General features: G+C 71.5%; 103 protein-coding genes and 2 pseudogenes (2 of these 105 only partly in view). 50 read left to right on the plus strand and 55 right to left on the minus strand.

The genetic code is table 11. From position 1 onward, the window contains the following. Together ABZ911_RS10945 and ABZ911_RS10950 are read right to left on the minus strand one after the other, a co-directional pair. Positions 1–464, minus strand: the 5' portion of a protein-coding gene (locus ABZ911_RS10945) for a PaaX family transcriptional regulator C-terminal domain-containing protein (RefSeq protein WP_358054313.1). It extends 352 nt beyond the left edge of the window; only the first 464 of its 816 coding nucleotides appear in the window; it begins with the start codon at positions 462–464; its stop codon lies off the left edge, out of view. A 56-nt stretch (positions 465–520) separates the two neighbouring features. Beyond that, complete coding sequence (locus ABZ911_RS10950) at positions 521–1996, minus strand: NAD(P)/FAD-dependent oxidoreductase (RefSeq protein ID WP_358054315.1); 1476 nt, start codon at positions 1994–1996, stop codon at positions 521–523. A gap of 209 nt (positions 1997–2205) precedes the next feature. Between ABZ911_RS10950 and ABZ911_RS10955 the strand changes: the two genes are divergently transcribed. After that, positions 2206–3531, plus strand: a complete 1326-nt coding sequence (locus ABZ911_RS10955; protein ID WP_358054317.1) for an erythromycin esterase family protein — start codon at positions 2206–2208, stop codon at positions 3529–3531. A 43-nt stretch (positions 3532–3574) separates the two neighbouring features. Here ABZ911_RS10955 and ABZ911_RS10960 read toward each other — a convergent pair whose 3' ends face one another. Next, complete coding sequence (locus ABZ911_RS10960) at positions 3575–4567, minus strand: NAD(P)/FAD-dependent oxidoreductase (RefSeq protein ID WP_358054319.1); 993 nt, start codon at positions 4565–4567, stop codon at positions 3575–3577. Between the two features lie 90 nt (positions 4568–4657). On the opposite strand from ABZ911_RS10960, the gene ABZ911_RS10965 reads away from it, so the two are divergent. Beyond that, a complete protein-coding gene (locus ABZ911_RS10965) occupies positions 4658–5257 on the plus strand; it encodes an XRE family transcriptional regulator (protein WP_358054321.1) in 600 nt (199 codons plus the stop codon). Between the two features lie 34 nt (positions 5258–5291). Here ABZ911_RS10965 and ABZ911_RS10970 read toward each other — a convergent pair whose 3' ends face one another. Both ABZ911_RS10970 and ppk2 read right to left on the minus strand, forming a co-directional pair. Then, the gene (locus tag ABZ911_RS10970; RefSeq protein ID WP_358054323.1) at positions 5292–7409 is read right to left on the minus strand and encodes a SpoIIE family protein phosphatase; all 2118 of its coding nucleotides are present in this window, start codon (positions 7407–7409) and stop codon (positions 5292–5294) included. A 128-nt stretch (positions 7410–7537) separates the two neighbouring features. Then, positions 7538–8332: a polyphosphate kinase 2 gene (gene ppk2, locus ABZ911_RS10975; protein WP_358054325.1), complete on the minus strand. Its 795-nt coding sequence runs from the start codon at positions 8330–8332 to the stop codon at positions 7538–7540. A 166-nt stretch (positions 8333–8498) separates the two neighbouring features. On the opposite strand from ppk2, the gene ABZ911_RS10980 reads away from it, so the two are divergent. From ABZ911_RS10980 to ABZ911_RS10995, 4 genes are read left to right on the plus strand one after another with little or no spacing between them, the layout of a single operon-like run. Next, positions 8499–8951, plus strand: a complete 453-nt coding sequence (locus ABZ911_RS10980) for a hypothetical protein (protein WP_358054327.1) — start codon at positions 8499–8501, stop codon at positions 8949–8951. After that, positions 8938–9477: a DUF3995 domain-containing protein gene (locus ABZ911_RS10985; RefSeq protein WP_358054329.1), complete on the plus strand. Its 540-nt coding sequence runs from the start codon at positions 8938–8940 to the stop codon at positions 9475–9477. The genes ABZ911_RS10980 and ABZ911_RS10985 overlap by 14 nt, the downstream gene beginning before the upstream one ends. Positions 9478–9523: 46 nt before the next feature. Next, the gene (locus ABZ911_RS10990; RefSeq protein ID WP_358054331.1) at positions 9524–11812 is read left to right on the plus strand and encodes a phosphoketolase family protein; all 2289 of its coding nucleotides are present in this window, start codon (positions 9524–9526) and stop codon (positions 11810–11812) included. Next, positions 11809–12960, plus strand: coding sequence for an acetate kinase (locus ABZ911_RS10995; protein ID WP_358054333.1), 1152 nt, complete (start codon positions 11809–11811; stop codon positions 12958–12960). The genes ABZ911_RS10990 and ABZ911_RS10995 overlap by 4 nt, the downstream gene beginning before the upstream one ends. A gap of 9 nt (positions 12961–12969) precedes the next feature. Here the strand turns inward: ABZ911_RS10995 and ABZ911_RS11000 are convergent, their stop codons facing one another. From ABZ911_RS11000 to ABZ911_RS11010, 3 genes are all read right to left on the minus strand, one after another. Beyond that, positions 12970–13590, minus strand: a complete 621-nt coding sequence (locus tag ABZ911_RS11000; protein WP_358054335.1) for a TetR/AcrR family transcriptional regulator — start codon at positions 13588–13590, stop codon at positions 12970–12972. A 109-nt stretch (positions 13591–13699) separates the two neighbouring features. Then, complete coding sequence (locus ABZ911_RS11005; RefSeq protein WP_358054336.1) at positions 13700–15022, minus strand: serine hydrolase domain-containing protein; 1323 nt, start codon at positions 15020–15022, stop codon at positions 13700–13702. Between the two features lie 76 nt (positions 15023–15098). Next, positions 15099–15731, minus strand: a complete 633-nt coding sequence (locus tag ABZ911_RS11010) for a TetR/AcrR family transcriptional regulator C-terminal domain-containing protein (RefSeq protein WP_358054337.1) — start codon at positions 15729–15731, stop codon at positions 15099–15101. Here ABZ911_RS11010 and ABZ911_RS11015 point away from each other — a divergent pair. The 4 genes from ABZ911_RS11015 to ABZ911_RS11030 all read left to right on the plus strand — a co-directional run bounded on the left by ABZ911_RS11015 (position 15717) and on the right by ABZ911_RS11030 (position 18123). Further along, positions 15717–16910, plus strand: a complete 1194-nt coding sequence (locus ABZ911_RS11015) for a cytochrome P450 (RefSeq protein WP_358054338.1) — start codon at positions 15717–15719, stop codon at positions 16908–16910. The genes ABZ911_RS11010 and ABZ911_RS11015 overlap by 15 nt on opposite strands. A 40-nt stretch (positions 16911–16950) precedes the next feature. Next, positions 16951–17151: a ferredoxin gene (locus tag ABZ911_RS11020; RefSeq protein ID WP_358054339.1), complete on the plus strand. Its 201-nt coding sequence runs from the start codon at positions 16951–16953 to the stop codon at positions 17149–17151. A gap of 230 nt (positions 17152–17381) precedes the next feature. Then, a complete protein-coding gene (locus ABZ911_RS11025) occupies positions 17382–17813 on the plus strand; it encodes a PPOX class F420-dependent oxidoreductase (protein WP_358054340.1) in 432 nt (143 codons plus the stop codon). Between the two features lie 76 nt (positions 17814–17889). Beyond that, positions 17890–18123, plus strand: coding sequence for a tautomerase family protein (locus ABZ911_RS11030; protein WP_358054341.1), 234 nt, complete (start codon positions 17890–17892; stop codon positions 18121–18123). Here ABZ911_RS11030 and ABZ911_RS11035 read toward each other — a convergent pair. The 4 genes from ABZ911_RS11035 to ABZ911_RS11050 form a co-directional block, all read right to left on the minus strand. After that, positions 18120–19469, minus strand: coding sequence for an FAD-dependent oxidoreductase (locus ABZ911_RS11035; protein ID WP_358054342.1), 1350 nt, complete (start codon positions 19467–19469; stop codon positions 18120–18122). The genes ABZ911_RS11030 and ABZ911_RS11035 overlap by 4 nt on opposite strands. Positions 19470–19619: 150 nt before the next feature. Then, a complete protein-coding gene (locus tag ABZ911_RS11040) occupies positions 19620–20273 on the minus strand; it encodes a dihydrofolate reductase family protein (RefSeq protein ID WP_358054343.1) in 654 nt (217 codons plus the stop codon). Between the two features lie 114 nt (positions 20274–20387). Then, complete coding sequence (locus ABZ911_RS11045) at positions 20388–21725, minus strand: phosphoribosyltransferase family protein (RefSeq protein WP_358054344.1); 1338 nt, start codon at positions 21723–21725, stop codon at positions 20388–20390. Positions 21726–21985: 260 nt separating this feature from the next. Further along, positions 21986–22771, minus strand: a complete 786-nt coding sequence (locus ABZ911_RS11050; RefSeq protein ID WP_358054345.1) for an SAM-dependent methyltransferase — start codon at positions 22769–22771, stop codon at positions 21986–21988. A gap of 46 nt (positions 22772–22817) precedes the next feature. Here ABZ911_RS11050 and ABZ911_RS11055 point away from each other — a divergent pair, with 46 nt between their 5' ends. After that, complete coding sequence (locus tag ABZ911_RS11055) at positions 22818–24110, plus strand: MFS transporter (protein WP_358054346.1); 1293 nt, start codon at positions 22818–22820, stop codon at positions 24108–24110. Between the two features lie 13 nt (positions 24111–24123). On the opposite strand, the gene ABZ911_RS11060 is transcribed toward ABZ911_RS11055, so the two are convergent. From ABZ911_RS11060 to ABZ911_RS11110, 11 genes are all read right to left on the minus strand, one after another. Then, positions 24124–25491 carry a CoA transferase gene (locus ABZ911_RS11060; protein WP_358054347.1) on the minus strand — a complete coding sequence of 456 codons (1368 nt, stop codon included), beginning with the start codon at positions 25489–25491 and terminating at the stop codon, positions 24124–24126. A gap of 84 nt (positions 25492–25575) precedes the next feature. Next, entirely contained in the window at positions 25576–26337 is a 762-nt protein-coding gene (locus tag ABZ911_RS11065) for an SDR family NAD(P)-dependent oxidoreductase (RefSeq protein WP_358054348.1), read from the minus strand. Beyond that, positions 26334–26786 (minus strand): heme-binding protein, encoded by a 453-nt coding sequence (locus tag ABZ911_RS11070; protein ID WP_358054349.1) that lies wholly within the window; start codon positions 26784–26786, stop codon positions 26334–26336. The genes ABZ911_RS11065 and ABZ911_RS11070 overlap by 4 nt, the downstream gene beginning before the upstream one ends. Then, the gene (locus tag ABZ911_RS11075) at positions 26779–27675 is read right to left on the minus strand and encodes a 2-dehydropantoate 2-reductase (protein WP_358054350.1); all 897 of its coding nucleotides are present in this window, start codon (positions 27673–27675) and stop codon (positions 26779–26781) included. The genes ABZ911_RS11070 and ABZ911_RS11075 overlap by 8 nt, the downstream gene beginning before the upstream one ends. Further along, on the minus strand, positions 27672–28802 hold the full coding sequence (locus tag ABZ911_RS11080) for a mandelate racemase/muconate lactonizing enzyme family protein (protein ID WP_358054351.1): 1131 nt from the start codon (positions 28800–28802) through the stop codon (positions 27672–27674). Before ABZ911_RS11080 ends, ABZ911_RS11075 begins: the two co-directional genes overlap by 4 nt. A gap of 20 nt (positions 28803–28822) precedes the next feature. Continuing rightward, positions 28823–29575, minus strand: coding sequence for an SDR family oxidoreductase (locus ABZ911_RS11085; RefSeq protein WP_358054352.1), 753 nt, complete (start codon positions 29573–29575; stop codon positions 28823–28825). 44 nt (positions 29576–29619) lie between these two features. Further along, positions 29620–30780, minus strand: a complete 1161-nt coding sequence (locus tag ABZ911_RS11090) for an ABC transporter ATP-binding protein (protein WP_358054353.1) — start codon at positions 30778–30780, stop codon at positions 29620–29622. A 5-nt stretch (positions 30781–30785) separates the two neighbouring features. Then, positions 30786–31601, minus strand: coding sequence for a carbohydrate ABC transporter permease (locus ABZ911_RS11095; RefSeq protein ID WP_358054354.1), 816 nt, complete (start codon positions 31599–31601; stop codon positions 30786–30788). Next, the gene (locus ABZ911_RS11100; protein WP_358054355.1) at positions 31598–32536 is read right to left on the minus strand and encodes a sugar ABC transporter permease; all 939 of its coding nucleotides are present in this window, start codon (positions 32534–32536) and stop codon (positions 31598–31600) included. Before ABZ911_RS11100 ends, ABZ911_RS11095 begins: the two co-directional genes overlap by 4 nt. After that, positions 32533–33201, minus strand: coding sequence for an extracellular solute-binding protein (locus ABZ911_RS11105; protein ID WP_358054356.1), 669 nt, complete (start codon positions 33199–33201; stop codon positions 32533–32535). Before ABZ911_RS11105 ends, ABZ911_RS11100 begins: the two co-directional genes overlap by 4 nt. After that, complete coding sequence (locus ABZ911_RS11110; RefSeq protein WP_358054357.1) at positions 33201–33845, minus strand: extracellular solute-binding protein; 645 nt, start codon at positions 33843–33845, stop codon at positions 33201–33203. The genes ABZ911_RS11105 and ABZ911_RS11110 overlap by 1 nt, the downstream gene beginning before the upstream one ends. Before the next feature lie 200 nt (positions 33846–34045). Between ABZ911_RS11110 and ABZ911_RS11115 the strand changes: the two genes are divergently transcribed. The 4 genes from ABZ911_RS11115 to ABZ911_RS11130 all read left to right on the plus strand — a co-directional run bounded on the left by ABZ911_RS11115 (position 34046) and on the right by ABZ911_RS11130 (position 40003). Further along, positions 34046–36304 (plus strand): BNR repeat-containing protein, encoded by a 2259-nt coding sequence (locus tag ABZ911_RS11115; RefSeq protein WP_358054358.1) that lies wholly within the window; start codon positions 34046–34048, stop codon positions 36302–36304. A 73-nt stretch (positions 36305–36377) separates the two neighbouring features. Next, positions 36378–37175 (plus strand): IclR family transcriptional regulator, encoded by a 798-nt coding sequence (locus ABZ911_RS11120; protein ID WP_358054359.1) that lies wholly within the window; start codon positions 36378–36380, stop codon positions 37173–37175. Positions 37176–37262: 87 nt separating this feature from the next. After that, positions 37263–37817, plus strand: a complete 555-nt coding sequence (locus ABZ911_RS11125) for a helix-turn-helix domain-containing protein (protein ID WP_358054360.1) — start codon at positions 37263–37265, stop codon at positions 37815–37817. 17 nt (positions 37818–37834) lie between these two features. Further along, positions 37835–40003: an MMPL family transporter gene (locus ABZ911_RS11130; RefSeq protein ID WP_358054361.1), complete on the plus strand. Its 2169-nt coding sequence runs from the start codon at positions 37835–37837 to the stop codon at positions 40001–40003. 38 nt (positions 40004–40041) lie between these two features. Here ABZ911_RS11130 and ABZ911_RS11135 read toward each other — a convergent pair whose 3' ends face one another. Then, positions 40042–40500: a helix-turn-helix domain-containing protein gene (locus ABZ911_RS11135; protein ID WP_358054362.1), complete on the minus strand. Its 459-nt coding sequence runs from the start codon at positions 40498–40500 to the stop codon at positions 40042–40044. Positions 40501–40604: 104 nt separating this feature from the next. Between ABZ911_RS11135 and ABZ911_RS11140 the strand changes: the two are divergent. The 4 genes and pseudogenes from ABZ911_RS11140 to ABZ911_RS11155 all read left to right on the plus strand — a co-directional run. After that, a pseudogene (locus ABZ911_RS11140) lies at positions 40605–40946 on the plus strand (DUF899 family protein); the annotation flags it as partial. 27 nt (positions 40947–40973) lie between these two features. After that, on the plus strand, positions 40974–41495 hold the full coding sequence (locus tag ABZ911_RS11145) for a pyridoxamine 5'-phosphate oxidase family protein (RefSeq protein ID WP_358054363.1): 522 nt from the start codon (positions 40974–40976) through the stop codon (positions 41493–41495). Positions 41496–41601: 106 nt separating this feature from the next. Continuing rightward, positions 41602–45159: a WD40 repeat domain-containing serine/threonine-protein kinase gene (locus ABZ911_RS11150; RefSeq protein WP_358054364.1), complete on the plus strand. Its 3558-nt coding sequence runs from the start codon at positions 41602–41604 to the stop codon at positions 45157–45159. Between the two features lie 393 nt (positions 45160–45552). Next, positions 45553–45804, plus strand: coding sequence for a hypothetical protein (locus ABZ911_RS11155; protein ID WP_358054365.1), 252 nt, complete (start codon positions 45553–45555; stop codon positions 45802–45804). 325 nt (positions 45805–46129) lie between these two features. On the opposite strand, the pseudogene ABZ911_RS11160 reads toward ABZ911_RS11155, so the two are convergent. Then, positions 46130–46255: pseudogene (locus tag ABZ911_RS11160) on the minus strand (IS5/IS1182 family transposase); the annotation flags it as partial. 334 nt (positions 46256–46589) lie between these two features. Between ABZ911_RS11160 and ABZ911_RS11165 the strand changes: the two are divergent. Together ABZ911_RS11165 and ABZ911_RS11170 are read left to right on the plus strand one after the other, a co-directional pair. Continuing rightward, positions 46590–47612, plus strand: coding sequence for a hypothetical protein (locus ABZ911_RS11165; RefSeq protein WP_358054366.1), 1023 nt, complete (start codon positions 46590–46592; stop codon positions 47610–47612). A 49-nt stretch (positions 47613–47661) separates the two neighbouring features. Further along, a complete protein-coding gene (locus tag ABZ911_RS11170) occupies positions 47662–48306 on the plus strand; it encodes a lysoplasmalogenase (protein ID WP_358054367.1) in 645 nt (214 codons plus the stop codon). A gap of 13 nt (positions 48307–48319) precedes the next feature. On the opposite strand, the gene ABZ911_RS11175 is transcribed toward ABZ911_RS11170, so the two are convergent. The 3 genes from ABZ911_RS11175 to ABZ911_RS11185 are packed head-to-tail and all read right to left on the minus strand — an operon-like array spanning position 48320 to position 51383. After that, positions 48320–49096: an ABC transporter permease gene (locus ABZ911_RS11175; RefSeq protein ID WP_358054368.1), complete on the minus strand. Its 777-nt coding sequence runs from the start codon at positions 49094–49096 to the stop codon at positions 48320–48322. Next, positions 49093–50631: an ABC transporter permease subunit gene (locus tag ABZ911_RS11180; RefSeq protein ID WP_358054369.1), complete on the minus strand. Its 1539-nt coding sequence runs from the start codon at positions 50629–50631 to the stop codon at positions 49093–49095. The genes ABZ911_RS11175 and ABZ911_RS11180 overlap by 4 nt, the downstream gene beginning before the upstream one ends. Then, complete coding sequence (locus tag ABZ911_RS11185; RefSeq protein WP_358054370.1) at positions 50628–51383, minus strand: ATP-binding cassette domain-containing protein; 756 nt, start codon at positions 51381–51383, stop codon at positions 50628–50630. The genes ABZ911_RS11180 and ABZ911_RS11185 overlap by 4 nt, the downstream gene beginning before the upstream one ends. Positions 51384–51493: 110 nt before the next feature. Between ABZ911_RS11185 and ABZ911_RS11190 the strand changes: the two genes are divergently transcribed. From ABZ911_RS11190 to ABZ911_RS11205, 4 genes are all read left to right on the plus strand, one after another. Further along, complete coding sequence (locus tag ABZ911_RS11190) at positions 51494–52663, plus strand: HAMP domain-containing sensor histidine kinase (RefSeq protein WP_358054371.1); 1170 nt, start codon at positions 51494–51496, stop codon at positions 52661–52663. After that, entirely contained in the window at positions 52660–53337 is a 678-nt protein-coding gene (locus ABZ911_RS11195; RefSeq protein WP_358054372.1) for a response regulator transcription factor, read from the plus strand. The genes ABZ911_RS11190 and ABZ911_RS11195 overlap by 4 nt, the downstream gene beginning before the upstream one ends. A gap of 54 nt (positions 53338–53391) precedes the next feature. Next, entirely contained in the window at positions 53392–53832 is a 441-nt protein-coding gene (locus tag ABZ911_RS11200; RefSeq protein ID WP_358054373.1) for an NUDIX domain-containing protein, read from the plus strand. Between the two features lie 183 nt (positions 53833–54015). Next, positions 54016–54252 (plus strand): helix-turn-helix domain-containing protein, encoded by a 237-nt coding sequence (locus ABZ911_RS11205; protein WP_358054374.1) that lies wholly within the window; start codon positions 54016–54018, stop codon positions 54250–54252. Between the two features lie 16 nt (positions 54253–54268). Here ABZ911_RS11205 and ABZ911_RS11210 read toward each other — a convergent pair whose 3' ends face one another. Then, entirely contained in the window at positions 54269–56566 is a 2298-nt protein-coding gene (locus tag ABZ911_RS11210; RefSeq protein ID WP_358054375.1) for a xanthine dehydrogenase family protein molybdopterin-binding subunit, read from the minus strand. Positions 56567–56693: 127 nt separating this feature from the next. On the opposite strand from ABZ911_RS11210, the gene fabG reads away from it, so the two are divergent. After that, on the plus strand, positions 56694–57452 hold the full coding sequence (gene fabG / locus ABZ911_RS11215) for a 3-oxoacyl-ACP reductase FabG (RefSeq protein WP_358054376.1): 759 nt from the start codon (positions 56694–56696) through the stop codon (positions 57450–57452). A gap of 34 nt (positions 57453–57486) precedes the next feature. On the opposite strand, the gene ABZ911_RS11220 is transcribed toward fabG, so the two are convergent. From ABZ911_RS11220 to ABZ911_RS11230, 3 genes are all read right to left on the minus strand, one after another. Further along, positions 57487–57756 carry a metal-sensitive transcriptional regulator gene (locus tag ABZ911_RS11220; protein WP_358054377.1) on the minus strand — a complete coding sequence of 90 codons (270 nt, stop codon included), beginning with the start codon at positions 57754–57756 and terminating at the stop codon, positions 57487–57489. 66 nt (positions 57757–57822) lie between these two features. Next, the gene (locus tag ABZ911_RS11225) at positions 57823–59556 is read right to left on the minus strand and encodes a cation acetate symporter (RefSeq protein ID WP_358054378.1); all 1734 of its coding nucleotides are present in this window, start codon (positions 59554–59556) and stop codon (positions 57823–57825) included. Further along, positions 59553–60050 (minus strand): DUF485 domain-containing protein, encoded by a 498-nt coding sequence (locus ABZ911_RS11230; RefSeq protein ID WP_358054379.1) that lies wholly within the window; start codon positions 60048–60050, stop codon positions 59553–59555. Before ABZ911_RS11230 ends, ABZ911_RS11225 begins: the two co-directional genes overlap by 4 nt. A gap of 214 nt (positions 60051–60264) precedes the next feature. On the opposite strand from ABZ911_RS11230, the gene ABZ911_RS11235 reads away from it, so the two are divergent. Next, complete coding sequence (locus ABZ911_RS11235) at positions 60265–61152, plus strand: hypothetical protein (RefSeq protein WP_358054380.1); 888 nt, start codon at positions 60265–60267, stop codon at positions 61150–61152. On the opposite strand, the gene ABZ911_RS11240 is transcribed toward ABZ911_RS11235, so the two are convergent. Next, positions 61141–62094, minus strand: coding sequence for a sulfotransferase (locus tag ABZ911_RS11240; protein ID WP_358054381.1), 954 nt, complete (start codon positions 62092–62094; stop codon positions 61141–61143). The two genes, ABZ911_RS11235 and ABZ911_RS11240, sit on opposite strands and share 12 nt — an antisense overlap. Before the next feature lie 85 nt (positions 62095–62179). On the opposite strand from ABZ911_RS11240, the gene ABZ911_RS11245 reads away from it, so the two are divergent. Further along, positions 62180–63145, plus strand: a complete 966-nt coding sequence (locus tag ABZ911_RS11245) for a magnesium transporter CorA family protein (protein WP_358054382.1) — start codon at positions 62180–62182, stop codon at positions 63143–63145. Positions 63146–63158: 13 nt separating this feature from the next. Here ABZ911_RS11245 and ABZ911_RS11250 read toward each other — a convergent pair whose 3' ends face one another. Then, positions 63159–63626, minus strand: coding sequence for an adenylyltransferase/cytidyltransferase family protein (locus ABZ911_RS11250; protein ID WP_358054383.1), 468 nt, complete (start codon positions 63624–63626; stop codon positions 63159–63161). 118 nt (positions 63627–63744) lie between these two features. On the opposite strand from ABZ911_RS11250, the gene ABZ911_RS11255 reads away from it, so the two are divergent. After that, positions 63745–64533, plus strand: coding sequence for a DUF1206 domain-containing protein (locus ABZ911_RS11255; RefSeq protein ID WP_358054384.1), 789 nt, complete (start codon positions 63745–63747; stop codon positions 64531–64533). Positions 64534–64630: 97 nt separating this feature from the next. Next, positions 64631–65056: an ATP-binding protein gene (locus tag ABZ911_RS11260; protein ID WP_358054385.1), complete on the plus strand. Its 426-nt coding sequence runs from the start codon at positions 64631–64633 to the stop codon at positions 65054–65056. A gap of 1 nt (position 65057) precedes the next feature. Here the strand turns inward: ABZ911_RS11260 and ABZ911_RS11265 are convergent, their stop codons facing one another. Continuing rightward, on the minus strand, positions 65058–66038 hold the full coding sequence (locus tag ABZ911_RS11265) for a LuxR C-terminal-related transcriptional regulator (protein WP_358054386.1): 981 nt from the start codon (positions 66036–66038) through the stop codon (positions 65058–65060). Positions 66039–66099: 61 nt separating this feature from the next. Here ABZ911_RS11265 and ABZ911_RS11270 point away from each other — a divergent pair, with 61 nt between their 5' ends. Beyond that, the gene (locus tag ABZ911_RS11270) at positions 66100–66684 is read left to right on the plus strand and encodes a hypothetical protein (RefSeq protein ID WP_358054387.1); all 585 of its coding nucleotides are present in this window, start codon (positions 66100–66102) and stop codon (positions 66682–66684) included. On the opposite strand, the gene ABZ911_RS11275 is transcribed toward ABZ911_RS11270, so the two are convergent. The 4 genes from ABZ911_RS11275 to ABZ911_RS11290 all read right to left on the minus strand — a co-directional run bounded on the left by ABZ911_RS11275 (position 66681) and on the right by ABZ911_RS11290 (position 72555). Beyond that, positions 66681–67865, minus strand: a complete 1185-nt coding sequence (locus ABZ911_RS11275; RefSeq protein ID WP_358054388.1) for an acyltransferase family protein — start codon at positions 67863–67865, stop codon at positions 66681–66683. The two genes, ABZ911_RS11270 and ABZ911_RS11275, sit on opposite strands and share 4 nt — an antisense overlap. Positions 67866–68296: 431 nt before the next feature. Further along, a complete protein-coding gene (locus ABZ911_RS11280) occupies positions 68297–69565 on the minus strand; it encodes a M20/M25/M40 family metallo-hydrolase (protein WP_358054389.1) in 1269 nt (422 codons plus the stop codon). After that, the gene (locus ABZ911_RS11285; RefSeq protein WP_358054390.1) at positions 69562–71394 is read right to left on the minus strand and encodes a prolyl oligopeptidase family serine peptidase; all 1833 of its coding nucleotides are present in this window, start codon (positions 71392–71394) and stop codon (positions 69562–69564) included. Before ABZ911_RS11285 ends, ABZ911_RS11280 begins: the two co-directional genes overlap by 4 nt. A gap of 33 nt (positions 71395–71427) precedes the next feature. Continuing rightward, positions 71428–72555 (minus strand): C39 family peptidase, encoded by a 1128-nt coding sequence (locus ABZ911_RS11290; protein WP_358054391.1) that lies wholly within the window; start codon positions 72553–72555, stop codon positions 71428–71430. A gap of 73 nt (positions 72556–72628) precedes the next feature. Between ABZ911_RS11290 and ABZ911_RS11295 the strand changes: the two genes are divergently transcribed. Together ABZ911_RS11295 and ABZ911_RS11300 are read left to right on the plus strand one after the other, a co-directional pair. Continuing rightward, positions 72629–73966 (plus strand): SWIM zinc finger family protein, encoded by a 1338-nt coding sequence (locus tag ABZ911_RS11295; protein WP_358054392.1) that lies wholly within the window; start codon positions 72629–72631, stop codon positions 73964–73966. Continuing rightward, a complete protein-coding gene (locus tag ABZ911_RS11300; RefSeq protein ID WP_358054393.1) occupies positions 73963–76713 on the plus strand; it encodes a DUF6493 family protein in 2751 nt (916 codons plus the stop codon). Before ABZ911_RS11295 ends, ABZ911_RS11300 begins: the two co-directional genes overlap by 4 nt. Positions 76714–76733: 20 nt before the next feature. Here ABZ911_RS11300 and ABZ911_RS11305 read toward each other — a convergent pair whose 3' ends face one another. Continuing rightward, positions 76734–77837 (minus strand): DUF5925 domain-containing protein, encoded by a 1104-nt coding sequence (locus ABZ911_RS11305; RefSeq protein ID WP_358054394.1) that lies wholly within the window; start codon positions 77835–77837, stop codon positions 76734–76736. A gap of 177 nt (positions 77838–78014) precedes the next feature. Here ABZ911_RS11305 and ABZ911_RS11310 point away from each other — a divergent pair, with 177 nt between their 5' ends. The 8 genes from ABZ911_RS11310 to ABZ911_RS11345 all read left to right on the plus strand — a co-directional run bounded on the left by ABZ911_RS11310 (position 78015) and on the right by ABZ911_RS11345 (position 90366). After that, entirely contained in the window at positions 78015–79874 is a 1860-nt protein-coding gene (locus tag ABZ911_RS11310) for a TrkA C-terminal domain-containing protein (protein WP_358054395.1), read from the plus strand. 9 nt (positions 79875–79883) lie between these two features. Continuing rightward, the gene (mtnA, locus tag ABZ911_RS11315) at positions 79884–80822 is read left to right on the plus strand and encodes an S-methyl-5-thioribose-1-phosphate isomerase (protein WP_358054396.1); all 939 of its coding nucleotides are present in this window, start codon (positions 79884–79886) and stop codon (positions 80820–80822) included. Between the two features lie 84 nt (positions 80823–80906). Then, entirely contained in the window at positions 80907–81674 is a 768-nt protein-coding gene (locus ABZ911_RS11320; protein ID WP_358054397.1) for an N-acetylmuramoyl-L-alanine amidase, read from the plus strand. 58 nt (positions 81675–81732) lie between these two features. Continuing rightward, positions 81733–83439 carry a methylmalonyl-CoA mutase family protein gene (locus tag ABZ911_RS11325; protein WP_358054398.1) on the plus strand — a complete coding sequence of 569 codons (1707 nt, stop codon included), beginning with the start codon at positions 81733–81735 and terminating at the stop codon, positions 83437–83439. Continuing rightward, positions 83436–85616 (plus strand): methylmalonyl-CoA mutase, encoded by a 2181-nt coding sequence (gene scpA / locus ABZ911_RS11330; RefSeq protein WP_358054399.1) that lies wholly within the window; start codon positions 83436–83438, stop codon positions 85614–85616. Before ABZ911_RS11325 ends, scpA begins: the two co-directional genes overlap by 4 nt. A gap of 118 nt (positions 85617–85734) precedes the next feature. After that, on the plus strand, positions 85735–86694 hold the full coding sequence (gene meaB / locus ABZ911_RS11335; RefSeq protein ID WP_358054400.1) for a methylmalonyl Co-A mutase-associated GTPase MeaB: 960 nt from the start codon (positions 85735–85737) through the stop codon (positions 86692–86694). A gap of 112 nt (positions 86695–86806) precedes the next feature. Then, a complete protein-coding gene (locus ABZ911_RS11340) occupies positions 86807–88840 on the plus strand; it encodes a CehA/McbA family metallohydrolase (protein ID WP_358054401.1) in 2034 nt (677 codons plus the stop codon). 101 nt (positions 88841–88941) lie between these two features. Next, entirely contained in the window at positions 88942–90366 is a 1425-nt protein-coding gene (locus ABZ911_RS11345; protein WP_358054402.1) for a phosphatase PAP2 family protein, read from the plus strand. Here the strand turns inward: ABZ911_RS11345 and ABZ911_RS11350 are convergent. After that, positions 90359–92122 carry a long-chain fatty acid--CoA ligase gene (locus ABZ911_RS11350; RefSeq protein ID WP_358054403.1) on the minus strand — a complete coding sequence of 588 codons (1764 nt, stop codon included), beginning with the start codon at positions 92120–92122 and terminating at the stop codon, positions 90359–90361. The two genes, ABZ911_RS11345 and ABZ911_RS11350, sit on opposite strands and share 8 nt — an antisense overlap. A gap of 307 nt (positions 92123–92429) precedes the next feature. Between ABZ911_RS11350 and ABZ911_RS11355 the strand changes: the two genes are divergently transcribed. Both ABZ911_RS11355 and ABZ911_RS11360 read left to right on the plus strand, forming a co-directional pair. After that, a complete protein-coding gene (locus ABZ911_RS11355; protein WP_358054404.1) occupies positions 92430–94007 on the plus strand; it encodes an ABC-F family ATP-binding cassette domain-containing protein in 1578 nt (525 codons plus the stop codon). A 32-nt stretch (positions 94008–94039) separates the two neighbouring features. Further along, positions 94040–95020, plus strand: a complete 981-nt coding sequence (locus tag ABZ911_RS11360; RefSeq protein WP_358054405.1) for a hypothetical protein — start codon at positions 94040–94042, stop codon at positions 95018–95020. 51 nt (positions 95021–95071) lie between these two features. Here the strand turns inward: ABZ911_RS11360 and ABZ911_RS11365 are convergent, their stop codons facing one another. Further along, entirely contained in the window at positions 95072–95341 is a 270-nt protein-coding gene (locus tag ABZ911_RS11365; protein ID WP_358054504.1) for a zf-TFIIB domain-containing protein, read from the minus strand. A gap of 59 nt (positions 95342–95400) precedes the next feature. After that, on the minus strand, positions 95401–96276 hold the full coding sequence (locus tag ABZ911_RS11370; RefSeq protein WP_358054406.1) for a phosphotransferase: 876 nt from the start codon (positions 96274–96276) through the stop codon (positions 95401–95403). A gap of 25 nt (positions 96277–96301) precedes the next feature. Here ABZ911_RS11370 and ABZ911_RS11375 point away from each other — a divergent pair, with 25 nt between their 5' ends. Beyond that, entirely contained in the window at positions 96302–97195 is an 894-nt protein-coding gene (locus ABZ911_RS11375; RefSeq protein ID WP_358054407.1) for a TIGR03619 family F420-dependent LLM class oxidoreductase, read from the plus strand. Positions 97196–97252: 57 nt separating this feature from the next. Here the strand turns inward: ABZ911_RS11375 and ABZ911_RS11380 are convergent, their stop codons facing one another. Both ABZ911_RS11380 and murQ read right to left on the minus strand, forming a co-directional pair. Further along, the gene (locus ABZ911_RS11380) at positions 97253–98317 is read right to left on the minus strand and encodes a serine hydrolase domain-containing protein (protein WP_358054408.1); all 1065 of its coding nucleotides are present in this window, start codon (positions 98315–98317) and stop codon (positions 97253–97255) included. A gap of 2 nt (positions 98318–98319) precedes the next feature. Then, the gene (murQ, locus tag ABZ911_RS11385; protein WP_358054409.1) at positions 98320–99231 is read right to left on the minus strand and encodes an N-acetylmuramic acid 6-phosphate etherase; all 912 of its coding nucleotides are present in this window, start codon (positions 99229–99231) and stop codon (positions 98320–98322) included. Between the two features lie 58 nt (positions 99232–99289). On the opposite strand from murQ, the gene ABZ911_RS11390 reads away from it, so the two are divergent. Then, the gene (locus ABZ911_RS11390; RefSeq protein WP_358054410.1) at positions 99290–100408 is read left to right on the plus strand and encodes a DUF1343 domain-containing protein; all 1119 of its coding nucleotides are present in this window, start codon (positions 99290–99292) and stop codon (positions 100406–100408) included. Between the two features lie 2 nt (positions 100409–100410). Here the strand turns inward: ABZ911_RS11390 and ABZ911_RS11395 are convergent, their stop codons facing one another. The 8 genes from ABZ911_RS11395 to ABZ911_RS11430 form a co-directional block, all read right to left on the minus strand. Further along, the gene (locus ABZ911_RS11395) at positions 100411–101280 is read right to left on the minus strand and encodes a GNAT family N-acetyltransferase (protein WP_358054411.1); all 870 of its coding nucleotides are present in this window, start codon (positions 101278–101280) and stop codon (positions 100411–100413) included. A 4-nt stretch (positions 101281–101284) separates the two neighbouring features. Then, the gene (locus tag ABZ911_RS11400; protein WP_358054412.1) at positions 101285–102295 is read right to left on the minus strand and encodes an ABC transporter ATP-binding protein; all 1011 of its coding nucleotides are present in this window, start codon (positions 102293–102295) and stop codon (positions 101285–101287) included. Continuing rightward, complete coding sequence (locus ABZ911_RS11405; protein WP_358054413.1) at positions 102292–103278, minus strand: ABC transporter ATP-binding protein; 987 nt, start codon at positions 103276–103278, stop codon at positions 102292–102294. The genes ABZ911_RS11400 and ABZ911_RS11405 overlap by 4 nt, the downstream gene beginning before the upstream one ends. A 2-nt stretch (positions 103279–103280) precedes the next feature. After that, positions 103281–104177 (minus strand): ABC transporter permease, encoded by an 897-nt coding sequence (locus ABZ911_RS11410; RefSeq protein ID WP_358054414.1) that lies wholly within the window; start codon positions 104175–104177, stop codon positions 103281–103283. Then, the gene (locus tag ABZ911_RS11415; protein WP_358054415.1) at positions 104174–105181 is read right to left on the minus strand and encodes an ABC transporter permease; all 1008 of its coding nucleotides are present in this window, start codon (positions 105179–105181) and stop codon (positions 104174–104176) included. The genes ABZ911_RS11410 and ABZ911_RS11415 overlap by 4 nt, the downstream gene beginning before the upstream one ends. Positions 105182–105187: 6 nt before the next feature. Then, positions 105188–107026, minus strand: coding sequence for an ABC transporter substrate-binding protein (locus ABZ911_RS11420; protein ID WP_358054416.1), 1839 nt, complete (start codon positions 107024–107026; stop codon positions 105188–105190). A 129-nt stretch (positions 107027–107155) separates the two neighbouring features. Continuing rightward, on the minus strand, positions 107156–107386 hold the full coding sequence (locus ABZ911_RS11425; RefSeq protein WP_358054417.1) for a hypothetical protein: 231 nt from the start codon (positions 107384–107386) through the stop codon (positions 107156–107158). A gap of 40 nt (positions 107387–107426) precedes the next feature. Beyond that, a complete protein-coding gene (locus tag ABZ911_RS11430; RefSeq protein WP_358054418.1) occupies positions 107427–108242 on the minus strand; it encodes an aminotransferase class IV in 816 nt (271 codons plus the stop codon). On the opposite strand from ABZ911_RS11430, the gene ABZ911_RS11435 reads away from it, so the two are divergent. Further along, entirely contained in the window at positions 108223–108756 is a 534-nt protein-coding gene (locus ABZ911_RS11435; protein WP_358054419.1) for a nitroreductase family protein, read from the plus strand. The genes ABZ911_RS11430 and ABZ911_RS11435 overlap by 20 nt on opposite strands. Here the strand turns inward: ABZ911_RS11435 and ABZ911_RS11440 are convergent. Next, positions 108714–109955: a M20 family metallopeptidase gene (locus ABZ911_RS11440; RefSeq protein WP_358054420.1), complete on the minus strand. Its 1242-nt coding sequence runs from the start codon at positions 109953–109955 to the stop codon at positions 108714–108716. The genes ABZ911_RS11435 and ABZ911_RS11440 overlap by 43 nt on opposite strands. Positions 109956–110016: 61 nt before the next feature. Between ABZ911_RS11440 and ABZ911_RS11445 the strand changes: the two genes are divergently transcribed. Both ABZ911_RS11445 and ABZ911_RS11450 read left to right on the plus strand, forming a co-directional pair. Beyond that, on the plus strand, positions 110017–110796 hold the full coding sequence (locus ABZ911_RS11445) for an HAD-IIA family hydrolase (protein WP_358054421.1): 780 nt from the start codon (positions 110017–110019) through the stop codon (positions 110794–110796). A gap of 40 nt (positions 110797–110836) precedes the next feature. Next, entirely contained in the window at positions 110837–111466 is a 630-nt protein-coding gene (locus tag ABZ911_RS11450) for a hypothetical protein (RefSeq protein ID WP_358054422.1), read from the plus strand. Between the two features lie 9 nt (positions 111467–111475). On the opposite strand, the gene ABZ911_RS11455 is transcribed toward ABZ911_RS11450, so the two are convergent. Continuing rightward, on the minus strand, positions 111476–111943 hold the full coding sequence (locus ABZ911_RS11455) for an NUDIX hydrolase (protein WP_358054423.1): 468 nt from the start codon (positions 111941–111943) through the stop codon (positions 111476–111478). Positions 111944–112038: 95 nt separating this feature from the next. On the opposite strand from ABZ911_RS11455, the gene ABZ911_RS11460 reads away from it, so the two are divergent. Both ABZ911_RS11460 and ABZ911_RS11465 read left to right on the plus strand, forming a co-directional pair. After that, the gene (locus ABZ911_RS11460; protein ID WP_358054424.1) at positions 112039–112962 is read left to right on the plus strand and encodes an acyl-ACP desaturase; all 924 of its coding nucleotides are present in this window, start codon (positions 112039–112041) and stop codon (positions 112960–112962) included. Positions 112963–113022: 60 nt separating this feature from the next. Then, positions 113023–113279 carry the 5' portion of an AarF/UbiB family protein gene (locus tag ABZ911_RS11465; RefSeq protein ID WP_358054425.1) on the plus strand. The gene runs 1690 nt beyond the window's last position, so 257 of the gene's 1947 nt are visible here — the first part of the coding sequence; its start codon is at positions 113023–113025; the stop codon falls past the right edge of the window.

The following is a 113279-nucleotide window of genomic DNA, read 5'->3' on the forward strand; positions in this document are numbered from 1 at the left end:
TCCAGGCGGTTCGCCTCGGCCAGAACGTCGTCGTGCCAATCGTTGGCGCAGACGTACAGCCCGCCCGGCGCGGGTGCGCCGCCCAGAAAGCGCAGGTGGCCGCGGAAGGTGTCGCGGGCGACCCGCCGGAACTCGGGGACGCTGAAGGCGACCAGATGCCACGTCCCATCCCAGGGCAGCAGGCCGGCGCCCTGCCCGTAGGCGAGCTGGAGATACCTCAACTCCGGCAGCAACATCGAGGCCACGCCGGGCGCGGCCACGAACACGGCCCGCCGTCCACGGCCGCCGTCCAGCCGGAGAGACCCGTCGGCCACCAGCCGTCGCAGGCACTGCCGTACCTGCTGGTCGGTCAAGTCGCACCGCCTGGCCATCTCGTACAGGGCGGTGCCGTCGAGCCGTCCGTCCTGGTCCACCATGGCCAGGACGAGCGTTCGGGTGGGAATGGAGAGGCCGGAGGCGCTCATCGGGGAAAGCCTGCCGGCCCCTTCGGCATCAGACTGATCGGTCACGAGGCGAGCTCCTAGCCGTCGAAGATCATCCCCTTGCGGAGGTCGGTGAACCCGAACGTCACTCTGTCGACCAGGTAGTTCTGTGAGACCACCCACGGATCGCGCTCGCCTTGCTGCGGAAACAGGTTGGCGGCGCGTTGCACGTAGGTGGAGGTCAGGCCGAGCAGTGGTTGCCGTTCCCCTCCGGGCGGGAACGCGGGCATCGCGGTCGCGTACCCGTGCTGCTTCATGAAGTCGAACAGCCGGACGACGTAGCGCGAGGACATGTCGGCCCGTAGCGTCCACGACGCGTTGGTGTAGCCGACGCAGAAGGCCAGGTTGGGCACGCCGCTGAGCATCAGCCCGCGGTAGGCGGTGGTCTCCGCCATGTTGACCGGCTGCCCGTCCACCGACAGGTCGATTCCGCCGAGCGGTATCAGCGACAACCCCGTCGCGGAGACGACCACATCGGCCTCCAGGAGTTCCCCGGAGTCCAGCACGATCCCGTTCTCCGCGAAGCGCGTGATCCGATCGGTGACCACCGACGCCGTCCCGGCGGCCACGGCCCGGAAGAAGTCGCCGTCGGGCACGACGCACAGCCGCTGGTCCCACGGCTGATAGCGGGGAGTGAAGTGCTTGTCCAGGTACGCAGGATCCGGCAGGAAGCGGAGCGCGGACTTGCGTAGATGCTGCTTGGTCTGTTCGGGAAAGCGCCTGCTCAGCCAGTAGGTCAGCTGGCTGCTCAGCACGTTCTTCTCGCGGATGAGCCGGTGCGCGACGCGGGCGGGGAGGTAGCGGCGCAGCAGGTCGGCCGTCCGGTCGACGTCGGGCAGCGCGGCCAGATAGGTCGGCGACCGCTGCAGCATCGTGACGTGCGCCGCGGTCTTGGCCAGCGCGGGGACGAGGGTGGCCGCGGTGGCTCCGCTGCCGATCACCACCACCCGCTTGCCCGTGGTGTCGAGGTCCTCGGGCCAGAACTGCGGGTGCACGAACCGGCCGCCGAACTGCTCCACTCCCGCGAACTCGGGCTGGTGGCCGTGATCGTAGTCGTAGTAGCCGGCGCAGATGTAGAGGAACGAACACGTCCACACCCGGGACTCCCCGCCCTGCCGGGTCTCCACCACCCATCGGGACTGCTTCCAGGACCACGAGGCGGAGACGACCTTGGTCCCGAGGTGGATGTGCCTGTCGATTCCGTACTCGCGGGCGGTGTCTTCGATGTAGTGGCGGATGCTGTCGCCGTCGGCCAGCGACTTCTTCTCCCGCCACGGCTGGAACGCGTAGCTGAGGGTGAACATGTCCGAGTCCGATCGGACACCTGGATAGCGGAACAGATCCCAGGTGCCCCCGAGGTTATCCCGGCCTTCCAGAACCGCGTAGGTCCAGTCACGCCGCTGCTGCAGGCGCCACGCGGCGCCGATGCCGGACAGACCCGCCCCGATGATCAGCACATCGACGTGCCGGGGCGAACCCTCGCCAGAATTGCTCTCTCTAGAAACGGTCGTCATGAAAACGACCGTATCACAATCGAAAGATATGCCGGAGATCGATGATCAGGGTGGGTAGGGCCCCGGTAGCGCCTGCACCACCATGACGCCCCCGCCTGCTACACCCGAAAGATGCTGGTCAGCGCCATTGGAGGCGCCCTCGCGCGGCCATACGCTCGTCGACGTATGGATCTCACCGTGAGGTCTGTACGCAAGTAAAGGGGAACAACATGCGCATCGGCCGACGGGGACTACTGGCGGCGGCGATCGCGATGGGGGCGGTCCTCGCCCCCATGGCGGCCCTGGCCGACACGGGCGGCGGAAAGCAGAACCCGATCCGCGCACTGGAGCAGGCGGCCCACCCGCTGCGCTCGACCGAGCCCGGGGGGAACACGGCCGACCTGAGAGCCTTGGGCGCGATGATCGGCGACGCCAAGGTGGTCGGTCTCGGCGAGGCCACCCACGGCTCGCACGAGTTCTTCACCATGAAGGAGCGGGTCTTCCGCTACCTCGTCCAGGAGAAGGGTTTCACCACCTTCGTCCTGGAGCTGAGCTGGTCCGCCGGGCTCCAGATCGACGACTACCTCCAGACCGGCAAGGGGGACGCACGCAAGATCGCGAAAGCGGCGCTGGCCAACTCGCCGTGGGACCGGGAGGAGTTCGTCAGCCTCATCGAGTGGATGCGGGACCACAACCGCCGCCACCCCGGCCGTACGGTCCACCTCATGGGCGACGACATCGGCGCCCCCACGCTGAGCGACGACTTCTTCAACCGGGTGACCGGCTACGTACAGCGGACCCACCCGGACGCGCTGCCGCGCGTCACGGACCTCTACACCGGTCTGCGCCCGATCGACGACGTGTTCGCCTACCTGAACAAGCCCCTCGCGGAACGGCAGCAGCTCGCCGCCAAGGCGCAGCAGGCCTTGGATCTGATCAGGAGCCAGCGGGGCCCGGACGAAGACGAGTTCGAGCTCGCGGTCCAGAACGCCCGGTCCATCGCCCAGTCGGCCACGTTCCTCGCCTTCGATCTCACCGACAAGGCCTGGCTGCCCGTCGCGCAGCGCTACCGCGACCAGGTGATGGCCGAGAACACCGCCTGGTGGCAGCGGCGCACCGGCGACAAGATGCTGCTGTCGGCGCAGAACGACCACGTCGGATACGCGGCCGGCGATCCCGCGCTGTACCCGAAGACGCAAGGGTCGTTCCTGCGCGACGCGTTCGGGGAGAAGTACCTCCCCATCGGCTTCACCTTCAACCAGGGGTCCTTCCTGTCGAAGGAGGCCGCTCTCGGCGGCGACTGGAAGAAGTTCACCGTGGGCCCGGCCGAGCCCGGCATGAACGAGCACACCCTCGACAGGGTCCGCCACCGGGACTACTACCTCGACCTCCGCAACGCCCCAGCCGCGGCGCGCGCCTGGCTGAGCATCGCCCGCCCCACGCGCAACATCGGCACGCAGTACCCCTACCCGCCCAGCGACCTCGCGCTCGCCCGCTCCTTCGACGCCCTCATCCACCTCCACGACGTACGGGAGGCCGACCAGCCCAAGCCGTGACGGCCCGGCCCCGCCTCGACTGGCCGGCTCTCCTCGAAGCCCCTCAGCCGATGCGCGAGAGTGAGATGGGGATGCTGTACCGGGAAGAGGCGGGGCCCGGGTCGGGCTCGCGGTAGTCCTCGAGGTCTCGTGCGATCTCCTCCTGCACCAGGTCGTGGTTGACGGCGATCGCGACCGCCGCCCCCCTGCCCGCCGCCACGATCACCTGCGCCCGCGGATCGACGACGTTCCCGGCAGCCCACACCCCGGCCACACTGGTACGGCCCGCGGCATCAGTGCTCACCCAGCCGTCCTCGCCCTTCTCGCAACCCAGATCGGTCAGCAGGGTGTCGTACGGCACCGTGCGCGGGAAAATGAAGACGGCGTTGCGAGGCACCACATGGCCCTCGACCAGCTCGACCCCGCGCAGCCGGTCGTCCTCCACCACCAGATGCTTGATCGTGCCGTCGATGACGCGCACCCCGCGGGCGCGCAACTGTTCGCGCTGGTCGTCGGTCAGGTCCAGGGTGTGCGGGAGGAAGACGATGTCGCGCGACCACTGCCGCAGCAGCAGCGCCTGGTGCACCGCGCCCGGGTGGGTGCCCAGCACACCGATCGGCTCGTCGCGGACTTCGTGGCCGTGGCAGTGCGGGCAGTGCAGCACGTCCTTGCCCCACTGCTCGCGCAGTCCGGGGATCTCGGGCAGGTCGTCACGCAGCCCGGTGGCCACCAGCACCCGGCGGGCCTTGATCGCCGGGCCGCCGGCCAGGTGCACCAGGAAGCCGCGCTCGATGTGGTCCACCTGCCCCTTGATCAGCTTCACGCCGTAGCGGGCCACCTCGGCCCGGCCCACCTCCAGCAGAGCCGCCGGGGCCATCCCGTCGCGGGACAGGAAGCCCTGCATGCGCGCGGCCGGAGCGTTGCGCGGGCTGCCGGAGTCCACCACCGCCACCCGGCGGCGGGCCCGGGCCAGCACCAGGGCGGCGCTCAGCCCGGCAGCGCCCGCGCCGACCACCACCACGTCGTACAACGAATCGTTCGCAGCCATGTCCTTCATGGCGATCACCTCCACTCCCAGGGTGCGCCAGGCAGCCGGAAGCGGCAATTCTTGTTGCCATTTCCGGGATGAGCGAGTGCAATGGGAAGCGTGGAACACATACCGGCCGTCACCCAAGCGCTCGCCGAAGTCGGCTCCCGCCTCAAACGCCTGCGCACCGAGCGCGGCGTCAGCCTGGCCGCCCTCGCCGAGGTCACCGGCATCTCCAAGAGCACGCTGTCCCGCCTGGAGTCCGGCCAGCGCCGCCCCAGCCTGGAAGTCCTGCTCCCGCTCGCCCAGGCCCACCAGGTGCCACTCGACGACCTGGTCGGCGCACCCGAGGTCGGCGATCCCCGCATCCGCCTCACGCCCAAGCGCGTGAACGGCAACATCGTGCTGCCCCTGACCCGGCAGCCCGGCCCGCTGCAGACCTTCAAAATGATCATCTCGGCCACCCGGAACACACCCGAGCTCTGCACCCACGAAGGCTACGAATGGCTCTACGTCCTGTCCGGACGCCTGCGCCTGATCCTGGCCGACCGCGACCTGGTCCTCAGCCCGGGTGAGGCCGCCGAGTTCGACACCTGGCTGCCGCACTGGTTCGGCAGCACCGGCGACGGCCCCGTAGAGATCCTCAGCCTCTTCGGCCGCCAGGGCACACACATGCACGTCCGCGCCAAACCTCGCCGGCGCGCCCTGCCCACCGACTGATCCCAAGGCCGCCAGGCGACGATCCGGCCATCGTCTATCGCGGGTTGATGAGGAGCAGGGCGATGTCGTCGCTGCGGGGTGCGGACTGCTTGGCGTAGTGGACGAGGGTGTCGGCGAGGGCGTCCATGGTCTGTCCCCGGGCTCGGGTGAGTTGGTCGGCGAGGTCGTTGGTCGCGTAGTCGAGGTCGATGCCAGGGGCTTCGACGAGGCCGTCGGTGTACAGGGCGAGCACGGCGCCGGGAGGCAAGGGGATGTCGGTCGTCGGGTAGTCGGCGGTGGGGTCGATGCCGAGCAGGAGTCCGGGCGTCAGGTCGAGGACTTCGGTGTGTCCGTCGGGGTGGCGCAGGAGTGGCGGAGGGTGGCCTGCGGTGGACAGCAGGGCGCGGTGGTGTGCCAGGTCGAGGCGGATGTAGAGGCAACTGGTGAACAGACCGGGTTCGAGGTCGGTGAGCAGGCGGTTGGTCCGGGCGAGCACCTCACCGGGGGACGCGCCGGAGGCGGCCAGGACGGCGGTTCGGACCTGCCCCATGAGGGCGGCGGCCTGCACGTTGTGGCCTTCGACGTCGCCGATGGTCACCGCCGCGCCGTCGTCCAGGCGGATGAGGTCGTAGAAATCGCCGCCGACGTCGATGCCGAGGGTGGCGGGCAGGTAGCGGGCGGCCACGTCCAGGCCGGGGATGTGGGGCAGGGCGCGGGGCAGCAGGCTGGCCTGCAGGGCGTGGGCGAGCTGGTATTTGGCGTCGTAGAGGCGGGCGCGGTCCAGCGCCTGGGCGATCAGCCCGGCGATCGAGGTGAGGACGGCGCGTTCGTCGGGGTCGAAGGGGTGGGGCTGGTCGTAGGCGAGTACCAGCGAGCCGACGGCACGGCCTGAGGCGATCAGCGGCAGGAAGGCCCAGGCGGCCATGCCGTCCTGCAGGACGGCGGGCGGGTAGGCGCGACTCAGCTCCGCGAAGCTGGCGAAGAAGCTGGGAACGCCGGTGGCCAGGACATGCGCGGCGGGAGTGTCCGAGGCCGGGTCGGCGGCGTCGAAGCGGCTCACGAGGTCGGCGGTGTAGCCGTGGTGGCCGATGATCCGCAGCCGGCCCTCCTGCTCGGTCATCAGGGTGAGGGCCTGGACGCCGAAGGCGGGCACGATCTGGTTGTTGACCCGGTCGACCACGTCCTGTACCCCGACGGCTTCGGTGAGCATGGCGGCCAGATGCATGAGGTGGTAGAGAGCGGTGGCGCCGCCCGTCGCGGTCATGGGGGGCGGCTGCCGTTCCGGAGCGTCCGTGGCGTGGGCCGGAACGGCGGGGGCGATGAGGACGCTGATGCCGGAGGAGTCCGGGTAGAGATGAAAGGACAGCCACCGGTCCGGTGGGCGCAGGGCGGTGAAGGAGGTGGGCTGACGGCTGATCGCCGCGGCCCGGTAGCGGTCTTCGTAGGCGGGGTCGTTCAGCCAGGGCAGTGCCTGCCAGGGAAGCGCGCCCAGCAGGCCGGGAGCGCGGACGCCGACGAGTTCGGCGGCGGTGGAGTTGATGAAGGTGATCCGGCCTTCCAGGTCCAGCGCGCAGCACCCCTCGGGGAGCCGTTCGGTGAAGTCGGCCGCGGCCGTTCCCTCGGCCGATCCCCGGGCGGGTGCTGGGGGTGGGGGCAGTACTCGCGGCCGGGGGCCGGGTAGCGTCGGATGGCCGTCGTCGGCCGCTTGCCGCAGGAGCAGGCCCAGGCGGTGGCAGGCGGCGTAGACCGCGTCGCGTTCGTGCGGGGCCAGTCGCGGCGGGTGCGAGCCGGGCCACAGCACCACCAGGCCACCCCAGTCGGTGGTGCCGGTGGTGATCGGCGCGCAGGCGACCGCGAAGGGGTAGGGCAGCACGAGGGCGGACCGAGGGTAGCGGCGCGCCATCTCCTCCTGGCCGCTGATCCACACCAGGCGCCGCTCGCGTACGGCGTCGGCCACCGGGACCGGGGTCGTCAACGGCACCCGCGTCCATGACGCGACGATCCGCGGGCTGATCCCGGTCAGCAACGCCATATGCAGTTCCCGCCCACCCGGCGCCAGCAGGAAGACCAGGCACGCGTACGCGTCGCTCTCTCTCATTGCCTGGGCCACGACGGGCTCCAGCGGCTCCAGGCCTGAGCCTGCGGCAGCGGTGACGTCGGCGGGGTCCCGCACGCTCTCACCTTCTCCCCGTGGACGCCGTCGACGAGCCGCGCACGCTACGCCGAAAACCACCCATATATGGACAATACGCCTGCGGCGCGGCGGTGGCCCGTCACCTCCAGGCGCACGCGTACGGAGTCTCAGGCGAGGTCGGCGGCGGCGTCCGGCACATGGGTGTCGGGCCTGCGCGGCGGGCGGCGGTAGCCGGTGGCGGGCGGGCGCCGCGGGATCTCCAGCTTCGGCAGCCGAACGTCGCGATAGGGAAGCGTCGACAGCAGATGGGAGATCATGTTGATCCTCGCCCGCCGCTTGTCCTCGCTCTCGACGTCGTGCCAAGGCGCCTCGGGGATGTCGGTGTGCACGAGCATCTCGTCCTTGGCCCTGGAGTACTCCTCCCAGCGCGTGACCGACTCCAGGTCCATCGGCGACAGCTTCCAGCGCCGCATGGGGTCGGCCAGCCGGGCCTCGAAGCGCCGTGCCTGCTCCTCGTCGCTCACCGAGAACCAGTATTTGCGCAGCAGGATGCCGTCCTCCACCAGCAACCGCTCGAAGATCGGGCACTGGTGCAGGAACCTGGCGTACTCCTCCGGGGTGCAGAAGCCCATCACCCGCTCCACTCCGGCGCGGTTGTACCAGCTCCGGTCGAACAGCACGATCTCCCCGGCGGCGGGCAGGTGCTGGATGTAGCGCTGGAAGTACCATTGCGAGCGCTCTCGCTCGGTCGGCGCGGGCAGCGCCACGATCCGGGCCGCGCGCGGGTTGAGGTACTCGGCCACCCGCTTGACCGTGCTTCCCTTACCGGCCGCGTCCCTGCCCTCGAAGAGCACCACCACCCGCTGCCCTTCGGCACGCACCCACTCCTGCACCTTCACCAGCTCACCCTGCAGGCGGAAGAGCTCCTTCTCATACGGTTTGCGCGCCAGCTTCTCGCTCATCGCCAGGCCTCCAGCACATTGCCGTTCTCTCCTGCGCGACCTCGTCCAACCCCTCGCGGACGACGATCCCCACGTCCACGCCATCGTACGAGTTCCCCCTTGGAGGGGAGGCGCCTCCCTCGCTGTGGGGAGTGATGCCCGGTGTGCGGCTCCTACTGTCGGAGTCATGGTTGATTCTGATCGCCGGCGAAGCTGGCCGGCCTACGCGGTGGCGGTGCTGTTCCTCGGTTACGCCGCGGGGAAGGCCGCCTTCGCCCTGCAGTCCCGGCTCGGGTTCCCGGGCGGCCCGCCCGTGTCGGCCGCCGAAGCGGGAGGCTATTTCATGGACGCGGCCACCGCACAGTGGTTCGCGACCGCGTCCGGCGTGCTGGGCGCGTGCGTCGCCGTCGCCACGGTCACGGCGTTGGGGCGCAGGGTGCCGAGAACGCTGATGCTGCTCGTGCTGGCCGGGATGCTGCTGGCCGTCGGCGGCGGCGCGGGGATCATGATCCTGGACGGGTTCGTCGGCATGGGTGTGGGCTGGCAGTGGTACCACGGAGTCCTCGGCCTCCTCGTGATCGGGCTGTTCCTGGAGATGATCCGGTCCTACGCGGCGGCGACGAGACATGTCGCGGCCTGACCGGGCGCGGCTGGGCGCGTACGGGGCAGCGGTGTGCGCCGCGGCGTACGGATCGATGAAGCTCGCCCAGGCGCTGGGGGCCAACGCGCTGGCCGACAAGGACCCGCTGCCGCCGCATCTGCGCGAGCTACTGCTCGCCCGTGATCCCTTGTTCGTGGCGAGCCACTGGGGGCTGGCCGGTGCCGCGGTGGTCGGTGTCGTCGTCGCGCTGGCCACCGTGCGTCCCTGGGGGGCGAGAGTCCCGCGCGGGCCGCTGCTCGCGATCGTCTGGACGCTGGGGATCTTCATGATCGCCCGGTCGATCGGGGTGCTGGGGTTCGGCTTCGTCGGCGACGCGCTGCTGCTGACCGGGGTACGCCCGGCGCCGGTCGAGCACGCCGCGCTGGCTCGCACCTTGGCGCAGTGGGATCTGCTGCTGTGGTCGCCGTTCTTCCTGCTCTGGGGGCTGTGCTGGGCGACGGCCGGATGGCGGCTGGGCCGGCGCGGCTCGCCCGCAGCCGTCAGACGGAACTTCGGCGACTCCTAGTCGAGGCTCCGGGTTACATCCGGCTTCATCAGGAAAGGTCGGAAGCATGAAGGCCATCGACGCGTACTGGCGCGCTGCGAACTACCTGTCCGTGGGGCAGATCTACCTTCAGCGCAATCCGCTGCTGACCGAGCCGCTCGCACCCGAGCACATCAAACCGCGCCTGCTCGGCCACTGGGGCACCACCCCGGGACTCAACTTCTGCTTCGCGCACCTCAACCGGATCATCACCGAACGCGACCAGGACATGATCTACGTCGTGGGACCGGGACACGGCGGGCCCGCCGCGGTCGCCCACGCCTGGCTGGAGGGCACCTACTCCGAGCGCTATCCGCAGATCACCCAGGACGCGGACGGCATGCGGCGGCTGTTCCGGCAGTTCTCCTTCCCCGGCGGCGTCCCGAGCCACGTGGCGCCGGAGACGCCGGGCTCCATCCACGAGGGAGGCGAGCTGGGTTACGCGCTGACCCACGCCTTCGGAGCGGCCTTCGACAACCCGGGCCTCGTCGTGGCGTGCGTCGTCGGCGACGGCGAGGCCGAGACCGGCCCGCTGGCGGCGAGCTGGCACTCCAACAAGTTCCTCGACCCGTCCGCCGACGGCGTGGTCCTGCCCATCCTCCACCTGAACGGCTACAAGATCGCCAACCCGACCGTGCTGGCCAGAATCCCCCCGGAGGAACTGGTCAAACTCATGGAGGGGTACGGCTACCGCCCCCACCTCGTCGGCCCCGACCATGCCGAGATGGCCAGAACCCTGGACGAGGTCTTCGACCAGATCAGCGCCTTCAAGAACGGGCGGTCCAGCCGCCTCCCCATGATCATCCTGCGTACGCCGAAGGGCTGGACGGGCCCCCGCGAGGTCGACGGCGTACCGGTCGAGGGTACGTGGCGCGCCCACCAGGTGCCGCTGTCAGGCGTGCGCGACAACCCTGAGCACCTGGCGATGCTGGAGGAGTGGATGCGCTCCTACCGCCCCGCCGAACTGTTCGACGCCGACGGGCGCCCTGCCCCCGAGATCCTGGGAACCGTGCCGCAGGGCCCACGCCGGATGAGCGCCAACCCGCACGCCAACGGCGGCGAACTGCTGCGGCCGCTGTCCCTGCCGGACTTCCGCGACTACGCGATCCAGGTGAAGGCGCCCGCGGCGGCCTCCAGCGAACCCACCCGCGTCCTCGGCGCCTTCCTGCGCGACGTGATCGCCGCCAACCAGCGGACCTTCCGGCTGATAGGCCCGGACGAGACCGCCTCCAACCGCCTGTCGGCCGTCTTCGAGGTGACCGACCGCGCCTGGAACGCCTCGCGACTGCCGACCGACGAACACCTGGCGCCCGGCGGCCGGGTGATGGAGGTACTGAGCGAGCACCTGTGCCAGGGCTGGCTGGAGGGCTACCTGCTCACCGGGCGGCATGGCCTGTTCAACTGCTATGAGGCGTTCGTCCACATCATCGATGCCATGTTCAACCAGCACGCCAAATGGCTGGAATCGGCGAAGGAGATCCCCTGGCGGCTCCCGGTCGCCTCGCTGAACTACCTGCTCTCCTCACACGTCTGGCGGCAGGACCACAACGGCTTCAGCCACCAGGACCCGGGCTTCCTCGACGTGGTGATGAACAAGAAGGCCCACCTGGTACGGGTCTACCTGCCGCCGGACGCCAACACGCTGCTCTCGGTCAGCGACCACTGCCTGCGCTCGCGCGACTACGTGAACGTGATCGTGGCCGGCAAGCAGCCCGTCCTCGACCTGTTCACCATGGACGAGGCGATCGCGCACTGCACCCGCGGCCTCGGCATCCTGCCCTGGGCCTCCAACGACGCGGGACAGGAGCCCGACGTCGTGCTCGCCTGCGCGGGCGACGTGCCGACCCTGGAGACCCTCGCCGCCGCGGCCCTGCTGCGCGAGCACCTGCCTGAGCTCAAGGTACGGGTCGTCAACGTCGTCGACCTCATGCGGCTGCAGCCGCCCACCGAGCATCCGCACGGCATGTCCGACGCCGAGTACGACACGCTCTTCACCACCGGCAAACCCGTCATCTTCAACTTCCACGGCTACCCGTGGCTCATCCACCGGCTCACCTACCGCCGCCACGGCCACGACAACCTGCACGTACGCGGCTACAAGGAGGAGGGCACCACGACCACGCCCTTCGACATGGCCATGCTCAACGACATCGACCGCTACCACCTGGTGATGGACGTCATCGACCGCGTCCCCGGACTCGGCAGCACCTCCTCCCACCTGCGCCAGCGGATGGTCGACGCGCGGCTGGCCGCCCGCGCGCACACCCGGGAGCACGGCGAGGACGCCCGCGAGGTCAGCGACTGGACCTGGTCGTGAGCGTCCTGGTGATCAATACCGGGTCCTCCACCGTCAAGTACGAACTGGTCGAGGTGGAGTCGGGGGAGAGGCCGGCCAGGGGGGTGGTCGAGCGCATCGGTGAGGACGAGGGCCTGCTCACCCACGACGACGGTGGCGGCTCGCCGTACACGAGGAAGGGGCGTTTCGCCGACCACGAGGCCGCGCTGGCCGCGGTCATCAAGGTTCTCGGTGACATCGGTCCGCAAGCCGTCGGCCACCGCGTGGTGCACGGCGGGACGCGGTTCCGTGATCCTGTTCTGATCGACGACGAGGTGATCGCCGCCATCGAGGAACTCGTCCCGCTGGCGCCCTTGCACAACCCGGTCAATCTCACCGGCATCAGGGTGACCCGGGCCGCCTTCCCGGGTGTGCCTCAGGTGGCGGTCTTCGACACCGCCTATCACCAGACGCTGCCGCCGTCGGCGTACACCTACGCCGTCCCCGGGGCGTGGGGCGTGCGGCGCTTCGGATTCCACGGCACATCCTGCGCCTACGTCGCCCGGCGCGCGGCCGTGATGCTGGGACGCGACCTGAGGCGTACCAACCTGGTGGTCCTGCATCTGGGCAACGGCGCGAGCGCGACAGCTGTGGCCGCGGGCGAGAGCGTCGAGACCTCCATGGGCCTGACCCCCATGGAGGGCCTGGTGATGGGCACCCGCTCCGGTGACGTGGACCCCGCTCTGCCCGGATACCTCGCCCGCGTCCACGGCCTGGACGCCGCGGAGGCCGAGGACGCGCTCACCTACCAGAGCGGCCTGCTCGCCCTGGCCGGCTCCGCCGACATGCGCACGGTACGGCGCCACGCCGCCGACGGCGACCCCGCCGCGCTGCTCGCCCGCCAGGTGTACTGCCACCGCATCCGCAAGTACGTCGGCGCCTACTACGCGGTGCTCGGCCGGGTGGACGCGATCGTCTTCACCGGAGGGGTCGGCGAGCACGACGCCGAGATCCGGGCGGCGGCGCTGGCCGGGCTCGACCGCCTGGGCATCACCGTGGACCCGGCACGCAACGACTCCCGTTCAGCGGGCGAACGAGCCCTCTCACCACCCGGCGCCGAGGTCGCCGTGCTCGTCATCCCGACCGACGAGGAGTGGGAGATAGCCCGCCAGGCCATGACGTTCTCCTGACCGGCGCACTCAGGGAGGGGAGCCGGGGAGTCCCAGGGTTCGGTGGACCATGTGGTGCATGTGAGCGCGGAACCGGCTGAGAGCGCGCGGATCCTCAGGGCCGCGCCGCCGCCCCGCCGCGTCGAACACCCCGCTGAGGACGAACCCGTGCACGCACCAGATCAACGAGTTGATCATGAAGTGCACGTCCCCCTCCCTTCTCACCGGGATGACGCCCTCGATGACGAACTCTGCCAGCGGCTGCACATACTGCGCCTCGAGGTCGCTGACGTCACTGGCGTCGGACAGCCACCGGTGCATCCACAGGGCGGGGACCTCGGGATTCTCGGCGGCGAAGTCGATGTAGCGGTCGATCAGCCGGTGCAACACGGAGATCTTCTCGTCGGACGGCGCGGCCTTGAGTTCCTTGATCTCCGGCTCCACGACCGCCGCGTGGCTCAGGTGGACCCGTTCCATGACCGCGACGTAGACGTCCCGCTTGGAACCGAAGTGCGAGTTCACGGCCTTCGCGGGCAGCCCGGCGGCCTCCGCGATGTGCCCGATCTCGGTGGCGTCGTAGCCGAGCGCGGCGAACAGCTTGGTCGCCGCCCGGAGAATCCGCTCCCGCTCGCCCCCTGCTTCCGGCGTCATACAGACGACACTACGGCCCGCTCTTTGCCGGGCACATCACGTGATCGACAAACACCGGTCAAATCGCCCCTCTCGCGAAGGCCCGCGGACGGCACCGCGCAGTGGCGAGTCAGCGGACGCGCCTGGCCGCCCTGCCGGCCAGGTGCAGGAAGGCGATCTCTCCCGCGTCGTCTCGCAGGAAGCGGCCGACGGCATGCTGCGGGTCGGCGGCGATCACCACGTCGTCACAGCCCTCGACCAGCGCGAGCGGCATGTCGGGCATGCCCTCCACCCCCGCGGCCACCAGCTCGGGGCGCAGCACGAATCGCGCCGTCAGGCCCTCGTCGACCTCGAAGCTCCACTGCCCCGCGTCGTAGCTGCCCGCGTACTCCGGCTCGGGGTCGCGCAGCGCCAGCCGTACGGGCTGCGGCTTGGCGTCGAGCAGGTGCTCCAGGCACCATGCGGTCACCAGCTTGCCCAGCACCTTGCCGGGCGCGGAGTTGGTGAGCGTGGTGACGGCGAAGCCGCGCTCGGGCGCCAGCACGAACGAGGACAACTGCAGGTTGCCGATGTTGCCGCCGTGCGTGACCAGCCGCACCCCCGCCTGCTCCTCCAGCAGCCACGGCAGCCCGATGCCGGTCCACGGCACCCCGACCCGGACGTGCTCCGCCTGCATCAGCTCCCTGGTGGCGGCCCCGACCGGCGCCTCGCCGCCCGCGCCCAGATGGAAGGCGGCGTAGCGGAGCTGGTCGCGCACCGACGACGCCAGCCCGCCCTCGGGCATGGCGTCGCGGAACAGCCCCCACGTGTGCGCGACCTGCGGGCCTTCCTCCCGTACGACGTGCCCGACGGCATGCGGACGGGTCGCGGCCTCCCAGGGGAAGAAGAAGCTGGAGCTCATGCCCAGGGGTTCGAGCACGATGCGCCTGACCGCGTTCTCGTACGGCTCGCCGCACACGACCTCGATGACCCGGCCGAGCAGCCGGAACCCGGCGTTGTTGTAGGAGGCGAGCTCGCCGGGCGGGAAGAGCTGGGGCAGCCGGTCGTAGGCGTCGATCGAGTCGGCCAGCGCCGAGGCGTCCCAGCTCTCGCCGTCGTCGATGTCGCCGAGGAATCCGCCGGTGTGGGTGAGCAGGTGCCGGATGGTCAGCTCGGCCGCGGCCCGCTCGTCGGAGAGCCGGAAGTTCGGCAGATACTGCCGCACGCGCCCGTCCAGGTCGAGCCGGCCGCGCTCGACGAGGTGCATGACCACTGTCGCCGTGACCGTCTTGGTGGTCGACCCGATATGGAACAGCGTGTCGCCCGTCACCGGGACCGGCGCGTCGACGCTGGTGACACCGGTGGTGAGGACGTGGTCCACGCCGTCGAGATGCACGCCGACGGCGGCACCGGGGACCTGGAGGGACTTCGCCTCGCTGTCGAGCAGGCTCTGCAGGTGGTTGAGGTCAGCCATTCGTTCATCCTGCTGGCATCGAGGCCGGTGGGCTTCGTCCGCCCGCACCATTTCCGCCGCGCTGTTCGTCCGGGAGTCAGGGCGTCGGCGGTGGCGCCTCGCGCGCCGAGACGGTGTCGTGGCCGCCCGGGGGCGTGCCGGTGTCGACGCGGTAGAGCGCGCTGAAGAGCGGCCAGGTCAGGGTGGCCATCTCGGCCGGAGGGCGCGGGCAGCCGCGCTGGAGCCAGTCGGCGGCCACGCCGATGAGCGCCCCGGCGGTGAAAGCGGCGGTGACATCGTGCGGGGTGTCCAGTGGTTGTTCCGGGAGTTCGCCGCCGGAGGCGATCTGGCGGACGCGGTCGTGGACGGCCGCGGCGATGCGGCGGCGGATGTGGTCGACGAGGCGGGCGCTGCCCTGCGGACCCAGCAGGGCGCGGTAGAGCCCGGCGTGCTGGGCGAGGCTGGCGAAGAACGCCTCCAGCGACTGGGTCGCCTCCGGCGCCGGATCCGCCGAATCGGGGCCGGGGGCGGGCAGAGACCCGATCAAGCCGTCGATCATCGCGGTGCAGGCGGTCTCGGCCAGCTCGTGGACGTCCTGGTAGTGGTCGTAGAAGGTCGAGCGGCTCACTCCGGCGCGTTCGGCGACGTCGGCGATGCTGATCCGGGACAGGTCCCGCTCCTCGACGAGCTGGATCAGCGCGCTCGCCAGGGCCGCGTGGGTACGGCGCACGCGCCCGGCGACGCGGCGCTGGAGCCGCCCGCGGAGTGGGCGGAACTGCGCGGGCAGTGCCCGGTGGCCCAGGTGAGACTGCCCAGCGGCGACCAGGCGACGCTGCTGACCCGCTACGAGGACGTCAAGCAGGTGCTCGCCGACCCGCGCTTCACCCGCCGGCTCAACGCGCCTGACGCGGCCCGGCTGTCGGCGGAGGGCGGCGGGGTGTTCAGCAGCGAGCTGGCGACGATCATCCCCGACGGGGGCAAGGAGCACCAGCATTGGCGGCGCCTGGTCGGCAAGTGGTTCACCGCCCGGCGGATGGCAGCCCTGCGGCCCGCGGTGACCCAGATCGCCGAGCGGCCCATCGACGACATGGTCAAGCGCGGCGCGCCCGGCGACCTCAAGGCGAGCCTGGGCTTCCCGCTGCCGGTGTACGTCATTTGCGACATGCTCGGCGTGCCGGCCGCGGACCGGGACCGGTTCTCCTACTGGTCCGACACCCTGCTCAACCTCACCCGCTACAGCCAGGCCGAGATCGAGGCCGCCCAGGGCGAGTTCTTCCAGTACATGTCCGACCACCTCGCCGCCAAGCGGGCCGAGCCGGGCGAGGACCTGCTGAGCGAGCTGATCGCGGTCGGCGGCCCCGAGGACGGCGGGCTGTCGGACCTCCAGATCCTGGTCACCGGGATGGGATTGCTGGTCGCCGGGCACGAGACCACCGCCAACATGATCGGCAAGATGGTCTCCATGCTGCTGGCCGACCGGAGCCGATGGGAGCGGTTGCTGGCCGACCCGTCGCTGATCCGTACGGCGGTGGAGGAGACGCTGCGGCTCGACGCCAACTCCGGCTTCGGCCTGCCGCGCTACCTGCGTGAGGAGACCGAGGTCAGCGGTACGGTCCTGCCCCGGGGCGCCACCGTGGTGTGCAGCATGGCCGCGGCCAACCGCGACGAGAGCGCCTTCGAGTCCGCCGCAGAGATGGACCTGAGCCGCAGCCCGAACCCGCACCTGTCCTTCGGCTCCGGCGTCCACTCCTGCCTGGGCCAGGCGCTGGCCCGCACCGAACTCCAGGTCGTCCTGGAGGTACTGCTGCGCAAGCTCCCGTCCCTGGAGCTGGCCGTATCGGTGGAGGAGCTGGAGCGGGTGGAAGGGCTGGCCGTCGGCGGCCTGCGCACGGTCCCGATCCGCTGGTGACCCGGCACCGCCACACCAGGCCGACAGAGAGGAACCCGGTATGAAGGTCACCGTGGACGAGGACAAGTGCTGCGGCGCCGGCCAGTGCGTGCTGATCGCGCCGGAGGTGTTCGACCAGCGCGAGGACGACGGCATCGTCGTCCTGCTCGAACCCGAGCCTGGCGTTGACCACGCCGCCCGGGTCCGCGAGGCCGCCACCGTCTGCCCCACCGCCGCCATCGAGGTGAGCGAACATGGGTGAGCACACTCGTACCTTTTAACCCGGGCGCGCCCTTTTGGTGCTTTATAGGGATATCCCGTAAGTATCGGCGGCGACGAATGCGACCTGCTTTTCGGTAGGACTCTCAGGTGCCGATCTCTAGCGATCGATCAATGCAAAATGTCCGAGTTCGGATGCTTGGTTAGGGATGTGCGGGAGTGGCGTCGCTCCTAGGATGATCACACTTCGGGGGACGACGAAGGAGAGATCACATGGCACCCGCACGTATGAACGATGCCGAATGGCGGCAGTTTCTGCTCAGCGAAGTCAGAACGGCGAAAGTCGCGGTCATCGACGCATCCGGATCCCCGCACGTCACCCCGGTCTGTTTCACCCTCGATGGCGGAGACGTGGTCTTCATCACGCACGAAGGGCGCCTCAAGCAGCGGGCCATGCGGCGCGACCCGCGGATCGCGTTATGCGTCGACGACGAGCGGCCCCCGTTCCGGTTCGTGATGCTCCGCGGCAAGGCCAGCCTCGACGACGATCCGGCGTCCGTCGCCCGCGTCACCCGTATGGTGTGCGAGCGCTACTTCGAGCCGGAAAGCGTGGACACCATGACAGCCCGGTTCGGCCGCCCGGACGCGTTCGTGGTACGGCTCGCCCTGGAACAGGTGGTCGCCACGCGCGATCTGGCCGGCTGAGGTACTCCTGGCAGGAGACCGGCACGACCCCGTGACGGTGCGCAGAACCACTGCTGTCACGAAAGGAGTTCCCACGATGCCGAATGTCACCATCGAGATCCTCGAGGGCCGAAGCCCGGAGAAGATCCGGGCACTGGGCGAGGAGGTGACCCAGGCGATCGTCAGATCGCTCGGGGTACCGGCCGCCATCGTCCGCGTCGCCGTCACCGAGCTGCCGCCGGCGAACCTGTTCATGGGCGGGCAGGACTTCACCGAACCCGCCCGCCACACGGGGGCGCCGCAGAACGGCTCGGTGACCGAGGGCGTCTAGGCGTCCTTCGGGAAGGGGTGTGCCGCACGGATGATGTCGTCGGGGTCGCGATCCTGCTTGATCTTCCTGAGCCGGTCCAGGGTCGCGACACCGAACGCCCGCGTGATCTCCTCGCCTGGGGCGAGATAGGTGTACGGCTTGCGTCCGGTGGCGGTGGCCAGGCCTTCGAACAGCTCCTGCTGGCGGCAGGCGATCGCGGCACCGGCGGTCTGGTCGGCGGCGAGGCCGAGGGTGTAGAGCAGGAAGGGTTCGGTGAGCCGTCCGCAGGCCCCGGGGTTCGCGACCGGCTGGGCCAGGGCGCCGCCGAGGTGGCGTAGCTGCACCATGGCCAGTGGCGCGATCGGCGAGGAGGCGAGCAGGGCGGCCGCGGTGGCGTCGTCCAGCTCGGTCAGCAGCTCGCCGCGGTAGAGGGAGGGGCGGGGATCGGTGGGCTCGGCGCAGATCGCTCCGAGTTCGGCGACCGGGCGCGGCGCGCGGGTGTCGGAGATGAGGTCGCCAAGGTGTTCGGCCTCCCTTAACAGCTCACGCCCGCTGTCGGCCGACCCGAGGTAGGCGACGTCGAGCGTGACGACGGAGTGGCCGCCGGCCGCCGGGGGCAGGCGCAGCAGGGTGAACCAGAGCGAGAGGTCGTCCGGAGCGTCGGCGGTGATCTGCCGGAAGGCGTCCATGACCTCCGGCGCGCGGTCGACGGCCCACGTCATTCGCCCGCCGTACAGCAGGGGTGCGGGCGCCAGGGTGAGTTCCAGGGCGGTGACGACGGCGTGGCCGCCGCCTCCGCCGCGGAGCGCCCACCACAGGTCCGGGTCGCTGGAGGCGTCGACGCGGGCGGGAGTGCCGTCGGCGGTGATGACGTCGGCGGAGCGCAGGGTGTGCGCGGCGTAGCCATGGCGGCGGCCGAACCAGCTCAGCCCGCCGCCGAGGGTGTAGCCGGCCACGCTGACGACCGGCGAGCTGCCCGCCAGGGCCGTCAGGTGGTGCGGGCTGACGTGGTTCAGGACCGCCTGCCAGCCGGCGCCGGCGCCGACGCGGGCGAGCCGTTCGCCCACGTCCAGCGTCACCTGGTTCAGGTGGCCGGTGCGCAGCAGGATCGTGCCGCGGGTGTCGCCGGCCGCGCCGTGTCCGGTGGGCTGGACGGACACGGGTACGCCGGCCCCGTGGGCGTAGGCGAGGAGCGCGGCGACGTCCGGGGCGTCGGCGGCCTCCACCACCGCGAGCGGGACCTGGCCGACGGTACGGTTCCAGGGCGCGGCCGCCGCCGCGAAGGTGCCTTCGCCGGGCGTGTGAACCTTCCCGGTGAGGACCCGGCGCAGGTCCCGCCCCAGGGCGTGAGTCGTGGTGGTGGACATGGTGGAGGCTCCAGGAGTTCGTCGAGCGGTCCCAGCCCGGACCGCTCGTGCTGAGCATTCCAGCGATGACCAGAATGATCAAGGCAGCGGAAAGCGGCTCGGCACGGCACGATCACGGAGGAGAGCCTGCCGATGTCGCTCCAGCCGTGCCTAGGCGATGGCCTCCTTGCCGTCGCGCACCACGAACTCGCCGCTGCCGGGGGAGCCGAACTCGGCCTGGCGCAGAGTGAGCGAGACCACGCCCGCGCCCCCGCTCAGCACCTCCGCCTCGGTGATCCGGTAGGTCGCCGGTGCGGCGCCGTCGGCGAACAGGCGCTTGCCGTCCCCGACGACGACGGGGAACTGGATCAGCCGGTAGGTGTCGACGAGCCCGGCGTCGTGCAGGGTGCGCGCCAACTGCCAGCTACCGTGCACCTGCAGCTCGCCGCCCGGCTGCTCCTTGAGCCGCCGCACCTGCTCGACGACGTCGCCGCGCAGCACCGTGGTGTTCCCCCAGGCCGCGTCCTCGTCGGACAGGGTGTTGCTGACGACGTACTTCTGCCAGGTGTTGAGGGCGGTGGCCACGAGGTTGTCGGGATCGGTCACCTGCGACCAGTAGGTGCGCATCATCTCGAAGGTGTTGCGCCCCAGCAGGAAGGCGTCGGCTTTCCTGAACCACCCGTCGACGGGGTCGAGCTGGCCTTCGCCGGCGTGGGGCACGAGCCAGCCCCCGCGCTCGAAGCCGTTGCTGGGATCCTCCTGGACTCCGCCCGGACCCTGCATGACGCCGTCGAGGCTGACGAAGGTGTTGACGCTGAGCTCCATGGCTTTCTCCTTAGGTGAGGTCGTGTGCCGTTTGTGAGGAAACACCGTAGGTGAACGTCGCCGAGTGGTCAGCCGGGCGGAGTCGGCGCAGACCGGTTCGGTGAACCGCCGCCGCTACGACGCGCCGCTCGGGGCGCTGTGGCCGGAGTAGCTGGTGAACCAGTCGCAGGCCAGTTCGGCGACGACCTCCAGCGCGCCCGGCTCCTCGAAGAGGTGACCGGCTCCGGGCACGATCTCCAGTCGGCTGTCGCAGCGCAGGTCGCGCATCGCCTGCCGGTTGAGGTCGAGCACGGCCCTGTCGTCGCCGCCGACGATGAGGAGTGTGGCGGCTTCGACCGCGGGCAGTCGCGGCCCGGCCAGATCTGGCCGGCCGCCCCGGGAGACCACCGCGGCGATCTGGTCGCCCTGTTCGCCCGCTGCCCAGAGCGCGGCCGCGGCGCCGGTGCTGGCGCCGAAGTAGCTGATCGGCAAGCGCGCGGTGGCCGGCTGGGCCCGAAGCCAGGCGGTGGCCTGGACGAGCCGCCCGGCCAGCAGCTCGATGTCGAACACGTTGGCGCGCTCGATCTCCTCCGCCGGGGTGAGCAGGTCGAACAGCAACGTGGCGAGCCCCGCCTCGTGCAGGACGGCCGCCACGTACTTGTTGCGTGGGCTGTGGCGGCTGCTGCCGCTGCCGTGAGCGAACACCGTCAGGCCGGCGGGCCGATCCGGGACGGTGAGCAGGCCGGGCAGTTGGGCGGAACCCGTCCGCACCCAGACCTCGCTGGTCTCGGCGGGCGGATCGGCGTCGAGCGGGACGCCCGGGTGGTCGTCGAGGGAGGCGGTCGCCTGATCGAGTAGGGCGAGCACTTCGGCGTCGGTGGTCTGGGTGAAGTCGTGGTACCAGGCGCCGATGCCGTACAGGGAGGGCGGGGTGTGCAGGCAGATCACCTCGTCGGCCGCCTCACGCAGGTCGGCGATCACATCCGGTGGTCCGACCGGAACCGCGAGAATCACCCGGTCGGCACCGCGTGCGCGGACGACCTGGCAGGCGGCGCGGACGGTTCCCCCGGTCGCCACGCCGTCGTCCACCACGAGTACGGTGCGGCCGGCCAGCTCCACCGGTTGTCGCGTGCCACGGAAGCGGCGGGTGCGTTGCCGGAGCTCGGCCCGCTCGGCCTTCTCCACCGCCTCGATCTCCCGGGGGGTGAGCTGTCCCATCCGGGAGATGCGGGGGTTGAGGATGCGCACCCCTCCTTCGCCGATGGCGCCGAAGCCGTATTCGGGCTGGTACGGCATGCCGAGCTTGCGGACCACGATCACATCCAGCGGCGCGCCGAGCTCCTGTGCCACTTCGAAGGCCACCGGCACGCCGCCGCGCGGCAGGGCGACGACCACCACGTCCTCGTCGTGAACCTGTCGGCGCACCTGCCGGGCCAATCGCCGTCCGGCGTCGCGCCTGTCCGTGAATATCACTGCTGCCCACCTCCCGGTGGAACTCCCGCACAGGACGTCAGCAGTGGGGTCGTACCTTCGACGGAGCATGGTCGTGGACATGCTGCCACCGGCATCCCCCGCGCGATGGTGTTCCGCTGCCGGTCCTTGTCGATATGTGATCCGCGCCGTGGTTGCCCTCACCGGCGATCGCGGCAAGAGCTATGACAACCTGCGCGTCTAGGCCGAGTATGGCACCTTGACGCTCGGGGTCCACCCGCGGAGCGCCGATTCACCGCGCGTCATCGCCGCTTGGCCCCCACCGCGCACAGGTGGTAGTCCCCCTTGACCCGCGACTTGTCGGTGCCCGGATCCGGGCGCCACTCGCGGGTGTTGACGATGCCGGGCTCCAGCAGCTCGAAGCCTTCCAGGAAACCCTCGAACACGGCGCGACGGCGGGGGGTGAAAGGGGAGGTGGCGCGCTGGTAGACGGCGCTGACCTGGTCGGCCTTCGTCGGCATGGTGTCCGGGGCGACATGGGTCAGCACCAGGTGGCTGCCGGCGGGCAGCAGCTCGCGGTAGCGGCGGACGAGGTCGGCCGGGTCCTCCTCGTCGGAGACGAAGTGTATCAGGGACACCACCAGCAGGGCGACGGGCCGCTCGAGGTCGAGCACCTCCGCCGCCCGCACCATGACCTTCTCCGGCTCACGCAGGTCACCCTCCTGGACCGTGACGCCGGGGGAGTGGCCGAGCAGGGCGCGGGAGTGGGTGAGCACGACGGGGTCGTTGTCGACGTAGACGACCTTCGCGCCGTCGATCACCTCGTGGACGTGGCCCGCGGTCGGCAGGCCGGAGCCGATGTCGAGGAACTGGTCGACGCCCAACTCCCTGAGGTGGCGCACCGCGCGCTGCAGGAAGGCCCGGCTGTTGCGGGCGTCGCCCGCGACCTCGGGGACGATGCCCAGAACCCTCTCGGCGGCCTGCCGGTCCACCTCGAAGTTGTCCTTGCCGCCCAGGTAGTAGTCGTACATCCGCGCCACGTTGGGGACGGCGGCGCTGATACCCGGGGGCACTCGCTCACTGGTCATGGGGCAAACCTAGACGATCTATACCAAAGGTTGCGATGATCACTTCATGTTAGGTCTCGACGCGGCGCCCGGCATCAGCAAGACCAACCTGTGGGCCTGCATGGGGCTCGGATTCGCGGGCACCGCGGTCATCACCTTCCTGCCTGCCGGTCAGCCGTACATCCTCAGCGAGGTCCTCGGGCTGTCCTCCGACGACCTCGGCCGGACCACCGGCTACCTGCAGATCGCCGCGGAGATCGCGCTGATCCTCAGCCTGACCTGGTACGGCGCGCTGGCCGACCGGATCGGCAGGCGCCCCATCGCCGTCGCGGGCCTGCTGCTGTGCGCGCTGGGCGCGGCGCTCTACCCGTTCGCGGGCAACACGGGCGTTCTCATCGCGTTGCGGGTCGTCTTCGCCCTCGGCATCGCCGCTCTGCACATCACCATGTCCGCGATCACCGCCGACTATGTGCGCGACCCGGCGCGGGGCAGGGCCTACGGCTGGCTCGGGCTGTTCAGCGGCATCGGCGCGGTGATCGCCGTCCTGGTGCTGGTCAGGCTGCCCAGCATGCTGGAGACGAGCGGGATGGCGCCCACCGCGGCCGCCAGGACCGGCTTCCTGATCGTGGCCGCGCTGGTGCTGCTCGGCGCGCTCGCGCTGCGCCACACCCTGTCACCGAGCTGGGGTGTGCCTGAGACGCCGCGTGTACCGCTGCCGCAGCTGATCGCTGAGGGAGTCAGGCTGGCCCGCGACCCGGGGGTGGCGCTGTCCTACGCCGCCTCCTTCGTGGCGAGGGCCGACCTGGCCCTGGTGGCCGGCTTCCTGTCGCTGTGGATCATCGACTACGCCAGGGCCGTACGCGGCATGTCCGCCACCGAAGCCCTGGCCAAGAGCGGCGCCATCGTGGGCATCGCCTACACCGTGATCGTGGTGGGCGCGCCGCTGTTCGGCTGGCTCGGCGACCGGATGAAGCGCCAGAACGTCGTCATCCTCGCCCAGGCCGTCGCGGCCGCCGCCTACCTGTCGACCCTGCTGGTCAGCGACCCGCTCGGGCCCGGCATGATGCTGGTGGCCGCCTTCATCGGCCTCGGCGAGATCGGCGTCATCACCACGGCGGGGCCGCTGCTCGCCCAGCAGGTCCCGGCCCGCTACCGCGGCTCCTCGTTCGGCGTGCAGCTCCTCTGCGGCGCCATCGGCATCTTCATCGTCTCCGGGGTCGGCGGCTGGCTCTACGACCTGTGGCGGCCCGCCGCCCCCTTCGCCCTGTCCGGCGCGTGCGGACTGCTGGTGGTGCTCTTCGGCCTCGCGGTACGGCGCCGCGTCACCCCACATCCTGAGGCGGCACCGGTCCCCTCGTAGCACTCGCCCAGCATCACCGCGCGGTCCAGGCCGGCAGGTCTTTGCCCCACTGGGTGGGCGGGTGGCTCCAGTCGCGGGGTGCCCCGTCGTAGTTCACCGGGGAGAGGGCGTGGTCGAGCAGCCCGTAGGGTGACGCGGTCTTGGTCAGCCAGGGGTGTGGGGTGTAGGTGCCGCCCTCGATGGGGGCGGGACGGAGGTCGTGCAGCAGCCAGGACGCGGTGCCCGCGAGGGACAGCCGCAGGTGTCGCCCGCCGCCCGTCGCCTGGCGGTCGGTCAGTGCGCGCAGGATCGCGGCCGCGAGGAGGTACCCGGTTCCGTGGTCCAGCGCCTGAGCGGGGAGCACTCCCGGGCGGCCGTCGGCGGAAGCCTCGATAGTGGCGATGCCGCTGGCGGCTTGGACGAGGCTGTCGAAACCGCGCCGCGAAGCCCAAGGTCCCGACCAGCCCCAGGCGCAGAGCTGGGCGACGATCAGGCCGGGGTGCCTCGCCAGCAGCGAGTCGGGGGCCAGGCCGTACCGGTCGAGCGCGCCGGGCCGGTAGCCGGTGAGCACGACGTCGGCCGAGCCGAGGAGGTCTTCGAAGACGCTCCGGTCCGCGGGGGCGGAGAGTTCCAGCAGGGTGGAGCGCTTGCCCATGCCGGTGTCGGCGTGGGCGTCCCCGTCCTCCAGCAGCCAAGGCGGGTCCACGCGCAGCACGTCGGCTCCCAACAGGGCGAGTGTGCGGGTCGCGACTGGTCCGGCGATGACCCTGGTCAGGTCCAGGACTCGTACTCCACCGGCCGGCAGGGAAGCCGCGGGCAGCGTCCGCGGGGCGCTCTCCCCGACCAGATCCGTCTCCACCAGCGGGAGGGCCGCCTCAACCGGGGCCGGGGCCACGGCCACGGCCAGGCCGCCCGCCGCGTAGACGGTCTCCTGGACCGACCGCGCCGGGCGCGCCGCCAGCTCGCCTGCCAGCAGCCCGGCCAGCGCTTGGTCGTCGCCCGTGTCGGGGATGCCCAGGGCGCCCAGCAATCGGGCACGGTGGTGCGGGTAGTTGGCGTGGGTGCGTACCCAGCCGTCAGCCGCGCGCCAGAAGCCCGACAACGGCGCGAAGGACGCCGGGGCCCGGCCGTCGACGCGCAGGTGCCGTTCACTGACGAACGCCGTGGCCACCGCTCCCTCCCGCACCCGCACCACGGGTACCGGCCCCGGGCGCCGCAGCGCCAGCAGTTCCGCAGCAGCCAGCGAGCACACCCCCACCGTCGCCCGCGCCAGCTCCCGCACCGGCAGCCGTGCGGGCAGCACGCCGCTCGCGCCCTCGTACGACACTCTCTCGATCAGGTCGGCCCGCCCGCCGAGGGCGGCCCAGGCCTGAGCGGTCGCCACGTCGTTGGTGTCACTCATCCGACCAGAGTGCACCATCCCCTCCAAGGGGGCGGTACGGTCAGCGCCCCCGCCGTGAGTCATCGGCGGAACGGCGCCGCCCTGTCAGTAGACGGCCCGTCCGCCGCTGAGGTCGTACACGAACCCGGTCGTGAAGCCGGCGGCCGGGGAGACCGCCCAGGCGATCGCCTCGGCGATCTCGTCGAGGGTGCCGCAACGGCGCATCGGGATCCGGGAGGTCATGTAGTCGACCTGGCCGGCGGACATGGCGTCGACCATCTGTGTCCTGATCACCGCGGGCGCGATCGTGTTGATCGTCACGCCGGTCTCGGCGTACTCCTTGGCCATCGCCTTGACCATGCCGATGAGGCCGGCCTTGGACGCCGAGTAGGACACCATGCCGGCGTTGCCCTCCTTGCCGGCGATCGACGCCACGTGCAGGATCCTGCCGTAGCCATGCCGCGTCATGTGCGGCAGCACGGCTTGGGAGAGCACGAACGCGCCCCGGAGGTTCACCTCGACGACGCGGTCGAAATCCTTGACGTCGATCTCGTGGCTGGGCGCGCCGGTGACACCGGTCACGCCCGCGCAGTTGACCAGGGCATGCAGGGGGCGGCCGTCGCCGAGCAGGGTCGCGATCTCATCCCGCAGGCGCGGGTCGTCGGTGATGTCGAACTCCAGCGGCTGCCCGCCGGGCAGGCTCGCGGCGACCGCCGCCGCGCGCGGGGCGTCGCGGTCGGCGCAGATCACCCGGGCTCCGCGGGCGGCCAGCAACTCCGCCGTCGCCCGGCCGATGCCGGCCGCCGCGCCGACGACCAGGATCCGCTGGCCCGAAACATCGACGCCCGCGTACGGGTTCGAGGTCATGACGCGCTCCGCTCAAGGAATTCGATGGCCGCGAGACCGGCCTTCGCCAGTTCGAGGTCCTGCTCCTGACGGGCTCCGCTCACGCCGAGGCCGCCGATCAACGCGCCCGTGCGGTCCTTGATCGGCAGACCGCCGCCGAAGAGGACGAGGCCGGGCATGCTGGTCGTCGCCTGACGGCGGAGATCGTCGTCGTCGCGCAGCAGGTCGGCCCACCGGTGGGTGGCACGGCCTGTGGACGATGCCGTCCTGGCCTTGCCGAGCGAGAGCTCGACGCTGATCAGCGACGCGCCGTCCATCCGGTGGAAGGCGCGCAGGACCGCGGCCTCGTCCACCACGGCCGTCGTCACGTTCAGCCCCGCCTCCGCGGCGGCCTTCCGTACGGCTGCCACGGCGCCGTCCACCTGAGCGCAGGTCAGGCGTCCTCGGTAACCCGCCTGTGGGTCAGTCACCGATCTCATTCCTCTCTGTCAGGGCACGGACCACGAGTTCGTTCAAGGGGGTCGGGACGCCGGCGACGGCACCGGTGTCGACGACCGTCTGGTTCAGGGCCGCCAGTTCGAGCGGGCGGCCGGCGAGCGCGTCCTCGAGCATCGAGGTGCGGTGGTCCGGCGACCGCGACCGCACGCCGAGCAGGATCCGCTCGGTGAGGTCCGCCGGCAGGGCGACGCCGCGCGCCCGGCCGACCGCGACCGCCTCGTCCACGAGGCCGCGGACCAGGCCGGAAACGGCCGGAAGCGCGGTGATGCCGAGCGGTGCGCGGAACAACGCCGTCACCGCGCCGGTGCCGACGTTCAGGCAGAACTTCTCCCACCGCAGCCGGTGGAACCGCGCGGTGGGCACGACCCGGAGCGCGTCACCGGACAGGACCGCCGCGACATGGCGGCCACCGTCGTCGTCGGGGACGTAGACGAGGTCACCCGCACGGTGCACCACCCACCCGGGAGCGCGCAGACCGGCGCTGACGTGAAGCACGGACGGCACCGCCCGGGCCCGGCCGCGCCCCGGCTCCCCAGGCAGCACGGCGACAACGGGTTGGTGATCGATACCGTTCTGCGCCACGAGAACCGTCGTCGCCGGTGTGACCGCGGCATGAAGCCAGTCCTTGACTCCCTGAACCTGGTGCGCCTTGGTGGCCACCACCACGACCTCGGCCGGGGCGACGTCGGCCACCCGCGTCACGACCCGCACGTCCAGCGCGCGCACCACGCCGTCGCGTTCGAGCCGTATCCCGTCGATCTCCGAGCGGGCGCACACCACGACCTCGTGGCCGGCGTCGGCGGCCCGTCCGGCCAGGTAGCCGCCGATCGCCCCGGCGCCGATCACCACCACGCGCGTCACGGCACCACGCCCGCCGGCGCGTCCGTCGCCCGCACCGAGCCCGCCACGGTGTGGCTGTCGAGGAACTCGTCATCCAGGCGGAAGCCGATTCCCGGTTCGGCCGGAACACGGAGGCCGGCCCCCGGCACCAGCTCCGGCAGGACGACGCCGACGTCGTACTGCCCGTACGGCACGAGCAGTTCGACGTGGCCGAGTTCCGGCCGTGCCGCCACGAGCTGGATGTTGGCCGCGTTCATGGTGGCGCTCGCCCCGTGGTGCATGATGAGCCGTTGCCCGAGCCTGGCGGCGTCGTCGGCGACCGCCAGCGCGCCCGTCAGGCCCGCCTTCCAGTAGCAGTCGATCAACAGCAGTTCGGCCAGCCGCTGCTCCATGGCCCAGCGGGCCGCGTCGGGCCCGCCCGGCGCGGTTTCGAACGCGGCGACGGGGATGCCGCACCGCCCGGCCAGCCACCGGTGGGAGTCGACGTCGAAGGGCTCGAACGGCTCTTCGAACCACGCGAACCGGAGTTCGGTCAGGAGCGCGGCCAGCCGTTCGGCGGCGGGCCGGTCGAGGCGCCGCGTGGCGTCGAACATCAGCGGCGTGCCGGCCGGGAGTTCCGCACGGAGCTTCCGGCACACCTCGATGTCGTGGTCGTGGCGGCCCGTGGAGTGCACCTTCAGCGCGGAGAATCCCGCTGCGAGCGTCGCCTCGGCCGACCGTAGGGCGTCGGCCACGCCGTCGAAGTGCGGGAGGCTCGCGTACACCGGCACCGTGCCGGCCGGCTTGTCGCAGAGCAGCGCCGCCACCGGCCGCCCCGCCGCCCTGCCGAGGAGATCCCACAGGGCGGTGTCCAGCGCGCTCACCGCGAAGACCGGCACATACTGCGCCAGATGGAGGTGCATCATGGCCGACCACAGCGTCTTCACGTCGCCGGGGTCGTCGAGCCGCCGCCCGATGATCAAGGGTGCGAGCACGTGCCGTACCCCGTCGGCGATCGACGTGTGGGACAGGCCGTGGTGCGACCTCGCGATGGACGTGCCCACGACGCCGTCGTCCGACTCGACCGTGACCAGGCAGGCCTCCTCCCGCGCGCCCCACCGCACGCGATGCAGCGGGCCCGCCGGATAGGCCAGCCCCCGCGTCGTCACCCTCCTGATGGTCGTCATCGTCAGCGCCGGCAGCCGTCGGCCGACATCACGGCCCCGGTGACATAGCGCGGGGCGTCGGTCAGCAGGTAGGCGACGAACCCGGCCACCTCGTCGGGCTCGCCGTAGCGCCCCACGGCGGACGCGTCCGCGAGGCGCCGGCGGAAGGCTTCGGGGTCGTCCATGCCGGACTCCGAGACGCGCATCAGCTTGCCTTCGAGCGGCCCCGGGCAGAGGGTGTTCACCCGGACACCCCGCGAGCCGTACTCCAGGGCGCACGCACGCGACAACTGGATCACCCCGGCCTTGGACGCCGCGTACGCCCCCCGGCGCTCGTTCGCCTTCAATCCCGCCTCCGACGCCGTGTTGACCACCCACCCGTCCTCGTTGGCCGCGACCACGGGCAGCGCGTGCTTGAGCACCAGGAACATCCCGATCAGGTTGACCTCGATGGTCTGCCGGAAGCTCTCCAGCGGATGGTCGGCGATGGGGAAGGTCCCACCCGAGATCCCGGCGTTGTTGAACAGCGCGGTGATGCGGCCGAACCGCTCGAGCCCGCGCGCGACGAGCCCGGCGACGGACTCCTCGTCGGTGACGTCCGTCTGTACGGCCAGCGCCGCCCCTCCGGCGGCACCGAGTTCGTGTTCGAGCTTCTCCAGGGCCCCGGCGTCGAGGTCGGCCAGGATGAGGGAGTCGCCGTTCGCACTGAGGCGTCGTGCGACCGCCGAGCCGAGGTCTCCCGCGGCACCGGTGATGAGCGTGACACGTTCCGACATTCCATACCTCCGTGGGGTGAGGGGTCGATGGCGTCGTAGGTGGGTCAGGGGGTGACGCGATGAAGGGTGTCGTGACGGCCGGGCAGCGGCGCGGGCGGCGAGACCGTCAGCGACGATCCGGTGTCGGCGTCGAAGACCCGGGTGTGCGCGCTGTCGGTGACCCGCAGCGTGACCTCCTCACCCGGCCCGACGCCCACCACGGGCGGAACGCTCGCCGTCACGGTCTGGCCGTCGACGACGACCTTCAGCAGCGACCGTGAACCGAGCAACTCGACCGAACGGACCGTACCGGTGATTCCGTCGTCACCGGCCGCGCCGAGGGCGAGGTTCTCCGGCCGCACACCGAGGACCGCGCGGCCGACGACGGAGGGCAGCGGCTCGCCGACGCGGACGCGGACGCCGTCGGCCACGAACAGGCGCTCACGTTCGAGCCGGCCGGGCAGCAGGTTCATGCCCGGCTCGCCGAGGAACCCGGCCACGAACGTGTTGGCCGGATTGTTGTAGCAGTCCAGGGGCGTGCCCGCCTGCTGCACGACTCCGCCGTTCATGACCACGACCAGGTCCGACAGGACCATCGCCTCCGCCTGGTCGTGCGTGACGTAGACCATGGTCGCCGCGAGCCGCTCGTGCAGGTCCTTCAGCTCTGATCGCATCTCGAGGCGGAGTTGGACATCGAGGTTGGACAGCGGCTCGTCGAGCAGGAACGCCGCGGGCTGCCGGACCGTCGCGCGCCCGAGGGCGACGCGCTGCCGCTGGCCGCCGCTGAGCTCGCGAGGGTACCGGTCGAGCAGCCCGTCGAGCCCGAGCACCGAACTCGCGTACCGCACGCGCTCCTCCACCTCGGCCTTCGACGTACGGCGGCGCTTGGCCCGCAGCGGAAAGGCGATGTTCTCCCACACCGTGTAGTGCGGGTAGAGCGCGTAGCTCTGGAAGACCATCGCGATGTCGCGATCCTGGGGCGGCACCTCCGACACCAGGCGTCCGCCGATCTCGATCGTGCCGCTGGTCGCCCGCTCGAGCCCGGCGATCATGTGCAGCGACGTGCTCTTCCCGCAGCCGGACGGCCCGAGCAGCGTGACGAACTGACCCGCCTCGATCCGCAGGTCGAGGGCGTCGACCGCGACGACATCGCCGAACTTCTTGGTCAGCTTGCTCAGTTTGATTCCCGCGGCCCTGTTGGTCGGGTAGGCGCTACGGTCTGTCACTGTCATCATCCCTTGATCGCGCCGGAGAGGAAGCCTCCGACCAGATAGCGTCTGAACACGATGAAGAGCACGACCGGCGGGATGGTCGCGATGACCACCCCGGCCATGAGCGGCCCCCATTCCCGGCCGTGGAATCCCTGGAAGAAGGTCAGCGCCACCGGCATGGTCCGCAACGCGGGCGACGAGGTCATCGTCGCCGCGGTGATGTAGTCGTTCCAGGCGACCAGGAAGGCGTAGGCGCCGGCCGCGATCAGCGCCGGTTTGGCGCCGGGAATCACGATCTTGCGCGCGGCCTCCCAGCGGGAGTAGCCGTCGACCGTCGCGGCCTGCTCCAGTTCGATCGGCAGCGCGTCGAACTGGGTCTTGGTCACCCAGACCACCATCGGGATCACGTGGGCGACGTAGAGAAGCGGCAGGGTCACCGCCGAGTCGAGCAGCCCGATCCGGTCGAACAGGAGCTGGGTCGGCAGCAGCAGCGAGTACGCGGGGATCGTCATCGCCGCGATGAAGAACACCAGCAGGAAACGCGACCCCCTGAACCGGAACCGGGACATCGCGTACCCGGCCGCCGCACCCCCGACCAAGGCCAGGAGCACGGTGGCGAGGGAGTTCACGACGCTGTTGAGCAGGTTCCGCCCGACGCCCTCGCGCCCGAGCCGCGCGTAGTGGTCGAGCGTGGCCGGGTCGGGCAGCAGCGCGGGCGGCGCCGAGAGGATCTGCCCGGAGGGCTTGAGCGAGGTCGCCAGGGACCACACCAGGGGGCCCACCACCAGGGCCAGGACCAGTCCCAGCAAGGTCGTGAACAGAGTCCGCCGCGTCATCGTCCTGCCCCCACTCGTCGCTTCGGCCGGTCCATGCCGAGAATCCGTACATAGGCGAGGATCAGCAGCATGTTGATGACGAACATCAGCACCGCGATGGCGTTGCCGTAACTCTGGTTGCTCTCCTCGAAACCGATCTCGTAGAGCAGGTATGACAGGGTCGTCGTGCCCTTGATCGGCCCGCCTTCGGTGAGCCCGATGATGACCTGGACCTCGTTGAAGTAGCTGATGGTCAGCGTCGCCACGACGATCAGGATCGACGGCTTGAGCAGGGGCAGCGTGATGCGCCGGAACTGCTCCCAGGCGCTGTGTCCGTCGACCGACGCGGCTCGGTACAGGTCCGCCGGGATCTGCGCGAGCCCGGCGAGCAGGAGGATCGCGCCGAAGGCGAAGGTACGCCACACGGCCACGCCGACCAGCGCGGCGGGCGCCCCCAGGTCGTCGGAGAGCAACGCCACCGGACCCAGGCCGACGAACTGCAGGATCCCGACCAGCAGCCCGCCCTCGAACGGGGCGAGGATCCACTTCCACAGGATGGCGACGACCAGCGGGCTCATCGCCCACGGGATGAGAAAGAGCGTCATGATGAGCCGGCCGGTCCCGCCCATCCTGTTGATCACCAACGCCGTGACCAGGGCGGCCAGCACCCCGAGGACGAGCGCGGCGAACGTGAACTGCAGCGAGACCCCGACCGCCTTCCAGGTGGCCGGATTCCCGAACAACTCGGCGTAGTTGTCCATGCCCACGAAGCCGCGGTCATGGAAGAAGACCATGTCGCGCAGGCTCGTGTAGAACGCCGCGAGCCCCGGGATCAGGTTGGTCGCGATGATCAGCAGCGCCGCCGGGCCCACCAGCAGGTAGGGCGCCCGTGCGGCCCGCCGCCGGGGAGCCGGGGATTCCGGCTGAGCGGGTCGTCCCTCCAGGACGGCACTCATTGCCAGCCCAGCTCGGACTGCGCGTCCTTCAGGATCGTCGTGATGTCGTCCTTCGTACCGAGGAGCCGCTGGACGGCGCCGTTGAGCACGTTGGCGAGTTTGGTGACGTCCTCGATCCGCTGCGGCAGCACGCGCGCCCCGTCAGCTTCGATGATCTTGACGAAGTCGGTGATGACCTCGCCCTTGCCGGTGGCGAAGAAGGGATCCTTCAGCACGGACCGGCGGTCCGGGACCTGCCCCGCCTTCTTCGCCCAGGCGAGTGAGGCGTCCTTGCTGTAGAGATGCTCGACGAAGGCCGCGGCCTTGCCCAGGTTGCCGGACTTCGCCGACAACCCGACGTTCCAGTACGGCCCGAGCAGCGCGCTCGGCGAGTCGGAGTCGAAGCTGGGCCAGGCCCTGACCTTCAGCGTCGAAGCGTCGTACCCGGCGGCCGAGTCGACGTAGGCGGAGTAGCGCGGCCCGAACGCCATGGCGACGGCGTACCGGCCCGAGGCGAACTGGTCCTGGATGTCCTGCCCGGTGGCGGTGATGGCGTCACCGGGGACGGCGCCCGAGGTCGCCAGGGACCGGAGGGTCTCGGCCACCCGCACTGATTCGGGCCCCAGCAGATCGAAGCGACCCGTCTCCTGGTCGAAGACCTCCTTCTTGAAGCCGTTGAGCAGCATCAGGAACGGGTGACGCCGGTGTCGTTGGTGGGCAGGCCGAGGCCGAACCGCGACCCCGTGGTCAGCCCCTGCACCGCGGTGGAGAAGTCGCTCCAGAGCAGCGGGGGGCCGTCGTGCCCGGCGGTCTTGAGGACGTCCTCGCGGTAGAAGAGGACCTGCGCGGGGGTCGGCCAGATCGGCAGCGCCACCCGGCGGCCGTCGAACACGGCCTTCCCGGTGAACACGTCGAACATGTCCGGTACCGCCTGGCCGGTGAACTCCTTGCTCAGGTGCTCGTTGAGGTCCGCCAGCGCGCCCGCCCGGTCCAGCAGGTGGAGGAAGGAGTCGCGGGCCCAGATCACGTCGGGCGCGTCACCCCGCTGGGAGGCGGTCATGAACTTGGATTCGAGTTCCTCGAAGGGCTGGGCCTCGACCACCACGTCGACGCCCTGGTGCTGCGCTTCGAACTGGGCGATGAGTTCGTTGAGGACGACTTCACGGGGCGACGTGCCCTCCGAGCTGAGAAATGTCCAGACTCGGATCACGTCGCCGCCGGAGGCCGTCGAGGCGTCTCCGCCACATGCCGTGAGGCTCACCGCGAACACCGCCGTGGCAGCCACCCCTCGGAGCCAGCGGGTGCGGCTGGTGCCTGCCCGTCGATTCACTGCCACGCTCCTCCCGGTTCGCTGGGCGAACCTCAGATGTTCAGATTCATGAACTAGCGATCGGATTTCTGAACGGTATTCCCCGTCCCTTGAGGTGTCAACAGCCCATCCGAAACGAAATCGCCACTCTGGCAAGGAGCTCTCACGCCTGCTAATTTTGTATGTGAACACAAGTTCATATACGTGAACCAGGAGTGGTCATGGCGCTGTTACGACATCTACGACGCTCACTCGTGCTCATCACCTCGGCGTCCGCCCTGCTCATGGGGCTGCCCGGCCAAGGCGTCGCCGGAGCCGACCGGCCCGTACCGGTCGCCGCCTCGCCGGCCAGGCTCACGCCCGCACACTCGACGCTGATCGCCACCGACACCCACGACTGGAACAACTACGCCCCCGACCAGTCGAAGGTCCTCACCGTGGGGGACTACCAGTACGCGATCTTCTATTCCGACGACCTGCGCCTCACGCTGTCGCGCCGCCGGCTGGGCACCGACGACGTCCAGCTCGTACGCTTCCCCCACCGCCTGTCGGCTCCCCAGGACACCCACCACAACGCGGTTCTGGGAGTGAGCGAGGCGGACGGCCGCCTGCACCTCTCCTATGACCACCACGGGCACCCGCTGCGCTACATGCGGTCGGTCCAGGGCCTTCTCACCTCACCGCCGGCGACCATCGGGCCCGCTCACTTCGAAAGCCCGGGACCGCTGGTCGGGGCCGGTCCGCTCGAGGAGCGGGTGACCTATCCGCGATTCGTCCAGCATCCGGGTGGCGACCTGTATCTCGTCTACCGCGTCGGATCCTCCGGAGACGGCGACACCTACCTGCACCGCTACGACGACGTCGCCGGCGCCTGGTCGCGCACGGGACAACTGCTGTCCTCCAACGGCACCTACCCCCCGTGGAACAACTCGACCTCGCGCAACGCCTACCTGTTCGACGTGTCCTTCGACGACACCGGCAGGCTGCACCTCACGTGGACCTGGCGCGAGGTCGCCAGCACCTTCGCCTCCAACCACGACGTGCACTACGCCTACAGCGACGACAACGGCCTCACCTGGCGCAACAACACCGGCGCCCAGATCGCGAACCTGCCGGCCGGGGACCCGTTGGAGCTGTCCGACCCGGCCGTCGTCGTCGAGGTCCCGATCAACTCGAACCTGATGAACCAGGGCGTCATGACCCTCGACAGCGCGCGGCAGCCGCACCTCATCACCTACGTCTCCACGGTGGTGCCGGTGACGCCTTCCACGTCGAACCTCCACTACGTCCACTTCTGGCGGACCGCGGACGGGGCGTGGCACCGGCAGTTCATCGACGACACGTCCGTCAAGCTGCCGCCGATCAACACGCTGACCCACGCCGAGCCGTTCCGGCGCGGCGACGCCCTCGTGGACGACAGCGGCGACCTGCACTTCTACTCGATCGTGTCGGGCGCCCTCTACGGCTACGTCGCCGGCGCGGCTTCGGGCTGGTCGGACTGGACCGTCTACCGGGTCGGCGACGCCCCGGTCGGGCTACTCGACCAGGGCCCGAAGTTCGACAGGACGCGCTGGAAGGAACAGGGGATCGTCTCGATGGTCGTGTCACGCCCCCAGCCCGACGGCACCACCGACCTGTACGCCGAGGAGTTCCACCTCCGCCCGGCGAGCACACCGGCCGTCCCCCGGCTGAAGGTACGGCCCGCCTCGCGCGGCGTGGAGCTCCTCATCGACGGAGCCGAGGGGGCGGAGTCCTTCGTCGTCGAGCGGAAGTCGGGCGACGGCCCGTTCGTCACCCTCGCCACCGGCTACAGCCAGGGCACCATGCGGCGCCGATACCTCGACGACGGGGCGACGGCGGGGGTGAAGCACCTGTACCGCGTACACGCGGTCAACGCGGCGGGCCACGGCCCGGCCGCCGTGGCAGGCGGCACCCTCGGCGACGGTTGGACCGACTACACCGTCGATCTCGACCTGCGCATCACCACCTGGTCCGCCGGGGTGGCCTTCCGGGTGAACGAGGTGGCCGCGGACTTCGATCAGGGCAGTTTCTACTGGTGGGCCATCCAGCCCGCGCGCAACGGCGGCGAGTTGCACCGGCTGATCTTCGAGCGGGGTGCCATCAGGCGCCTGCCGGTCCTCCCGCTGCCGGACTTCGTCGCCGTCAACCGCCACCACCACCTGACGATCCGGGCGATCGGCGACCGGATCACCACCTTGATCGACGGCATCGAGGTCGACAGCGTCACCGACGGCACGCACGCGCGCGGCTCTGTCGGATTCCGCCACGGCCGGGTGGACGGCGACCGTACCCTCTACGACAACGTGCTGATCACCGAACCGGGCGGAGCGGTCCTCTTCGAGGAGCGTTTCGCCGAGCCGACCCAGTTCGCCTGCGGTCAGCTGAATCTGGGCGCGCTGCTCGTCGGGCCCGGAGGGCGGTGCTCGCTGCCCGTCCGGTCGTTCACGCCGGCGAGCTAGATTCACCTATGTGGATCGCGGTTCGCTAATGTGAACACGTGATGTCACGACGAGGAATCCTGAGGAGTGGACAGTGAGCGGCGACGAGGACAGCACCCCCACGATCAAGTCGGCGCTGCGCGTCCTGTTGCTGATCGAACTCCTCACCGAGCATCCCGACGGGATGACGTTCCCGGAGATCCGCGCTGCCCTTGAGGTTCCCAAGAGCAGCCTGCACGGCCTTCTCAAGGTCATGAGCGGCCGGGGTCACCTGGTTTTCGACCCCGGCAGAAAGGTCTACCGGCTGGGCGTGCGGTACTGGGAAGCCGGTCAGGCCTACCGTGCCGGCACCGATCTCGCGACGGTCTCCCTGCCCTATCTGGAAGCCGCTCGCGACGCCCTCGGCGAGACCGTCCAGCTCTCCGTCCTGGACGGGCTGGAGAACGTCTACATCGCCAAGGTCGACTCCGACCAGGTTCTGCAGCTCGTCTCGCGCATCGGCAGCCGCCTGCCCGCCCACGCCACCGGCCTGGGCAAGGTCCTCCTCGCCAGCCTCGACCCCGAAGAGCTCGACCACAGGCTGAAGGGCGCCGAGCTCAAGCGCTTCACCGCGACCACCGTGGCGGACGTGCCGGAACTGACCCGCGTGCTGCGGGAGGTCCGCGCCAGCGGCTACGCGATCGACGACGGCGAGTACACCGAAGGCGTGTTCTGCGTCGCCGTCCCCGTGTACGGGCGCGATGGAACGGTGGTCGCCGCGATGAGCTGCGCCGTGCCGAGCATCCGCGTCGGCGCGGAGACCCGGTCGCGCATGCTCGACACACTGACCGAGCAGTCCCGCTTCCTGTCCGCCGCCCTCGGCTACCGCGAGGACCGGACCGCCCGCCCATAGCGACTCGACATTCCCGGACTGTGGTGATGATCACAGTGCTGACCGATCGGTCAGAGTCTGACCGATCGGTCAGGTAGTGTGGGGTCCATGGCCCGCAACAGTTCCGGCTTCCGCACGGAGATCATCGACGTCGCGTCACGGTTGTTCGCCACGAGCGGCTACAAGGGCACCTCCCTGCAGGACATCGCCCGCGAGGTCGGCTGCTCCAAGGCGGCCCTGCTGTACCACTTCGACGGCAAGGACGCGATCCTCACCGAGCTCCTGGCCCCCGCGGTGCGGGCGCTCGCCGAGCTCGACGCCCGGCTGGCCGGGCTGGAAGGCGACGCGGCCGTCCTCCCGGCCGTCGAGGGGTACGTCGACTTCGTGCTGCGCTTCCGGCGCCAGGTCAAGATCCTCTACGACGCCATCCCCGAGATGCTCCGCCACGCGGCGCTGGCCGAGGTCCCGGAGAAGTCGGACCGGCTGCTGGACGCGCTCGCCGGTCGCTCCCCCGACGCGGAGCCCCGCGTGGCCGCGTTGATGGTGCTCGCAGCCGTGCCCGCCGTCTGCACGAGCCCGACCCCGCTGCCTGACGCCGAGCTGCGCCGCGTCCTCATCAGGAGCGCGCTGCGCACCCTTGACCGCGATCTCACCCACCCCTGAGAAGGACCCCCACTTTCATGGCCACACTGCTCTACCGGCTCGGCCGCGCATCCTTCCGCCGTCGGCGGCTGGTGCTCGCTCTGTGGATCGCCGTCCTGGCGGTCCTCGGCGCTTCGGCTGCGGCGTTCAACGGCCCCACGGCCTCCAACTTCAGCATGCCGGGCACCGAGTCCCAGCGCGCGCTGGACGCTCTCGCCGAACAGTTCCCGCAGGCCGCGGGGGCCACCGGCACGATCGTGGTCGCCGCCCCCGACGGACAGGCGCTGGCCTCGCCGGGCAACCAGACGGCGGTGCGGGCACTCGTCAAGGAGGCCGCCGCGCTGCCGGGCGCGGTGGCGGCCCTCGACCCCTTCCAGGTCGGCGCCGTCTCCGCCGACGGCCGTTACGCCCTGGTGCAGGTGCAGTTCGCCGAGACCGCCGACCAGCTGACCGCCGCGCAGCGCACCGCGTACCACGACAGCGGGAAGAGCGCGCGGGCGGCCGGGCTGCGGGTGGAGCACGGCGGCGAGGTGATGGCGGCCGCGCCGGAGATCGGCGGGACCGAGGGCCTGGGCGTCGCCGTGGCGGCCGTGGTCCTCGTCATCACCTTCGGCTCGCTCGTGGCGGCGGGGATGACCCTGCTCACCGCGCTGATCGGCGTCGGCGCCGGCATGGCCGGGCTCTTCGCCCTGAGCAGCGCCGTCGAGCTGACCAGCACCGCCCCGGTGCTGGCTCTCATGCTGGGGCTGGCCGTCGGCATCGACTACTCGCTGTTCATCACCTCCCGCCACCGGCAGTACCTGCTCGACGGGCTCACCCCGGAGGAGGCCGCCGCCAGGGCCGTGGGCACCGCGGGCTCGGCCGTCGTCTTCGCCGGGGCCACGGTGGTGATCGCCCTCGCGGGCCTCGCCGTGGTCGGCATCCCGTTCCTCACCGTGATGGGCCTGGCCGCCGCGGCCACCGTCGCCGTCGCGGTGCTCGTCGCCATCACCCTCCAGCCCGCCTTGCTCGGCTTCGCCGGCCTCCGGGTGCTGCCCCGCAAGCAGCGGAGGACGGAGCACGCCACCGCCGCGACGCGCCCCGGTCTCGGGTTCCGCTGGGCGTACGTCGTGACCCGCTGGCGGGTGTCGTTCATCGTGGCCGGGGTGCTCCTGCTCGGCGGCCTCGCCGTACCGGCCGCGCAGATGCGCCTGGCGCTGCCCGACGCCGGAACGGCGGCGGAGGGTACGGCGGCGCGCCAGGCGTACGACCTCATCAGCGAGGGCTTCGGGCCCGGATTCAACGGCCGGCTGGCCGCCGTCGTCACCGGCGGGTCCGCGGAGGCCACGACGCGCGCCGCGACCGAGGCCGCCACCGCGATCCAGGCCACCAAGGGGGTGCTGGCGGTCACGCCGCCGCAGCTCAACGCCGCGGGTACGACCGCCCTGCTGGGCGTCATCCCGGCCACGGGCCCCACCGACGAGGCCACCGAGACCCTCGTCCACGACATCCGCGCCAAGGTCGCGGAGAGCGGCGACGTGTCCCTGACCGGCCAGACGGCGATCGGCATCGACATCTCCGCGAAGCTGGCCGAGGCGTTGCCCGTCTACCTGCTGCTGGTCGTCGGCCTGTCGGTGCTGCTGCTGATGCTGGTCTTCCGTTCCATCCTGGTGCCGGTCAAGGCCGCGCTCGGCTTCCTGCTCACCGTGGGCGGCACCTTCGGCGTCACCGTCGCGGTCTTCCAGCAGGGCTGGCTGAGCGGCCTGTTCGGCATCGACACCCCGGGGCCGCTGGTCAGCTTCCTGCCCATCCTGATGATCGGCATCCTGTTCGGCCTGGCCATGGACTACCAGGTCTTCCTGGTCTCCCGGATGCGGGAGGACTTCGTCCACGGCGACACGGCGCGCCAGGCGACGATCTCAGGGCTGGGACACGGCACTCGCGTCGTCACCGCCGCCGCGCTCATCATGATCTCGGTGTTCGGCGGCTTCGTGTTCATGGACGATCCGATCATCAAGTCGATCGGCTTCGCCCTGGCCTTCGGCGTGGCCGTCGACGCGTTCGTGGTCCGGATGACCATCGTGCCGGCCGTGATGTCGCTGCTGGGCGACCGCGCCTGGTGGCTGCCCCGCCGGCTCGCGCGCGTTCTGCCCAACGTCGACATCGAGGGCGAGCGGTTGCGTGAGCACCTCGGCCACGCGGCTCCGGAGGCCGCCGCGAAGGTCTGAACGCACAGCGCGGCCGATCTCGACCACCGGCAGGCGCTTCAGCCGTTCTCCGCTCCGGGGCCGGGCAGCACGTCGATGTCGGTGGCGCGCATCGGCCGGTCGCACACCGAGCAGTGCAGTTCGACGTGGCTGATCTCGCCGCAGGCGTGGTGCCGGTAGAGGACCGGTGGGCCGGCCTCGCCCGCCGTCCACCGGTCCCCCCAGCGCACCATCACCAGCAGCAGGTCGCACAGTTCCAGGCCCTTGGCGGTGAGCGTGTACTCGTGGCGCGGCGGCCGGCTCGAATACTCCCGCCGCTCCAGCACGCCGTTCTCGGCCAGCCACTTGAGCCGCTCGGTGAGCACCTTGCGGGAGATGCCCAGACTCTGCTGGAGCTGCTCGAAGCGGGTGATGCCGACGTAGACGTTCCGCAGGATCAACGGCGACCACGGCTCGCCGACGACGTCCAGCGTGCGGGCGATCGAGCAGGCCATGTCGCCGAACCGGGTGCGCTGCATGAGCGCAGTCTAGGCGGAAAGGGTTCCCTTAGGGAACGGCCTTCTGTTAGCGTCGAGCATGTCAGTTCCCTAAGGGAACTCATTCGAGGGGAGCACATCACGACACCTCCCTGGCGCTGGTGTCCCGCGGCCCGCTGGCCGAGATCACGCCGTTCAAGGAGCGCATGGGCTGGACGGTTCCGTGGTTCTCCTCGCTGGGTAACGACTTCAACGACGACATGGGAGCAGGTGACGGGTTCGCGCTGAACGTCTTCCTACGCGACGGCGACGACGTCTACCGCACCTACTTCACCACCGGCCGGGGCGTCGAACGGCTCGGCAGCAACTGGACCTTCCTCGACCTGACACCGTACGGCCGCCAGGAGACCTGGGAGGACTCACCCGAAGGCCGCCCGCAGACCCCGCCCTACCAGTGGTGGCGCCTGCACGACGCATACGAAGCCTGAAGAGCCAAGATCCCGAGGAGACCTGTCATGGCCGGAACGCCACCCGTCGCGGAACTCCTCTTCGGCGAGGCCGACGCGACCCCGTTCAGCACGGACGAGACGACGGTGAAACCGTGGGACCAGGCGCGGGCGTGCCTGGAGTCCGCGCCGAAGGCCTGGCTCTCGACGGTACGGCCCGACGGCCGTGCGCACGCCATGCCCGTGCTGCTGGTGTGGGTCGACGACGCCCCCTGGATCACGACCCGCCCGTCGTCCCGCAAAGCCAAGAACCTCGCCCACAACGCCCATTGCGTCATCACCGTCGCGGCCGAGACCCTCGACCTCGTGGTCGAAGGCGACGCCGTCCGAGCGCGGGACGAGGCCACGCTCCACCGGGTGTCGGCCGCCTTCAAGGCGAAGTACGAGTGGGAGCTCGCGGTGCGCGACGGCTCCGTCTACGAGGACGGACTTCCGGGCTCGCCCGAGTACGGCTTCTACCGGGTCACACCCACGCGCGCCTACGGCTACGGCGCGGACGGCATGACGGCGACGCGCTGGCGATTCGGATAGCGGCCGAGCCTGCCACCGCCCGTCCACAGGATCCCCAGCAGCGCTCGGCCCTCAACCAATCGCCGACTTTCGGCATCAAAGAGGAAAACCGATCACGGGGGCATTGATGGGACGTAATCCGCTACTGCCGGGGGATCCCACGCAGGTTGGCGACTACTGGTTAGCCGGGCGGCTGGGGGCGGGCGGCCAGGGCGTGGTCTACGAGGCTTACGATCCGGCGGGGGCCCGGGTCGCGGTCAAGATCCTGCACGGGGCCATCGGCAGGCTGGACAAGGAGGCGGAGGCGACTCGGCGGGTGTCGTCGTTCTGCACGGCGCGGGTGCTGGCCGTGGAGACCGAGATGCCGAGGCCGTACATCGTCAGCGAGTACGTGGAAGGGCCGAGCCTGCGGCAGGCCGTGCACGGGGGAGACGTCTTCGCCGGTGACGAGCTTCACCGGCTGGCGATCGGCGTCGCGACGGCGCTGGCGGCCATCCACCAGGCGGGGGTGGTGCATCGCGATCTCAAGCCGGAGAACGTGCTGCTCGGGCCGGACGGGCCACGAGTGATCGACTTCGGCATCGCCCGTACCGAGGACATGTCGCTGACCGCGTCGCGGCAGGTGGCGGGGACGCCTCGGTACATGGCGCCGGAACTGCTGCACGCCGGCCGCGCCGGGCGACCGGCCGATGTGTACGGGTGGGGCGCGGTGGTGCTGTTCGCCGCCACGGGCCGCGACCCTTTCGAGGGCGATCACCTCGGTTATGTGATGAACCAGGTGCTGACCGTGGATCCGGACGTGTCGATGCTGGCCGAGCCGCTCCGGTCGCTGCTGGCGGGCGCGCTGCGCAAGGATCCCGGGGAGCGGCCGACGGCGGAGGCGCTGCTGCGCGGGCTGCTGGGCGGCGTCACCGACGACCTGCTCCAGGCCGGCAGCAGGGCCGCGGCCGAGGTGCAGCCGCCCGCCGCCGACGACGACCCAGGACTGGCCGACCTGGCGGAACAGGCCTACGCCGAACTGGACGAGGCGGGCAGGCAACTGGCCCCGCAGATCCTGCTCCGCCTGGTGAGCCCGCTGCAGAGCGCCGACGACGTCCTTCGTACGGCGCAGGCCGACGAGTTGCGTTCCGGCGACGACCCGGACACCGCCGAGCGGGTCATGGCGGCCTTCGACGGGCTGCTCAGCCGCGACGCCGACACGGTCGCGCTGGCCAGCGCGGCATTGCTGCGGGCCTGGCCCAGGTTGCGAAGCTGGGTCGACGCCGACCGCGACGGTCTGCGGCTGCATCACGGCCTGAGCGACGCGGCCCGGCTGTGGCGCGAGAACGGCGGCCAGCCCGCCGACCTCTACCGGGGCACGCCCCTGGACCGGGTGCTGGAGTGGGGCGCCACCGGGCGCCGGCGGCTGACGCTCAACACCGTGGAGCGCGAGTTCCTGGCCGCCAGCGTCGCCCAGGGCAAGGCCCGCACCCGGCGCAGGCGCGCCCTCACCGCCGCCCTGGCCGTCCTGCTGGTGATCTCGCTGGGCGCGGTGGTCTTCGCCGACCAGCAGCGCCGTACGGTCGCCGAGCAGCAGGCCGTCGTCACCAGGCAGCTCAGGGAAGCGGTCGCGCGCAGACTGCCGGGCGACGCCGCGGCCGTACGGCCGGCGGACCCCGCGCTGGCGATGCTGCTGACCGCCGCCGCCTACCGCCTCGCGCCCGGCTTGCTGGAGGTGCGCGCGGGACTGTCGGCCGCGCTCAGCCAGCGGGAGCTGTCGGCCTTCACCGAGCCCGGCGCGGACAAAGAGGCATCGGTCTACGAACTCGTGAACGGGGACACGCTCCTGGTGGGCGACCTGAACCCGCCGCACGCCCTGCGCGTCTGGAATCTCGAGTCCGGGCAGCGCACCGCGATCGCCGCCGACGACCTGCCCAAGCAGGCGTTCTCGGTGAGTCCCGACGGCCGCACGCTCGTGATCGGCAACGAGGAGGGCGTCCGCCTGTGGGACATCGCCTCGGGCAAACCCCTCGGACCGGCGCTCGGCCCGTCCGGGGCAGGTGTGACCATTCCGGGAGACCTGCGCTTCAATCACTCCGGGACCGTGCTGGCCATGGAGAGGGACGGCGTCGAGCTGTGGGATCTCCGCACGCGCGAGCGGCTGTTCAAACGCGCGCAGGACCCGATCGCCGTCCGCCCTCCGGTGGCCGTGTCCGCCGATGGACGGTACGCCGTGTACACGCTCTCGCCGAAGGACGGCGTCCAGCTCGTGGACACCCGCAGCGGGAAGAGCCGCCCCCTGCCGGGCAAGGAGAACGAGGGGTACGCGGAATCCGGGCAGTACGCGGCGGACTTCAGCCCCGACGGGCACCTGCTCGCCGCCACGGACGGATCGACCATGGGCATCACCGACGTGAAGTCGGGCAAGGCCGTCGGGCCACGCAGGTTGGCTTTCGGTCTCACCGAGGTGAAGTTCAGCGGAGACGGCAGGTTCGTCGCCGGCCTGACCTCGAACGGGCAGATCCGGATGTGGACGGTGGAGGGCTTCGAGGTCATGCGCCACCAGGTCCAGGGCAAGGCGGAGTCGCTCGGATTCGGCGCGGGCGACCGTAGCCTGCGGGTCCTGACCGACCAGTCCACGGTGCTGACACTCGACGTCTCCGGCTTCACCCACCCTGCTCCGGTGCGACCGGGTTCCTCGATCTCGGGACCGCTGTCGCGGGACGGCGGCCTCGCTGTCGGCTGGAGCCACCGGGACGGCACCTGGGAACTGGGCGTCACCGATGTCCGGCTGCGCGCCCAGCTGCCGGGCATCCGGATGACGATCAAGTCGCCGTGGAATCGGGGGAACCCGGTGACGGCCTTCAGCTCCGACGGCAGCAGGCTGGCCGTGGCCGTGAACGACCCGCCCTCCGTGGCGATCTGGGACGTCCCCGCGCGGCGCCTGCTCGGCACGCTACCCGTGAACGAGCTACGCGAGATCCCCATCGGCGCCTGGGGGCTGGCCCTCAGCCCCGACGGCCGCACGCTGGCGACCTCCGCCTACGACGTCACGCGGACGCAGCTGTGGGACGTCGCGACCATGCGCCGGACACGGACGCTGCGGGAAGCCGGCGGATCGGCCCTCACCTTCAGCCCCGACGGGAACCGGCTGTGGGTCTACGGCACCTTCTACAAGGTGGTGGACCTGCGGACAGGCGAGGCCACCGAAGCCCCGGAGAGCAGGACGGCCCCGCTGGGCCCGGTCACGGCCTTCCACCCCGATGGCCGGACCATGGCCGTGGTGGACCCGCAGAAGGGGCGGGTGCGCTTCAGGAGCACGTCCACCCTGGCCGCCGCCGGCCTGGTGCTGAACGCCCACGACGACCTGATCACCGCGCTCGCGTACTCGCCGGACGGCACGCTGCTGGCCACGGCCGGTCTCGACCACCGCGTGCGGCTGTGGGAGTCCGGATCCGGGCGGAGCCTGGGCACGCTCACGGCGGACCACTGGGGAACGATCACCTCCCTGGCGTTCACCCGGGACGGCACCCGGCTCTACAGCACGTCCCTCGGCGCACTCTTCGAGCACCCGATCGCCCAGGACCTCGCCACCGCGGCGGTATGCGCCAGAGCCGGCCGCGCCCTCACCCCAGCGGAGCGCACCCAGCACCTGAAGGAGTTCCCCACCCTGGACGTCTGCGCCCACCCGGGCAAGAAACGGTGAGAGTCCAAGTACGGAGTAACCATGGTGACGCGGGCTTCGCTGGACCCGCGTGAAGGTCGGCTCGGCCGCCGACATCCCACTCTAACTACAACCGAACAATTCGGACGTACCAGGAAATACATGGATATATGGGCTAGAGTCGTTTATGTCCTCTCGTTAAGGCGTGCAGGCTTCGTTGGCTAAAAGTTCCTTTTTTGTGTCAAGTCCCGACGAGGGGCGGTTTGGTGTCATTGGGTATCGGGGGATGATTTGGACTGAAATGCACAGGGACGAGCCGGGCAATGGATGAAGGAAGGGGTATCTGACTCCGCTCCGGTCGCACACAGGAGACTGTTGCGAAGAATTCACGTCCGGCCGACCCTTATACCGACCTAGGTCGAGAGGAAGAAGTCTATGAAAACTCTGAATGGTATGGCGATTGCCATATCGGGTCTGGTGTTCGCCGGAGCCGCAGCGCTGGCCGCCGTCCCTGCCAGTGCAGACACGGCATACCTGAGCGGCGACCCCAATGGTCCCAGCCAGGCAATCAGCCAGACGAACGACTGTGGCAATGGTGACACTCCTACCGATGTCTTCTGTCAGAACCTGGCATCGCAGATCCAGGGTGACCACAACACGGCGACCCTGACTGGGAAGCAGTGGTAGCAGCCTTAGGCGTAATCCGTTCGACTGAACGGGTACTCTGAGAATGGGTCTCGCGCCAGCTGGCGCGAGACCCTGTTGCCGTGAAGCGCAAGGTGCTTCTTTCTGCGATTTCCATTTCATGCGGCGAGGCATCGGCAAGTCATCGCCGCGCAAAAAGATATGCACACTTCGAGGGGATTGCCGCACCTCATTTCAGGGCGCCTCCGCTCCAGACAGAATCTATGGAAAGCCATCCTCATGCCGCCTATGCGACGCGGTGGTTTTGAAGGACGGCGATGGCTTTGCACAGGTGGCCGGCCTTGGAAGGGCCGCCTACCGGATAGTTGACCCGGTCGGTGCGGATCAGCGTGCCGTCCGGCACCAGGTAGTGCAGCCCGTCCCGCTTGGCCTTCCGCAACGCCGCCGTGAGCTTGGGAGAGCGCGCCGACAGCAGCGCCACCGTCTCCCCCACACCCCGTCAGGAGCTTCTTTGCGTCACCGGCGAACACCGCCATCGCGATCATGCTGTGATCAGGGGACGCGTCCAGGAGCTTGGAAAACGTTCATTGAGGGCGACATCGAGGTGATCCGGCGATCGTCTCGACAGAGCTGATCCACGGATTCGCCCAGGTCGCGTCGGGTGGCCCAGTTTCCGGCACCTACGGCCAAACCGCATTACGCAGTTTTACCCTCGGCTCCACTGAATTCCTGCAAATCTTGGGACATCTGGTGCGGGCGGTGCGTATGGGGCATGCCGCTGCCGCGCGCGAGCGGAAGTGTCGTGAGGTCATACGGAAGGGATCAAGATGGGTGATGTGGGCGCTGGCCAGGGAGAATCGCTGAGTGCCGCTGCCCACGAGCTGGCCTCTTCACCGATTGGCTACGCGGCCGAACTTCTGGCGGCGATGCCCAGCCGCCGCGCGGCGCTGCTGCTGGCCTTCATGGACTTCGGCAGGGCGGTCGATCGAATATCCGTCATGCCGCCGGCCCATGCCTTGGCGATACTGCGGGAGATGGACGAGGTCCTGGCCGGCCGACTGCTGGGGAGATTGCTCGCCCACGAGGTCAGGTGCGACCTGGCCTCGGTGGATCCCTCGTGGTTGGGCCGTGTTCTGCGGAGGATGGAATTCGAACACGTCGAGATCGCGCTTGGCGGGATGGCTCCAGAGGCTGCCGCCCGGGTCCTGAACAACATGCCCCTACAAGAAACGGCAGGGATACTCGAGCGGTGGTCAGGTAACTCTTTCCCTTTCTCGTCCATCATGGACCAGTTCTTTGGTGTTTCCGCCCCAGGCTCCGGGGCGCGCCCGCTCAACGGAAAGGTGTTGGACATCCTGTCGGCGATGGAGTCGCCCGAGGTGGCTGAGATTCTCCGCGCGGCTTCGTCGTACGCGTTCGCGGCCGATGTGATGCAGGCCATGCCACACGCCAGGATGGTGCCCGTGCTCGCGTTGATGAGCGTGGACGAGACAGCCGCGATGCTCACGTCGGTGAGAACATCGCCTGATCACCACAGCGTGCCTCGTTTTCCAGCACAGCGGGCCGCCGAGGTGATCCTGGGCCCTAGGTCCAGTCCATGCCGGCCGAATGCTGTCGGCCCTCCATCCGGCATGGGTGGCATCGATGATCAGGTGGCTGAGCCCGGAACTCGCCGCCCAGATGCTCGGCAACATGAGCGCCGACCAAGCGGCCGGCATATTGAAGGGGACGGAGAGGAACTGGGCCAAACGCACACGGAAGGCCATGGCGGAGCAAGCCTCCAGCAGGAAGGTGTAGGCCGCCTGAAGAGAACCCTTGGCCGGGCGAGATCTTGGATTGATCCGGCGTGATCATCGGAGCCAGTTGGAGGGGATGCGGGAAACCCGTACCATCCGCAACGTGCAGAACGACGTTCTAGAGGTAAGGCCTGGACTCTCCAGGAAGATTCTGATCACCTTCTGGGTGGTCTCGGCCGTGCACCTGGCGCTGGTGGCGGCGCAGGTGAGCCCGTGGGACTCGCTGACGAAGGCGCTGGTGATGCCGCTGCTGGCGGCCTGGGTGGCGGCGCGGCGCGGCCCCCGTCTGGTCGTCGCCGCGCTGCTGCTGTCGTGTGGCGGGGATGTGGCCCTGGAGATCGACGGACTTTTCGTCGTGGGCATGGCACTGTTCGGCGCGGCACACGTCTGTTACGTGACCTACTTCGTCCGCGCCGGCGCCCTGGGCAGGCTGCGCGCCCGTCCGGTGGTCCCGCTGGTGTACGCGGTCGTCTGGGCCGGGCTGGTCGTCCTGGTGTGGCCCGGCCTCGGTGACCTGCGCGTGCCGGTGGCCGCCTACTCGCTGCTGCTCACGGCCACCGCCGTGCTCTCGGCCGGGCTCGGGGCGCGGGCGGGGGCAGGCGGCGCGCTGTTCCTCCTGTCGGACTCGCTGATCGCCTTCGACCTGGCCGGCCTGCCGCTGCCCCCCATGAACGGCGTGATCGTCATGGCCACCTACCTGGCCGCGCAGTACCTGCTCGCCTCGGGCATCCTCAAGCGCGAGACATGAGCCCGGCCGCTGTTCAGGCGTCGCGCCGTCGCAGGAGCAGTCCGCCGCCAAGGAGCGCGGCGGCGGCCCACGCGGCGAGCACGCCGAGGCCCGCCCACGGGCTGAGGGGCAGGGTGGAGAGCCCGGTGGTGGCCTGGACGGTGAGCCCGGCGTTCATCGGTGAGACCCGGTAGAGGAGGCGCTGCCAGTCCGGGTCCTGGACCAGGTAGATCGTGATCGACGAGAGGTAGAGGACGCCGAGCACGACGCCGATGGCCGTAGCGGAGTCCCGTACCGCGACGGCGACGCCGAGGCTGAACAGGGCGATCAGCGCGAGGTAGAGGACCGAGCCGGCGGCCGCGCGCAGCGTCGGCGCGTCGGCCAGGGACAGCAGCGGGTGGTCGTGCGCGGGAGTGAAGCCGTTGCCGGGCAAGAGGAGCCGCCCGGCCAGCACGGACCCGAGCACGGCGACGGTTCCCGCGGCCAGCGTGACACCGGTGAGGAGGAGCGCCTTGGCGGCCAGGACGGCCGTCCGGCACGGCATCGCCGTGAGGGTGGTGCGGATCATGCCGGTGCCGTACTCGCCGCTGATCGCCACCACCGCCAGGATGGCGACGACAGCCTGACCCAGCTGGACCCCGATGAGGCTGAGCCTGGGCACGTCGTACGCGCAGCCCGCCGGCGGGCAGGTCACGGTGGCGGCGGCCGCGGCGCTCCCGCCGACGGTCAGCGCGACGACGGCGAACGGCAGCCAGCCGGCGCCCGGCACGGTGCGCAGCTTCGTCCACTCGGCGTGCAGGTGCCGCCTCACACGTCCCTCCGGCGGAGCCGGAACACGGCCAGGGCGAGGACGAGCGCGGCGTAGCCGCCGGACACGGCGAGGCCGGCCCACGGTGCCAGCGGGTAGTAGCCGGCCTGGGGCGCGTAGTGGCCGGTCATGTGCGGATATTCCGGGATGCTCTGCTGGATCGCGAATCCTGCGGCGGGAGTGAGCCGCAGCAGCCACTGCGCCACGCCCAGGGGCAGGACGGAGGCGGTCGCGAGGAGGTAGGGCAGGAGGAGCAGCGCGACGGCGGTGGTGACCGCCGCGGCGCCGCGGCGGAACAGGGCGCCGAGGGCGAGGGCGAAGACGGCGGCGACGGCGAGTAGCGCCGCGAAGCCGACCACGACGCGCACCTCGGTGAGCAGGCTCACCGGCAGCAGGTGGTTGCCGTTGGCGCGCAGGATCCGCGTGCCGAGCGGGACCGCCACGGCGGCGGCGGCCAGCCCGGTGACGAAGGCGACCGCGCCGATCACGACGGCCTTGGCCACCAGCGCCCGGCCACGCCGAGGGGCGGCGAGCAGGGTGGTGCGGATCAGACCCCGCCGGTATTCGGCGGTGACGAACATCACCGCCACGACGATCACCACGATCAGCCCGGCCAGCACGCCGGTGAGGGTGTTCTCGACCGTCTCCCCGTCCACGAACGGCGCGATGTCGCCGACCCCGGTCACGGTGAACGTGCCGCCGGACTCCGCGAACCCGCCCGGATGGTGGGGCGTCCCGTCGGGCTCCGTGGAGACTCCCACATCGTCGTGGCTCCACGAGCCGCCGGTCGCCTCCCCCTGCGGGCTGACCTGGTCGAAGACGGCGGTGGCCTCGGCGAAGCGGCACTGCCCGACGCTTCCGCCGAAGTCGCCCCGGGTCACCAGCAGGTCGCACGGGGAGGCGGCGAAGAGCCCGATGCGCACCGTGGCCGGTAGCCCGGCCAGGTGGGTCGTGCCCACCTCGGTCCACCGCTCGCCGTCGGCCGACTCGTAGCCGGTGAGGGTGTCACCGGAGCGGGTCAGCCGCAGCCAGCGCGGGGACTCCTTCGAGACGCCGCCCGGCCGCCCGGCCGTGTCGTGGGTGTAGTCGTGCTGCATCCGCACCCCGTGCTCGCCGGTGACCATCAGCGCCGCGTAGGTGGAACCCTGCCGCAGGCCGTCCTTGACCATGACCCCGGCCTTCGCCCACGGCACCACCCCGGCGGTGACCCTCCGCACCCCCGGCTCGATGTCGGGCAGGCGGATCTGGCCGGTCATGGAGGTCACCCGGACCGTGATGCTCCCGTCCCCTTCGAGCGGCTGGTGTACGAAGTAGAACTTGTCGCTCACCGCCTCGCCGCCCGGCCCCAGCGGGGGAGCGGGGCAGGGGACCTCGATCGCACCCTTGCTGCATGACGCGTGGCTGCCTGACGCGGAGAGCAGCCCGAGCAGCACGGTGACCAGCGCCGCGACCGCCATGGCGATCACCCAGCCGCGAACCGTCCGGAACTTGGTCCACTCCGCGCGCAGCAGCGACAGGTAGGAGGTGACGGTGCTCATCGCGCCCCCTCCTGACCTGTGGCGCGGTACTCGACGGCGTTCCGGGTGAGGGCCAGGTAGGCCTCTTCCAGCGTCACCCGGTCGCCGGACACCGTGGCCAGCAGCTCCGCCACCCCGGTGTCGGCGATGACCCTGCCCCGGCCGACCACCACCAGATGGGCGGCGGTGTCCTGCAGCTCGCTCATCAGATGGCTGGACACCAGCACGGCGCGGCCCTGCCCGGCCAGCTCGGCCAGGAACTCCCGCATCCACACGATGCCCTCCGGATCCAGGCCGTTGAACGGCTCGTCCAAGATGAGCACCGGCGGGTCCCCGAGCAGGGCGGCGGCGATCCCGAGCCGCTGCCGCATGCCCAGGGAGAAGCCGCCCGCCTTCCGCCGGGCCACCTGGCGCAGACCGGCCAGCTCGATGACCTCGTCGACCCTCCTGGCGGTCAGTCCCTGCGAGTGGGCCAGCCACAGCAGGTGATTACGGGCGGAGCGGCTCGGCTGCAGCGCCCCGGCGTCCAGCAGCGCCCCGACATGACGCAGCGGGAACAGCAGGCTCCGGTACGGTCGCCCGCCGACCAGCGCGCTGCCCCCGTCGGCCGCGTCCAGGCCGAGGATCACCCGCATCGCCGTGGACTTGCCCGCGCCGTTCGGGCCGACAAAACCGGTGACACGCCCCGGCTCCACAGTGAAGGACATCCCGTCCAGCGCCACGACGGACCCGAAGCGCTTGCGCAGACCGTTGACTTCGATGGTTGCTCGCATGCGTTCGGTTGTACGGACCCGGCCATAACGTGCGCCGAACGGAGGCCGTCATCTCGCTGTTAGGTCCGGGGCGGCATCCTGGAGGTCGACACGGAACGGGGAGAGAATCGATGAGGAAGCCGCGACGCCCGGCTCGCACCGCACGGCAGCGCTTCACCGCCTTGTACGGTGCCCTGTTCCTCCTGTCCGCCGTCGGGCTGCTGGCCATCACCAACCTCCTGAGCCATGGGGTGCAGGTCAGCGAACCGGTCGGGAACCCGTCGAGCCGGCAGATCACGCTCGCGGCCGCCCAGGAGCACATCGGCCTGCTCCAGGCTCAGCTGGCGGAGGCGGAGGCGGCCCAGTCCCGTCAGCTCCTCATCGGCTCGGCGGTCGCGCTCGCCGTCATGGCCGCGGTGTCGGTCCTCCTGGGCCGGGTGGTCGCGGGCCGGGTACTGCGCCCGCTACGGACGATCACCGCGGCCACGCGGCGGATCTCCGCCGACAACCTGCACGAGCGGCTGGCCGTGCCAGGCCCCGCCGACGAGGTGAAGGACCTCGCCGACACCATCGACGGCCTGCTGGAACGCCTGGAGGGCTCCTTCGCCGCGCAGCGCCGATTCGTCGCCAACGCCTCCCACGAACTGCGCACCCCGCTCGCGACCATGCGGGCGTCGCTGGACGTGGCCGTGGCCAAACCGGAACCCGTACCGGCGCAGACGATCGCGCTGGCCGACCGGATCCGCACCGAACTCGACCAGGTCGACCGGTTGCTGGAGGGCTTCCTCACACTCGCCCGCACCCAGCACGGCGCCCTGTCCGACCGTGCGACGATCTCGCTCGGCCGCGCGGTGTCCGCGGCGCTGGACGCCCGAGCCGCCGACATCGCGGCCAAGGGCCTGACCGTCCACGACGGCGACGTCCATGACAGCGCGTGGACGAGCGGAAGCCTCACATTGCTGTCCCGCATGGCCGACAACGTGATCGACAACGCCATCGCCCACAACCACGACGGCGGCTGGATCCGGCTCGCCGCCACGGCCGACGGCGCGACGGCGCTGCTCGTCGTGGAGACGGGCGGGCAGGTGCTCGACCAGGAGCAGGTCGCGCGGCTGGCCCAGCCGTTCCAGCGGCTCGGCCCGGACCGGACCGGCGACGGCTCCGGGCTCGGGCTGTCGATCGTCGCGGCCATCGCCACCGCGCACGGCGGCGGCCTGGACCTGCGGGCCCGGCCCGGCGGCGGTCTTCGGGTCGCCGTCTCGCTGCCCGCGGCGGACGGACAGGCGGGTGTCCCAGCGTGAGGGTGCTGGTGGTCGAGGACGCGCAGGCCCTCGCCGCGGTCGTGGCCGAGGGCCTGCGCGACCAGGGCATGGCCGTGGACGTGGCGCACGACGGCCTGGAGGCCGCGGCCAAGCTGGAGCTCAACGCCTACGACGTGGTCGTCCTCGACCGCGACCTGCCGGGCATCCACGGCGACACCCTCTGCCAGATGATCACTGAGCGGGACGGCCGCGTCATGGTGCTGATGCTGACCGCGGCGGGCTCGCCCGGCGACCGGGTCAGCGGCCTGACCCTGGGAGCCGACGACTACCTCGCCAAGCCGTTCCACTTTCCCGAACTGGTCGTCCGCATCCGCGCCCTGGCCCGCCGCCGGCCCTTCGCCCGCGCCCGCACCCTGCGCGCGGCAGGCGTCGAACTCGACCCGCTGCGCCGCACCGTCACCCGCGACGGCCGTCCACTCGACCTGTCGGCCAAGGAGTTCGCCCTCCTCGAAGCCCTGCTGCGCGCCGCCCCCGCCTTCCTCAGCACCGAGGACCTGCTCGAACAGGTCTGGGACGAGCACGCCGACCCGTTCACCAACACGGTCACCGTCACCATCGGCCGCCTGCGCCGCAAACTCGGCAGCCCCTCGATCATCACCACCACACCCGGCGTGGGCTACCGCGTCACCGACCAACCGGCCCGTGATCGATAGATTGTCCCGCGCGGCCCGGCCGGAGCCGTGGAACCTGCTGTCAGGAGGGGCACCATGGGGGAGCCTGTACGCTCGCGCGTCTCGGCGTACGCGATCGCCACCATGCGGGACCGGTTGCTGTTGACCCGGCTCTCGGAAACCTCGTCGGTCTTCGCGCCCGGGCTGTGGCATCTCCCCGGCGGCGGAATCGATCCGGGGGAGCAGCCGGTGCAGGCGCTGGCGCGCGAGCTGCACGAGGAGACCGGCCTGGAGCTCCTCGACGCCCATCTCGTAAACGCGCGGACGTACACGTCCCACCGGCTCGGGGTGAGCTGGCACCAGGTCGGGCTCTTCTACCGCGTCGCTCTCAAACCCGGCCCACTCGTGATCACCGAGACCGACGGGTCGACCTGCGCCGCCGCCTGGATGCCCTTGTCCGGGCTGGACGATTCGACGCTGTCCCCGGCGGCGATCGACGGCCTCGAAATAGCGCGGGAGACCCGAACCACGCGCTGACCTGGTCGTTCGGCGGGATCAAAAACGCCTGACCAGCCAGCGGAGGCGAGCCGGCTGTCAGGGGACTCGCCACCGGGCCCAGTTCGCGGATTCGGCACGAACCGTACCGTAGAGGATGCCTCCGCCGCCTTTGGCGCTGGCTCCCAAGTCGCCAACAGGCCACGGGCGACCTATTTTGCTGGCATGACCGAAAGAGTGATCCAGCCGACCGGGGCCCCCGCCGACGATCTCGGTGCCGTTGTCGCGTTGCGGGAGCTGGCCGACCGGCTGGAGGAGGCGGCCGTGGAGCAGGCCATGCGCGAGGGCTGGTCGTGGAGTCAGGTCGCGGAGGCGCTGGGCGTGACGCGGCAGGCCGTACACAAGAAGCATCTGCGGCGGCTCGTCGCGGCGGGTGTGGAGTTGAGAAGGCGCGGGGTGTGAGGGGAGCGGGCCCGCGTCAGCCGTTCAGCCACCCCCACAGCACCGCCGGGGTGACGGGTGTGCCGGTGACGCGGCCGGAGATCTCGGGCAGGGCGGCGGCGATCGCGTTGCCGATGGCCGCGGGCGGGCCGATCGTCCCGGCCTCCCCGGCGCCCTTCATGCCGCCGGGCGTGATCGGCGAAGGGGTTTCCAGCAGCACCAGCTGGATGTCGGGAACCTCCTGGAAGGTCGGCAGCAGGTAGTCGACGATCGGCTGCCCGTCCTCGGTGTACACGATCTCCTCGGTCAGCGCCATGCCGATACCCTGCGCGATCCCGCCGCGCAGCTGGCCCTCGACGATCGCCGGATTGACCACCACCCCCGAGTCGTTGACCGCCCAGTACCCCTCGACCTCCACCGCCCCCGTCTCCGGGTCAACGGCGACGGCCGCGGCGTGCGCGCCGTAGGAGTAGGCGCAGCCCGCCGGATCGTAGCTCACCCGCTCCTCCAGCCCCGGCGACAACCCCTCCGGCAGATCCCAGCCGCGCCAGGCCGCCGTCGCGATCTCCCGGAACGTCACCGACGCCCCCGGATCCCCCTTCACCCGGACGGCCGAGTCCACCACCTCCAGATCCGCGACCGCCACCTCCAGCCGATGGGCCGCGATCGCCACGATCCGCTCCCGCAGCCGCTCGCCGGCCCGGACGAGCGCCCCGCCGCCCACCACCAGCGACCGGCTCGCGATCGAGCCGATCGAGGAGTACGGCGTGGCCGCTGTGTCCCCGAGCACCACCCGCACCCGGTCCAGCGGCACCCCCACCCGGTCGGCGGCGATCTGGGCCAGCGCGGTCTCGATGCCCTGCCCGATCCCGGCCACCCCCGAGGAGACGACGACCGAGGCGTCCGGCTCCATCCGCAGGATCGCCGTCTCGTACCCGCCGGCCAGCATGCCCATGGCCTTCATCTCCATCGACGGCCCCATGCCGGTGTTCTCGACCTGGCACGCGTACCCGATCCCGCGCCGCCTCCCGTCCTCCCGCTGCGGCGGCGGCGTGACCAGGTCGCGGAGCGTGCGCAGGGCGAGCGGGTAGTCGCCGGAGTCGTAGGCCTGCCAGGTGCGGCTGGTGTACGGCATCTCGCCGGGCCCGATCATGTTGCGCAGCCGCAGTTCGACCGGGTCCAGCCGGAGCAGCCGCGCCGCCTCGTCGATCAGCCGCTCCCTGGTCCAGGTCGCCTCCGGCTGGCCGAAACCCCGGTAGGAGCCGGTGGGCGTGGTCGTGGTGACGACGCCGCGCAGCCGTACCCCCACCCGCTCGAAGCGGTAGGGGCCGGGCAGCATGGTGGCGGTCACCGCGAACGGTGAGACGCCGACGTTGGACGGGTGCGCACCAAGGTCCCCGGCGACGTCGGCGTGCAGCGCGAGGAAGCGTCCGTCCGCGTCGAGCGCGAGCCGCGCCCGGTGCACGGCGGCGCGGGCGGGCAGCGTGGCGGCCAGGCGGTCGCCCGGCGACTCCGTCCAGCTCACCGGGCCGTTCAGCCGCATCGCCGCGAGGCAGATCAGCGTCTCGTCCGGGTACAGGTGCTCCTTGCCGCCGAACCCGCCCCCCGCGTCACCGGCTATCACCCGTACCCGGTCGTGGGTGAGCCCCAGCGCGTCGGCGGCGTGCTCGCGGACGTGGTGCGGAGCCTGCGTCGACGTCCACAGCGTCAGCTCGCCGTCCCCGAAGGATGCCACCATCCCGCGCGGCTCCATCGGGTACGGCGAGACCCGGCCGAACCGGAACGTCAGGTCGACGACGTGCTCCGCCGCCCCGATGACCTCCTCGCAGTCGGCGTCGCCCAGCACGAAGTCGGTGACCACGTTGCCGCCCCAGTCCGGGTACAGCAGCGGCGCGTCCCCGGCCAGCGCCCGCTCCACGCCGACCACCGGCGGGAACTGCTCGAAGTCCAGGTCGATCAGCTCGGCGGCGTCCCTGGCGATCTCCGGGGTGCGCGCGACGACCACGGCCACCGGCTGGCCCACGTACCGCACCGTCTCCTCCAGCACCGGATAGGAGGAGTGGCGCTGCCCGGGGGACAGGGTGACGCAGGGCAGCCGGACGCCGTCGGCCTCGCGGACGGTGATCACATCCAGGACGCCCTCGACCGCCCAGACCGCCTTGACGTCGCATCCGGTCAGCCGTCCGTGGGCGACGGGACTGCGGACCACGACCGCGTGGGCCGTCCCCGGCCGCCGCACGCCGCCGACGTACCGCCCCCGGCCGGTGAGCAGTCTGGCGTCCTCCCGGCGGGGTGCCCTGGCGCCTACCTGCGTTCGATCTTGACTGTTGGCCATGACTCGATTTTGAGCGCGGAAGGTGGCGGCGAGAAGGGCTCTTGTAGCATCCGTGGGTGATCGATCACCTCCTGGGGCCTCCGCCCGCGCGTGGTCTGGTTCCAGCGCACAGAAAGAGGAGCGGAACATGAGTCGATTCGCCGGCAAGGTCGCCGTTGTCACGGGGGCCGCTCAGGGCATCGGCGCCGCGATCGCCGGTCGCCTGGCCGAGGAGGGGGCGGCGGTCGCCGTCATCGACCTCACCGCCGACCGGGCCCAGGCGACCGTGGACGCCATCGGCGCCAAGGGGGGCATCGCACGCGCCTACGGCTGCGACGTCGCCGACCAGGCGGCGGTGGAGGCGGTGTTCGAGCAGGTGGTGGCCGAGCTGGGCGGGCTGCACATCCTGGTCAACAATGCCGGCGTCACCCGGGACAACCTCTTCTTCAAGATGTCGGCCGAGGACTGGAACACCGTCCTCGCCGTCAACGTCACCAGCGCCTTCCACTGCAGCCAGGCCGCCCAGAAGGTCATGGTGGCGCAGCGGTACGGCAAGATCGTCAGCTTGAGCAGCCGTTCGGCGCTCGGCAACAGGGGGCAGGCGAACTACGCGGCGGCCAAGGCGGCCATCCAGGGGCTGACCGCGACGCTGGCGATCGAGCTGGGGCCGTACAACATCAACGTCAACGCGGTGGCTCCGGGCTACATCGCCACCCCGATGACCGCGGCGACCGCCGAGCGCGTCGGCTCCTCCCCGGAGGAGCACCAGAAGGCCGCCGCCGAGCGGACGCCGCTGCGCCGGGTCGGCAGGCCGGAGGAGGTGGCGTCGGTGGTCGCGTTCCTCGCCAGCGAGGACGCCGCCTATGTCAGCGGCCAGACCATCTACATCAACGGCGGCGCTCGCTGACGTCCTTGAGCGAACGCGTTTCACCACAGACGGGTCAGGCCAGTGCGAGGAAGAGCTTCTCCAGTTCGGCGAGTTCCATGGGGGGCTCCTCGCCGCGCTGCTGGGCGGCCTGGCAGTGTCGCAGGCCCGAGGCCACGAGCTTGAAACCGGCCCGGTCGAGAGCCTTGGAGACGGCGGCGAGCTGGGTGAGCACCTTCGTGCAGTCCTCCCCGGCCTCGATCATCGCGATCACCCCGTTGAGCTGCCCCCCGGCCCTGCGCAGCCGCGTCAGCGCGTCCCCGGCCATCGTCTCGTCCATCCGCATGGACTTCTCCCTTCCGTCCACTCCAAGGTACCCCAGGGGGTAAGTGAACAGGGAGGTCGCGCCAGGTCAGCTCGGCTCCTCTCCGGCCCCATGCCCCGGCCCCTGCGGATCAGGTCGGCGGCGGTGGCGGGGCTGCGCCCGGTGGGCGCCGGTGCCGGTGAGGGAGCGGACGGTGAGCTCGTCGAAGCGGTCCGGGTCCGGGCGCTCCCGGCTGAGTACGGCGCCCGCCACCGCGCAGAGCAGCCCGAACGGGATCGACACCAGGCCCGGGTTCTCCAGCGGGAAGAGGTGGAAGTCGACCCCGGCGGGGAACAGCGACAGGCTCGCCCCGGTCACCGGGTCGGTCTTGCCGGAGACCACCGGGGAGAGCACCACCAGCAGCAGCGAGCAGCCGAGCCCGCCGTAGATGCCCGCCACCACCCCGGCCGAGTTGAACCGCCGCCAGAACAGCGACAGCAGGATCGCCGGCAGGTTGGCCGAGGCCGCCATCGCGAACGCCAGCGCCACCAGGAACGCCACGTTCAGGTGCCGGGCGACGACCGCGAGCACGATCGCCAGCGAGCCGATCACGAAGGCGGACAGGCGCGCCACCCCGATCTCCTGCGACTCGCGCGGCCTGCCGAACATCAGCACATGCCCGAAGTAGTCGTGGGCCAGCGATGTGGAGGAGGCCATCACCAGCCCCGACACCACCGCCAGGATGGTGGCGAAGGCGACCGCGCCGATGAAGGCGAGCAGCAGGTCGCCGCCGAGCTTCCCGCCGGCGTGGGTGCCGAGCGCGTGCGCCAGTTGGAGCGCGGCGGTGTTGCCGGTGGGGTCCTGCTCCGTGATCGCCTTCTGCCCGACCAGCGCGGTGGCGCCGAACCCGAGGGCGAGCGTCATCAGGTAGAACGCGCCGACCAGGCCGATGGCCCAGTTCACCGAGGTGCGGGCGGTGCGGGCGTCGGGCACGGTGAAGAACCTGCTGACGATGTGCGGCAGCCCGGCGGTGCCGAGCACCAGCGCCAGCGCCAGGCTGATGAAGTCGAGCTTGTTGACCAGCGTCCTCAGCGGGTCGCCGGACACCTCCTGGCCGTAGCGCAGGCCGGGCCGCAGGAAGTCGGACCCGCCGCTGGCCTCGGCGGCGGCGCCGAGCATGTCACTGATGTTGAAGCCGAAGCGGCCCAGCACCAGCACGCTCAGCACGACCGTGCCCAGCATCAGCAGCGCCGCCTTGATGATCTGCACCCAGGTGGTGCCCTTCATGCCGCCGAACGTCACGTAGAAGATCATGATCGCGCCGACCGCGACGATGGTCACGACCTTGGCCGCGCCCGCCGACATGCCGAGGAACGTCTCACCCTGGCGGATGCCGAGCAGCAGGGAGACCAGCGCGCCCGCGCCGACCATCTGGGCCAGCAGGTAGAACACCGACACGGTGACCGTCGAGATCACCGCGGCCGTGCGCACTCTCGGCCGCCTGCGCACCCGGTAGGACAGCACGTCGGCCATGGTGAACCGGCCCGCGTTGCGCATCAGCTCCACCAGCAGCAGCGTGAGCAGCCAGGCGACCAGGAAGCCGATGGAGTACAGGAAGCCGTCGTAGCCGGACAGCGCGATGATCCCGGCGATACCGAGGAAGGAGGCCGCGGACATGTAGTCGCCGGCCAGCGCCAGGCCGTTCTGCGCGCCGGAGAAGGACCGCCCGCCCGCGTAGAAGTCGTCGGCGTTCCTGGTGTTGGCCCTGGCCCAGAAGGTGATGCCCAGGGTGATCACGATGAACAGCAGGAACAGGCCGAACGTCAGCGCGCGCTCGGTCATCGCGGGCCGTCCTCGGAGTGCCTCGGGGCGCGGGTACGCCGGTGGGCCGCCCTGCGCCTGGCCGCCGTGCGCGGCGGAGGCGTCCACTCCTCGATCCGGCGGCGTTCGGCCAGGACCAGCTCGGCCCGCTCCAGCTCGGCCTGGCGGCTCTCGGCCTCCTCGCGCAGCTGCGCCGCGAGCGGGTCCAGCCGCCCCCGCGCGTAGCGGGTGTAGCGCCAGGCCAGCGCGAAGGTGGAGACGAACTGCAGCACGCCGAGCAGCAGCGCCACATTGACGTTGCCGATGGCCGGCAGGGCCATGAAGTCGCGGGCGAAGGCCGACAGCGCGATGTAGAGCAGGTACCAGCCGAGGAAGGAGGCGACCAGGCCCAGCGCGAGCCTGCGGAACCTGGTCCGCAGCAGGCGGAACCTCCGATCGTGGGCCATCGCCGCGTAGTGCTCGCGCGTGGCGCCGCCCGCCCGGCGGTGCGCCGGCTGCCTCGAGTCCCCGACCATCCGACCCCCAGGCTTGATGTGACGCTCTGTGTTCGTTCAGCTCCGTACTGGGAGGAACGATAAGCGCAGCATCGAGGTCTTTTCTGGGAAATGCGGGAACGGGCTCCGGCGAACAAAAGGGTTAATTCCTACCGGTAAAATCTGGAATCAAGAATCAGTCACGTCTGGGGAATCCGCCGGGGTTCCCGCCGGAGAGGTGCCTACTGTCGTGCGCGTGCTTACCGCTGAGGACTTCCTGCCGGATCCAGGGCGATCGACCGTCGCCGTCGCGCCGCCCGAGGCGGGCGACGGCCACTGGGCCGGGGCGCCGAGCGCCGTGGCCGCCGACGGGTACGTCTACCTGGCCTACCGCCTGCGCCGCCCCATCGGGCAGGGCAGGGGCCACGCCGTGGTCGTGGCCCGCTCCCGGGACGGGGAGCGTTTCGAGACCCTGCTGACCATCGGCCGCGACGAGATGGACACCGAGTCGCTGGAGCGGCCCGCGCTGGTCCGCACCCCCGAGGGCCGCTGGCGGCTCTACCTGAGCTGCGCCACCCACGGCACCAAGCACTGGCGGGTGGAACTGCTCGAAGCGGACCAGCCGGAGGCCTTCGACGCCCGGCGGCGCAGGGTGGTGCTGCCCGGCGACCCGAAGACGGGCGTGAAGGACCCGGTCATCGTGCGCCGCGACGGCGTGTGGCACCTGTGGGCCTCCTGCCATCCGCTGGCCGTCGCCGAGGAGGCCGACCAGATGGTCAGCGACTACGCCACCAGTGCCGACGGCCTGGAGTGGACCTGGCACGGCACCGCGCTGAGCGGGCGGCCCGGCGAGTGGGACGCGCGCGGCACCCGGATCAGCGCGGTCGGCTTCGCGGGTGAGGCGATCGTCGCGTTCTACGACGGCCGGGCGAGCGCCGCGGAGAACTACGAGGAGCGCACCGGCGTCGCGGTCGGCACCGACCCGGCCGCGCTGGTCCCGGTCGGCGCGGGGCCCGCCGCCGCCTCGCCGTACGGCGGGCTGCGCTACCTCGACATCGTCGAGGTGCCCGGCGGGCACCGGCTCTACTACGAGTACACCCGCGCCGACGGCGGCCACGAGCTGCGCACCGAGCTACGCGCCTGACCGGCGGCCGTTCCTGGCCTGCCGCTGTCCGGCGGGCCGGTCGCCGACCAGCCCGCCGGACCGCTCGCGCGGGCGTAACCAGTCGCCGAAGTCCTCGCCGGTGACGCGCTGCAGCAGGTCGATGTCCTCGGTGAAGTGGCCGATCAGCCGGCTGCGCTCGTCCCAGGTCAGCGCCCGGCGCGCCCGCCCGCTGCGCTGCAACAGCCCCTCCAGCGGTACGGCCAGCGGCGGCAGCGCCCGCACCGCCCGCGACAGCAGCCGGTGCCGGGCGCCCGGCGCGGGCTGGGCCGTGACGTTCTCCCGCGGCACCCCGGCGATGCCGCCGGCCGGGACGCCGAGGAAGCGGCAGATCCGGTCGAGGGTGTCGGCCTGCCGGTCCACCAGGTCCCGGTAGCGGAACACCAGCACCTGCTCGCGCGGGAAGAGCGTGAACAGGTGGGCGAGCTGCTCGCCGTACCGGCCGAGGGACAGGTAGTGCCAGAACGGCGCCCAGCCCGCGGCGATCCGGCGCGCCTCCTCCGCGCAGGCGCTGACGACGTCGCCGACGGGTTCCAGGCCCGCCGACCACAGGTGCGTCCAGTTGGAGTGGGCCCGCTCGACGGGGTCGCGCAGCACGACGATCAGGCGGGCGGCGGGGATCGCCCGCCTGATGCGGCGCTGGGCGTCGCGGGAGTAGAGGTAGAAGGGGGTGGACTCGCCGCGCAGCGCGCCCTCGGGGGCGGCGGCGAACAGGGCCGAGTAGTCCTCGGGACGCCAGATGTGCTCGCGGTAGGTGCGGGCGTCGCCGGGCCCGCCGCGGGTGGGCGGCGGGCCGTCGGTGAGGAAGAACTTGGGTTCCTTGACGGCGGACATGTAGAGGGCGGGATGCCTGGCCAGTGCGGCGTGCAGAGCGGTCGTGGCGGCCTTGGGGACACCGATCACGAGGAAGTCCGGCAGCTCCATGCCCGGGTAAATACCCGATTTTCCTACTTAACCTACATGAAAGATTACCGCGTATTAGGCCGCCCTTGGTCTAGTGTTTGCCGTCATGGTGCGCACGCGGCTGTACCGCAACGGTGTCCTGGCGGAAAAGGGCTTCCCCATCGCCGAGGTGTCCGATCACGTCTCCGACCCCCGCAACGTCATCTGGTTCGACCTCTGCTCACCCACGCCCGCCGACCTGGGCGTCATCGCCGAGGAGCTGGGCCTGCACGAACTGGCCGTCGAGGACGTCCTCAACGACCACCAGCGGCCCAAACTCGACGTCTACGACAGCCACCTGTTCCTCACCGTGTACGGCGTGCACCTCGACGACGGCATCCTCGACCCGGTCGAGATCTCCGTCTTCGTCACCCCCAACGCCCTGGTCACGGTCAGGGAGAACGCCCACTTCGACATCGACGAGGTGGTCAGGCGCTGGGACGGCAATGGCCGCCTGGCCGAGCACGGCGTCTCCTTCCTGCTGCACGGCCTGCTCGACGTGGTGGTGGACGGCCACTTCGAGCTGATCCAGGAGTTCGACGGCATGGTCGAGGAACTGGAGAACGAGCTGTTCAGCGGTGACCTGGGCAACAAGGAGATGCAGCGGCGCACCTTCGGCATGCGCAAGAACATGGTCGGGTTCCGGCGCGCGGTGCTGCCGATGCGCGAGGTGGTCAACTCGCTGATCCGCCGCGACCTGCACATCGTCGGGCCCGCCATGGCGCCCTACTACCAGGACGTCTACGACCACGCGCTGCGGGTGGCCGAGTGGGCCGACTCGCTGCGCGAGCTGATCGGCAACATCAGGGAGACCCACCTGACCCAGCAGGGCTTCCACATGAACGAGATCATGAAGAAGGTGACGAGCTGGGCGGCGATCATCGCGGTGCCCACGATGATCACCGGCTTCTACGGCCAGAACGTGCCCTACCCGGGCGCCGGGCAGGCATGGGGGTTCTGGACCTCCACGCTGCTCGTCGTCGCCGTGTCGGCCACGCTGTACGCGGCCTTCAAGAAACGCGACTGGCTCTAGCCGCGAGCGGGGCTCAGCCGCCGTTGACCGCGTTGACGATGCGCGTCGTCGACCGGCCGGGGATCGCCTCCAGCTCCCAGCACTCGGCGCCCAGCAGCGCGGCGGCGGCGCACCTGCCGCCCGCGTGCGGGTCGCCCGCCGTGTGCGCGAGCGCCCCCGGCCGCATCGGGGCCAGCAGGTCGATGTAGTCCTCGGGACCGTGCGCCTCGGGGGGCCCCGACACCACGAACACCCCCGCCACGTCGCGCAGCGCGGCCAGCACCTCGGCCCGCTCGGTGGCCGGGTTCAGGGGCCGGGTAGGGCCCTTCCAGGCGCGTACGCGCGGATCGTCCTCGACGCCCACGACGAGCGGGAGGCCACGCTCGGCCACCGCGCGCAGGTAGCGGACGTGTCCCACGTGCAGGATGTCGAAGACCCCTGTCACGACCGCCGCGCCGGGCCGCTCGTACGGCTGCACCCAGACGGCCTCCAGGCTGCTCACGCCCAGGTTCCCCTTCCAGTCGCCTCGTCGATCGCAGCGTACTCGGTCTCGCCGGATGGTTTACGAACGGGCTCCTCGCGCAGGAGAAGCGTCGAATCCCCCTAAGGAGGGAAAAACGGTGTCTACCTCCAACGAGGTTACCGGGGCGGCCCGGAGAGCGGCCGATCATCCGGCGCTGAACAAGCTCGCGCGCGTGGGTTTCGCGGCCAGGGGAGTCCTGTACGCGCTGATCGGCCTCGTGGCCCTGCAGATCGCCTTCGGCGACTCGGGGGAGGCCGACAAGAGCGGCGCCATCCACCTGGTGGCCGCCCAGCCCTTCGGCAACGCGCTGCTGTGGGTGATGGCGGCCGGCCTGGCCGGGCTCGCCGTCTGGCAGACCGGCGAGGCGATCTTCGGCCGTCCCCAGGTCAAGGACCGGGTCGAGTCCGCCGCGCGGGCCGTCGTCTACGTGCTGCTCGTCGTCTCCATGCTCGGCCTGCTGCTGCAGGGCAAGAAGGCCACCTCCACCGACTCCCAGTCCAGGGACGCCACCAAGGCGATCTTCGAGCTGCCCGCCGGCCAGTTCCTCGTCGGCCTGCTCGCGCTCGGGGTGATCGCGCTCGGCGTCTACTGGATCCACGAGGGCTGGACCGCGAACTTCATGAAGGACATGCGAGGCGGCGGCCCGACCGTACGGCGGATCGGCCAGGCGGGCTACGTCGCCCGGGGCGTCGTCGCCATCGCCGCCGGTGTGCTCATCGGCAAGGCCGCGATCACCTACGACCCGGACGAGGCGGTCGGCATCGACGGCGCGCTGAAGTCCCTCGCCGACACCCCGGCGGGCCCGTGGCTGCTGGCGGTGGTGGCCCTGGGAGTGGTGATGTTCGCGGTGTACTGCTTCGCCGAGGCGCGATGGCACCGGACCTGATCCGGTTCCCTCGCAAACGGGATTCCTACCTTTTCGTAACACCTCAACCCCCCAGACGCCGCGTCCTTAGAAGGTCGCCGAACTCGGGGAGGTCGTCGTGGAACCGCCGGAGTACGACAGTTGGATCCTGCCAGGAGCTCCCGATCAGGTCGCCAGGGCGCGGCGGCTCGTCACCGGCGCCCTGGGCCGCGCACATCCCCTGCACGACGACAGCGTCCTGCTCACCAGCGAGCTGGTCACCAACGCGGTCGTGCACTCCCAGTCCGGCGACGGCGGCACGTTCACGCTGACCGTCCTGGTCACCGACGCGCGGGTGCGGATCTGCGTCAAGGACGGGGGCTCGGACGCGCCGCCGTGCGCGTGCCGTACCTCGCAGATGGCCGGGAGCGGGCGGGGGCTGCCGATTCTTGAGGCGCTCAGCCACCGGTGGGGGTTCACCCGGGAGAGCGGTGTGAACACCGTCTGGTTCGAGTTGGTGCTGGTCACCGTGCCCGCCGGTTGGGCGCAGACGGAGAAGGTGTGAGTCAGGGCAGGTCGAGTCGGCACAGGCCCTCGGCGAGGGCCTTGGTCGTCACCCGGGTGCGGCTGTCGCAGCCGAGCTTGGCGAAGATGTGCTCCAGATGCGTCGTCACCGTCCGCACGCTGAGCACCAGCGCGGCGGCGATCTGCGGATTGGAGTCGCCCGCCGCCACCCGGGTGAGCACGTCGATCTCCCTGCCGGTCAGCTCGTAGGGCGGCGAGCACGGCCGCTCGGCCACCACCGCGCCCTGGATCGCCCCCTGCAGGCCGACGCCCGCCCTGATCACCCGCACCTCGCGCCACTGCCCCGAGCGGTCCTGCCACAGGCCGCGCGCGCTCAGCTCGCGCGAGTCGATGAACGCGCGGGCGAAGGCCGCCATCCCCGGCTCGGCGGTCACGGCCGGCGAGGGCTCGGTGCCCGCCACGTCGCGGCGGGTGCCGGTGCGGTCGAAGGCCGTCGCCCGGAACCCCGGCGGCACCCCGCCCTGGTCGATCACGCACCGGGTCAGGTCGGTGAGATGGGCCAGCGTGGGGGAGACGGCCGCGATCAGCGCGCCGGTGTCGTCGGGGAAGGCGCCCGGCGTCCGGGAGGACAGGTGCAGCAGGCCCGTGTAGCGGCCCTCGGCCAGGAACAGCGGCGTGGTCAGGCCGGCCCGCCAGCCGTACGGCTCCCAGTGCCGGCGGAACCAGCGCTCGGTGCCGGGGGCGGGCATGGCCAGCGGCTCGCGGGCCCGTCTCGCCCTGCGGTAGGGGTCGAGCCTGGCGTACTCCTCGGCGGCGTCGCCGTCCACCCGCGGGTAGCCGTCGGCCACCAGGCTGCGGTGCCTGCCGGTCGCCGGGTCGAAGGCGACGAACTCGTAGGCCTCCACCGGGATGACCCGGCGTAGCGCGCCCATCGCGGCGCGTGCACCCCCCGGGCCGGCGACCTGGAACCCCACCTCGGTGAAGGCGCGGAGGTGGAGCGTGCTGAGCGTGATCTGATCCATGGCCACCCCCAACCCTGCCGCACCACGCGTCCCGAGGGAAGGCCCTCTACGCTTCCTTAACATGACAGCCGACCTGGTAGCGCGGCGGGTGACCGACCTTCTGGCCCCGCAGGTGATGGTGATCGTCATGCCGCCCCTCGTCGGGCTCCTCGCCCAGGGCTGGGCGGGCGCGCTGTGGGGGCTGGTCGCCTCGGCGCTGTGCGGCGGCGTGCCGGCCGCGGTGATCGCGGTGGGGGTGCGGTCGGGCAGGCTGGACTCCCATCACATCGTCGACCGGGCCAGCCGTACCGGGCCGCTGCTGGCCGCGGCAGCCGCCGTCCTGGTCGCGCTGGTGCTGCTGGTCGCGATGGGCGCGCCCACCCTGCTGGTGGCCGCCGTCACCGCGATGCTGGCCGCGCTCGCGGTGACCCTGCCGATCACGATGCGCTGGAAGATCTCCTTCCACGCGGCCGTCGTCGCGGGCACGGTCGTGGTGCTGGCCCACGTGCTGCCCGCGCTCCCCGCCGCGCTGGCCGGCTCGGCGGTGCTCACGCTGGTGTGCTGGGCGCGGGTACGGCTGGCGCACCACACCTGGCCCCAGGTGGCCGCGGGCGCCCTGGTCGGCTTCGGCGTCGCCTGGGCCACCCTGACCGCCTTCGGCCTCTAGCCGCGCATCCCGAACAGGAACCTGGTCACCCGGGTACGCCTGACCAGCAGGTCGTAGGCGGCGATCGTGAGGGTCAGCGAGACGGCGACGATCACGGCGTACTCCACGATGATGGGCGCGTCCCAGCCGACCACGCCGTAGGCCACGGCGACGACGATCGGCTGGTGCAGGATGTACAGCGGCAGCACGGCGGTGGCCAGATAGGCGTACACGCGCCTGGTACGGGACGGGGAGCCGGTCTCCTCGGGCGGTTTCGCGGGGCGGCTGCGGCGGTCGAGCAGGCCGAGGATGGCGACCAGGCAGCACCAGCCCGCCGCGCCGTACAGCGTGCGCACGGCCATCGCCGCCGGGGTCATGTCGGTGAAGGGGTCGCCGCCGATGATCAGGAACCCCGGCATCCCGACCCCCAGTAAGACCAGCCCCGCCACGACCGCGAGGACCGCGTCCCTGCGCATCGCCGCGCGGTAGCGCCCGTCTCCGGCGAGCAGGAAGCCGAACAGGAAGAACAGCAGGTAGGCCCACCTGCTCCAGCCCGCGAACGCCTCCTCCATGCCGAGCACCGCGGTCAGCGCCGCCAGCGGTACGGCCGGCAGCAGCACCACGCCCCGTCGCCGCGCCGCTGCGGCCGCCCGCTCGCCGAGCCGCTCACCCGGCACCCAGCGCACCAGCGCCGCCAGGATCAGCGAGAACGCCAGCAGCAGCACCACGAACCACAGATGCCCGCTCTCGAAGTGCTCACCGCGCAGCACGAACGGGAACGTGGTCAGGTCGAACCGCACCTCGAAGAAGCGCGGCAGGAACTCCAGGTACGACTCGTGGTAGCCGGGATCGGCCCGCAGCCGCAGCCACTGCGGCACCGGGAGGAGGGTCAGCGTGGCGAACACCAGCGGCACGCCGAGCCGTAACAGCCGCTCCGCCGCGAACCCGCCGGGACCGCGGCGGCGCAGCGAGTGCCACGAGCCGAGCCCGGAGACGAGGAACAGCATCGGCATCGCCCACACCACCGCGAACCCGGCGATGATCATGGTGACGCCGGTGGTCTCGGCGTTCTTCACATAGAAGTCGTCGCGCGAGTCGAACACCAGCGCCGAGTGGAAGAACACCAGGCCGACCACCACCAGGGTGCGGATGGCGTCCAGTTCGGTGCGCCGCTCGCCGCTCGCCGTGCCGGTCGCCGTCATCCCGCCTCCGCCTGGTTCGCCTGGTTTCGCACCAGTGTCGACCCCTGGAGCCTCTCGCGCCAGAGAATCGCGGCGGCGGGTGCCCGCCGGCGCCGCGATCGGCGACCACGCCCTGGGGGTGGGCTTGCGAACCGGGCGGATGTCGACCACGACGCCGGTCAAGGCGACCGTACGGCTGCCCAACCTGGCGGCCGGCAAACCCGCGACGCAGAAGGGCCTTGGCTGGGGCGGCGACCCGTCACGCGCCGTGGACGGCGACACCAACGGCGACTACAACGGCGGCGGCTCCGTGTCGCACACCGCCGAGCCGGAGAGCGAGGCCTGGTCGCAGGTCGACCTCGGCGCCTCGGCCGGCCTGGACAGCGTGGAGGTGTGGAACCGCACCGCCGTGCACGTCCACGGGCAGGCCGTCGCGGCCCGCCCGCGACGGCCTACGCGCTGGTCAGCAGCCGGGTCAGCACCCGGGTGCCGAACTCCAGCCCCTCCACCGGAACGCGCTCGTCCTTGCCGTGGAACATCCCGAAGTAGTCCAGATCCGGCCGCAGCATCAGCGGCGCGAAGCCGTACCCCTTGATGCCGATCCGGTCGAAGGACTTGGCGTCAGTGCCACCGCTCATCACGTACGGCACCGGCCGCGCGAGCGGGTCCTCGGCCACCAGCGACCCGGCCAGCTCGTCGAAGAAGTCCGACGGGTACGGCGCGGCCGGCGCCTCCTCCAGGTTCACGAACTCCCGGCTGATCTTCGGCCCGAGCAGCTCGTCGACCGTCGCCAGGAACTCCTCCTGCAACCCCGGCAGGTACCGCCCGTCCACGTGCGCCTCCGCGCTGGAGGGGACGACGTTGACCTTGTAGCCCGCCTCCAGCATCGTCGGGTTGGCGGAGTTGCGGATCTGGGCCTTGAACAGGCTGCCGAGGCTGCCCAGGCGTTCGGCCTCGGCGTCCAGCCGGTCCAGGTCGATCGCCTGCCCGGTGATCTCCGACAGGTTCTGGATCAGCGCGGCGACGGACGGCGTCAGCCGTACCGGCCACTGGTAGGCCGACAGTCGCGACAGGCCCTCGACCAGCGTGGCCACCGGGTTGTCGATGGCGGGGCGGGAGCCGTGGCCGGCCACGCCGTGCGCGGTCAGCTTCATCCACGAGGTGCCGCGCTCGCCCACCGCGACCGGGTAGACGCGCACGTCGCCGTGGTTGACGCTGTAGCCGCCGGACTCGCTGATGGCCTCGCTCACGCCGTCGAACAGCTCCCGGTGCTCGGCGACCGCGTGGCGCGAGCCGAAGTCGCCGGTCGCCTCCTCGTCGGCCAGGAACGCCAGCACCAGGTCGCGCTTGGGCCGCAGGCCGCGCTCCCGCATCCCCAGGACGGTGGCGATGGTCATCGCGCACGAGCCCTTCATGTCCACCGCGCCGCGCCCGTAGACGCAGTCGTCGACGATCTCGCCGGAGAACGGGTGCAGCTCCCACTCGGCCGGGTCGGCGGGCACGACGTCGAGGTGGCCGTGGATGAGCAGGGCGTCGGGGGAGTCGCCGGGAATGCGCGCCACGACCGTCGTCCGGCGTGGCGCGGATTCGAACACCACCGGCTCGACGCCGGCGTCGGACAGCAGCGTGGCGACGTACTCCGCCGCCGGGCGCTCACCGGCCCCGGGGTTGGTGGTGTCGAACCTGATCAGATCCGAGCAGATCTCGGCAACGCTTTTCACGCTCTTCCCTTCAGATCGAGCGGTGGCACCTCGGGCGTCTCAAACCCGAAGATCAGTCCGTAGAAGGCCAGTTCGGCCTCCAGTACCGCGATGATGGTTTCTTCCCTGCGCCAGCCGTGCTGCTCGCCGGGAAAAGTGAGCAACGCCCACTCTTTGCCGTGCCGTTCCAGTTCGCCGACGAACCGCTCGGCCTGACCGACGTCCACGATGGCGTCCTCCAGGCCGTGCAGCATCAGGCACGGGCCCGAGGCGCGGCCCGCGTGCAGCAGCGGGGAACGTTCCCGGTAGCGGCTCCTGGTCTCGGGCAGCGGGCCGACCAGGCCGTCGAGGTAGCGCGACTCGAAGTCGTGCGTCTCGGCCGCCCAGCTCTCCGGGTCGGTGATGGCGTAGTGGGCGACGCCGCCCGCGAACACGTCGCTGTGCACGAGCGCGGCCACGGTGGTCCAGCCGCCGGCGCTGCCGCCCCGGATGGCGATGCGCGCGGCGTCCGCGCGGCCCGTCGCGACCAGGCCGCGCGCGACCTTGGCGCAGTCCTGCACGTCGACCACGCCCCACTGGTGGCGCAGCCGCTCGCGGTAGGCGCGGCCGTAGCCGGTGGAGCCGCCGTAGTTGACCTCGGCCACGCCGAGGCCCCTGCTGGTGAAGTAGGCGATCTCCAGGTCGAGGACGAGCGGGCTGGTGCCGGTCGGCCCGCCGTGCACGAACACCACATACGGCGCGGGCCCTGAGACGCCGTGCGGCGGGTACAGGTGGGCGTGCACGCCCTCGATGGTCACCGGCTCGGGCGTGGGCAGCAGCGCCCGCTCGGGCAGCGCCTTCGGCGCCGACACCGCGGCCCGCGCGCCGCCGTCCAGGTCGACGAGGGTGACCTCGTAGGGCGTGTACGGCGAGGCCGCCACCCCCGCCGCCTTCCCGCCGGCGAAGGACAGGGTGGGCGCCCAGTAGGTGGATTCGCCGCCGATGTCGCGCAGGTCGCCGGTGGCCGGGTCGAGGACGGCCAGGCGGCGGCCGTCGGACGTGCCGTACATGGTGACGATCCGGTCGCCGGCCAGGGCGAACCAGGTCAGGCCCGGCTTCCAGGGGGCGTCGCCGAACTCCTGGGACAGCGGGGTGAGGTTGCGGGTCGTGCCGTCGAGGTGGACGAGGTGGATGTTCCACCAGCCGGTCGGGTCGGTGATCGCGTACAGGGACTCCGCGTCGCGCCACTCGACCTGGATGACCGACTCCTCCGGGCCGCCCGCGACGACCGTGTGCGGCCCGGCGGTGCCGTCGGCCGACAGCGGGGCGACGCAGAGTTCGGTGCCGTCCCAGGGCATGTTGGGGTGGTTCCAGCCGATCCAGGAGACGTGGCCGCCGCCGGGGGACAGGCGCGGGTTCATCAGGAAGTGCTGGGCTCTGGCGATCACCCGGACCTCGCCGCCGCCGAGCGGCACGGCCACCAGGTCGCGCTCGGGCGCGCCGGAGGTGCGCGTCTCACGGACCGCCCACACCTCCGGGCGGCCCGGCGGCAGGTACAGGTCGCCGTAGTGGAAAGGGCCCTCGGGGGTGAGGGCGACAGGGTCGCCCCCGTCCAGGCGGTAGACGCGCTGGTCGGACCAGTTGGTGAAGACCAGGCCGCCGCCCGGCAGCGGGCGCCACGAGCGGCCGCCGTACTCGACCAGCCGGTTGCGCGCGTTCCAGCCCGCGGGCAGGACGTCGCTGAGCGTGCCGTCGGCGGCGCGGCGCACCACGCAGCGCCGGCCGCCCTCGGCCGGGCGCGGCTCGTCCCACCACACCTCGACGCCGCCGGGCGTGCCGACCGCCTCCGCCCAGACCGGACGCTCGTCCACTCGGGCCACATCAACAGGACGAATAGTCATATATCACCAATTGCCGTCGGAAGGGGGGAGAGGGACCTCCGGCGGGTGGACGACGTACACGATTCCCCCGCTGCTGGAGCTTCTGAGCCAGACGTTCTCGAACGCCGCCCGCGGATACACCCGCCGCACGCTCCCGTCGTCGGGGGCGGCCGGGTCGCGGGCGATCACGTCGCCGGCGGCGGTGAAACCCGCGACGACCATGATGTGGCCACTGGTCGAGTAGCCGGCGCCGGGCAGCTCGGACTCCTTGAACGACTGCGAGGTGATCACCGGGATGCCCGCGGCGACGAACCGCTCCAGCTCGGCCAGCGACCGCAGCCGGGTGACGAACCCGTCCAGGCCGTACCGGCCCGCGTAGGCGACGTTGAACGGCCAGTTGCCGGTGCCCTGGTAGCTGTGGTCGTAGATGTCACGAGCGGCGTGGTCCACCGCCGGGCACGGGTCGCCGTCCGCCACCCAGGCCAGCTCGTCCCCGTCCGGGCCGCGCCCCCAGAAGTCGAGCACCATGGCCAGCGAGACCGGGCTGCACCACGACCCGCCGCCGCCGTCCCACTGCGGATGGTGGCCGTCGTGCGCGTGCTGCGACCTCGGCCGCACGTCCAGCTCCACGCCCCTGGCCGCGCCCGGCGCGCTGACCGGCACCGAACCGCGCCGGGGCACCGCCGAGGCCATCACGGCCAGCGAACGCACCCGCGCGCCCACGCCGTACAGCGTCACCCGCGCCTGGAACGCGACCACCGGCGCCTTGGCGACGAACGTGTCCACGGCCACGTCGCCCCCGGCGTCGCCCTGGCCGGGCAGCGAGGTGCGGTGGACGTCGGTGTCGCCCTCGGCCCAGCGGCCCATGACGTACCAGCCGGTCAGCGCGCCCGCCGAGGTCCGCGCCCGCAGCTCCACCTCCAGCCAGCCGCCCGCCGGGGCGTCGCCCGTCCACGAGCACACCAGCTCGGTCGCCGGAAACCCGATCAGCCGCTCGTCGCCGGTCCAGCGGGTGTACGGCCAGGCGCGCTCACCGTGCCCGAAAGGGTCGAGGTAGCTCGCGCGGCCGCTCTCGCGGTGCTCTCCGGGCGCGAAGCGGTGCAGACGGACGCGGCCCAGGTCGGCGGGCAACAGGGTGGCCACTCGCTTCATTGTGCTGCGTGCCGGTACAGGGCGCATCGGAAGGTTTACGTAATTGTCGGAGCACCCGTCTAGGGTCATGATCATGACGAATGCGGTGCAGGCGTACACCTACGCCGGGCCCTCCACACTGGCCGACGGCCACCTGGACCTGTCGACCTCGGGCGGCAGGGCCCTGGCCGGGCCACTGGCCCATCCCAGGTTCTTCAGCGGCCTGCTCACCCAGGCGGCCCCCGCCGCCGCCGGCCTGCTGGCCGTCGCCGACGTGGCGATGGCGCGCTATCACCAGCCGCGACCCGGCTGGACCCGCGACCCCGTGGTCACCTGCGACGGCGACCGGCTGCGCTTCGAGTCGTTCTCCGCCTGCGGCGGCGTCTACGCCCGCCTCGACGTGCTGGGCCCCGGCCTCGACGGCGACGTCCTCGACCGGGGCACCACCAACGTCGACGTCAACGGCCCGCTGCGCGAGGCGCTGGCCAGGATCGGCGGCCGGGACCCGCTGCACCTCGGCGTCGGCCCCGACGAGCTGACCGTCACCACCCTCGACGGCGCCGTGGTGGAGAAGAAGGTGCCGCTGCCCGCCCGCTGGCTGCGCGGCTTCGCCGAGGTCCAGGTCATCGCGGCCCGCTTCGACCTGCGCGCCGAACTCCCCGGGCCGCAGGCCGTCCGCTTCCTCCGCTCCCTGCCCAAACGCGCCTCCGCCGAGTTCTGGGCCGTGCCCGCCGGCCGCGACCTGCGCCTGTCAGCCGGTCCCGCCCCCGGCGCCGTCGGCGTCTCCGGCGTGGGCCGCCTCGCCACGCTGGCACCGCTGCTGCGCTTCGCCAAAACCCTGCGCGTGTACGCCCCCGCCGCGACCGGCGACCAGACCTCCAGCGCCTGGGAGCTGGAACTGCCCGGCATGCGGTACACCATCACGATCTCCCCGCGGACCTGGCGCGGCTTCTCCGGCGAAGGCGCCGTGCTCGACGACCTGTCCACCGACGAGGCCTCCGACGACGCCGACGTGGTGGGCATGCTGCTCAACTTCGAGCCCACCGTGGAGGTCGGCCTGCTCGCCGACCGCGCGGGCCTGTCCCCGCAGCGGGTGCGCGCCGCCCTCACCCAGCTCGGCACGGCCGGCCGCGTCGGCTACGACCTGTACGAGGCCGGGCACTTCCATCGGGAGCTGCCCTACGACCGGGACCACGTGGGCGAGCTCAACCCACGGCTCGCCGCCGCGCGGGCGCTCGTCGAGGCGGGAGCCGTACGGCTCGCGGACGGGACGGCCGAGGTGACCACCTCGGGCGGCGTGCGCACGGTGGCGCTGACCGACGGGTCGTGCACCTGCCCCTGGTGGTACGACCACCTGGGCTCGCGCGGACCGTGCAAGCACGTGCTCGCCGCCAGGATCGCGGCCCGGACGCGCACCGAGGTCTCCGCGTGATCGTCACCACCGGCCACGACCTGCCCGGCGGAGGCGGCCCCGCCCAGGAGCCGCCCGCCGGAGCCCTGCGCGGCCTGTCCGCCGGGGCTGACCGGGCGGACGCCTGGGAGCGCGTGCGCGAGGCGATCGACAGCGCCGACCTGGGCCGGGTGGCGGACGCCGTCGCCGTGCTCGACGGGCGAGAGCGGAAGGACGTGGCGGCCCGGCTGCCCGACTACCTGGAGGTCGCCGCGGAGACCTGGCACGGCGGCGACGACCCGGACACCTGGTGGGACACCGGCAGCAGGCTCGACGCCCTGCGACTGGCCGGAGCGGGGACCCTGGGCGGGGCGGCGGCCGTCGTCACCTGGCTCAACCGGCGCGACCTGCAGGGCTGGTGGCCGCCGGACGAGCCCGTCGACCTGTTCCTGCGCGTCCTCGCCTCCCGCCCCGACGCCTGGCTGGCCGACCTGGCCACCCGGCTCACCCTGCGCGCCCGCAACGGCCGCAACCGCAACCTGCCCCTGGCCCTCGCCCTGTTCCGCCGCACCGCGACGACCCCGCCCAGGTACGACCCGCTGGTGGTCGCCTGGGCCGCCGAGCCGCCCACAGGCGACCGCCACGCCGAGTCGCCCTCGCGCACCCGCGCCCAGGGGCGCGCCTACGCGTTGAGCCGTGACCCGCTGCTCGGGCACCTGCTGCCGCGACTGTTCGAGGCCGAAGGCGTGGGGCGGCAGCTTCGCGCCGAGCGGGCCGATCGGCTGGACGAGTCCGGCTGGCTGCACGGGCTGCGCACCCTGGCCGCGCAGGGCGTGGTGGCCAGGGCCGTGCTGCTCGACGGCTGCCTGGGGCGTTTCCTGCGTGGCGGCGCGGCCACCGACCTGCGCTTCTTCGCGCGGCTGCACGAAGTGCTCGCCCCCACCGCGGGCGAGGTGCGCGCCCGCGCCCGCGACTATGTGCGCCTGCTGCCCGTCGCCCCCGGCCCCGTCGCCGAGCTGGCGGCGAGCCACCTGCGACGGCTGCCCGCCCTGGAACCCGCCGAGCTGGCCGAGGCGCTGCACGGGCTGCTGTTCCGGGCCGAGCGCAAGCTCGTCAGCGCGGGGCTGAGCTGGCTCGACCAGGCCGCCCGCGAAGCCCGGGGCCACCTGGACGACCTCGCTCCCGCGCTCGCCCTGGCCTTCGCCTGCGACTCCTACGACGTCCAGGGCCGCGCCGTACGGCTGACGCTCAAGTACACCGCCCGCTTCACGCCCCGCGGGGCCGAGGCCATCCGCGAGGCCGTCGGCCTGCTGCCGCCCGACCTCGGTGAGGCCGTCGCCGCGGCCTTCGGCGGGGACGTGGCCCCCGAAGCCGAGCCGGACGAGTTCACCCCGCCGCCGCTGCCCGCACCGCCCGCCGCCGAGCCCTTCCCCGCGCCCGACCTCGACCCGGCGAGGTTCGTGGACCGGCTGTTCGACAGCTTCGACTGGCAGTCGCGCGAGCGGTGGCTGGCCGACTTCGTCCGCCTCGCCGCGACGGACCGGCCCGGCCTGCGCGACGGGCTGGCCGGACCGATGAACGGCGCCTTCCCCTCGCTGCACCACCAGCCGCAGTGGTTACGCGTCGACGACTGGCTGGCGGCCATGGCCAAGGAGATCCTCACCCCCGGCGCCGACCCGCCCGCCCACCGCTTACCCTGCCCGTCGCACGTCTCCCCGCCGCACCTGTTCCTCCTCCGGCGCCTCGCCGAGGCCCACGCCGCGCTGGAGGCGGGAACCCTGCCGCCCTACCTCCTGGCCACCCCCACCTCGGCCACCGGCCACCTCGACCCGGCCGAACTGGCCACCCGCCTGGAGGGCTACCAGCGGGCGGGCATCGAGGCCATGCCCGCCGACCTGCAGCAGGCCCTCCTCCGGCTGCCTCGCGCCACCGACCCTTCGGCGACGGCCCGCTGCGCGCGGCTGATCTCCCCGGCGGGCCGGACCGCCGCCCGGTGGATGAGCGAGGGCGGCCTGCCCGATCCGGTCGTGGGGGTGCGGTGGACGACCGAAGGCGCACAGGGGTCCCCTGCCGACGACATGGGCTCGCCGGCGGGGAGTCGCGGGGCGGTCCGGCTGGTTCCGGAGGTGAAGGCCGTGCCGACCGGGCTGGCGTTCATCGACGAACTGCTGGGAGAGACGCCCGCCTACCGGGCCGACGAGCACGGCGGCTACCTCGGGTGGTGGCCGGGGATCCTGCCCTCGCACCGTGAGGTCGTGGCCGCCCAGCTCACTCCGCATCTGCTGTACCAGTGGAACCGGCCGGGGGTCTATCCCGCGCACCTGCACGCGCTGGCCGCCGCCGGCGGGCCCGCGGGCGCCGCCGTCGCGCTGCTGCTCGGCTACCACCTCGCCCAGGCCCACCCCGACGAGGGCGTCGGCGTGCTGCTGCGGATGGCGGCTCGCGGCGACCTGCCCGCCGCCGACCTCGGCGACCAGCTCGCCCTGCTGGTCACCCGGACCTGGCTGCGGCCCGCCGACGTGCTGAACGCCCTCGACCGGGCGGCCCGCCGGGGGGCGTACCAGCAGGTGTGGACGGTGCTGGCCGGGCTGCTGCCCGTGCTGCTGCCGGGCGAGGGGGAGCGGGCCACCTCGGCCCACACCCGCGTCCTCGCCCTGGCCGCCGACGTCGCCCGCTGGTCGGGCGCCCGCGGTAGCCTCCCCCGGGTGGCGGAGCTCGCCTCCCGCAAGGGCTCGACCGTCGCCCTCCGCCACGCCCGCCGCCTGCACGCCTGCCTGACCGCCCCCTGAGAATCGCGGTAGGCCGACGGTCAGAGGTACAGGCCGGTCGGTTCGGCGCGGGCGGCCGGGGCGAGGGCGCGGCCGGCCTTGGTGGCGTACAGCTCCGCCAGGGTGGCGCCGCGGGGGTCCACCCCGTCGGACGAGCCGAGCCAGCGCGCCGCCTCCTCGCGGGTGAGCGGGCCGACCTCGATCTGGGCCAGGCAGCGGCCGGGGCGGACGATCGCCGGGTGCAGGGTGGCGAGATCCTCGTTCGTGGTGATCGCCACCAGCACGTCCCGCCCCTGACCCAGCAGGCCGTCGGTGAGGTTGAGCAGCCGGGACAGGCCCTGCCCGGTCGCAGCCTTCGCGCCGGAGCGGATCAGCTCGTCACAGTCCTCGAGCACCAGCAGCCGCCAGCGCGAGTCGTCCTGGTCGCCGTCGAACCCCACCGCCACCTCCATGAGGTAGCCCGGATTGTCGAACAGCCGCTCCGGATCGAGGACGCAGTCGACCTGGCACCAGTCCCGCCACGCCCTGGCCAGCGCCCGCAGCATGGTCGTCTTACCGGTGCCCGGCGGACCGTGCAGGAGCAGCAGCCGGCCGTTCACGTCGGCGGGGGTGACGGTCATCAGCGAGGTCAGCGCGTCGCGTACGCCCGAGGAGTAGTTGCCGCTGATCTCCCCCCACGGCGGCGAGGTGATCGGCTTCTCCGAGCGGACCGGGCCGTGCGGGCCGAGCCACCAGAAACCCATGTCGACGTGGTCGGCCTTGGGGGCGGGCTCGACCACGTCCTTGGTGCACTCCTCGAGCACCCTGCGGGCCAGTTCCTCGCTGACCGCGGTGACGCTGACGGTGGCCGTGCGGTTGCGGTGCCGTACCACCCTCGCAGTCCAGCCCTCGCCGCACACCAGCCGCGACTCCGACCCCTCCGACACATGGGCCGTACGCAGCAGCCTGCCGCCCTCGGGCATCAGCGTGGCGTCCGGCCTGACCCGCTCCAGGCTGGCCAGCCGCGACCACGGCTGCGCGCCGGTCGCGAACGGCGACAACGCCAGCGCGTCGATCACGTCGACGGCCGAGTCGGCGTCGTCCAGCCAGATGGTCATCGGCAACTCGTCGGGGGCCGGGAAGTGGACCTCCTTCAGTATGGACATGCGCTCCATGATCCGACGAGCGCCGCCCGGTGTCGAAGCATTTACCGCGCGTCCGTCTGGCGGTCCAGGCGTGGACGAGGGTGCCCTTCGGGAGCTTCGTAATCGCACAAATGATCGGTCTGATGGGTGTACGTTGTCCCGTTGATCAAGAGTGAATGCATTCGGGGAGGTTCAGCGGTGTCCAGGGTGACGCTTCGCGAGCGGCTGCGGTACTGGTTCGACAACACGCTGTCGAAGGGGACCGGCGCCCTGATCGGCTGGCTCGCCGTGGTGTCCGTCGCGCTGGTCGTCGTGGTGGCCCTGCTCACCGTCTGGCTCACCGACGAGCCCGAGGGCGCGGGCCTCGGCGAGGTGCTCTGGCTGTCGCTGATGCACGCCCTCACGCCCGGCAAGGTGGCCAGCGACAAGGGCACCGCCGGATTCCTCGCCGTCATGCTCGCCGGGTCGCTCGGCGGCCTGTTCATCGTCAGCATCCTGGTCGGCCTGCTCTCCACCGGCCTGCAGAAGAAGATCGACCGGCTGCGCCGCGGCCGCTCCAGGATCGTGGAGAACGGCCACACCGTCGTGCTCGGCTGGTCCGACCAGGTCTTCACCATCGTCGGCGAGTTGATCAAGGCGCACGCCAGCCAGCGCGGCTCGGTCATCGCCATCCTCGCCGACCACGACAAGCTGGACATGGAGGAGGAGATCAGGGAGCGGATCGGCGACACCGGCCGCACCAGGCTGGTCTGCCGTACCGGCCGGCCCACCGAGCCCGGCGACCTGGAGCTGATGAACCTCGGCTCGGCCCGCTCCGTCGTCGTCCTGTCGCCCGAGGGCGAGGACCCGGACGCGCACGTCATCAAGATCCTGCTCGCGCTGGCCAAGCGGAAGGGCGGCCACCCGCCGGTCGTCGCCGCCATCTCGGGCGCCAGGAACATGGCCGCCGCCCGCCTGGCCGGTGGTGGCGAGGTCCACCTCGTCGACTCCGACGACACCGCCGCCCGCCTGATCGTGCAGTCCTCGCGCCAGTCCGGCATGTCGGTGGTCTGCATGGACCTGCTGAACTTCGACGACGGCGAGATCTACCTGCGCGCCGACGAGTCGCTGATCGGCCAGACGTACGGCGAGGCGCTGCACGCCTTCAGGACCGCCACCGTCATCGGCCTGCGCCGACCCTCGGGCGTCGCGCTCAACCCGCCGATGGACACCGTGATCGCCCGCGGCGACCAGATCATCGTCATCGCCCACGACGACTCCCTCATCCACCTGGCCACCGACGCGCCCAAGCCGGACACCTCGGCCATGGTGACGGCCGAGCCGGCACCCCGCGCCGCCGAGCGCACCCTCGTCCTCAACTGGAACGGCCGCGCCGCGCAGATCGTCCGCTACCTCGACGGCTACGTCGCCGCCGGGTCCGTCCTGGACGTTGCCGCCGACCACCCCGAGGCCGGGAACGGCCTGGAGGGGCTGCGCAACCTCACGGTGAACGTCAAGGAGTGCGACACCACCGACCGCTACGCCCTCGAATCGCTCGGCGCCGGGCTGTACCAGCACCTCATCGTGCTGTCCGACGACCGGTTCAAGCCGCAGCACGCCGACGCCCGCACGCTCATGACGCTGCTGCAGCTGCGCGACATGCAGAGCGTGCTCGGCGAGCACTACTCGATCGTCAGCGAGATGCACGACGAGAACAACCGCGCGCTGGCCGAGGTGACCGAGGCCGACGACATCGTGATCAGCGACACCGTGATCGGCCTGCTGCTGGCCCAGCTCGCCGAGAACCGGCACCTGGCCGAGGTGTTCGGCTACCTGTTCGACTCGCACGGCTCGGAGATCTATCCGCGTCCGGCGGGCGGCTATGTCAGGTCCGGTCAGGAGGTCGGCTTCAGCACCATCGTCGAGTCGGCCCGCCGCCGCGGCGAGACCGCGATCGGCTACCGCCTGGCCTCGGGGCTGAACACCCCACCGCACTACGGTGTCGTACTAAATCCGGATAAGTCTGGGCGGGTTGCGTTGGGGGCGCATGATTCGGTCATCGTGCTCGCGGAGCGTTAGCGTTCCCGTGTGAGGACGATCGACTGGGTCGACGGCGCCATCGAGCTCGTCGACCAGACCCTGCTGCCCGACCGGTGCGTGATGCTGCGCGTCACCACCGTCGACGAGCTGATCGACGCCATCAGGCGCCTGGCCGTGCGCGGAGCCCCCGCGCTCGGCGTGGCCGGAGCCTTCGGCGTCGCGCTCGCCGACGGCGACACCGCCGCCATCGCCAGGCTGCGCGCCGCCAGGCCGACCGCGGTCAACCTGGCCTGGGGCGTCGACCAGGCCGCCGCCTGCCTGCCCCAGGGCCGGGACGCGGTCCTGGACCGCGCCCTGCGCGTCCGCGACGAGGACATCGCCGCCTGTACGGCCATGGGCGAGCGCGGTGCCGACCTGCTCGACGGCGACAGCCTGCGGATCATGACGATCTGCAACACCGGCGGCCTGGCCTGCGTCGAGCGCGGCACCGCGCTGGGCGTCGTCCAGACGCTGCACGAGCGCGGCCGGCTCGCCGAGGTGCTCGCCCTGGAGACCCGCCCGCTGCTGCAGGGCGCCAGGCTCACCACCTGGGAACTGGCCAGGATGGGCGCGCCGCACCGCCTGGTCGCCGACTCGGCGGGGCCGTACCTGCTGGCCCGCGGCGGGGTGGACGCCGTGCTCATCGGCGCCGACCGGATCGCCGCCAACGGCGACACCGCCAACAAGATCGGCTCCTACGCCCTCGCCCTCGGCGCCGCCCGCGCCGGCGTGCCGTTCATCGTCGTCGCCCCCGAGACCACCATCGACGCCGCCACCCCCTCCGGCGACCACATCGAGATCGAGGACAGGGCCGACCACGAGGTCGTCGAGATCCGAGGTGTACGGCTCGCGCCCGAGGGCACCAGAACCGCCAACCCGGCCTTCGACGTGACGCCGCACGACCTCATCACCGCGATCGTCACCGACAGGCGAGTGATCAGACCTTAAGACCAAAAAACGCAGTTCTTGTGTGCTGTCCGCACATCTCGGGTTACTCTCAGTTGTCAAATCGCCGACCCCCCGGAGTTCGTGGTGGCCATCGATCTCGTGTCGCGTCGCGACTGGCAAGCCCGTCCCCCCGCCGGTTCCTACACCCAGCTTGACTCCACCCACGGCGTCAAGGTCCACTACACCGGCGGCCGGGTCGACCCCGCGATCGTCGACGATCACGCCCTCTGCGTCGCCTTGGTGCGGTCCATCCAGAACTTCCACATGGACTCCAACGGCTGGCTGGACATCGGCTACACGATGGTGGCCTGTCCGCATCGGGAGGTCTTCGAGGGGCGCGGGTTGCACCACCTACCCGCGGCCAACGGGGCCGGGCTGAACGCCGGGCACTACGCCGTCCTCGGGCTGGTCGGCAACTCCGGGCTGGTGGAGCCGCCGGACGGGGTCCTGCACGGCATCCTGGACGCGATCCAGCACCTGCGGGAGAACGGCGGCGCCGGGCGCGAGATCAAGGGGCACCGGGACGGCTTCAACACCGACTGCCCGGGTGAGCCGCTCTACGCCTGGGTCAGGCGGGGCGCGCCCAGGCCGGGCGGGCAGGAGCCGCCGACGCCGAGCGTGCCCCCCTTCCCCGGCCGGTTGCTGAGGTTCCCGCCCGTCACGCGGGGCGAGGACGCGCGCACCTGGCAGAAGCAGATGAGCAAGCGCGGCTGGAGCATCACCGCCGACGGCGCCTACGGCAGCGACTCCCGCGAGGTGTGCCGCCGCTTCCAGCGAAACCAGGGCATCGACGACGACGGCGTCGTCGGCCCCACCACCTGGCGCCTCACCTGGGAGGCGCCGCTTCCCTAGCGCCGGACACCCGCCCCCGGAGCCCGGCGCCTGTCGGCGTCCGCTTACTATCCCAGGCATGAGACTGGCAGCGGACTTTCCGTCGACCACCCGGGATGATTGGCGAGCTTTGGCGCTCGGGGTGCTGCGCAGGTCGGGGGTGGAGAGCGAGGCGCCCGAGGTGGCCCTGGCCACCCACACCTACGACGGCGTCACCGTCGCGCCGCTCTACGACGCCTCCGACCTTCCCGACGACCCCGGGCTGCCAGGTCTGCCGCCGTACGTGCGCGGGGCGCGGGCCGCGCGGCACGGGTGGGAGGTACGCCAGCGGCATGCCGTACCCGATGCCGAGGCGGTGCTGGCCGACCTCGAGAACGGGGTCGGGTCGCTGTGGCTGGTGGTCGGGGACGGCGCCATCGGGGTCGGGGAACTGCCGAGGGTGCTCGACGGGGTGTACCTCGACCTGCTGTCGGTCACGCTGGAGGCGGGGGAGCGGACGCGGGAGGCGGCCGAGGCCCTGCTCGCGCTGGCCGGGGAGCGCGGCACCCCCCTCACCGGCAACCTCGGGGCCTCGCTGGCCAACGGCGTGGAGGCCGCCGAACTGGCCAGGCGGTGCGCCGGAGAGTTTCCCGGGTTGCGGGCGGTCATGGTGGACGCGACGCCGTACCACGACGCGGGCGCCAGTGACGTCGAGGAGCTGGGGTGCTCGATCGCGGACGGGGTCGCGCACCTGCGGCTGCTGACCGAGGCCGGGCTGACGGCCGGGGAGGCGCTGGGGCAGATCGAGTTCCGGTACGCGGCGACCGCCGACCAGTTCGCCACCATCGCCAAGCTGCGCGCCGCCCGCAGGCTGTGGGCCCGGGTCGCCGAGGTGTGCGGCGCCGCCGAGGTCCCGCAGGCGCAGCACGCGGTCACCTCCTCGGCCATGATGACCGCCCGCGACCCCTGGGTGAACATGCTGCGCACCACCCTGGCCTGCTTCGCCGCCGGAGTGGGCGGCGCCGACGCGGTCACCGTGCAGCCGTTCGACGCCGTGCTCGGGCTGCCCGACGCCTTCGCCCGGCGCATCGCCCGCAACACCCAGTCGCTGCTGATGGAGGAGGCGGGTGTCGGCCGGGTGATCGACCCCGCCGGAGGCTCCTGGTACGTCGAGCGCCTCACCGCCGACCTCGCCGAACGCGCCTGGGAGTGGTTCCAGGAGCTCGAGGCGGGCGCGTCCGCCGCCGAGCGGATCGCCGCGACCGGCGCCCGGCGCGCCGACGACATCGCGCACCGCCGCCGGCCCATCACCGGCGTGAGCGAGTTCCCCAACCTCACCGAGGCCCTCCCCGTCCGCGCCCCGGCGCCCGCCGGGCGGCCGGTGGCCCGCTACGCCGCGGAGTTCGAGCGGCTCAGGGACCTGGCCGACGCCCAGCCGGAGCGCCCCGCCGTGTTCCTGGCCACCATCGGCCCCGTCGCCGCGCACACCGCCAGGGCCTCCTTCGCCGCGAACCTCTTCCAGTCCGGCGGCTTCGCCACCCCCGACGCGGGACCCGGCACCGACCCCGACCAGATCGCCACCGCCTTCGCGATCAGCGGCTCCACCGTCGCCTGCCTCTGCTCCAGCGACCTGCTGTACGGCCGGCACGCCGAAGTCGTCGCCGCCGCGCTGAAGCGGGCGGGCGCCAGACGGGTATGGCTGGCGGGGAAGGGTGACTATCGGGGCGTGGACGCCACGCTGCACGCGGGCTGCGACGCGCTGCACGTCCTGCGCACCACCTTCGACGACCTGGGAGTGACCAAGTGACGGTGCCCGACTTCACCAACATCCCGCTGTACGGCGGCTCGCAGGCCGCACCGGACGCCGGGCGCTGGGCCGAGGCCGTGCGCGCGGAGACCGGGCGGGAGCCGGGCGAGCTGGTCTGGGAGACGCCCGAGGGCATCGGCGTGAAGCCGCTCTACACGGCCGCCGACCTGGACGGGCTCGACTTCCTGCAGACCTACCCGGGGGCGGCGCCGTTCCTGCGCGGGCCGTACCCGACGATGTACGTCAACCAGCCGTGGACGGTCAGGCAATACGCCGGGTTCTCCACCGCCGAGGAGTCCAACGCCTTCTACCGGCGCAACCTGGCCGCCGGGCAGAAGGGCCTGTCGGTGGCCTTCGACCTGGCCACGCACCGCGGCTACGACTCCGACCATCCGCGGGTGGCGGGGGACGTCGGCATGGCGGGCGTCGCGATCGACTCCATCCTGGACATGCGGCAGCTCTTCGACGGGATCCCGCTGGACCGCATGTCGGTGTCGATGACCATGAACGGGGCGGTGCTGCCGATCCTGGCGCTGTACATCGTCGCGGCCGAGGAGCAGGGGGTGGCGCCGGAGCAGCTCGCCGGGACCATCCAGAACGACATCCTCAAGGAGTTCATGGTCCGCAACACCTACATCTACCCGCCGGGCCCGTCGATGCGGATCATCTCCGACATCTTCGCCTACACCAGCGAGCGGATGCCGAAGTTCAACTCGATCTCGATCTCCGGGTACCACATCCAGGAGGCCGGCGCCACGTGCGACCTGGAGCTGGCGTACACGCTGGCCGACGGCGTGGAGTACCTGCGGGCCGGGGTGGCGGCGGGGCTGGACGTGGACGCGTTCGCGCCCAGGCTGTCGTTCTTCTGGTGCATCGGGATGAACTTCTTCATGGAGGTGGCCAAGCTCAGGGCCGCCCGGTTGCTCTGGGCCCGCCTGGTGTCCGGCTTCGGCGCCAAGAACCCCAAGTCGCTGAGCCTGCGCACCCACTCGCAGACCTCGGGCTGGTCGCTCACCGCGCAGGACGTCTTCAACAACGTGGTGCGCACCTGCGTCGAGGCGATGGCCGCCACCCAGGGCCACACCCAGTCGCTGCACACCAACGCGCTGGACGAGGCCCTGGCGCTGCCCACCGACTTCTCCGCCCGCATCGCCCGCAACACCCAGCTCCTGCTCCAGCAGGAGTCGGGCACCAGCAGGGTGATCGACCCGTGGGGCGGCAGCGCGTACGTCGAACGCCTCACCCACGACCTGGCCGAGAAGGCCTGGGCGCACATCCAGGAGGTCGAGGCGGCCGGCGGCATGGCCAGGGCGATCGACGCGGGCCTGCCCAAGCTGCGCATCGAGGAGGCGGCCGCCCGCACCCAGGCGCGCATCGACTCCGGACGCCAGCCGGTGATCGGCGTGAACAAGTACCGCCCGGACGCCGACGAGCCGATCGACGTGCTCAAGGTCGACAACTCGGCCGTGCGCGCCCAGCAGCTCGACAAGCTGCGCCGCCTGCGCGCCGGACGCGACGCCGGGGCGGTCGCCGACACCCTCGACGCGCTCACCAAGGCGGCCGGCGGCCTCGACGGCAACCTGCTCGCGCTGTCCGTGGACGCGGCCAGGGCCGGCGCCACCGTCGGCGAGATCTCCGACGCGCTGGAGCGCGTCTTCGGCCGGCACGCCGGCCAGGTCCGTACCATTTCCGGCGTGTACCGCGACGAGGCCGGCCCCGCGGAGGGCATCCAGCGGGTACGGCGAGCCTGCGCCGACTTCGAGCGCGCCGAAGGCCGCCGCCCGCGCATCCTGGTGGCCAAGATGGGCCAGGACGGCCACGACCGCGGCCAGAAGGTGATCGCCACCGCCTTCGCCGACCTGGGCTTCGACGTGGACGTCGGCCCGCTGTTCCAGACGCCGGAGGAGGTCGCCCGCCAGGCGGTCGAGGCCGACGTGCACATCGTGGGCGTCTCCTCGCTGGCGGCCGGTCACCTCACGCTGGTGCCCGCGCTGCGGGAGGCGCTGGCGGAGCTGGGCGTGCCGGAGGTGATGATCGTGGTCGGCGGGGTGATCCCGCCGGGCGACTTCGACGAGCTGCGCGCGGCGGGTGCCGCCGCGATCTTCCCGCCCGGCACGGTGATCGCCGACGCGGCCCTCGAACTCCTCACCGACCTGAGCGCCAGACTGGCGCACTGACCGGGCCCGGCCTCCGGGGATCGGCAGGCTGACGGCCACCGGCACGTTCCCGCCCGCTCCGCCAGGTGCTCGTCCGACGGGTGATGAGAGACTGTGTGGTCGCGAGACAGGAGGCGGCGTGCGATCGGTCGAGGACTACGTCGGAGGGGTGCGAGCCGGGGAGCGGGCGTGGATCGCGCGGGCGATCACCCTGGTCGAGTCGACCCGGGCCGACCACGTCGAGCTGGCCCAGCGGGTGCTCGTCGAGCTCACCCCGCTGGCCGGCCGCTCCCGCAGGGTCGGCATCTCGGGCGTGCCCGGCGTCGGCAAGTCCACCTTCATCGACGCGCTCGGCACCCGCCTGACCGGCGAGGGGCACCGCGTCGCCGTCCTGGCCGTCGACCCCTCCTCCACCAGGACCGGCGGCAGCATCCTCGGCGACAAGACCCGCATGTCCCGCCTGGCCGTCGACCCGCACGCCTTCATCCGCCCCTCGCCCACCTCCGGCACCCTCGGCGGGGTCGCCCAGGCGACCAGGGAGGCGATGGTGGTGGTCGAGGCGGCCGGCTACGACATCGTGCTGGTGGAGACCGTCGGCGTCGGGCAGTCGGAGACGGCGGTCGCCGACATGGTCGACACGTTCGTGCTGCTCAGCCTGGCGCGCACCGGCGACCAGCTGCAGGGCATCAAGAAGGGCGTGCTGGAGTTGGCCGATGTGATCGCGGTCAACAAGGCCGACGGCGAGCACGAGCCCGCCGCCCGCAAGGCGGCCAGGGAGCTGGCCGGCGCGCTGCGCATGCTGCGCTCGGAGGGCAGGCCGCCGCCGGTGCTGACCTGCAGCGGCCAGACCGGCGACGGCCTCGGCGAGCTGTGGTCGCAGGTCGTCGCCCACCAGGAGCGGATCGACGTCGCGGCCAGGCGCCGGGGCCAGCAGGTGCAGTGGACCTGGACCCTGGTTCGCAACCGCCTGCTCGCGGCCCTGCGCGAGAATCCCGAGGTGGCCGCGATCACCGCCGAGGTGGAGCGCGAGGTGCTCGACGGCGCGCTCACCCCGGCCCTGGCGGCCGACCGGCTGCTGGCGGCGTTCAGGCTGCCCTGAGGACAACGATTGTCCGTAGCTGAAGGGCCCCATTGCATCAGAAGGTGAAAAATCATCACCTGTGACCTCGCGGCCGGCAGGCGGGGCGGATGGTGCGTGCCACGATGCGCGCATGTGCGACGATCAGATGGCGCCCGAGCCGGTCGCGGGGGCGCTGCGAGAGTACGGGAAGTTGCTCGCCGAGCACGGCATCACCTGGGGCGAGCCGGAGATCTTCTATGTGAAGCTGTTCGCGGTCCGCCGGGTGATGCCCCCGGAGCTGCGCGACCGCTTCTGGGCACTGGTCTTCCAGCGGCTGACCGAGCGCCATCCCGGGGCGACCGCGATGGAGCTGGGGGACCGGCTGGCCGAGCCCGACTACCACGAGGTGCTGCGCGACACCCTCGACGGCCGCCTGCCGGGGGCGATGGCGGCGCTCCGGCTCACCGAGGACGGGCCGCGCCTGGAGGGCGCGCCGCAGGCCGTACTCGAACCGGACGGCGCCCTGCCGCGCCTGGCGCTGCTGGTGGACTCCTCGCGGGCGGTCCCCGCCGTGGTGGAGGTCGAGGGGCGCCGGCGGGAGGTGCCCGCCGGCGGGGCGTGGCTGACGGAGGTGGCCCTCGACGGCAAGCTCGCCGTCGACGGTGAGCGGGTGTCCCTGGCGGGGCTGGGCAGGACGGTGCCGAGGTCCAGGGTCAGGCTGCGCGCGGGCTTCCCGTGCCGCTGGAGCGTGGTGGGCGCCGACGGCCGGGGCTGGTTCCCCGAGGGGGTGCCGCACAAGCACGACTACCACGGCGTGCCGTACTTCCACGGCGACGACCTGCTGGTCGACGTCCCCGCTGAGGCGCTGACCGTCACGGCCGCCAGGGGCATGGACTACGACCAGGCCCAGACCGCGATCCTGCCCGAGGCGGGCGTGGAGCACCTGGTACGGCTGGCGCCGCCCCGGCTGCGCGACCCGGCGGCCGACGGCTGGTACGGCGGCGACATGCACGTGCACCTGAACTGGGCGGGCGACATCGTGGCCGCCCCCGAGCTGGCCTCGGCCGTCCAGCACGGCGAGGACCTGCACGTGCTGAACCTGCTGGCCGGCAACGTCTCGGGCGCCCGCGTCTATGACCGCGAGGCGCTGGAGCACTGGGCGGACGCCGACCTGCCCTGGTCGGACGCCGCCCACCTGGCCAGGGTGGGCGTGGAGTACCGCAACGACCTGCTCGGCCACGTCTACGCCTTCGCCCCCTCGGCGCCCCCGGCCCGCTTCCACACCGGGTTCGCCGGCGACGCCGACTGGCCGCCGAACAGCGTGGGGCTGGAGGAGCTGCGCGGGCTCGGCGCGGTGCTCGGCTACAGCCACCCGTTCAGCGTGGACATGACCGACGACGACCCACCGGACGAGCTGTTCGAGGTGGTGGCGCGCAACTGCGCGGCCCGCGAGATCGTCGCCGACGCCGCGCTCGGCCTGGTCGACAGCCTCGACGTGCTCAACCACAGCTCGATCAGCGGCACCGCGCTCATTTACCGGCATCTGGTCGGCGCGGGCAACCGCCTGGCCGTCACCGCCGGTACCGACACGATGATCTCCTTCACCCGCCTGGACTCCCAGTCCAGCCCGCCGGGGTGGGCGCGCGTCTACGCCAAGGTGGACGGCCCGCTGACCGCCCGCGGCTTCGCCCAGGCCGTACGGCGGGGCCGGACGTTCGCCACCACCGGCCCCTGGCTGGAACTCGCCGTGAACGGCCAGGGTCCCGGCGCCGTCATCGACACCCGGCCCGGCGACCGGATCGAGATCACCGCCACGGTGACCGGCCCCGAGGTGTCGGAGCTGCGGCTGCGGACCGCCGACGGCGTGCTGCTGGCCACCGGGGACGGGCGGGCGAGCGCGGAGTTCGTCGCGGGCGAGCCCACCTACGTGCTCGCCGAGGCGCTGGGCGGGCCGCATCCGCGCACGATGACCGCGGAGAGCTTCGCGATGACCAGCCCGGTCTACGTGAACGTGGCGGGCCGGCCGGTGGCCAGGGAGGCCGACGTGCGCTTCTGCCTGGCCTGGCTCGACGGGCTGGAGGAGCTGATCAAGCGGCACGCCAGGTTGCGCACCCGCCGCCAGCTCGCCGACCACGTGGACGTGCTCGACCGCGCACGGGCCGTCTACCGGGAGCGGCTCGGCTGACCGCCGCCCTCGTGTGTGAGGGGAACCCACCCGGCGGAGGAATGGTGCGCAAGGGGCAGGTGGTCGCATATCAGGGGCGCTGATCGGGCAGTATCGCTCGTATGCGGCTGAGAGCACATCTGAACAGGCTGGACAAACGGCTGTTCGCCGCCGTGGCGGACGCGCACCTGCCGGGCCTCGAACGCGTGCTGCCCAAACTGTCGCGGGTGGCGGACAACGCGCTGCTGTGGGCGGGGGTGTCCGGCGCGTTCGCGCTGAGCGGGCGCAGGGACCTGCGCCGGGCCGCCACCAGAGGACTGCTCGCCATCAGCCTGGCCGGCCCGCTGGTCAACCTGGTCGGCAAGCAGTTCTTCGGCCGCAACCGCCCCGTCGCCGACACCCTGCCGCTGGGCAGGCTCCTCACCACCCCGCGTTCGCTGTCGTTCCCCTCGGGGCACTCGGCCAGCGCCGCCGCCTTCGCCGCCGCCGTCTCGCTGGAGGCGCCCGCCAGGTTCGCCGCGCCCGTCGCGCTGCTCGCCGCCGCCGTGTGCTTCTCCCGCGTCTACACCGGCGTGCACTACCCGGGCGACGTGCTCGCCGGGATCGCGATCGGCGTCGCGACCGGGCTGATGACCCGGCGCGTCTGGCCGGAGGCCACCGAGGCGGGCCGGGCCCGCGCCTCCACCACCGCGCCGCTCGCCGGGCTCGACCCCGGCGGCGAGGGCCTGGTCGCGGTCGTCGACCCCGGCACCGACCCGGCCGCCGACGCGCTGCGCGACGCCTTCCCGCGGGCGGAGGTCGTGGAGGCGGCCGCCGACCTGGGCGCGACCGTCCGCGAGGCGGTGGGCAGGGCCAAGGTGCTGGCCGTCGCGGGCGGCGACGGCACCGTCAACCGCGCCGCCCAGGAGGCGCTCGAACACGACCGGCCGCTGCTGGTCGTCCCGGCGGGCACGCTCAACCACTTCGCGGGCGAGCTCGGCATCGACGATCCCGCCGAGGCGGTGCGCGCCTACCGGTCCGGCGACCTGGTCGCGGTCGACGTCGGCGAGGTCGCGGGCCGGATCTTCGTGAACAACGCCAGCCTCGGCGTCTACCCGGCGCTGGTGGACCGCAGGGAGGCCAGGCAGCGGCGGATCGGCAAGTGGCCGGCGCTGCTGTGGGCGCTCGCCGAGGTGCTGGGGCCGGAGGCCAGGCCGCTCGACCTGGTCGTGGACGGCGTGCCGTACCGGGCGTGGCTGCTGTTCGTCGGCAACTGCCGTTACGAGTCGCGCGGCGCGGCGCCGGTGCGGCGCCGGCGCCTGGAGGACGGCGTGCTGGACATCCGGCTGCTCACCGCCGCGCGCCGGCTGCCGCGCCTGCGCGCGTTCGGCACGGTCCTGGCGAGCCGCCTCGGCGTCTCCCGCCACTACCGCCAGTGGCAGGCCGACACCCTGCGCGTCGCCACCCCTTCCGGCACGGTACGGCTGGCGCACGACGGCGAGACCTTCACCGCCACCGGGGACGTGGTCTTCACCAAGCGCCCCCGCGCCCTGCACGTGTTCAGATGATCGACCCCCGGTAGAAGGCGTCGAGGGTCTCGCGGTGGCGCTCCTCGACGACCTTGCGCTTCACCTTGAGGCTGGCCGTCAGCTCCCCGGTGTCCACGGCGAAGTCCGCGTCCAGCACCGCGAAGTCCTTGATCGTCTCGTAGCTGGCCAGCTCCGCGTTGACCTGCTTGACCGCCTTGAGGATCTCCTCGCGCATCCGCGGCTCCGCGCTGAGCGAGACGGCGTCGTCCGGCAGCCCCTCCGAGCGCGCCCACGGCCCGGCCACGTCCATGTCGAGGGTGACCAGCGCGGTGCAGAAGTTGCGCCGGTCGCCGTGCACGAACACGTGCGACAGGTACGGGCAGGCGGCCTTGATCCGGCCCTCGAGGTGGGTGGGCGCGACGTACTTGCCGCCGGAGGTCTTGATCAGCTCCTTCTTGCGGTCGGTGATCCGCACCCGCCCCCGGTCGTCGAGTTCGCCGATGTCGCCGGTGTGTAGCCAGCCGTCCGTCAGCGCGTTCGCGGTGTCCTCGGGCAGGCCGTGGTAGCCGCGCATGATGCCCCGGCCGCCGAGCAGGATCTCGCCGTCCTCGGCGATACGCACCTCCACTCCGGGCAGCGGCTGCCCGACGCTGCCGAAGGAGACCGCGCCGGGCCTGTTGAGCACGCTGCCCGCCGAGGACTCGGTCAGGCCGTAGCCCTCCAGGATGGTCAGGCCGGCCGCGTCGAAGAACTCCGCCATCTCCAGCGACAGCGGCGCCGAGCCGGAGATGAAGTAGCGGATCCGGCCGCCGAAGCGGGCGCGCAGCTTGGCGAAGACCAGGCGGTCGGCCAGGGCGTACTCGACCCGGGTGGTCAGCGGCAGGGAGACGCCGCGCTGGCGGGCCCGGCTCACCCGGAGGCCGGTGCGCTTGGCCCACTGGAAGATCCGCAGCTTGGCCCCGCCCTCGCGCTGCACGGTCCCGGCGACGGTGTTGTGGATCTTCTCGAAGATGCGCGGCGCGGCGGCCATGATGGTCGGCCTGAGCTCGCCCAGATTGTCGGCGATCTTGTCCAGGCGGCCGTCGATCGCGGTGGTCACGCCGAGGTCGATCATCGCGATCTCCAGCAGCTTGCCGAAGGAGTGCGACAGCGGCAGCCACAGGAAGTGCAGGTCGTCCTCGCGCAGCAGGCCGATCTCGCGGATCGCGTTCGCGGTGAACAGCCAGTTGTCGTGGGTCAGCTCCACGCCCTTGGGGCGGCCGGTGGTGCCCGAGGTGTAGATCAGCGTGGCCAGGTCGGCCGGGCCGATCGCGTCGACCATCGCGTCGTGGTCGCCTTCGCCGCGTACGTCGTCCAGCCTGAGCACCCAGCCGTCGTCGGAGGCCTGCCCGTCGATCACCAGGACGTGCCGGACGTCCTTGATCTGCTCGCGGACCGAGCGCAGCTTGGCCACCTGCTCGTCGTTCTCGGCGATGACGAGCGTGCTGCCGGAGTCGGCGATGACGAACGCGCACTCGGCGGCCGTGTTGGACGGGTAGACCGCGCTGGTCGCCGAGCCCGTGGAGAGCACCGCGAGGTCGGCCACGATCCACTCCAGGCGGGTGGAGCTGATCAGCGACACCCGGGTGTCGCGGCCCGCCCCCAGCTCGGCCAGGCCGAGCGCCAGGACGCGGACCCGCTCGCCGATCTCGCGCCAGGTGTACGACGTCCACCCGTTCTCCGTCGGCACCCGGTAGGCCTCGGCGTCGGGCGTCTGCCTGATTCTGTCGCGCAGCAGCGCGGGGATGCTGGACACGCCTGACCTCCGGGGGTGGGTGACACTTGGTGTGACTCTAAGACGAACTCCCTGCTCCAGGGAAGGGAGATCGTCCGGAGGTGGGGGGTTGCCGGGGAGGGTGGCGGTGAATATAGTGAGCCGGTCTTGTCGCCGACCCCATGGGGGCTGTCAGTGAGGTTCTGAGGTTGCGGGCACCGCGCCGTTCCGCCCTGTCCTGGGCACGTGCGCATGCTAACCGGCCTCAGTGAGCCTCTTTCGGCGCACGTCAGCGGTGTTTCCCGCAGAAGTCACGAATTTCGGGACCTATGTGACGGGAGCCGCCTTCATGTCATTTTCCATCGTCGTCGACCACGTGTCCTACGCCTGGCCCGACGGCACCGAAGTCATCAAGAACCTCGACGTCGCCTTCGGCGGCGGCCGTACCGGGCTGATCGGGGTCAACGGGTCGGGCAAGTCCACCCTGCTGCGGATCATCGCCGGTGAGCTCCGGCCGCGCACCGGCTCGGTCAGCGTGCTGGGGGAGGTCGGGTACCTGCCGCAGGATCTGCCGCTCGGCGCCGGCCGTACGGTCAGCGACCTGCTCGGGATCACCGCCACGCGGGCCGCCCTGCACGCCATCGAGGGCGGCGACGTCGCCGAGGAGCACTTCACCACGGTCGGCGACGACTGGGACGTCGAGGAGCGGGCGCGGGCCGAGCTGGACCGGCTCGGGCTCACGGACGTCGGCCTGGACCGCACGGTCGCCACGCTGTCCGGCGGCGAGAGCGTGATGGTCGGGCTGGCCGCGCTGTTCCTGCGGCGGCCCGACGTCATCCTGCTCGACGAGCCCACCAACAACCTCGACCTGGACGCCCGCCGCCGGCTGTACGCCGCGGTGTCGTCGTGGCCGGGCGTGATGGTGGTGGTCAGCCACGACCGGGAGCTGCTCGACCGGGTCGACCAGATCGCCGACCTGCGCGACGGCGAGGTGCGCGGCTACGGCGGCAACCTGAGCGCCTACGAGGAGGTCCTGGACGCCGAGCGGGAGGCCGCCGAGCGGATGGTGCGCTCCGCCGAGGGCGACGTGCGGCGCCAGCGCCGGGAACTGGTCGAGGCGCGCACCAAGCTCGATCGGCGGGTCCGCTACGGCGACAAGATGTACGCCACCAAGCGCGAACCGAAGATCGTCATGCAGGAGCGGAAGCGGCAGGCCCAGGTGTCGGCCGGCAAGCACCGCACCATGCACGAGGAGAAACTGGAGGAGGCGCGTGACCGGCTGACCGAGGCCGAGCAGGCCGTGCGCACGGACGCCGAGATCCGCGTCGACCTGCCGGAGACCGAGGTGCCCGCGGGCAGGACCGTCCTGACCTACCCGCTCCCGGCGGAGGCGGGCGAGTTCGTGGTGCGCGGGCCCGAGCGGATCGCGGTGCGCGGGCCGAACGGCTCCGGCAAGACGACGCTGCTGCGGCGGATCGCCGGTGAGCTGGAGTCGGCGGCCAGGGTACGGGTTCCGGTGCGGTACCTGCCGCAGCGGCTCGACGTGCTCGACGACGCGCTCAGCGTCCTGGACAACGTGCGCGCGCTCGCGCCCGCCGCCTCTGTCAACGAGGTGCGCGCCACGCTGGCCAGGTTCCTGTTCCGGGGGGCGAGGGTCGAGCAGCCGGTGGGCACGCTGTCCGGCGGCGAACGGTTCAGGGCGACGCTGGCGGCCCTGCTGTCGGCGCGGCCCGCGCCGCAGCTGCTCCTGCTCGACGAGCCGACCAACAACCTCGACCTGGCCAGTGTCCGCCAGCTCACCCAGGCGCTCAACGCCTACCGGGGGGCGCTCGTGGTGGTCAGCCACGACGAGCCGTTCCTGCGGGAGCTGGGCATCACCAGGTGGGGGCGGGTCGATCGGGACAGCGGGCTGACCGCATCAGATTGACGGGAAGGATCAACCGGGCGATAGTGTGGCAGATGGCTGTCCCCCGGTTGATTTCGTGCGCCCTGGCGCTGGCGACGCTCACGCTGAGCGGATGTACGACGACGCTCGATGTGCGCTCGGGCGGTCAGCCCGTCGCCACCGGAGTCGCGGGACCGGGCGCGTCCGCCGCCAGCCCCGCGCCCGTCGTCACGGCCGACCCCACACCCACGACGCTGACCGCCGACGCCTACGGCGAGCGGCTCGGGGCGCTGGCCGGCCCGGTGGGCAAGGCGCTCACCTCGGTGGGCGGCGCCCGTACGGTCAAGACGCTCGGCCAGCGGCTGGAGCGGGCCGAGGAGGCGCTGCGCGAGGCGGCCGTCGGGCTGGAGGTTCTCGCCCCGCCCCCGGAGGTCCAGGTCCAGCACGCCGCCTACGTCGCGGGCCTGCGCGAGCTGTCCGTCGAACTGGGCACCACCAGGGGCAAGCTGAGTGGACGCGAGGTCTGCACCGCCTCCGGCGTCTTCGACGACCTCGCGGGCCCGCTGAAGACGCTCGACGCGGCGGGGGAGACGCTCGAGCGGATGGGCGGCCACCCGGCCGACGTGGTCGCCGCCAAGGTCGGCGCGAAGCAGAACCGACGACTGCCGAACGGGCGGTTCATCCGCGGCGAACGGCGCAGCGGGCGCGGCTCACTGAAGATCCACAACGGCGACAAACGCGACTCGGTCGTCACCGTGATGCGCGGCGGCATCAAGGCGTTCTCGGTGTACGTGCGCAAGAAGTCGCGGTTCAAGGTCAGCGGCGTGCGCGACGGGAACTACCGCGTCTACTTCACCCACGGCGTGGACTGGGACGCCAGGGCCAAGGCGTTCACCAGGAACTGCCGCTTCGAGCGGTTCGAGGACACGGTGCGGTTCAAGACCACCTACACCGCCACCCAGGTGCGCTGGCACGACTGGCAGATCACCCTGCACAGCCTGGTCGGCGGCAACGCCCCGACCAAGGACGTGGACCCGTCGGAGTTCCCCGGCTGAGAACGCGCGGAAGGGCCACGACCTGGCGGGTCGTGGCCCTTTTCCATGGAATCAGGACGAGAACAGCATTCCCATGAAGCTGTCCTTACGCCGGTGGCCGTAGTGGTGGCCGCCGTGCGGAGCCCCCCAGGCGGGCGCGCCGTGCGCCGGCGGCGGCGGGGGAGCGGCGTGCTGGGTCGACGACCACTGCGACTCCATCCGGGTCAGCGTCTCCAGCTCGCCATAGTCCAGGAAGATCCCTCGGCAGTTCTCACACTGCTCGATGTGGACCCCGTTGCGCTCGTACGTCCGCATGTTGCCGCGGCACTTGGGGCACTGCATCAGGCTGATCTCCTTGCCCTTGGCTGTTTGCCTCAATCTAGAACCTACTGCGTGCGTCACTATGTCAGCCGATGGTGAAGGCCGACAATCCTGCCGCACGCCTCGATCAACGAATGCTCCACCTCGTCCAGTTCCCGGCCGTCCCGGTCGGCGTTGGCGACGGCGACGGCGGCCAGTTGCACGGTGAGCGCCCTGGCCGGCAGGTCGAGTCGCTCCCAGGGGTCGCCGGGGCCGAGCGCGGGCCCGCCGGAGGCCAGGTAGGCGCCCAGGAAGCGCTCCCAGACGGCCGGTTCCAGCAGCCCGGCGGCGAACCAGGCGGCGGGCCTGGCCAGGTCCCACGCGGGGTCGCCGGTGCCCAGGTCGTCGATGTCGATGAGCAGCCACTGCCCCCGGTGCACGAGCTGCCCGAGATGCCAGTCGCCGTGCGCCGGCAGCCCGGTGGCGTGACTGGGCGGCGCGGGCTCGGGCAACTCGGCGAAGGTGCGCCGGATCAGCCCCTGAACCGGCCCGTCGCCCGGCATGCGGGCCACCGCCCGCGCCACCCGCGCGGGCCCGGCGGCGGGCGGCAGAGGCGGCAGTATCGTCAGCGGTACGGCATGCAGCCGGGCCAGCAGCCGCGCCCCCTCCTCCCACGGCGCCGTCTCGGGCGCGTCGTGGGCGACGGGACGCCCCGCGGGCCACACGGTGACCAGCCGGTCGCCGACCACCTGCACCTCCGGGTCGAGCGGGGCCAGCAGCACGCCGGTCAGCGAGGCCGCGGCGGCGGCGCGTAACCGCAGGCGCAGCGGACGCTCCTCGTCGCGTGCCGAGTGCGCCTTGACGACGACCTCGCCGCGCCGCATCACCACCACGTCGGTTCTGGTCGGGTGCAGGACGGGGGAGCCCTGCCCGCCGTAGGCCGCGGCGACGCGTGCCAGCTCTTCCTGGAGATCCACGGGGCCAAGACTAGGCTCTGTTGGCATGAGGATGGGCTTCGCCGTACCCGTGTCAGGGCCTTGGGCCACCCGCGACAACCTGCGCGTGATCGCCACGCGGGCCGAGGAGCTCGGCTATCACGAGGTGTGGACCTTCCAGCGGCTGCTGTACCCGGTGGGGCACGCGATGGGGCCGACCTATCGCTCGGTGCTCGATCCCGTCGTCACGTTGTCCTACCTGGCGGGGCTGACCGGGAGGATCGGGCTGGGGGTGGCGGTGGTCAACGCCTTCGAGCCGCCGGTGCTGCTGGCCAAGCAGCTCGCCTCGCTGCAGCAGGTGTCCGGCGGGCGGGTGACGGCGGGTGTCGGCCTCGGCTGGCTGCCGGAGGAGTTCGAGGCGTCGGGGCTGGCCTTCGAGCGGCGCGGCAGGCGCGGCGAGGAGTTCGTCGAGCTGCTGCGCAAGTGCTGGACCGACGACGTGGTGGAGCACCGCGGCGAGTTCTACCAGGTGAGCGCCTCGCACCTGGATCCGAAGCCGGCGCCGGTGCCGCCGGTGCTGCTCGGCGGCGGGGCCGAGAAGGCGTTGCGCCGGGCGGGCCGGATCGCGGACGGCTGGGTGAGCGCGAGCCGCGAGGACCTGGCCGGCATCGACGAACAGATCTACATTGTAAAGGCGGCGGCCCGGGAGGCCGGGCGCGACCCCGAGGCGCTGCGGATGGTGTGCCGGGGCGTCACCCAGGTGCGCGACTCGACCGGCGGGCCGCCGCTGACCGGCACCTACGACAAGATCCGCCGCGACGTCGCGGCGCTGGCGGCGAAGGGTGTCACGGAGGTCTTCCACGACCTCAACTTCGACCAGGAGATCGTCACGGCCGCCCCGGAGGAGGCCCTCCAGCGGGCTCTGGAGGCGCTGGAGGAGCTGGCCCCCGGCAGGATGTGAGATCGGAAGGACCAAAGCCCCGCACACGCCCGGAGTGAGCCCGTGCGGGGCCGATTCCTACGTCGTCGCCAGGCGCAGGGCCTCGGCGGCGACGGCGTGGCGCAGCTCGCGGATGCCGGGGCGGCCGCGCAGCGGGTGGACCGCGTTGGTCAGCAGCACGACCGTCAGCCGCGTGGCCGGGTCGACGACCAGCGACGTGCCGGTGAACCCCGAGTGCCCGAAGGCGTCCCGCAGCGGCCCCACGATCGCCGGATCACCGATCCGTACCCCGAGCCCGTGCCGGAACGGCGCGCCCGAGCCCCCCTGGTCGCGCACCATCTCCGCCACCGTCTCCGGCCGCAGGACGGGCCCGCCCCCGGTGCGCAGCGCCTCACCGAAGCGCAGCACGTCGTCGGCGGTGGAGAAGAGGCCCGCATGCCCGGCCACACCGCCGAGGCCGTACGCGGTCTCGTCGTGCACCTCGCCGCGCACGGCGGCCGAGCCCGGCCGCTCGGGCTTGAACTCGGTCGCCGCGACACGCCCGGCGAGCGCGGCGGCGGGACGGTAGCAGGTGTCGGCCAGGCCGAGCCTCGCGGTCACCCGCTCGCGCACCAGCACGTCCAGCGGCGCCTGCCCGGCGAGCTCGGCGACCCTGCCCGCGGTGACCATGCCGACGTCGGAGTACAGGTAGTCCGCGCCGACCGGGGAGGTGGTCGGCGTGGTGAGCATCGCCCGCATCCTGGCGGCGAGCACGGACGGCCCCTCGCCGGGGATCTCCAGGTCCACCCGACGGGTGGGCTGCAGGCCCGCCGTGTGGGTGAGCAGGTGCTTGAGTGTGATGGCGGGGGAGTAGCCGGGCAGCCAGGCGGCGACGGGCGCGTCCAGGCTGAGACGGCCCTCCTCGGCCAGCGAGAGGACCACGGCGGTGGTGAACAGCTTGCTGATCGAGGCCAGGTCGAAGAGGGAGTCGCGGCGGGCGGCGGGCCGCTCGCCGAGCAGCCGTTCCCCCGCGTCGGCGTAGCGCTCCAGCTCGCCGGCCACGCCGGAGGCGGCGACCGCTCCGTCCACGGCGATCACGGCGACGGCGGCGGAGCAGACGGCGGGGACCGCCGCCGCGAGGATCTCGTCGAGCCTGCCGGACACGCTCAGCTCCCGTTCACCTGATCGAGCGCGTCGCCGAGCCGCTCCCCGTGCGACTCCAGCAGGGCCCTGGCGCCGTCGGCGTCGAGACCGTGCTCGATCATCAGCACGGCGGTCTTGGCCTGGCCCCCCGCGGCCTCCAGCGCCTCCTGGGCACGCTCCAGGCCCGCGCCGGTGATGCCGGCGACCATCCGCGCGGCCCGCCCGGCCAGCTTGGCGTTCATCGCCGACATCTCGATCATCTGGTTCCCATAGGTACGGCCCAGCTTGATCATCGAAATCGTGGAGATCATGTTCAGCACCAGCTTCTGGGCGGTGCCCGCCTTGAGCCTGGTCGAGCCGGTCACCACCTCGGGGCCGACGATCACCTCGATGCCGTGCCCCGCGGCCTCCGAGAGCGGGGTGTCGGCGTTGCAGGAGAGCCCGGCGGTCAGCGCGCCGCGTCGCGCGGCCTCGGTGACCGCGCCGATCACGAACGGCGCCCTGCCGCTGGCGGAGATGCCCACGACCGAGTCGAGCGGGCCGACCTCCAGGGCGGCGATGGCCGCGGCGCCGGCCTCGGAGTCGTCCTCGGCGCCCTCCACCGAGCGGGTGAGCGCGGGCGGCCCGCCGGCGATGATGCCCTGGACCAGCTCGGGGTCGGTGCCGAAGGTGGGCGGGCACTCGGAGGCGTCCAGGACGGCCAGGCGGCCCGAGGTGCCCGCGCCGACGTAGAGCAGCCGCCCGCCCGAGTCCATGCGGGCGGCGATGGCGTCGATGGCGGCGGAGATCTGCGGGATGGCCACGGCGACCGCGACCGGCACGGCCGCGTCGGCGGCGTTCATCAGGCGGGCGATCTGGGCGGTCGACAGCCGGTCGATCTGGCTGTAGCGCGGATCGCTCTGTTCCGTGGACAGCTCAGGTAGTGGATCAATCATGTCGCTAATTTCCGCCTTCGATTTCTCTTTTGCAAATTATCTTCAGACAATGGGGGACATGTCACACGTAAGAACTGGAGCGGAACGGCTTGCCGCCGACCCGGGGCTCCTCCCCGGCGACCGCGTCGGACTGATCTCCAACCCCACCGGCGTCCTGCCGGACCTGACACCCACCCTCGGCGCGCTGCGCGCCGCGGGAGTCCCGCTGACCGCGCTGTTCGGCCCCGAGCACGGGATGACCGGCACCGCCCAGGCCGGCTTCAGCGAGGGCGACCGCATCGACCCCGCCACCGGGTTGCCCGTCTTCGACACGCACTTCAAGGACGGCGAGGTCCTCGACGAGGTGGTGGCCGCCTCCGGCGTCGACACGCTGGTGTTCGACATCGCCGACATCGGCACCCGCTTCTACACCTACGTGTGGACGATGTACGACCTGCTCGCCTCCGCCGCCCGGCTCGGCCTGCGCTTCGTCGTGCTCGACCGGCCCAACCCGCTCGGCGGCCTGGTCACCGAGGGCCCGCTGCTCGACCCGGCGTTCGCCAGCTTCGTCGGCAGGGCGCCGATCCCCGTCAGGCACGGGTTGACGGCGGGGGAGCTGGCCTTGTTCGTCAACCGCTCGCTCGGCGCCGACCTGCGCGTGATCAAGGCCGAGGGCTGGCGCAGGGAGATGCGATTCGCCGAGACGGGACTGCCGTGGGTGATGCCCTCGGTCAACATGCCGACCCTGGACACCGCGCTCGTCTACCCGGGGACCGGCCTGTTCGAGGGCACCAACATGTCCGAGGGGCGGGGGACCACCAGGCCGTTCGAGCTGGTCGGCGCGCCGTACGTGGACGAGAGGTTCGCGCCCGCGCTGAACGCGCTCGGCCTGCCCGGTGTGCGCTTCCGGGAGACCTGGTTCACGCCGACCTTCCAGAAGCACGCCGGGACCGTGGTACGCGGGGTGCAACTGCACGTGCACGACCCGCTGGCCTTCCGCCCGGTGATGACCGGGCTGTCGATGATGCACACGGTCCGCACGCTCTATCCTGAGGACCTCGCCTGGTGGGGCCCCGACCTGTTCATGGACCACCTGTGGGGCTCCGACACGCTCACCCGGTGCCTGGACGCCGGCGAGGACCCGCGCACGCTGTGCCAGGAGCCCGCCCGACCCGAAGGCGAGCTCCTGTACGAGTGACCTCAACGCAGGTCGCGGCGGTAGAGCCAGAAGACCCGCTCGGCCCGCGCGCCCACGGCACGTGAGTAGAAGCGCAGTGGACCCACCCAGGCGATCTGCGCGCGGGCCAGCCCGGCGGCCCGCTGCTCGGCCAGGCAGCGGCGCAGCAGCACGCGGCCCAGGCCGAGCCCCTGGGCCGCGGGGGCGGTGCCCATCGGGCCGAACCACATCGGCCTGGCCCCCCAGGCGGCGAAGGCGAGGATCTCCCCGTCGCGCTCGGCGTAGTGCAGGCCCGCGGCGTTGACCGCCTCCCAGGCCCAGCGCTCGTTCCACTCCGCCTCGACGAACGCGGCCACCTTGTCGCGCTCGCCGGGGGCCGCCGCGCGCACGGTGACGCCCGCGGCGGCGAGCCGTACCAGGTCGTCTTCGACGGACAGGTCCGCGCCCAGGTCGGCGGTCATGTTCCAGGCGACGTGGTAGCGCTCGTAGCCGAGGCGCTCGGCCAGGCAGGCGGCGGCGGTGTAGCGCACGTCGATGCCCGGCCAGGCGTAGGTGGGCGGGTGGCCGGCGAAGCGCGCCTGGCTCACGCCCGCGGCGCGCAGCCACCCCTCGGCGGCGGCGACCAGGGCGCGCCCGTGCCCGCGCCCCTGCGCGTCCGGGTGTACGGCGAGCAGGTCCAGATACCCGACCGTCGGCTCGCGCTCCGACACCGAGGCCAGGACGAACCCGCCGCCCGTGGTGAACGCGGTCCAGCGGCGACCGGGTGGAGGGTCCATGAGCCGGGCCACCAGGGCGGGCGCCTCGGCGGAGTCGAGGGTGAGCGCGGCCTCGGCGATCGCGGCGAGCCGCGGCGTGTCCGCGGGGGTGGCCGGGACCGGCTGGATGTCCTCCATGGCGCTACTCCTGCCCGATCGGCTGCGCCACCACGCTGCGGCGCCGGGGGTGGATGCAGGCGTGCTCCTGCGGGATGCCCTCGGTCAGCTGGAGCAGCGGGCGCTTGGCCGTGCACGCGTCGGTGCGGAACGGGCAGCGCCGGGCGAACAGGCAGCCCTCGTCCTGCACGCTGTCGTCCAGCGTCTCGGTCGGCGTCACGGGATCGTCGCCCGGCCGCTCCAGGCCGTGCAGCACCGGGATGGCCGACAGCAGCGACTGGGTGTAGGGGTGCACGGGGTCGGCGATGATCGTGTCCACCGGCCCGCGCTCGACGACCTGGCCCCGGTAGATGACGTACAGCTCGCCGTCGTCGCCGATGTAGCGCGCGGTCGCCACGTCGTGGGTGATGAACAGCACGCTCACGCCGAGGCGTTCGCGCAGGTCCTTCAGCAGCCCCAGGATGCCGAGGCGGAGCGACACGTCGATCATGGAGGTGGCCTCGTCGGCGACGAGCATGTCCGGGTCGACGGTCAGCGCGCGGGCGATGACCACGCGCTGGCGCATGCCGCCCGACAGCTGGTGCGGGTAGCGCCCGAGCACCGAGCCGGCGTCCAGGCCGACCAGGTTCAGCACCTCGGCGGCCCGCTCCTCGATCCACGCCTTGGACCTGCCGGTCTGCTTGGCGCGCAGGGTGAGCGGCGCGTTCAGCGTCTGGTGCACGGTCCTGGTGGGGTTCAGCGCGGAGTACGGGTCCTGGTGGATCATCTGGATCCGCCGGAAGTGCGGCTGGCGGGCCTTCGGCTTGAGCGAGGACATCGCGGTGCCGTCGATGGAGATCTCGCCGCCGTCGTGCGCCTCCAGACCGGCGATGATCCGGCCCAGCGTGGTCTTGCCGCAGCCGGACTCGCCGATGAACGAGGCCGCCCCGCCCTTCGGGATGGCGAAGTCCACCCCGCGCAGCGCCTGGACCTCCCGGGCGGCCAGTACGCTGCCGCGCTGCTTGAAGGTCTTGGTGATGCCGGTCCCCGTGATCACGCGTGCTCCTTCACTGTCACCGCGTGGCAGGCCACGATCCTCGAGTCGTGGGCGACGGCCTCCGGGTCGACCGTGTCGCACACGTCCATCCGCAGCGCGCAGCGCTCCCTGAACACGCAGCCCTCCTTCGGCACCGTGGTCAGCGTCGGCGGGCGGCCCGGCAGGGCTTGGGCCTCGTCGATGTCGCCGAGGAGCCTGGGGATCGCCCGGATCAGGCCCTTGGTGTAGGGGTGGCTGGGGGCGCCGAGCACCTCCCTGGTCGGGCCCTGTTCGACGATGCGGCCGCCGTACATGACGGCGAGCCGGTCGGCGACCTCGGCGACCACGCCGATGTCGTGGGTGATGACCAGCGTGGTCAGGCCTCGCTCGGCGTGCACCTCGCGGACGATCTTCAGGATGTTCGCCTGGGTGATCATGTCGAGGGCGGTGGTCGGCTCGTCGAGCACGACCAGGTGGGCGTTGAGCACCAGCGCCAGCATGATGCCGACGCGCTGGCGCATGCCGCCCGACAGCTCGTGCTGGTGGGAGTCGAGCACCCGGGCGCCGTCCAGGCCCATCCGGCCGAGCAGTTCCTTGGCCTCCCTGACCAGGGCGGGCAGGTCCTCGACTTCGTGCGAGCGGCCCAGGTCGAGCAGCTGCTTGCCGACGGTCTTGAGCGGGTTGAGGGAGTTCTGCGCGGCCTGGAAGACGTAGCCGATGTGCGCGCCCCTGGCCTTGCGCAGGTCGTTGCCGCGCAGGCCGACGACATCCCCGAGGCCGTCGATCTGCACGGTGCCCTGGCTGATCCTGCCGGGCGGCTGCACGGCGTTGAGCAGTGACAGGGCGAGGGTGGACTTGCCGGAACCCGACTCGCCGACCACCCCCGTGATCGTTCCCGAGGCCAGCTCCAGGCTGACGTTCCTGACGGCGGGCAGTTCGCCCGCCGGTGTCTTGTAGACGACCGTGAGGCCGTCGATGCGCACTCCCGGCGCTTGCTGAGCCACTGTTACTCCTCCCGCAGCCGGGGGTTGAAGATCTCGTCCATCGCGTCGACGACCAGCACGATGCCCAGCGTCAGCAGCAGGATGGCCAGCAGCGGCGCCAGGAGGTAGCCCAGCGCGTACGGCTGGATCATCGCGCCCGCCTGGAACACCGCCAGGTTGAGCATCACGCCCCAGTTGTCCGACTCGTACGGCAGTACGCCGAGGAAGAACAGACCCACCTGGGAGTAGACGGCACCGGTGACCGAGATGAGGGTGTTCATCGCGATGTAGGGCGCCATGCTCGGCAGCAGCTCCTTGCCGATGATGTGCGTCGTCGGCAGGCCGAGCCCGCGCGCCGCCTCGATGAAGCCGCGCTCGCGCAGCGACAGCGTCTGCGCCCGTACGGCCCGCGCCACACCGCCCCAGCCGAGCAGCCCGAGCACCAGTCCCATCTGGACCGCGCTGCTGAACTTCCACACGGTGGCCAGCACCAGCAGCAGCGGCAGCCCGGGGATCGTCAGCTTCATGTCGGTGATCCGCATGAGCACGGCGTCCCAGCGGCCCCGCTTGAAGCCGGAGAACAGGCCGAGCGCGGTGCCGATGACGATGGTGATGACGGCGGTCACGGCGGCGCTGAGCAGCACGTACCGCGAGCCGGTGATGACCAGCGCGAGCACGTCGCGGCCCTGCGGGTCGGTGCCGAACCAGTGCGCCCAGCTCGGCGGCTGGGTGATGGCGTCGGGGTTGCCCGGCAACTGGTCCGGAAAGAACATCGGTCCGAACACGCCCATGAACGCGAACCCGGCGATGATGACGACTCCGGCCATGCGGCTGGGCTTGCGCTTCAGCACCCGCCAGACGCCGCTCCAGAAGTTGCGGCGCATGGTCGCGGTCGTGCTCTGCAGCACCACGGCGCTCATCGGGCTTCCTCCCCACTGCGCACCCGCGGGTCGATCACGGTGTAGAACAGGTCGGCCACGATGTTGGCGACGATCACCGCGGCGGTGATGAGCAGGAACGCGCCGCTCATCAGGCCGTAGTCACGCAACTGGATGCTGTCGATGAGCAACAGGCCGAGCCCCGGGTAGTTGAAGATCTTCTCGATGAAGACGGCGCCCCCCAGGAGCAGACCGAGCGAGAGCGCGAGGATCGTGAACAGCGGCAGGATCGCGTTGCGCGCGATGTAGCGGAAGATGATCGAGCGCTTCATCCCGCGCAGCTCGGCGGCCAGGATGAAGTCGTCGCCGAGTACGGTGACCACGCTCGACTTCATCGCCAGGATCCACCCGCCGTAGGCGGACAGCGCGTACGTCAGGACGGGCAGGACGGCGTGCTCCGCCAGGGAGCCGATGTATCCGGCGTTGAAGCCCGGCTCGAACAGGATGTCCACCGGGCTGTCCGGCGGCAGGATCGGGATCAGCGTCGCGAAGATCACGACCAGCAGCATCGCCAGGATGTACTGCGGGATGCCGTGCAGCAGCGAGCCGGAGATCGCCAGGGCGTCGCCGAGCTTGCCGGTGCGCTTGATCGCGGCGTACACGCCGAGGACCACGCCGACGAGGAAGCTCAGCAGGGTGCCGATCAGGACCGGCAGGAGGGTCCACTTGGTCGCCTCGGCGAGCACGCTGACCACCGTCTGGCCGGGCCGGGTCAGCGAGGTGCCGAGGTCGAGGGTGACCAGCCCGCCCATGTAGTCGAGGTACTGCTGCCACATGGAGCCGGACGGCATGAAGCCGTACATCACCTTGGTGGCCTGCAGGGCGGCCTCCGGCGACATGCCCTGCTCCAGCAGCTTCTCGTAGCGCGCGGCGACCGGGTCGCCGGGGATCGCGTTGACGATGAAGAAGCTGATGGTGGCGACCACGAGGATCATGACGAGCCCGCGGGCCAGGTGGCCCGCGAGTCGTCGTGCGATGACCGTCATCGGTGGTTACTGCTTCCTCTTGACCAGACCCTGCTGGATCCAGACGCCCGAGGGGAGGACGCCGGTTCCGAGGCGAAGGATCTCGTCGTCGTGGGGCCAGCCGGTGAAGCGGCTGTTGTTGACGAACTGGTTGTTGACGTAGTCCCAGAGCTGGATGACCGGCAGGTCCTGGTTGGCGGCCGTGGCCAGCTGGGCCATGATCGGCTTGGCCTCGTCGCCGCCGACCGAGTTCAGCTTGCCGGTGAGCTCACCGGGGTTGATCTTGGCGCCGTCGACCTCGACCTGCTCGGGGCTGCCCATCCAGTTGCCGTTCTTGCCGGCGGCGGAGTGCTTGACCTTGCCGCCGACGTTGGCCCAGCCGTTGCTGGCGCCGTACAGACGCTGGAAGATGTCGTACGGGGCGGGGCCGAGGGCGACCAGCCAGAAGCCCACGTCGTACTTGCCGGCCGCCAGTTCCTCCAGGTAGACCGGGTAGTCGGCGGTGGTCACGACCTCGGCGTCGATGCCGGCCTTGATCAGCTGGCTCTTGATGTTCTCCTGGGCCGACAGCCAGTCGGAGAAGCCGGCCGGCGCGTGCATGGAGACCTTCCACGGCGAGCCGTCGGCGAGCGTCCACTTGCCGTCCTTCTTGGACAGGCCCGCCTGCTTGAACTCGGCCTCGGCCTTGGCCGCGTCGACCGCGTACGGCTCCAGCTTCGGCAGCGTGTCCGGGATCCAGGCGTTCGCGGCCTTCTGGTGGATGCCGGTGGTGGTGACGGCCGGGATGCCGCCTTCGGGCGAGGCGACCTTGGTGACCTCGGCACGGTCGATCAGGTGGGCGAGGCCCCTGCGCACGTGCACGTTGTCGTACGGCTTCTTGCTCTGGTTGAAGGCCATGCTCACGGCCACCGGGGAGTAGCCCTTGATGACCTCGCTGCCCGGAGCCGCCTTGATGCGGTTCATCACGTCGGTCGGGGCGGCGACGAAGCCGGAGTGGTCGAGCTTGCCCTGGGTGAGGTAGTTCCAGATCTGCTCGTTGCCGGTGTAGTTGAGGAACTTCACCTGGTCGGGAGCGACGTTGGCGACGTTGAAGAAGTGCTTGTTCTTCACCAGGAGCGCCTCGCCGGGGTTGACCCGCTCCAGCACGAAGGGGCCGCCCGCGACGTCCTTGGCGGGGGCGAAGGCGATGACCTTCTGGCCCAGCGCGGTGATCTCCTCACGGGCCTTCTCGGCCTCGGGGCCGTCGCCGCGGGCGGTCTTGATGGTGTCCCAGATGGTGGCGGGCACCGCGGCGCTCCACACGTGCGCGGGCAGCACCGTGGTGTCGAGCACACCGCGCGCGAACTTGGGGCTGGGGTTGCTGGTGTCCTGCGAGATCTTGATCGTCTTCTCGTCGACGACGGTCACGTCGGCGGCGGCTCCGGCCGCGCCGGGGGTGACGGCGAAGGCGGTGCTGCCCTGCGTGTACGCCAGGGCGATCGACAGCTTGACGTCCTCGGCGGTGACCGGCTTGCCGTCCGACCACTTGGCGTTCGGCTGCAACTTCAGCGTGATCGAGGAGTTGTCCGGCGCGAGGTCCCAACTGGCCGCCATACCGGGCAGGCCCTTGTTGGGGTCGGTCAGGTGGTTGACCACCCAGCCGATCTTCATCGTCGTGTACCCCGGGAAGGCGTTCCCCTTGGGGTTGTACGGGTTGGCCGGGGCCGCCGGATCGATGCCCGGCCGGTTCACGTCGATCGTGGTGAACAGGCCGCCACCGCCACCGCCACCGCCGGAGGCGGTCTTGTCGGTGTTGCCGGTGCTGCTGCTGCACGCCGTGGCAGTGGCGAGACCGAGCACGGCCACTACAGCTGCTAGTCGCTTCATAAACCGCTCCGTGGGGGGCTTCTCAAATGGTCCGGATGGATCGGGGGTTGTCCGGACCCTATGAGCACGCCCAAGCTTCGTCAATAATCTCCAGAGGTTGTGAGGCTAATGTAACTTTCCTTCATCGCCTCACATGTGGCGCTCAGCGCCTTCCTCCATGAGCAGGACAGCGGCACCCTTGACCTGGCCATGCGCGAGATCGGCCAGGGCCCGTTCCGCCGCGCCGAACGGGTAGGGAGTGATCGTCACCTCCGGGGGACGCGCGATCGCCAGGTCCAGATCGGCCCGTCCGCCGGTCCGCGTGTTCGCGGTGACGCTGCGCACGGTGCGCTCCTGGAACAGGTGGCGCTGGTAGTCCATTGAGGGTATGTCGCCGAGACGGATGCCCGTGATGCGCGTATCAGACCTGCTCCCACGGCGTGCTCTCATAGCAGTCGATCAGGCGGCGCACGGCCCGCTCGTCCACCCGCAGCGTCACGCCGTCGACCCGGCCGACCGGCACCACGCCGTGCGAGTTGGTGAGGAACACCACCTCGAACCCCCGCAGATCCTTCAGCACCCTGTGCTCGTACGGCACGCCCGCCCGGTCCAGCCCCTCCTCCATGAGCGCCATGGTGATGCCGCGCAACATGGGCGCCTCCGGCCAGATCACCCGCGTCCCGTCGAAGCAGCCCACGTTGGTGATCGAGCCCTCCGAGATCCTGCCGTCCCCGGCGGTGAACAGCACCTCGTCGTACCCCTCGGCCGCGGCGCGGAGGCCCAGGTAGGCCTGCGGGAAGCCGCCGGTGTGCTTGATGTGCGGCAGGAAGCGCTGGTACATCTCCGTCCTGACGTTCCGCGGCGTCTTCGCGACGTCCTTCGGCGGGCGCGCCGTGGTGAGCACGCACGCCTGGGTGAGGTACACCCGGACGCTCGCGTCGGCGGCGCCCGCCAGGACCGTCCTGATCGAGTCGAGGACCAGGTCGCGGTCGAGTTCGCGCCCGAACAGCTCCTTGTCGGCCGTGGTCAGCCGGTCGAGGTGCAGGGCCAGGCCGCGCACCCGGCCGCCGCGGGCCTGGACGGCGGTGAAGTGCCCGTACCGGGCGTCGGTGACCAGGTGCACGTCCGCGGCCGTGGCGGGCCTGCCGTCGATCAGCGTGCGTTCGATGTCGATCAGCTCCTTCGGCGGTGGTACCCACCAGCCTAGGGACGGCCGTGTGCTAGACCTCGATGCCATGCGCGAGATGCTGGACACCCTCGCCGGGCTCAGGGCGACCCGGTGGTTCACCCCCGACCCGGTGCCGGACGAGAGCCTGACGGCGATCCTGGAGGCCGCCCGCTGGACCGGCTCGGCCCGCAACCGGCAGCCGTGGCGCTTCGCGGTGGTCCGCGAGCGCGGGCTGCTGCGCGAGCTGAGCCGGCTCGGCGCCTACGCGGGCCACCTGGCCGGGGCTCCGCTGGCGATCCTGCTCGCGGTGGACGGGACGCTGAGCCGGGAGGACGCCGAGTTCGACGCGGGGCGGGCGGCGCAGACCATCATGCTCGCCGCGCACGCCCTCGGCCTCGGAAGCTGCCCCGCCTCCTTCTTCCCCTCGGCCAACGCCGACGAGGCCCGGCGGCTCGCGGGACTCGCGCCGCCGTGGCGGGTCCGCACGGCCATCTCCCTGGGCCGTGCGGCGCCGGTCCCGCCGGGCAGGCCGGCCATCCCTCAGGGCAGGCTGCCGCTCGGGGACGTCGTCATCGAGGTGTAGTCCGGCGTGCGGGCCGCCAGGCGCGACAGCGCGAGCGAGGCGTACAGGGCGGCGCCGTCCGGCAGCACGGAGTCGTCGAAGCGCGCCTCGGGGGAGTGGTTGTAGGGCGCGGTGACCGGGTCGAGGTCCGGCGGGCAGGCGCCGAGGAAGACGAACGCGCCCGGCACCCGCTCCAGCACGTAGGAGAAGTCCTCCGAGCCCATCACCGGCTGCGGCGCGACGAAGAACCGGCCCGCGCCGAACAGCTCGTCGATCCGCGCGCCCGCGAAGGCCGCCTCGTCGCCGTCGTTGACCGTCACCGGGTACCCCGTCCCGAAGGACGCCTCCACCTCCAGGCCGTGCGCGGCCGCGATGCCCTGGACGAGGGCGACCACCCGCTCCTTGACCCGCGACCTGGTCGACTCGCTGAACGTCCTGATCGTCGCCTCGAAGTGCGCGTCGTCCGGGATGATGTTGTCGGCGGTCCCCGCGTGGAAGCTGCCCACCGTGATCACGACCGGGTCGAAGACGTCGAAGGCGCGGGTGACGAGGTTCTGTAGCGCGGTGACCATCTCGCAGGCCGCCGGGATCGGGTCCAGCGCCCGGTGCGGCGTCGAGCCGTGCCCGCCGCGCCCCTTCACCGTGACCAGGAACATGTCGGCCGCCGCCATGATCGGGCCGCCGCGGGAGAAGAAATGGCCGGGCGGCACCATCGCGGAGACCACGTGCATGCCGTACGCCGCCACCTCCCGCTCGCCCGCGGCCTCCAGCACGCCCTCGCCGATCATGTGCTTGGCGCCGTCGAACCCCTCCTCGCCCGGCTGGAACATGAACACCACGTCCCCCGCCAGCTCCTGCCGGCGCGCGGCCAGCAGGTGCGCGGCCCCCGCCAGCATCGCGGTGTGCAGGTCGTGCCCGCACGCGTGCATCGACCCGGCGTGCCGGGAGATGTACGGCAGCGCGTTGCGCTCGGTGACCGGCAGCGCGTCCATGTCCCCCCGCAGCAGCACGGCCGGGCCCTTCGTACCGCCCCGCAGCACCGCCGTGACCGAGCTGAGCGAGTCGCCCGTGCTGATCTCCAGCGGCAGCCCGTCGAGCGCCGCCAGCACCTTCTCCTGCGTGACCGGCAGGTGCAGGCCGATCTCCGGTGTGCTGTGCAACGAGTGCCTGAGGCGGACGAGGTCGTCCCGCATGTCCTGCGCGGATTCGAGAAGCTCCATGAAGGACATTCTTCGCATGCCGCTGACCTGGTGGACAAGTAGGCATTTGTAGGATGAAGCGGTGACAGAGCGTAAGGTGATCGAAACCTGGTTGTCGGACATGGACGGCGTCCTCGTCCACGAGGGTATGCCGGTGCCCGGGGCCGACGCGTTCGTCCGGCGCCTGCGCGACTCGGGCAAGAACTTCAGGGTGCTCACCAACAACTCCATCTACACCCCGCGCGACCTCGCCGTACGGCTGCGCGCGGCGGGCCTGGAGGTGCCGTCCGACTCGATCTGGACCTCCGCCATGTCCACCGCCCAGTTCCTCGACGACCAGCGGCCGGGCGGCTCGGCGTACGTGCTCGGCGAGGCGGGCCTGACCACTGCCCTGCACGAGGCGGGCTACATCCTGACCGACCTGCAGCCCGACTACGTGGTGCTCGGCGAGACCCGGACCTACAGCTTCACGCAGGTGACCAAGGCCATCAGGCTCATCGAGGGCGGCGCCCGCTTCATCGCCACCAACCCCGACCCCGTCGGGCCGTCCACCGAGGGGTCGCTGCCCGCCTGCGGGGCGGTCGCCGCGATGATCTCCAAGGCGACCGGCGTCGAGCCGTACTTCGTCGGCAAGCCCAACCCCATGATGATGCGCCGCGCGCTCAACGCCATCGAGGGTCACAGCGAGACCACCGCCATGATCGGCGACCGGATGGACACCGACATCGTCGCCGGAATGGAGGCCGGGCTCTACACGATCCTCGTGCTGACCGGCGTGACCCGCCGCGACCAGATCGACCGCTTCCCCTACCGCCCGTCCCTGATCGTGGAGTCGGTGGCCGACCTCCTCGACCTCGTGTAGCTGACGGCGGGTGTCAGGTATGGCTGCGAGGCTGGCTCTCATGAACCGCATCTACCTGGAGCTCGGCCCGAAGAAGGTCTTCGCCTGCTCGCTGGACTGGCCCGGCTGGTGCCGCGTCGACAAGTCCGAGGAACTCGCGATCGGCAGGCTGATGGACTACGCGCCCCGGTACCGGGTGGTGGCCTCGCGGGCCGGGCTGGACTTCGAGCCGGGGGACCCGGTGGTGGTGGAACGGGTGAAGGGCGGCCCGACCACCGACTTCGGCGCCCCCGAGGCGATGCCGCTCGCCGACACCGCACCGATGACCGCCGAGACCGCCCGCCGCGACGTCGCCCTGCTGGAGGCCGCCTGGGCGCTGTTCGACGAGACTGCGGCGGCCAGTCCCGAGGAACTGCGCAAGGGGCCCCGGGGCGGTGGGCGCGACCGCACCAAGATGGTGAACCACGTCCACGAGGCGGAACGCTCCTACGCCCGCAAGCTGGGCGTCCGCCACCCGCCGTACGAGTCGGCCGCCGACCGCGACGCGATGCGCGCCGAGCTCGCCGCGATCCTGTCCAGGCCCTGGTCGGGCCAGGTCGGCAAGGGCGAATGGGCTCCCCGCTACGCCACCAGACGCCTCACCTGGCACGTCCTCGACCACTTGTGGGAGATGCAGGACAAGCGGCCATGACCCGTTCGCTCAGGTGTCTTCGGCGTCGGGGGGATTGCCCGGGATGAGGTGGGGCAGGGCGGTGATGTGCTCGGTCAGGTAGTCGGCCATGACCTCCGGGACCACGCGCCTGGAGGTGATCTCGGAACGGTCCAGCGGGAGCCGTACCACCTCGTAGAGGCCGCGGGACGGGTCGTCGAGCTCGGGGCCGCTGCGCAGGGCGGGGTCCATGGAGACGAGGCGGCAGCCGTACACGTGCTGGATCTTGGTTTCGCCGCGCAGGTCGTAGCGCAGGGTGGTCAGGGGGGTGACGTCGGTGACGGCGGCGCCGAGTTCCTCCATGAGCTCCCGGCGCAGGGTGTCCTCCAGGCCGCCGTCGCCGGGTTCGACGTGCCCGCCGGGGATCGACCAGTAGAGGTCCCTGCCCGGCACGGTCCGCCGGAAGACGACCAGTCGATCCTCCTCGTCGAGCAGGACCCCTCGCACGCTGGGACGCATGTTCCCCAGCCTAACGACCTGGTCAAGTGGTCGTAATCTACCTGCGGTACCGTAACCTACGGTTGCGTAACCTAGAGGAGAAGATCTGTATGGTCATGAGTCAGACGGAACTGCTGCACGAGCTCGAGCCCGTGGTCGCCGGGGAGCTCGACCGCCACCTCAAGGTGGCGAAGGAATGGTTCCCCCATGAGTACGTCCCGTGGAGCCAGGGGCGCGACTACGACGGGATCTTCGAGGGTGAGGCCTGGCAGGACTCCGACTCGACCATCCCCGAAGCCGCGCGCGTCTCGCTCATCGTCAACCTGCTGACCGAGGACAACCTCCCCAGCTACCACCACGAGATCGCCACGACGTTCGGCCGTGACGGCGCGTGGGGCACCTGGGTGCACCGGTGGACCGCCGAGGAGGGCAGGCACGGCACCGCGATCCGCGACTACCTGACCGTCACCCGCGCCGTCGACCCGGTCGCGCTGGAGCGCGCCCGGATGGTGCACATGGAGGGCGGTTTCACCACCGAGTACGACACGATGCTCGGGCAGCTCGCCTACGTCTCCTTCCAGGAGCTGGCGACCCGCATCGCGCACCGCAACACGGGCAAGGCCTCCGGCGACCCCAACTGCGAGCGGCTGCTCGCCAAGATCGCCGCCGACGAGAACCTGCACATGCTGTTCTACCGCAACCTGCTCAAGGCGGCCTTCGAGCTCGACCCGAACCAGACCATGCGGGCGATCACCGACGTGGTGACCACGTTCCAGATGCCCGGCAACACCATCGAGGGCTTCACCCGCAAGGCCATGATCATCGCCAACGAGGGCATCTACGACCTGCGCCTGCACCTCGACGACGTGCTCATGCCGGTGCTGCGCCAGTGGTCGGTCTTCGACAAGACCGGCCTCGACGGCGAGGGCGAGAAGGCCCGCGACGAGCTCGCCGCCTTCCTGGAGAGGCTCGAGACCTCGGCCGCCAGGTTCGTCACCCGCCGCGAGGAGCGCAGGGCTCGCGCCGAAGCCGCACGTTAGAACCCCCGAGGGAGCATGGGATGATCAAAACCGCCCATGCTCCCTTCCCCTGAGGTCGTTATGGACATCTCCCTCGCTCTGAGCCTGTCGTTCGGCGTCTTCACGATGATCGTCGCGCTGGCCGTGGCGGCGCGGCGGCTGCTGGGCGTCAGGTTCGGCGTCGTGCGCACCGCCGTGGCCGCCTTGATGGCGTTCAGCCTGGCCGGGCCGCTGCTGGAGCCCGTGATGATGTCGTTCAAGGACACCGGCTCCGAGGGCAACCCCGGCATGGGCCCGCTGTGGGTGCTCGTGCTCGTGGTCATGTGCGTGGTGCTGAT

It is taken from the genome of Nonomuraea sp. NPDC046570 (assembly GCF_040645915.1).
Taxonomy (GTDB): domain Bacteria; phylum Actinomycetota; class Actinomycetes; order Streptosporangiales; family Streptosporangiaceae; genus Nonomuraea.

Bases quoted from the DNA above. Each gene is read 5' to 3' on its own strand.
- ABZ911_RS10950 (WP_358054315.1), bottom strand. From the start codon at position 1,996: ATGACGACCGTTTCTAGAGAGAGCAATTCTGGCGAGGGTTCGCCCCGG.
- ABZ911_RS10955 (WP_358054317.1), top strand. From the start codon at position 2,206: ATGCGCATCGGCCGACGGGGACTACTGGCGGCGGCGATCGCGATGGGG.
- ABZ911_RS10960 (WP_358054319.1), bottom strand. From the start codon at position 4,567: ATGAAGGACATGGCTGCGAACGATTCGTTGTACGACGTGGTGGTGGTC.
- ppk2 (WP_358054325.1), bottom strand. From the start codon at position 8,332: ATGAGCGAGAAGCTGGCGCGCAAACCGTATGAGAAGGAGCTCTTCCGC.
- ABZ911_RS10980 (WP_358054327.1), top strand. From the start codon at position 8,499: ATGGTTGATTCTGATCGCCGGCGAAGCTGGCCGGCCTACGCGGTGGCG.
- ABZ911_RS10985 (WP_358054329.1), top strand. From the start codon at position 8,938: ATGTCGCGGCCTGACCGGGCGCGGCTGGGCGCGTACGGGGCAGCGGTG.
- ABZ911_RS10990 (WP_358054331.1), top strand. From the start codon at position 9,524: ATGAAGGCCATCGACGCGTACTGGCGCGCTGCGAACTACCTGTCCGTG.
- ABZ911_RS11000 (WP_358054335.1), bottom strand. From the start codon at position 13,590: ATGACGCCGGAAGCAGGGGGCGAGCGGGAGCGGATTCTCCGGGCGGCG.
- ABZ911_RS11005 (WP_358054336.1), bottom strand. From the start codon at position 15,022: ATGGCTGACCTCAACCACCTGCAGAGCCTGCTCGACAGCGAGGCGAAG.
- ABZ911_RS11020 (WP_358054339.1), top strand. From the start codon at position 16,951: ATGAAGGTCACCGTGGACGAGGACAAGTGCTGCGGCGCCGGCCAGTGC.
- ABZ911_RS11025 (WP_358054340.1), top strand. From the start codon at position 17,382: ATGGCACCCGCACGTATGAACGATGCCGAATGGCGGCAGTTTCTGCTC.
- ABZ911_RS11030 (WP_358054341.1), top strand. From the start codon at position 17,890: ATGCCGAATGTCACCATCGAGATCCTCGAGGGCCGAAGCCCGGAGAAG.
- ABZ911_RS11035 (WP_358054342.1), bottom strand. From the start codon at position 19,469: ATGTCCACCACCACGACTCACGCCCTGGGGCGGGACCTGCGCCGGGTC.
- ABZ911_RS11040 (WP_358054343.1), bottom strand. From the start codon at position 20,273: ATGGAGCTCAGCGTCAACACCTTCGTCAGCCTCGACGGCGTCATGCAG.
- ABZ911_RS11050 (WP_358054345.1), bottom strand. From the start codon at position 22,771: ATGACCAGTGAGCGAGTGCCCCCGGGTATCAGCGCCGCCGTCCCCAAC.
- ABZ911_RS11055 (WP_358054346.1), top strand. From the start codon at position 22,818: ATGTTAGGTCTCGACGCGGCGCCCGGCATCAGCAAGACCAACCTGTGG.
- ABZ911_RS11060 (WP_358054347.1), bottom strand. From the start codon at position 25,491: ATGAGTGACACCAACGACGTGGCGACCGCTCAGGCCTGGGCCGCCCTC.
- ABZ911_RS11065 (WP_358054348.1), bottom strand. From the start codon at position 26,337: ATGACCTCGAACCCGTACGCGGGCGTCGATGTTTCGGGCCAGCGGATC.
- ABZ911_RS11085 (WP_358054352.1), bottom strand. From the start codon at position 29,575: ATGTCGGAACGTGTCACGCTCATCACCGGTGCCGCGGGAGACCTCGGC.
- ABZ911_RS11095 (WP_358054354.1), bottom strand. From the start codon at position 31,601: ATGACGCGGCGGACTCTGTTCACGACCTTGCTGGGACTGGTCCTGGCC.
- ABZ911_RS11100 (WP_358054355.1), bottom strand. From the start codon at position 32,536: ATGAGTGCCGTCCTGGAGGGACGACCCGCTCAGCCGGAATCCCCGGCT.
- ABZ911_RS11105 (WP_358054356.1), bottom strand. From the start codon at position 33,201: ATGCTGCTCAACGGCTTCAAGAAGGAGGTCTTCGACCAGGAGACGGGT.
- ABZ911_RS11115 (WP_358054358.1), top strand. From the start codon at position 34,046: ATGGCGCTGTTACGACATCTACGACGCTCACTCGTGCTCATCACCTCG.
- ABZ911_RS11125 (WP_358054360.1), top strand. From the start codon at position 37,263: ATGGCCCGCAACAGTTCCGGCTTCCGCACGGAGATCATCGACGTCGCG.
- ABZ911_RS11130 (WP_358054361.1), top strand. From the start codon at position 37,835: ATGGCCACACTGCTCTACCGGCTCGGCCGCGCATCCTTCCGCCGTCGG.
- ABZ911_RS11135 (WP_358054362.1), bottom strand. From the start codon at position 40,500: ATGCAGCGCACCCGGTTCGGCGACATGGCCTGCTCGATCGCCCGCACG.
- ABZ911_RS11145 (WP_358054363.1), top strand. From the start codon at position 40,974: ATGGCCGGAACGCCACCCGTCGCGGAACTCCTCTTCGGCGAGGCCGAC.
- ABZ911_RS11150 (WP_358054364.1), top strand. From the start codon at position 41,602: ATGGGACGTAATCCGCTACTGCCGGGGGATCCCACGCAGGTTGGCGAC.
- ABZ911_RS11155 (WP_358054365.1), top strand. From the start codon at position 45,553: ATGAAAACTCTGAATGGTATGGCGATTGCCATATCGGGTCTGGTGTTC.
- ABZ911_RS11165 (WP_358054366.1), top strand. From the start codon at position 46,590: ATGGGTGATGTGGGCGCTGGCCAGGGAGAATCGCTGAGTGCCGCTGCC.
- ABZ911_RS11180 (WP_358054369.1), bottom strand. From the start codon at position 50,631: ATGAGCACCGTCACCTCCTACCTGTCGCTGCTGCGCGCGGAGTGGACC.
- ABZ911_RS11185 (WP_358054370.1), bottom strand. From the start codon at position 51,383: ATGCGAGCAACCATCGAAGTCAACGGTCTGCGCAAGCGCTTCGGGTCC.
- ABZ911_RS11190 (WP_358054371.1), top strand. From the start codon at position 51,494: ATGAGGAAGCCGCGACGCCCGGCTCGCACCGCACGGCAGCGCTTCACC.
- ABZ911_RS11200 (WP_358054373.1), top strand. From the start codon at position 53,392: ATGGGGGAGCCTGTACGCTCGCGCGTCTCGGCGTACGCGATCGCCACC.
- ABZ911_RS11205 (WP_358054374.1), top strand. From the start codon at position 54,016: ATGACCGAAAGAGTGATCCAGCCGACCGGGGCCCCCGCCGACGATCTC.
- ABZ911_RS11210 (WP_358054375.1), bottom strand. From the start codon at position 56,566: ATGGCCAACAGTCAAGATCGAACGCAGGTAGGCGCCAGGGCACCCCGC.
- fabG (WP_358054376.1), top strand. From the start codon at position 56,694: ATGAGTCGATTCGCCGGCAAGGTCGCCGTTGTCACGGGGGCCGCTCAG.
- ABZ911_RS11220 (WP_358054377.1), bottom strand. From the start codon at position 57,756: ATGCGGATGGACGAGACGATGGCCGGGGACGCGCTGACGCGGCTGCGC.
- ABZ911_RS11225 (WP_358054378.1), bottom strand. From the start codon at position 59,556: ATGACCGAGCGCGCGCTGACGTTCGGCCTGTTCCTGCTGTTCATCGTG.
- ABZ911_RS11230 (WP_358054379.1), bottom strand. From the start codon at position 60,050: ATGGTCGGGGACTCGAGGCAGCCGGCGCACCGCCGGGCGGGCGGCGCC.
- ABZ911_RS11240 (WP_358054381.1), bottom strand. From the start codon at position 62,094: ATGGAGCTGCCGGACTTCCTCGTGATCGGTGTCCCCAAGGCCGCCACG.
- ABZ911_RS11245 (WP_358054382.1), top strand. From the start codon at position 62,180: ATGGTGCGCACGCGGCTGTACCGCAACGGTGTCCTGGCGGAAAAGGGC.
- ABZ911_RS11265 (WP_358054386.1), bottom strand. From the start codon at position 66,038: ATGGATCAGATCACGCTCAGCACGCTCCACCTCCGCGCCTTCACCGAG.
- ABZ911_RS11270 (WP_358054387.1), top strand. From the start codon at position 66,100: ATGACAGCCGACCTGGTAGCGCGGCGGGTGACCGACCTTCTGGCCCCG.
- ABZ911_RS11275 (WP_358054388.1), bottom strand. From the start codon at position 67,865: ATGACGGCGACCGGCACGGCGAGCGGCGAGCGGCGCACCGAACTGGAC.
- ABZ911_RS11290 (WP_358054391.1), bottom strand. From the start codon at position 72,555: ATGAAGCGAGTGGCCACCCTGTTGCCCGCCGACCTGGGCCGCGTCCGT.
- ABZ911_RS11295 (WP_358054392.1), top strand. From the start codon at position 72,629: ATGACGAATGCGGTGCAGGCGTACACCTACGCCGGGCCCTCCACACTG.
- ABZ911_RS11305 (WP_358054394.1), bottom strand. From the start codon at position 77,837: ATGTCCATACTGAAGGAGGTCCACTTCCCGGCCCCCGACGAGTTGCCG.
- ABZ911_RS11325 (WP_358054398.1), top strand. From the start codon at position 81,733: ATGAGACTGGCAGCGGACTTTCCGTCGACCACCCGGGATGATTGGCGA.
- ABZ911_RS11340 (WP_358054401.1), top strand. From the start codon at position 86,807: ATGTGCGACGATCAGATGGCGCCCGAGCCGGTCGCGGGGGCGCTGCGA.
- ABZ911_RS11345 (WP_358054402.1), top strand. From the start codon at position 88,942: ATGCGGCTGAGAGCACATCTGAACAGGCTGGACAAACGGCTGTTCGCC.
- ABZ911_RS11355 (WP_358054404.1), top strand. From the start codon at position 92,430: ATGTCATTTTCCATCGTCGTCGACCACGTGTCCTACGCCTGGCCCGAC.
- ABZ911_RS11360 (WP_358054405.1), top strand. From the start codon at position 94,040: ATGGCTGTCCCCCGGTTGATTTCGTGCGCCCTGGCGCTGGCGACGCTC.
- ABZ911_RS11365 (WP_358054504.1), bottom strand. From the start codon at position 95,341: ATGCAGTGCCCCAAGTGCCGCGGCAACATGCGGACGTACGAGCGCAAC.
- ABZ911_RS11375 (WP_358054407.1), top strand. From the start codon at position 96,302: ATGAGGATGGGCTTCGCCGTACCCGTGTCAGGGCCTTGGGCCACCCGC.
- murQ (WP_358054409.1), bottom strand. From the start codon at position 99,231: ATGATTGATCCACTACCTGAGCTGTCCACGGAACAGAGCGATCCGCGC.
- ABZ911_RS11390 (WP_358054410.1), top strand. From the start codon at position 99,290: ATGTCACACGTAAGAACTGGAGCGGAACGGCTTGCCGCCGACCCGGGG.
- ABZ911_RS11395 (WP_358054411.1), bottom strand. From the start codon at position 101,280: ATGGAGGACATCCAGCCGGTCCCGGCCACCCCCGCGGACACGCCGCGG.
- ABZ911_RS11410 (WP_358054414.1), bottom strand. From the start codon at position 104,177: ATGAGCGCCGTGGTGCTGCAGAGCACGACCGCGACCATGCGCCGCAAC.
- ABZ911_RS11415 (WP_358054415.1), bottom strand. From the start codon at position 105,181: ATGACGGTCATCGCACGACGACTCGCGGGCCACCTGGCCCGCGGGCTC.
- ABZ911_RS11420 (WP_358054416.1), bottom strand. From the start codon at position 107,026: ATGAAGCGACTAGCAGCTGTAGTGGCCGTGCTCGGTCTCGCCACTGCC.
- ABZ911_RS11425 (WP_358054417.1), bottom strand. From the start codon at position 107,386: ATGGACTACCAGCGCCACCTGTTCCAGGAGCGCACCGTGCGCAGCGTC.
- ABZ911_RS11430 (WP_358054418.1), bottom strand. From the start codon at position 108,242: ATGGCATCGAGGTCTAGCACACGGCCGTCCCTAGGCTGGTGGGTACCA.
- ABZ911_RS11440 (WP_358054420.1), bottom strand. From the start codon at position 109,955: ATGGAGCTTCTCGAATCCGCGCAGGACATGCGGGACGACCTCGTCCGC.
- ABZ911_RS11450 (WP_358054422.1), top strand. From the start codon at position 110,837: ATGAACCGCATCTACCTGGAGCTCGGCCCGAAGAAGGTCTTCGCCTGC.
- ABZ911_RS11455 (WP_358054423.1), bottom strand. From the start codon at position 111,943: ATGCGTCCCAGCGTGCGAGGGGTCCTGCTCGACGAGGAGGATCGACTG.
- ABZ911_RS11460 (WP_358054424.1), top strand. From the start codon at position 112,039: ATGAGTCAGACGGAACTGCTGCACGAGCTCGAGCCCGTGGTCGCCGGG.